Annotated in this window: 117 protein-coding genes and 2 tRNA genes (1 of these 119 cut by a window edge); 68 read left to right on the top strand and 51 right to left on the bottom strand. The window is 67.0% G+C overall.

What is annotated here, in order from left to right; translation table 11 throughout:
- The 4 genes from BST42_RS19050 to BST42_RS19035 all read right to left on the bottom strand — a co-directional run.
- A protein-coding gene (locus tag BST42_RS19050; protein WP_083120870.1) for a hypothetical protein crosses the window boundary here: on the bottom strand, positions 1-132 show its beginning. It extends 1221 nt beyond the left edge of the window; the window shows 132 of its 1353 coding nt (coding positions 1-132); the start codon lies at positions 130-132; its stop codon lies beyond the left edge, outside the window.
- Between the two features lie 155 nt (positions 133-287).
- Positions 288-965 (bottom strand): class I SAM-dependent methyltransferase, encoded by a 678-nt coding sequence (locus BST42_RS19045; protein ID WP_083120869.1) that lies wholly within the window; start codon positions 963-965, stop codon positions 288-290.
- Positions 966-991: 26 nt separating this feature from the next.
- Positions 992-2470: a glutamate-cysteine ligase family protein gene (locus BST42_RS19040; protein WP_083120868.1), complete on the bottom strand. Its 1479-nt coding sequence runs from the start codon at positions 2468-2470 to the stop codon at positions 992-994.
- A gap of 47 nt (positions 2471-2517) precedes the next feature.
- Positions 2518-3273, bottom strand: coding sequence for a class I SAM-dependent methyltransferase (locus tag BST42_RS19035; RefSeq protein ID WP_083120953.1), 756 nt, complete (start codon positions 3271-3273; stop codon positions 2518-2520).
- Position 3274: 1 nt separating this feature from the next.
- On the opposite strand from BST42_RS19035, the gene glpK reads away from it, so the two are divergent.
- The gene (gene glpK, locus BST42_RS19030; RefSeq protein ID WP_165760878.1) at positions 3275-4840 is read left to right on the top strand and encodes a glycerol kinase GlpK; all 1566 of its coding nucleotides are present in this window, start codon (positions 3275-3277) and stop codon (positions 4838-4840) included.
- Here the strand turns inward: glpK and BST42_RS19025 are convergent.
- From BST42_RS19025 to BST42_RS19015, 3 genes are all read right to left on the bottom strand, one after another.
- Complete coding sequence (locus tag BST42_RS19025; protein ID WP_083120866.1) at positions 4837-6018, bottom strand: histidine phosphatase family protein; 1182 nt, start codon at positions 6016-6018, stop codon at positions 4837-4839. The two genes, glpK and BST42_RS19025, sit on opposite strands and share 4 nt — an antisense overlap.
- A gap of 70 nt (positions 6019-6088) precedes the next feature.
- Positions 6089-6835 (bottom strand): PadR family transcriptional regulator, encoded by a 747-nt coding sequence (locus tag BST42_RS19020; RefSeq protein WP_083120865.1) that lies wholly within the window; start codon positions 6833-6835, stop codon positions 6089-6091.
- An 83-nt stretch (positions 6836-6918) separates the two neighbouring features.
- Positions 6919-7443 carry a PadR family transcriptional regulator gene (locus BST42_RS19015; protein ID WP_083120864.1) on the bottom strand — a complete coding sequence of 175 codons (525 nt, stop codon included), beginning with the start codon at positions 7441-7443 and terminating at the stop codon, positions 6919-6921.
- 89 nt (positions 7444-7532) lie between these two features.
- Here BST42_RS19015 and BST42_RS19010 point away from each other — a divergent pair, with 89 nt between their 5' ends.
- Genes BST42_RS19010 through BST42_RS18985 form a run of 6 tightly spaced genes read left to right on the top strand, consistent with a single transcriptional unit; the run spans position 7533 to position 12112 of the window.
- Positions 7533-8879, top strand: a complete 1347-nt coding sequence (locus BST42_RS19010; RefSeq protein ID WP_083120863.1) for a carotenoid oxygenase family protein — start codon at positions 7533-7535, stop codon at positions 8877-8879.
- A gap of 47 nt (positions 8880-8926) precedes the next feature.
- Positions 8927-9676, top strand: coding sequence for an SDR family NAD(P)-dependent oxidoreductase (locus BST42_RS19005; RefSeq protein WP_083120862.1), 750 nt, complete (start codon positions 8927-8929; stop codon positions 9674-9676).
- Positions 9669-10169 carry a nuclear transport factor 2 family protein gene (locus BST42_RS19000; RefSeq protein WP_237159505.1) on the top strand — a complete coding sequence of 167 codons (501 nt, stop codon included), beginning with the start codon at positions 9669-9671 and terminating at the stop codon, positions 10167-10169. Before BST42_RS19005 ends, BST42_RS19000 begins: the two co-directional genes overlap by 8 nt.
- Positions 10170-10194: 25 nt before the next feature.
- The gene (locus tag BST42_RS18995) at positions 10195-10572 is read left to right on the top strand and encodes a hypothetical protein (protein ID WP_083120860.1); all 378 of its coding nucleotides are present in this window, start codon (positions 10195-10197) and stop codon (positions 10570-10572) included.
- Entirely contained in the window at positions 10554-11726 is a 1173-nt protein-coding gene (locus BST42_RS18990) for a cation:proton antiporter (protein ID WP_237159504.1), read from the top strand. Before BST42_RS18995 ends, BST42_RS18990 begins: the two co-directional genes overlap by 19 nt.
- A gap of 44 nt (positions 11727-11770) precedes the next feature.
- Entirely contained in the window at positions 11771-12112 is a 342-nt protein-coding gene (locus tag BST42_RS18985; RefSeq protein ID WP_237159503.1) for a hypothetical protein, read from the top strand.
- A gap of 50 nt (positions 12113-12162) precedes the next feature.
- Here the strand turns inward: BST42_RS18985 and BST42_RS18980 are convergent, their stop codons facing one another.
- Positions 12163-13047, bottom strand: coding sequence for an RDD family protein (locus BST42_RS18980; RefSeq protein ID WP_083120859.1), 885 nt, complete (start codon positions 13045-13047; stop codon positions 12163-12165).
- A 28-nt stretch (positions 13048-13075) separates the two neighbouring features.
- Between BST42_RS18980 and BST42_RS18975 the strand changes: the two genes are divergently transcribed.
- Entirely contained in the window at positions 13076-14068 is a 993-nt protein-coding gene (locus tag BST42_RS18975) for a stage II sporulation protein M (RefSeq protein ID WP_083120858.1), read from the top strand.
- Between the two features lies 1 nt (position 14069).
- Here BST42_RS18975 and BST42_RS18970 read toward each other — a convergent pair whose 3' ends face one another.
- Genes BST42_RS18970 through BST42_RS18950 form a run of 5 tightly spaced genes read right to left on the bottom strand, consistent with a single transcriptional unit; the run spans position 14070 to position 19371 of the window.
- A complete protein-coding gene (locus BST42_RS18970) occupies positions 14070-15392 on the bottom strand; it encodes a DUF58 domain-containing protein (RefSeq protein ID WP_083120857.1) in 1323 nt (440 codons plus the stop codon).
- Positions 15392-16375, bottom strand: a complete 984-nt coding sequence (locus BST42_RS18965) for an AAA family ATPase (RefSeq protein WP_083120856.1) — start codon at positions 16373-16375, stop codon at positions 15392-15394. The genes BST42_RS18970 and BST42_RS18965 overlap by 1 nt, the downstream gene beginning before the upstream one ends.
- Complete coding sequence (locus BST42_RS18960; protein ID WP_083120855.1) at positions 16372-17493, bottom strand: DUF4350 domain-containing protein; 1122 nt, start codon at positions 17491-17493, stop codon at positions 16372-16374. The genes BST42_RS18965 and BST42_RS18960 overlap by 4 nt, the downstream gene beginning before the upstream one ends.
- Positions 17490-18143, bottom strand: coding sequence for a DUF4129 domain-containing protein (locus BST42_RS18955; protein WP_083120950.1), 654 nt, complete (start codon positions 18141-18143; stop codon positions 17490-17492). Before BST42_RS18955 ends, BST42_RS18960 begins: the two co-directional genes overlap by 4 nt.
- 13 nt (positions 18144-18156) lie before the next feature.
- The gene (locus BST42_RS18950) at positions 18157-19371 is read right to left on the bottom strand and encodes a DUF7847 domain-containing protein (protein WP_083120854.1); all 1215 of its coding nucleotides are present in this window, start codon (positions 19369-19371) and stop codon (positions 18157-18159) included.
- Between the two features lie 108 nt (positions 19372-19479).
- Between BST42_RS18950 and BST42_RS18945 the strand changes: the two genes are divergently transcribed.
- The 3 genes from BST42_RS18945 (at position 19480) to BST42_RS18935 (ending at position 21952) form a co-directional block, all read left to right on the top strand.
- Positions 19480-19944, top strand: a complete 465-nt coding sequence (locus BST42_RS18945; protein WP_083120853.1) for a GatB/YqeY domain-containing protein — start codon at positions 19480-19482, stop codon at positions 19942-19944.
- Positions 19945-19988: 44 nt separating this feature from the next.
- A complete protein-coding gene (locus BST42_RS18940; RefSeq protein ID WP_083120852.1) occupies positions 19989-20975 on the top strand; it encodes an LLM class F420-dependent oxidoreductase in 987 nt (328 codons plus the stop codon).
- An 83-nt stretch (positions 20976-21058) separates the two neighbouring features.
- On the top strand, positions 21059-21952 hold the full coding sequence (locus tag BST42_RS18935) for a manganese catalase family protein (protein ID WP_083120851.1): 894 nt from the start codon (positions 21059-21061) through the stop codon (positions 21950-21952).
- 59 nt (positions 21953-22011) lie between these two features.
- On the opposite strand, the gene BST42_RS18930 is transcribed toward BST42_RS18935, so the two are convergent.
- Entirely contained in the window at positions 22012-22596 is a 585-nt protein-coding gene (locus BST42_RS18930; RefSeq protein WP_083120850.1) for a hemerythrin domain-containing protein, read from the bottom strand.
- A gap of 87 nt (positions 22597-22683) precedes the next feature.
- On the opposite strand from BST42_RS18930, the gene BST42_RS29670 reads away from it, so the two are divergent.
- Positions 22684-22857, top strand: a complete 174-nt coding sequence (locus BST42_RS29670) for a hypothetical protein (protein WP_165760877.1) — start codon at positions 22684-22686, stop codon at positions 22855-22857.
- Here BST42_RS29670 and BST42_RS18920 read toward each other — a convergent pair.
- Positions 22854-23552, bottom strand: coding sequence for a phosphodiesterase (locus BST42_RS18920; RefSeq protein ID WP_110918672.1), 699 nt, complete (start codon positions 23550-23552; stop codon positions 22854-22856). The genes BST42_RS29670 and BST42_RS18920 overlap by 4 nt on opposite strands.
- A 125-nt stretch (positions 23553-23677) precedes the next feature.
- Between BST42_RS18920 and BST42_RS18915 the strand changes: the two genes are divergently transcribed.
- Together BST42_RS18915 and BST42_RS18910 are read left to right on the top strand one after the other, a co-directional pair.
- Positions 23678-24373, top strand: coding sequence for a HemK2/MTQ2 family protein methyltransferase (locus tag BST42_RS18915; protein WP_083120949.1), 696 nt, complete (start codon positions 23678-23680; stop codon positions 24371-24373).
- Complete coding sequence (locus BST42_RS18910) at positions 24370-24600, top strand: CDGSH iron-sulfur domain-containing protein (protein ID WP_207569532.1); 231 nt, start codon at positions 24370-24372, stop codon at positions 24598-24600. Before BST42_RS18915 ends, BST42_RS18910 begins: the two co-directional genes overlap by 4 nt.
- On the opposite strand, the gene BST42_RS18905 is transcribed toward BST42_RS18910, so the two are convergent.
- Both BST42_RS18905 and BST42_RS18900 read right to left on the bottom strand, forming a co-directional pair.
- On the bottom strand, positions 24577-25599 hold the full coding sequence (locus BST42_RS18905) for an iron-containing redox enzyme family protein (RefSeq protein ID WP_083120847.1): 1023 nt from the start codon (positions 25597-25599) through the stop codon (positions 24577-24579). The genes BST42_RS18910 and BST42_RS18905 overlap by 24 nt on opposite strands.
- A 29-nt stretch (positions 25600-25628) precedes the next feature.
- Entirely contained in the window at positions 25629-25898 is a 270-nt protein-coding gene (locus BST42_RS18900) for a hypothetical protein (RefSeq protein ID WP_083120846.1), read from the bottom strand.
- A 45-nt stretch (positions 25899-25943) separates the two neighbouring features.
- Here BST42_RS18900 and BST42_RS18895 point away from each other — a divergent pair, with 45 nt between their 5' ends.
- The 3 genes from BST42_RS18895 (at position 25944) to BST42_RS18885 (ending at position 29996) form a co-directional block, all read left to right on the top strand.
- Positions 25944-27614: an FAD-binding dehydrogenase gene (locus tag BST42_RS18895; protein ID WP_083120845.1), complete on the top strand. Its 1671-nt coding sequence runs from the start codon at positions 25944-25946 to the stop codon at positions 27612-27614.
- Between the two features lie 140 nt (positions 27615-27754).
- Complete coding sequence (locus BST42_RS29910; RefSeq protein ID WP_207569531.1) at positions 27755-28486, top strand: hypothetical protein; 732 nt, start codon at positions 27755-27757, stop codon at positions 28484-28486.
- 118 nt (positions 28487-28604) lie between these two features.
- Entirely contained in the window at positions 28605-29996 is a 1392-nt protein-coding gene (locus BST42_RS18885) for an alpha/beta hydrolase (RefSeq protein ID WP_083120843.1), read from the top strand.
- 18 nt (positions 29997-30014) lie between these two features.
- Here BST42_RS18885 and BST42_RS18880 read toward each other — a convergent pair whose 3' ends face one another.
- Positions 30015-30731 carry an SDR family oxidoreductase gene (locus BST42_RS18880; protein WP_083120842.1) on the bottom strand — a complete coding sequence of 239 codons (717 nt, stop codon included), beginning with the start codon at positions 30729-30731 and terminating at the stop codon, positions 30015-30017.
- Between the two features lie 70 nt (positions 30732-30801).
- On the opposite strand from BST42_RS18880, the gene BST42_RS18875 reads away from it, so the two are divergent.
- Positions 30802-31677: a LysR family transcriptional regulator gene (locus BST42_RS18875; RefSeq protein ID WP_083120841.1), complete on the top strand. Its 876-nt coding sequence runs from the start codon at positions 30802-30804 to the stop codon at positions 31675-31677.
- Positions 31678-31751: 74 nt separating this feature from the next.
- Here BST42_RS18875 and BST42_RS18870 read toward each other — a convergent pair.
- From BST42_RS18870 to ponA2, 4 genes are all read right to left on the bottom strand, one after another.
- Positions 31752-31825: transfer RNA gene (locus BST42_RS18870), tRNA-Pro, on the bottom strand.
- 240 nt (positions 31826-32065) lie between these two features.
- Positions 32066-33184 (bottom strand): L-cysteine desulfhydrase Cds1, encoded by a 1119-nt coding sequence (cds1, locus tag BST42_RS18865; RefSeq protein ID WP_083120840.1) that lies wholly within the window; start codon positions 33182-33184, stop codon positions 32066-32068.
- Positions 33185-33209: 25 nt separating this feature from the next.
- Complete coding sequence (locus BST42_RS18860) at positions 33210-34166, bottom strand: metallophosphoesterase (protein ID WP_083120839.1); 957 nt, start codon at positions 34164-34166, stop codon at positions 33210-33212.
- A 38-nt stretch (positions 34167-34204) separates the two neighbouring features.
- The gene (gene ponA2, locus BST42_RS18855) at positions 34205-36637 is read right to left on the bottom strand and encodes a transglycosylase/D,D-transpeptidase PonA2 (RefSeq protein ID WP_083120838.1); all 2433 of its coding nucleotides are present in this window, start codon (positions 36635-36637) and stop codon (positions 34205-34207) included.
- A 292-nt stretch (positions 36638-36929) separates the two neighbouring features.
- On the opposite strand from ponA2, the gene BST42_RS18850 reads away from it, so the two are divergent.
- Positions 36930-37283 carry a WhiB family transcriptional regulator gene (locus tag BST42_RS18850; protein ID WP_083120837.1) on the top strand — a complete coding sequence of 118 codons (354 nt, stop codon included), beginning with the start codon at positions 36930-36932 and terminating at the stop codon, positions 37281-37283.
- A 39-nt stretch (positions 37284-37322) separates the two neighbouring features.
- On the opposite strand, the gene bagB is transcribed toward BST42_RS18850, so the two are convergent.
- Both bagB and bagA read right to left on the bottom strand, forming a co-directional pair.
- Positions 37323-38459: an ATPase BagB gene (gene bagB / locus BST42_RS18845; RefSeq protein ID WP_083120836.1), complete on the bottom strand. Its 1137-nt coding sequence runs from the start codon at positions 38457-38459 to the stop codon at positions 37323-37325.
- 35 nt (positions 38460-38494) lie between these two features.
- Positions 38495-39517, bottom strand: coding sequence for an ATPase BagA (gene bagA, locus BST42_RS18840; RefSeq protein ID WP_207569536.1), 1023 nt, complete (start codon positions 39515-39517; stop codon positions 38495-38497).
- A gap of 62 nt (positions 39518-39579) precedes the next feature.
- Between bagA and sp36 the strand changes: the two genes are divergently transcribed.
- From sp36 to BST42_RS18830, 3 genes are read left to right on the top strand one after another with little or no spacing between them, the layout of a single operon-like run.
- The gene (sp36, locus tag BST42_RS29115; protein ID WP_110918670.1) at positions 39580-39741 is read left to right on the top strand and encodes a Sp36 family protein; all 162 of its coding nucleotides are present in this window, start codon (positions 39580-39582) and stop codon (positions 39739-39741) included.
- Complete coding sequence (locus BST42_RS18835; protein WP_083120834.1) at positions 39738-40229, top strand: RidA family protein; 492 nt, start codon at positions 39738-39740, stop codon at positions 40227-40229. The genes sp36 and BST42_RS18835 overlap by 4 nt, the downstream gene beginning before the upstream one ends.
- Before the next feature lie 21 nt (positions 40230-40250).
- Positions 40251-41021 carry an MBL fold metallo-hydrolase gene (locus tag BST42_RS18830; protein ID WP_083120833.1) on the top strand — a complete coding sequence of 257 codons (771 nt, stop codon included), beginning with the start codon at positions 40251-40253 and terminating at the stop codon, positions 41019-41021.
- A 69-nt stretch (positions 41022-41090) separates the two neighbouring features.
- On the opposite strand, the gene crp is transcribed toward BST42_RS18830, so the two are convergent.
- Positions 41091-41765, bottom strand: coding sequence for a cAMP-activated global transcriptional regulator CRP (gene crp, locus BST42_RS18825; protein WP_005138643.1), 675 nt, complete (start codon positions 41763-41765; stop codon positions 41091-41093).
- 100 nt (positions 41766-41865) lie between these two features.
- The gene (locus tag BST42_RS18820; RefSeq protein WP_083120832.1) at positions 41866-42165 is read right to left on the bottom strand and encodes a hypothetical protein; all 300 of its coding nucleotides are present in this window, start codon (positions 42163-42165) and stop codon (positions 41866-41868) included.
- 94 nt (positions 42166-42259) lie between these two features.
- Here BST42_RS18820 and nth point away from each other — a divergent pair, with 94 nt between their 5' ends.
- The 4 genes from nth to marP are packed head-to-tail and all read left to right on the top strand — an operon-like array spanning position 42260 to position 45720.
- A complete protein-coding gene (gene nth / locus BST42_RS18815) occupies positions 42260-43072 on the top strand; it encodes an endonuclease III (protein WP_083120831.1) in 813 nt (270 codons plus the stop codon).
- 22 nt (positions 43073-43094) lie between these two features.
- The gene (locus BST42_RS18810) at positions 43095-43736 is read left to right on the top strand and encodes a TlpA family protein disulfide reductase (RefSeq protein ID WP_083120830.1); all 642 of its coding nucleotides are present in this window, start codon (positions 43095-43097) and stop codon (positions 43734-43736) included.
- On the top strand, positions 43736-44536 hold the full coding sequence (locus BST42_RS18805) for an NUDIX hydrolase (protein WP_083120829.1): 801 nt from the start codon (positions 43736-43738) through the stop codon (positions 44534-44536). Before BST42_RS18810 ends, BST42_RS18805 begins: the two co-directional genes overlap by 1 nt.
- A complete protein-coding gene (gene marP / locus BST42_RS18800) occupies positions 44533-45720 on the top strand; it encodes an acid resistance serine protease MarP (protein WP_083120828.1) in 1188 nt (395 codons plus the stop codon). The genes BST42_RS18805 and marP overlap by 4 nt, the downstream gene beginning before the upstream one ends.
- Here the strand turns inward: marP and BST42_RS18795 are convergent.
- Both BST42_RS18795 and BST42_RS18790 read right to left on the bottom strand, forming a co-directional pair.
- A complete protein-coding gene (locus BST42_RS18795; protein ID WP_083120827.1) occupies positions 45713-46681 on the bottom strand; it encodes an alpha/beta fold hydrolase in 969 nt (322 codons plus the stop codon). The genes marP and BST42_RS18795 overlap by 8 nt on opposite strands.
- Entirely contained in the window at positions 46681-47193 is a 513-nt protein-coding gene (locus tag BST42_RS18790) for a phage holin family protein (RefSeq protein WP_083120826.1), read from the bottom strand. Before BST42_RS18790 ends, BST42_RS18795 begins: the two co-directional genes overlap by 1 nt.
- 190 nt (positions 47194-47383) lie before the next feature.
- On the opposite strand from BST42_RS18790, the gene BST42_RS18785 reads away from it, so the two are divergent.
- Positions 47384-48049, top strand: a complete 666-nt coding sequence (locus tag BST42_RS18785) for a S1 family peptidase (RefSeq protein WP_110918679.1) — start codon at positions 47384-47386, stop codon at positions 48047-48049.
- Between the two features lies 1 nt (position 48050).
- Here BST42_RS18785 and acs read toward each other — a convergent pair whose 3' ends face one another.
- A complete protein-coding gene (gene acs, locus BST42_RS18780; RefSeq protein ID WP_083120824.1) occupies positions 48051-50009 on the bottom strand; it encodes an acetate--CoA ligase in 1959 nt (652 codons plus the stop codon).
- Positions 50010-50122: 113 nt separating this feature from the next.
- On the opposite strand from acs, the gene BST42_RS18775 reads away from it, so the two are divergent.
- Positions 50123-50869, top strand: coding sequence for a Fic family protein (locus tag BST42_RS18775; protein ID WP_083120823.1), 747 nt, complete (start codon positions 50123-50125; stop codon positions 50867-50869).
- Between the two features lie 373 nt (positions 50870-51242).
- Here BST42_RS18775 and BST42_RS18765 read toward each other — a convergent pair whose 3' ends face one another.
- Entirely contained in the window at positions 51243-52067 is an 825-nt protein-coding gene (locus BST42_RS18765; protein ID WP_083120947.1) for an HAD-IB family hydrolase, read from the bottom strand.
- A 449-nt stretch (positions 52068-52516) separates the two neighbouring features.
- Here BST42_RS18765 and ssd point away from each other — a divergent pair, with 449 nt between their 5' ends.
- The 13 genes from ssd (at position 52517) to BST42_RS18695 (ending at position 63969) form a co-directional block, all read left to right on the top strand.
- A complete protein-coding gene (gene ssd, locus BST42_RS18755) occupies positions 52517-53584 on the top strand; it encodes a septum site-determining protein Ssd (protein ID WP_237159502.1) in 1068 nt (355 codons plus the stop codon).
- The gene (locus BST42_RS18750; protein ID WP_083120820.1) at positions 53581-54744 is read left to right on the top strand and encodes a TadA family conjugal transfer-associated ATPase; all 1164 of its coding nucleotides are present in this window, start codon (positions 53581-53583) and stop codon (positions 54742-54744) included. The genes ssd and BST42_RS18750 overlap by 4 nt, the downstream gene beginning before the upstream one ends.
- Positions 54741-55520, top strand: coding sequence for a type II secretion system F family protein (locus BST42_RS18745; RefSeq protein WP_083120819.1), 780 nt, complete (start codon positions 54741-54743; stop codon positions 55518-55520). The genes BST42_RS18750 and BST42_RS18745 overlap by 4 nt, the downstream gene beginning before the upstream one ends.
- Positions 55517-56086 (top strand): type II secretion system F family protein, encoded by a 570-nt coding sequence (locus tag BST42_RS18740; protein ID WP_207569530.1) that lies wholly within the window; start codon positions 55517-55519, stop codon positions 56084-56086. Before BST42_RS18745 ends, BST42_RS18740 begins: the two co-directional genes overlap by 4 nt.
- A 186-nt stretch (positions 56087-56272) precedes the next feature.
- Positions 56273-57217 (top strand): toll/interleukin-1 receptor domain-containing protein, encoded by a 945-nt coding sequence (locus tag BST42_RS18735; RefSeq protein WP_083120818.1) that lies wholly within the window; start codon positions 56273-56275, stop codon positions 57215-57217.
- A 357-nt stretch (positions 57218-57574) separates the two neighbouring features.
- Entirely contained in the window at positions 57575-57853 is a 279-nt protein-coding gene (locus tag BST42_RS18730; protein WP_133057480.1) for a CRISPR-associated endonuclease Cas2, read from the top strand.
- Positions 57854-58310: 457 nt separating this feature from the next.
- Positions 58311-59636, top strand: a complete 1326-nt coding sequence (locus BST42_RS18725) for an AAA family ATPase (protein WP_083120816.1) — start codon at positions 58311-58313, stop codon at positions 59634-59636.
- A gap of 249 nt (positions 59637-59885) precedes the next feature.
- The gene (locus BST42_RS18720; RefSeq protein ID WP_083120815.1) at positions 59886-60161 is read left to right on the top strand and encodes a hypothetical protein; all 276 of its coding nucleotides are present in this window, start codon (positions 59886-59888) and stop codon (positions 60159-60161) included.
- 350 nt (positions 60162-60511) lie between these two features.
- Positions 60512-61363, top strand: coding sequence for a phage major capsid protein (locus tag BST42_RS18715; protein ID WP_083120814.1), 852 nt, complete (start codon positions 60512-60514; stop codon positions 61361-61363).
- A gap of 259 nt (positions 61364-61622) precedes the next feature.
- Positions 61623-61811 carry a hypothetical protein gene (locus BST42_RS18710; RefSeq protein ID WP_083120813.1) on the top strand — a complete coding sequence of 63 codons (189 nt, stop codon included), beginning with the start codon at positions 61623-61625 and terminating at the stop codon, positions 61809-61811.
- A gap of 183 nt (positions 61812-61994) precedes the next feature.
- The gene (locus BST42_RS18705; protein ID WP_083120812.1) at positions 61995-62516 is read left to right on the top strand and encodes a hypothetical protein; all 522 of its coding nucleotides are present in this window, start codon (positions 61995-61997) and stop codon (positions 62514-62516) included.
- A complete protein-coding gene (locus BST42_RS18700; protein WP_083120811.1) occupies positions 62497-63012 on the top strand; it encodes a phage terminase small subunit in 516 nt (171 codons plus the stop codon). The genes BST42_RS18705 and BST42_RS18700 overlap by 20 nt, the downstream gene beginning before the upstream one ends.
- A gap of 135 nt (positions 63013-63147) precedes the next feature.
- Positions 63148-63969, top strand: coding sequence for a hypothetical protein (locus BST42_RS18695; RefSeq protein WP_083120810.1), 822 nt, complete (start codon positions 63148-63150; stop codon positions 63967-63969).
- A gap of 14 nt (positions 63970-63983) precedes the next feature.
- Here BST42_RS18695 and BST42_RS18690 read toward each other — a convergent pair whose 3' ends face one another.
- Both BST42_RS18690 and BST42_RS18685 read right to left on the bottom strand, forming a co-directional pair.
- On the bottom strand, positions 63984-64217 hold the full coding sequence (locus BST42_RS18690; protein WP_133057479.1) for a hypothetical protein: 234 nt from the start codon (positions 64215-64217) through the stop codon (positions 63984-63986).
- 89 nt (positions 64218-64306) lie between these two features.
- Positions 64307-65935: a recombinase family protein gene (locus tag BST42_RS18685; RefSeq protein WP_083120808.1), complete on the bottom strand. Its 1629-nt coding sequence runs from the start codon at positions 65933-65935 to the stop codon at positions 64307-64309.
- A 37-nt stretch (positions 65936-65972) separates the two neighbouring features.
- Here BST42_RS18685 and BST42_RS18680 point away from each other — a divergent pair, with 37 nt between their 5' ends.
- From BST42_RS18680 to BST42_RS18670, 3 genes are read left to right on the top strand one after another with little or no spacing between them, the layout of a single operon-like run.
- Positions 65973-66101 (top strand): DUF4244 domain-containing protein, encoded by a 129-nt coding sequence (locus BST42_RS18680; protein ID WP_083120807.1) that lies wholly within the window; start codon positions 65973-65975, stop codon positions 66099-66101.
- Between the two features lie 35 nt (positions 66102-66136).
- Positions 66137-66427: a TadE family type IV pilus minor pilin gene (locus BST42_RS18675; protein ID WP_083120945.1), complete on the top strand. Its 291-nt coding sequence runs from the start codon at positions 66137-66139 to the stop codon at positions 66425-66427.
- Entirely contained in the window at positions 66390-66764 is a 375-nt protein-coding gene (locus BST42_RS18670; RefSeq protein WP_308207502.1) for an Rv3654c family TadE-like protein, read from the top strand. Before BST42_RS18675 ends, BST42_RS18670 begins: the two co-directional genes overlap by 38 nt.
- Here the strand turns inward: BST42_RS18670 and BST42_RS18665 are convergent.
- Both BST42_RS18665 and BST42_RS18660 read right to left on the bottom strand, forming a co-directional pair.
- Positions 66761-67786 (bottom strand): PAS domain-containing protein, encoded by a 1026-nt coding sequence (locus tag BST42_RS18665; RefSeq protein WP_083120806.1) that lies wholly within the window; start codon positions 67784-67786, stop codon positions 66761-66763. The two genes, BST42_RS18670 and BST42_RS18665, sit on opposite strands and share 4 nt — an antisense overlap.
- A 309-nt stretch (positions 67787-68095) precedes the next feature.
- The gene (locus BST42_RS18660; RefSeq protein WP_083120805.1) at positions 68096-70423 is read right to left on the bottom strand and encodes a DNA 3'-5' helicase SftH; all 2328 of its coding nucleotides are present in this window, start codon (positions 70421-70423) and stop codon (positions 68096-68098) included.
- A 289-nt stretch (positions 70424-70712) separates the two neighbouring features.
- Between BST42_RS18660 and BST42_RS18655 the strand changes: the two genes are divergently transcribed.
- From BST42_RS18655 to topA, 3 genes are all read left to right on the top strand, one after another.
- On the top strand, positions 70713-70916 hold the full coding sequence (locus BST42_RS18655) for a cold-shock protein (protein WP_005138711.1): 204 nt from the start codon (positions 70713-70715) through the stop codon (positions 70914-70916).
- Positions 70917-71070: 154 nt separating this feature from the next.
- Positions 71071-71649, top strand: a complete 579-nt coding sequence (locus BST42_RS18650) for a hypothetical protein (RefSeq protein WP_083120804.1) — start codon at positions 71071-71073, stop codon at positions 71647-71649.
- 113 nt (positions 71650-71762) lie between these two features.
- Positions 71763-74567: a type I DNA topoisomerase gene (gene topA / locus BST42_RS18645; protein ID WP_083120803.1), complete on the top strand. Its 2805-nt coding sequence runs from the start codon at positions 71763-71765 to the stop codon at positions 74565-74567.
- Here the strand turns inward: topA and BST42_RS18640 are convergent.
- Positions 74564-76165, bottom strand: coding sequence for an adenylate/guanylate cyclase domain-containing protein (locus BST42_RS18640; protein WP_083120802.1), 1602 nt, complete (start codon positions 76163-76165; stop codon positions 74564-74566). The genes topA and BST42_RS18640 overlap by 4 nt on opposite strands.
- A 93-nt stretch (positions 76166-76258) precedes the next feature.
- Between BST42_RS18640 and BST42_RS18635 the strand changes: the two genes are divergently transcribed.
- The gene (locus BST42_RS18635) at positions 76259-77473 is read left to right on the top strand and encodes a DNA polymerase III subunit delta' (RefSeq protein ID WP_083120801.1); all 1215 of its coding nucleotides are present in this window, start codon (positions 76259-76261) and stop codon (positions 77471-77473) included.
- Positions 77474-77496: 23 nt separating this feature from the next.
- Positions 77497-77572 (top strand) — tRNA-Thr (locus BST42_RS18630).
- On the opposite strand, the gene BST42_RS18625 is transcribed toward BST42_RS18630, so the two are convergent.
- Both BST42_RS18625 and BST42_RS18620 read right to left on the bottom strand, forming a co-directional pair.
- Positions 77560-77952: a carboxymuconolactone decarboxylase family protein gene (locus tag BST42_RS18625; protein ID WP_083120800.1), complete on the bottom strand. Its 393-nt coding sequence runs from the start codon at positions 77950-77952 to the stop codon at positions 77560-77562. The genes BST42_RS18630 and BST42_RS18625 overlap by 13 nt on opposite strands.
- Before the next feature lie 27 nt (positions 77953-77979).
- Complete coding sequence (locus BST42_RS18620; RefSeq protein WP_083120799.1) at positions 77980-79770, bottom strand: hypothetical protein; 1791 nt, start codon at positions 79768-79770, stop codon at positions 77980-77982.
- Between the two features lie 38 nt (positions 79771-79808).
- On the opposite strand from BST42_RS18620, the gene BST42_RS18615 reads away from it, so the two are divergent.
- Positions 79809-80741 carry an NAD-dependent epimerase/dehydratase family protein gene (locus BST42_RS18615; protein ID WP_083120943.1) on the top strand — a complete coding sequence of 311 codons (933 nt, stop codon included), beginning with the start codon at positions 79809-79811 and terminating at the stop codon, positions 80739-80741.
- Here the strand turns inward: BST42_RS18615 and BST42_RS18610 are convergent.
- Positions 80738-81076, bottom strand: a complete 339-nt coding sequence (locus BST42_RS18610; protein WP_083120798.1) for a DUF2304 domain-containing protein — start codon at positions 81074-81076, stop codon at positions 80738-80740. The genes BST42_RS18615 and BST42_RS18610 overlap by 4 nt on opposite strands.
- Positions 81073-81774 (bottom strand): polyprenyl-phospho-N-acetylgalactosaminyl synthase PpgS, encoded by a 702-nt coding sequence (gene ppgS / locus BST42_RS18605; RefSeq protein WP_083120797.1) that lies wholly within the window; start codon positions 81772-81774, stop codon positions 81073-81075. The genes BST42_RS18610 and ppgS overlap by 4 nt, the downstream gene beginning before the upstream one ends.
- Before the next feature lie 171 nt (positions 81775-81945).
- On the opposite strand from ppgS, the gene BST42_RS18600 reads away from it, so the two are divergent.
- Positions 81946-82821, top strand: a complete 876-nt coding sequence (locus BST42_RS18600) for an FkbM family methyltransferase (protein WP_083120796.1) — start codon at positions 81946-81948, stop codon at positions 82819-82821.
- Between the two features lie 29 nt (positions 82822-82850).
- Here the strand turns inward: BST42_RS18600 and BST42_RS18595 are convergent, their stop codons facing one another.
- Genes BST42_RS18595 through BST42_RS18585 form a run of 3 tightly spaced genes read right to left on the bottom strand, consistent with a single transcriptional unit; the run spans position 82851 to position 89325 of the window.
- Positions 82851-84095 (bottom strand): polysaccharide biosynthesis protein, encoded by a 1245-nt coding sequence (locus BST42_RS18595; protein WP_083120795.1) that lies wholly within the window; start codon positions 84093-84095, stop codon positions 82851-82853.
- Positions 84092-85429: a M1 family metallopeptidase gene (locus BST42_RS18590; protein WP_083120794.1), complete on the bottom strand. Its 1338-nt coding sequence runs from the start codon at positions 85427-85429 to the stop codon at positions 84092-84094. The genes BST42_RS18595 and BST42_RS18590 overlap by 4 nt, the downstream gene beginning before the upstream one ends.
- Positions 85426-89325 carry a Pls/PosA family non-ribosomal peptide synthetase gene (locus BST42_RS18585; protein WP_083120793.1) on the bottom strand — a complete coding sequence of 1300 codons (3900 nt, stop codon included), beginning with the start codon at positions 89323-89325 and terminating at the stop codon, positions 85426-85428. The genes BST42_RS18590 and BST42_RS18585 overlap by 4 nt, the downstream gene beginning before the upstream one ends.
- A gap of 238 nt (positions 89326-89563) precedes the next feature.
- Between BST42_RS18585 and BST42_RS18580 the strand changes: the two genes are divergently transcribed.
- The 5 genes from BST42_RS18580 (at position 89564) to BST42_RS18560 (ending at position 94058) form a co-directional block, all read left to right on the top strand.
- Complete coding sequence (locus BST42_RS18580; RefSeq protein ID WP_083120792.1) at positions 89564-90532, top strand: TerC family protein; 969 nt, start codon at positions 89564-89566, stop codon at positions 90530-90532.
- 39 nt (positions 90533-90571) lie between these two features.
- Positions 90572-90943, top strand: coding sequence for a SpoIIAA family protein (locus BST42_RS18575; RefSeq protein WP_083120791.1), 372 nt, complete (start codon positions 90572-90574; stop codon positions 90941-90943).
- Between the two features lie 63 nt (positions 90944-91006).
- Complete coding sequence (locus BST42_RS18570) at positions 91007-91729, top strand: GntR family transcriptional regulator (RefSeq protein ID WP_110918669.1); 723 nt, start codon at positions 91007-91009, stop codon at positions 91727-91729.
- 53 nt (positions 91730-91782) lie between these two features.
- Positions 91783-93333 (top strand): NCS1 family nucleobase:cation symporter-1, encoded by a 1551-nt coding sequence (locus tag BST42_RS18565; protein ID WP_083120790.1) that lies wholly within the window; start codon positions 91783-91785, stop codon positions 93331-93333.
- On the top strand, positions 93330-94058 hold the full coding sequence (locus BST42_RS18560; RefSeq protein ID WP_083120789.1) for an aspartate/glutamate racemase family protein: 729 nt from the start codon (positions 93330-93332) through the stop codon (positions 94056-94058). The genes BST42_RS18565 and BST42_RS18560 overlap by 4 nt, the downstream gene beginning before the upstream one ends.
- Here BST42_RS18560 and puuE read toward each other — a convergent pair.
- From puuE to BST42_RS18545, 3 genes are read right to left on the bottom strand one after another with little or no spacing between them, the layout of a single operon-like run.
- A complete protein-coding gene (puuE, locus tag BST42_RS18555; protein WP_083120788.1) occupies positions 94028-94945 on the bottom strand; it encodes an allantoinase PuuE in 918 nt (305 codons plus the stop codon). The two genes, BST42_RS18560 and puuE, sit on opposite strands and share 31 nt — an antisense overlap.
- A 1-nt stretch (position 94946) precedes the next feature.
- Positions 94947-95984, bottom strand: coding sequence for an allantoicase (gene alc, locus BST42_RS18550; protein WP_083120787.1), 1038 nt, complete (start codon positions 95982-95984; stop codon positions 94947-94949).
- Between the two features lie 44 nt (positions 95985-96028).
- A complete protein-coding gene (locus BST42_RS18545; RefSeq protein ID WP_083120786.1) occupies positions 96029-96637 on the bottom strand; it encodes a TetR/AcrR family transcriptional regulator in 609 nt (202 codons plus the stop codon).
- A gap of 78 nt (positions 96638-96715) precedes the next feature.
- Between BST42_RS18545 and BST42_RS18540 the strand changes: the two genes are divergently transcribed.
- A complete protein-coding gene (locus BST42_RS18540) occupies positions 96716-97561 on the top strand; it encodes an alpha/beta fold hydrolase (protein WP_083120785.1) in 846 nt (281 codons plus the stop codon).
- Here the strand turns inward: BST42_RS18540 and BST42_RS18535 are convergent.
- From BST42_RS18535 to BST42_RS18525, 3 genes are all read right to left on the bottom strand, one after another.
- Positions 97558-98520, bottom strand: coding sequence for an alpha/beta hydrolase (locus tag BST42_RS18535; protein WP_165760876.1), 963 nt, complete (start codon positions 98518-98520; stop codon positions 97558-97560). The genes BST42_RS18540 and BST42_RS18535 overlap by 4 nt on opposite strands.
- Before the next feature lie 9 nt (positions 98521-98529).
- Positions 98530-99066, bottom strand: coding sequence for a 2-oxo-4-hydroxy-4-carboxy-5-ureidoimidazoline decarboxylase (locus BST42_RS18530; protein ID WP_083120783.1), 537 nt, complete (start codon positions 99064-99066; stop codon positions 98530-98532).
- 83 nt (positions 99067-99149) lie between these two features.
- Complete coding sequence (locus tag BST42_RS18525; RefSeq protein ID WP_083120782.1) at positions 99150-99638, bottom strand: inorganic diphosphatase; 489 nt, start codon at positions 99636-99638, stop codon at positions 99150-99152.
- Positions 99639-99776: 138 nt separating this feature from the next.
- On the opposite strand from BST42_RS18525, the gene dacB reads away from it, so the two are divergent.
- Genes dacB through hpt form a run of 4 tightly spaced genes read left to right on the top strand, consistent with a single transcriptional unit; the run spans position 99777 to position 103748 of the window.
- Entirely contained in the window at positions 99777-101162 is a 1386-nt protein-coding gene (dacB, locus tag BST42_RS18520) for a D-alanyl-D-alanine carboxypeptidase/D-alanyl-D-alanine endopeptidase (protein ID WP_083120941.1), read from the top strand.
- Positions 101159-102205, top strand: a complete 1047-nt coding sequence (locus tag BST42_RS18515) for an Rv3626c family coenzyme F420 biosynthesis-associated protein (protein WP_083120940.1) — start codon at positions 101159-101161, stop codon at positions 102203-102205. The genes dacB and BST42_RS18515 overlap by 4 nt, the downstream gene beginning before the upstream one ends.
- Positions 102184-103140 carry a tRNA lysidine(34) synthetase TilS gene (gene tilS, locus BST42_RS18510; protein ID WP_083120781.1) on the top strand — a complete coding sequence of 319 codons (957 nt, stop codon included), beginning with the start codon at positions 102184-102186 and terminating at the stop codon, positions 103138-103140. The genes BST42_RS18515 and tilS overlap by 22 nt, the downstream gene beginning before the upstream one ends.
- A gap of 32 nt (positions 103141-103172) precedes the next feature.
- Positions 103173-103748, top strand: a complete 576-nt coding sequence (gene hpt / locus BST42_RS18505) for a hypoxanthine phosphoribosyltransferase (protein ID WP_110918668.1) — start codon at positions 103173-103175, stop codon at positions 103746-103748.
- Positions 103749-103792: 44 nt separating this feature from the next.
- Here hpt and BST42_RS18500 read toward each other — a convergent pair whose 3' ends face one another.
- The 3 genes from BST42_RS18500 to BST42_RS18490 form a co-directional block, all read right to left on the bottom strand.
- Positions 103793-104512, bottom strand: a complete 720-nt coding sequence (locus BST42_RS18500; protein WP_083120779.1) for an SIMPL domain-containing protein — start codon at positions 104510-104512, stop codon at positions 103793-103795.
- A gap of 135 nt (positions 104513-104647) precedes the next feature.
- Positions 104648-105829 (bottom strand): LLM class flavin-dependent oxidoreductase, encoded by a 1182-nt coding sequence (locus BST42_RS18495; protein ID WP_083120778.1) that lies wholly within the window; start codon positions 105827-105829, stop codon positions 104648-104650.
- Complete coding sequence (locus BST42_RS18490) at positions 105826-106725, bottom strand: alpha/beta fold hydrolase (protein WP_207569529.1); 900 nt, start codon at positions 106723-106725, stop codon at positions 105826-105828. Before BST42_RS18490 ends, BST42_RS18495 begins: the two co-directional genes overlap by 4 nt.
- A 174-nt stretch (positions 106726-106899) precedes the next feature.
- Here BST42_RS18490 and ftsH point away from each other — a divergent pair, with 174 nt between their 5' ends.
- The 7 genes from ftsH to BST42_RS18455 all read left to right on the top strand — a co-directional run.
- A complete protein-coding gene (gene ftsH, locus BST42_RS18485; RefSeq protein WP_083120777.1) occupies positions 106900-109230 on the top strand; it encodes an ATP-dependent zinc metalloprotease FtsH in 2331 nt (776 codons plus the stop codon).
- A gap of 17 nt (positions 109231-109247) precedes the next feature.
- The gene (gene folE, locus BST42_RS18480; RefSeq protein WP_110918678.1) at positions 109248-109850 is read left to right on the top strand and encodes a GTP cyclohydrolase I FolE; all 603 of its coding nucleotides are present in this window, start codon (positions 109248-109250) and stop codon (positions 109848-109850) included.
- Complete coding sequence (gene folP, locus BST42_RS18475) at positions 109847-110701, top strand: dihydropteroate synthase (protein WP_083120775.1); 855 nt, start codon at positions 109847-109849, stop codon at positions 110699-110701. Before folE ends, folP begins: the two co-directional genes overlap by 4 nt.
- Positions 110694-111095, top strand: a complete 402-nt coding sequence (gene folB / locus BST42_RS18470; protein ID WP_083120938.1) for a dihydroneopterin aldolase — start codon at positions 110694-110696, stop codon at positions 111093-111095. Before folP ends, folB begins: the two co-directional genes overlap by 8 nt.
- Positions 111092-111613, top strand: coding sequence for a 2-amino-4-hydroxy-6-hydroxymethyldihydropteridine diphosphokinase (gene folK / locus BST42_RS18465; protein ID WP_083120774.1), 522 nt, complete (start codon positions 111092-111094; stop codon positions 111611-111613). The genes folB and folK overlap by 4 nt, the downstream gene beginning before the upstream one ends.
- Positions 111613-112089, top strand: a complete 477-nt coding sequence (locus BST42_RS18460; protein ID WP_083120773.1) for a DUF3180 domain-containing protein — start codon at positions 111613-111615, stop codon at positions 112087-112089. The genes folK and BST42_RS18460 overlap by 1 nt, the downstream gene beginning before the upstream one ends.
- Positions 112090-112156: 67 nt before the next feature.
- A partial coding sequence (locus BST42_RS18455) for a DUF6779 domain-containing protein (protein WP_083120772.1) occupies positions 112157-113410 on the top strand: 1254 nt, incomplete at its 3' end.

The raw sequence follows: 113410 nt of genomic DNA, 5'->3' as shown, positions 1-113410 counted from the left end.
GCTGGATGTCCCGCCACCGGAAGGCGTGTTGCCGGTGTCAGCGGCGGCGACCGCGGCTCCGCTCACTATCGCGGCTCCCAGACCCACTGCGATCAGCGCGGCTAACAGCCACCCGTAGAAGACAGCGCTCACTGGCGCTCTCGAATCCCCAACCAACACCGCGTCCCCTCGGCCCCGACTCCGCTACAAGACGGATGAAGCATAGGAAACTTTGCGCGGAAATGCCGAAGGGATGGGAAAGCTGCTTGCGGGTAAGTCTTCGATCGCAAACACTTCGGTGGTCGGAGTCAGTCCGCCTTGTGGGCGCTGAGCACGTAGGCCGGCATCATCAGCCGGCCTTTCGTATCGAGGTCGAACGGCATGGCGCCCTCGGGCATGTCGGCGAACGCGGGCTTGTGGGAGTGGATCTTCGCAGGCCGAATATCGTCGATCACGAAGAACTTCGACACCGCGGCGCGTAGCTCGTCTTCGTCGACCTCGTTGGGCTTGGTCTCAAGATGCGGCGGGAACGCGCCCTTTGCGAAGACCAATATGTACAGCCGTGCTCCAGGTGCGGCCGCCCGATGGATCGCACGGAGGTAGGCGTCGCGGGCGTCGACCGGCAGCGAATGGAACAGCGTGCTGTCGATGATCGTGGCGAACCGCTCGTCGTAGCCGCTGAAGGAGGTGATGTCCGCACACTCGAAGGTCACGTTGCTCAAGCCGCGCTGGCGGGCGGCCTCGGTCGCCGCCGCGATCGCCGTCGGCGACACATCGATCCCGACGACAGTGCTGCCCGTCGCGGCGAGAGCCAACGCGAGTTCGGCATGCCCGCAGCCCGCGTCCAGCACGTGGCCGCTGACCTTGCCGTCCCGGACCAGAGCCGCCAGCGCCGGCTGCGGTTCTCCGATGTTCCACGGCGGCGGCCCGGCGAAGGCGCCCTCCTCTTTATAGGCGCCGTCCCAATCCATCACCTCAGAGTCCATGTCCCCCAACCTACAAGGGCCGTCGGTCACCCGGTGACGTCCCAGGTGTGCACCGGTTCGTTGCTGTGCATCAGGGTGCAGTAGCGCCGCAGCATCTCGGCCAGTGCCTGCGGTCGTGCCATGCCGCGACCCTGCAGCGCCTGCACCGTCGCGACCTGCCATGCCGACCCGTTACGCCCTGTCTTCGCGCGTCCCTCGATCACGCCGAGATAGCGGTCGCGAACTTCGGTGGCCACGCCCCAGCGGCGCAGGCCCTCATCGGCCATCGGCAGCAGGGTGCGCAGCACGAGCTCGTCGGGCGTGATCTCGCCGAGCCCGGGCCAGTAGAGCCGGGCGTCCATGCCGTGCCGGGCAGATTCGATGAAGTTGTCATGTGCCGCAGTGAAACTCATCTTCGTCCACAGCGGGCGGTCCTCTTCGGCCAGCACTCGCAAGGCTCCGTAGTAGAACGCCGAGTTGGCCATCATGTCGACGACCGTGGGTCCGGCGGGCAACACGCGATTCTCCACCCGCAGGTGCGGCCGACCGTTCACCACGTCGTAGACCGGCCGGTTCCAGCGGTACACCGTTCCGTTGTGCAGTCGCAGCTCGGACAGAGCAGGCGTGCGGCCTGCCGCCAATTCGGCGACCGGGTCTTCGTCGGACATCTCGGGCAACAAGGACGGGAAGTAGCGGACGTTCTCCTCGAACAGGTCGAAGATCGAGGTGATCCAGCGCTCCCCGAACCAGACTCGCGGACGGACGCCTTGGGCCTTGAGTTCGTCGGGCCGGGTGTCGGTGGCCTGGGCGAACAGCTCGATACGGGTCTCGGCCCATAACTGGTGACCGAAGAAATACGGCGAGTTGGCGCCCAGCGCCAGCTGCGGACCGGCCAGCACCTGAGCGGCGTTCCAGTTGGCGGCGAAATCAGCCGGAGACACCTGCAGGTGCAATTGCATACTGGTACAAGCAGATTCAGGAGCGATGGACTCCGCGTGCATGCTCAGCCGCTCAGGACCGGTGATGTCGATGAGGATGTCCTCGCCGCGGGCGGTGAAGATCGAGTCATTGAGCGCCTGATAGCGCAGCGACGGACTCATCCAGTGGCCGGTCAGGTGCTCGGGCATCAGAGTCGGCAGGATCCCGATCATCACGATGTGCGCGTCGTCGGTGTTGGCCTTGGTCTCGGCGGCATTCAGGCTCGCCCGAACCTCGGCCTCCAACTCCAGTGCGGTCCTGCCGGGAAGAGGTCGCGGCGGGACGTTGAATTCGATGTTGTAGGCGCCCAATTCGGTCTGGTACGCCGGATCGGCGATCGCGGCCAAGACCTCCTGGTTCGACATCGCCGGCTGGTAGTCATCGGTGACCAGGTTGCACTCGATTTCCATCCCGGTCAGGGGTCGGTCGAACTCGAAGCTGGATTGGGCCAGCATGGTTTCGAACACGTCCAGGCACAACTGAACCTTGCGCCGGTACTCCTGCCGATGCGCCCGGTTGAAGGTGGCGTGCTTGACCTCGTCGCCCATGGGGTCGATGGAACCGGTTCAGGCCAAGCTGCGCAAGCAAATCGCCATCAGTCGCGCCGCCGCGCCCGCAGAACCTGCCGATCGAAGGGGTTGGTGCTGACCTCCACCTCGACGCCGGCATGGGCACCGAGCGCGCGCAGCGCCGACGGGCTGTAGGAGCGCAGCGAGCTGACCAGACCGTCGTGCACGAACGGCCACCACACCAGCGGCGCCATCGCCGCCAGCTTGGCGATGTGCAGAAGCGAGGGCATCCGGGGCAGATCGATGACCAGGAGTTCGTCGGCCACCCGGGTTCCTTCGGCAAGAACTCGGGCGGCCTGGATTGGGGGTAGATGGTGAAACGACAACGCGAAGACGGCCAAGTCGAACGAGCCGTCGTCGGCGTCGATCGCGGTGGCGTCGATCGTGCGCACCGTGGCGCGCGGATGTTCACCGAGGTCGGATGCCTCGATCGCCGCCACCGCGTCGGCGTTGACGTCGGAGACCGTGACGTGGGCGGTCGGATGCTGTTCGAGCACTCTGCGCGACAGTGTTCCATGACCGGCGCCGAGTTCCAGGATGGTGGGATCAACGACGTCGGCGACCTCCCGCAGCACCAGTTCGGCGTTGCGGTCGTGTTCGCCGAACAGGTTGCCGATCACGTCCAGCGCCGTCACGATCCCGCGCTTCACCTCGTCGTCGACGTCGCCACGGTCGAGGTATTCGGGCCGGGCGGTTTCCAGCAGGCGATCCAGACAGGACGCATCCGGGCCACCCCGCGGCATGTCGGCGATGTCGGTGATCTCGGCTGCCATGTAGGCCATCATGGACGAAAGGTCGGCTGCATCGGCAGCATCGCACGTCAGAGGAGCACCGTTGGCTGACTTCGTCGCCTCGATTGACCAGGGCACCACCAGCACCCGCTGCATGATCTTCGATCACAAGGGCGCTGAGGTGGGCCGGCATCAGCTCGAGCACGAACAGATCCTGCCCAAGTCCGGGTGGGTGGAGCACAACCCGGTGGAGATCTGGGAGCGCACGCAGACCGTGGTGGTCTCGGCGTTGAACAAGACGAAACTGTCCGTCGAAGACCTGGCCGCGCTGGGCATCACCAACCAGCGGGAGACCACCCTGGTGTGGAACCGCAAGACGGGACGGCCGTACCACAACGCGATCGTGTGGCAGGACACCCGCACCGACCGCATCGCGGCCGCGCTCGACCGGGACGGCCGGGGTGACATCATCCGGCGCAAGGCCGGCCTGCCGCCTGCGACATACTTCTCCGGCGGCAAGCTGCAGTGGATTCTGGAGAATGTCGACGGCCTGCGCGACGACGCCGAACGCGGTGACGCGCTGTTCGGCACGCCGGACACCTGGGTGCTGTGGAATCTGACCGGGGGAACACACGGCGGCGTGCACGTCACCGACGTCACCAATGCCAGCCGCACCATGCTGATGAACCTGGAGACCCTGGACTGGGACGACGAACTGTTGTCGCTCTTCGGGATTCCCCGCGCAATGCTGCCGGAGATCAGGCCGTCGTCGTCGCCCGAGCCGTACGGGGTGACGCTACCCGGTGGCCCGCTGGGCGGTGAGGTGCCGTTGACCGGCATCCTCGGCGATCAGCAGGCGGCGATGGTGGGGCAGGTGTGCCTGAGCCCCGGTGAGGCCAAGAACACCTACGGCACCGGCAACTTCCTGCTGCTGAACACCGGCGAGAAGATCGTGCGCAGCGAGAACGGGTTGCTGACCACCGTGTGCTACCAGTTTGGAGACGCGAAACCTGTTTACGCCCTTGAGGGTTCGATTGCGGTCACCGGCTCGGCGGTGCAGTGGCTGCGCGATCAGCTCGGCATCATCAGCGGGGCTTCGCAGAGCGAGACCCTGGCCCGGCAGGTCGCCGACAACGGCGGGGTGTACTTCGTGCCTGCGTTCTCGGGACTGTTCGCGCCGTATTGGCGCTCGGATGCGCGCGGCGCGATCGTCGGGCTGTCCCGCTACAACTCCAACGCGCATGTCGCCCGGGCGACGCTGGAGGCAATCTGTTATCAGAGCCGCGACGTGGTCGACGCGATGGAAGCCGATTCCGGTGTGCACCTTGAGATTCTGAAGGTCGACGGCGGTGTCACCCAGAACGAACTGTGCATGCAGATCCAAGCCGATGTGCTGGGCGTGGACGTGGTGCGCCCGGTGGTCGCCGAGACCACCGCACTGGGTGCGGCCTATGCCGCCGGGTTGGCGGTCGGATTCTGGGCCGATCCCGATGACCTGCGGGCCAACTGGCAGGAGGACCGGCGATGGTCGCCGGTGTGGGACGACGACCAGCGTGAGGCCGGCTACGCCGGATGGCGCAAAGCCGTTCAGCGCACGCTGGATTGGGTGGAGGTCTAGGTCGTCAGCGCTGCGGCGAACGAGTCCGGTGAGCACAGTTCGTCGGGGCAACCGCGGATCGCCAGCGGAACCCAGGTCGAATCGCCGCCGGTGAGTGTGCGAATCTGCTCCAGCGTTTGAGAGCGATACCAGGCTCGGACGGCCTGGTCTCCGTTCGGCGCCTCGAGCCGTTGGAAGACGAGCGCGCCGCCGGGTACCGGTTCGTCGTCGGCGAAACCCGGGACCGACCAATGGGCGTCGAGTAGTCCGGCGATGTTTGCGATTTCGGTGTCATGCCCGACCATGACGGTCAGCGGCGGCCCGGTGTCCACAGCGTCGCGGATGACGTCGGCGATCTTGCCCGCGTTGGCCACAGCCAGTGGGCGGGGCCGGGCGATGATCGACAGCTCCAGTGCGTGAAGGCTCCCGACAAGTCGGATGTCGTCGGCGGTGGCCCGCCCCCACCCGACATCGGCAGGCGATTTGCCTTCGGCGTATTCGAGCTCCAACACTTCGGAGATCACCGAGCCGTAGGCCAAGGCGCCGGTGAGTCGGGGGCGGTGGGCGCCGGACGGGTCGACCTCGGTGCCGCTCCGCACATCGGTGAGACCGCACCGATCAGGCCGGTTGCCGCACACGATGCGGGTTACGGCATCGAGCGCCGGTTGGTACAGCTGCGCGAGAGCAGCCACGCCGTCAGGCCCGACGGCCGAGGCGACAGCCTCCTCCGCTGCAGCGGTCGTGATACCCGACGTGCGATATTCGTCGAAAAGTGGATCCGCTTCACCTTGTGGGGCATGGTGATTCACGATCCCGCAGCCCGCGGCCAGCGATGCGGCGTACGCGTCGCCGGTGGCGATCGTGCGTTGCAGAGAGTCGGATACGACCCGGACGGAACCAGTGGCAGGGCAGCCGTGAGCGGGAAGTGCGCCGTCGGCGATGAAGCGACGCGCGTCGGCGGCTGCGATGAGACGGACAGCTGCCGCGCCGTGATCGGTGAGCCAGCCGGGGCGGGTGCTCCACGCCGGCCACGGGTCTGGAGCGATCGAGAGCGGGACTGGTGGTTCCTTGTTGGGCGGTCGTACCCCGTGGCGCATCAGCACCACAGTGCGGACCACACGCCAGGTGTCGGCTCGGCTGGCGGGTGGTGGCCCGCCGAGAATGCAGAGTGTCACGGCCAGTGCGATCAGTCTCAGCACTGTGGCATCGAAGCATGAATTGGGCGCGGTTTCCGGGGCTGTACCCCGGAAACCGCGCCCAAGTTTCTGGTTACTCGGATTCGCCGAGGATCTGGTAGATCTCGCGGCGCGCATTGTTGACGATGTCGATGATGCGCTGCTGCTGCTCCGGGTTGGCGGCGAAAGCCGCTTGCCGCACGGCGCCGAACAGCTGACCCACCGCGGCCCGGATGTTGACCTGGCCCGGGTCGGCACCTTCGGTGATCTCGTCCCACGGGGCGGTCTCGATCTTGTCGGCGGCGGCGCGGCCTTCATCGGTCAGCTCGAAAAGCTTCTTGCTGCCTTCGGATTCGCTCGCCACCAGCAGGCCTTCGTCGGCCAGCAGCTGCAGGGTCGGGTAGACCGAGCCGGGGCTCGGCTTCCACAGATCCTGGCTGCGCTCGGCGATCTGCTGGATCATCTCGTAGCCGTGCATCGGCCGCTCGGCGAGCAGCTTGAGGATCGCGGCACGCACGTCACCGCGACGACCGCGGCCGCGGCCGTGACCGCGGCGACCACCGCGTCCGCCGCCACCACCGGGGCCGAAGCCGAAGCCTGGGCCGAAGCCGGGGCCGAAGCCCGGACCGAAGCCGCCACGCGGGCCGAACGGCGGACCGTCGTGGTGGTCGCCGTGCTCGCGGAACTGCTCACGCAGTTGATTGCGGAGCTCGCGGCGGCCATGCCGGTCGTGGCGGCGACCACGGCCTGCGGGTGCGAAGCCGAAACCCGGACCGAAGCCGGGACCAAAGCCGGGGCGGCCCATGTCCGGGCCTCCGAACTGGGGAAATGGGGTGTTCATAGAGGTTCTCGTTTCTGGTCTGGAAACGCCGAATGCGCTTCCGATACGTTGACGATATATCGGAAACTATCGCGATGCAACGGTCAGTTGGATCGCCGGTCGATTTCCTCCACGACCCAGCGGGCCCATTCGGCCTCCATGGCCTCTACCCGCAGTCCGAATTCCAGCGCTGCGCGGCCGTAGAACCCGACGTCGCTCTCACCCCACTCCATGCAGTCGCGCACCTGCTCGTAACGGGTGAGCTCGGCTTCGGCGTGCTCGGCGACCGAGACCATGTAAGCCCGGGCCTGCTCGGGAGGCATCTCGCTGAGCAGGAACACCCGGAGCAACTCGGCGCTGCGGTACGGCGGGTCGTCCTGGGGGTTGGTCATCCAGCGCAGCAGATCCTGCCGTCCGGCATCGGTGACGCGGTATTCCTTGCGTCCACGCGGGCCGACGTCGGTGACCTCGATCAAACCGGCGTCGGCGAGCTTGTTGAGCTCGCCGTAGAGCTGGCTCTGAGTCGCAGGCCAGACATTGGCCATCGAGACGTCGAAGCGTTTGAGCAGGTCATACCCGCTGCCGGGCTCCTGGGCGAGGAGGCCCAGTGCCGCGTACCGAAGACTCACGCGACCATCGTAAAGCTCGACATGTCAGTTATGGAATATCTCACGTACCACCATTGACATGTCATGAGTGGACTGTCACAGTTATCGGCATGACGGACACCACGACCGACTCAACCAATCTGCCCGCCGAAGGGCAGTTCTTCCAGCGTGGTAACTACGCGCCGGTGCCGGATGAACTGACCGAATACGACCTGCCGGTCGAGGGTGCGATCCCGCCCGAACTAGACGGCTGGTACCTGCGCAACGGCCCGAACCCCCGGGAGGCCAACAATCACTGGTTCACCGGCGACGGGATGATTCACGGCGTCCGCATCGAAGACGGTGCGGCCAAGTGGTACCGCAACCGCTGGGTGCGCACCGACAGCTTCGTCGACCCGTTCCCCCTCTACCGCGAGGACGGGACGCGTGACCTGCGGGCCGCTGTCGCCAACACCCACGTGGTCAACCACGCCGGCAAGACGCTGGCTCTGGTGGAGTCCTCGTTCCCGTACGAGATCACCAACGAACTGGAGACGGTGGGCTGCTACGACTTCGGCGGCAAGCTGCAGAACTCGATGACCGCACATCCCAAGATCTGCCCGACCACGGGTGAACTGCATTTCTTCGGATACGGCAGCATCTTCGAGCCCTACGTCACCTATCACCGCGCCGACGCCGATGGTGAGCTGACCGTCAACCGTCCCCTGGACGTCAAGGCGCACACCATGATGCACGACTTCGCGATGACCGCCGAGCACGTGATCTTCATGGATCTGCCGATCGTGTTCAACCTCGACGTCGCGATGCGCGGCGAAGGTGACATGCCGTACCGATGGGACGACGACTACGGCGCCCGGCTCGGAGTGCTGCGGCGCGACGATCCGTTCGGTGAGGTGCGCTGGTTCGAGATCGACCCCTGCTACGTCTTCCATGTCGCCAATGCGCACGAGTCCGCCGATGGGAAATCGATTGTGCTGCAGGCTGTCCGCTACGCGGAACTGTGGCGGGACAACGGCGGATTCGACGCCAACGCGGTGATGTGGAGCTGGACGATCGACCTGCACAACGGCACGGTCAGCGAGCGGCAGCTCGACGACCGCGCGGTGGAGTTCCCGCGGATCGACGACCGGCTGGCCGGTCTGCCGGCCCGCTACGCGGTATCGGTCGGTGACGCCAGCCTGGTCCGCCACGACTTGACGGACGGCAGCGCAGTCGAGCACCGCTTCGGGACCGGACTGGTGCCGGGCGGACCGGGGGAGGCGGTGTTCGTCCCGTCGGCCTCGGGGCCGGCGGACGAAAGCAACGGTTGGTACATCGCGTACGCCTACGACGCCGCCCGCGACGGCAGTGATCTGGTGATCCTCGATGCGTCGGATTTCGCCGGGAAGCCGGTGGCCCGAATCGAGCTGCCGCGCCGAGTCCCGTACGGGTTCCACGGCAACTGGATTCCCGCGTAGCGGTACTCCGCACCCGCCGAGTGCCGCCTGTTGAGAGCATGTAGCCCATGGGCGACTTCAGCGCGCTGCCGGGCACGGCCATCGTCGTCGGCGGCACCGGCGGGATCGGCGCCGAGATCGTCCGGATGCTCGTCGCGCGTGGCTCGCGAGTGGGCTTCACCTACCGCGGCAACGCAAGCAAGGCAGCCGAACTCAGCGCCGAGGGTGCGACAGCTCAGCAACTCGACATCACCGATGCCGGGGCCGTGCGCAGCGTCGTCGACTCGTTCGCCGGTGCAGGCGGCGTGCATACCGTCGTCCACGCCGCGGGAGCGCATGTGCCGATGCGGCACCTCAGCGCCGTCGACCCCGACCGGTTCGATCAGCAGCTGAACACCGACACCGCCGGATTCTTCAACGTCGTCACCGCCGCGCTGCCGCACCTGCGCGCCTCGCGGGGCAGTCTCGTGGCCGTCACCACCGCCGCCACGCGACGCTTCGCGGTCCGCGACGGGCTCTCGGTCGCCCCGAAGGCCGCCATCGAAGCACTGATTCGTGGGATCGCCGCCGAGGAGGGCAGATTCGGAGTGCGCGCCAATTGTGTCGGCCCGGGCATGTTGGTCGACGGCAACGCGCAGCGACTGATCGCCGACGGTGACCTCGACGAGAAGGCGCTCGACGCGGCCCGGCGCAACACCCCGCTGGGCCGCTTCGGCGATGCTGCCGATATCGCCGAAGCGGTGTGCTTCCTGGCCTCGTCGCGCGCCGGGTTCGTCACCGGCCAGAAGCTGGACGTCGACGGCGGTTACGGTGTCTGACCGCGCGGCTGACATCCACGCGATCCGCGACGTGGTCGCCCTGTACTGCCGTGGCATCGATCGGCTCGACTTCGATCTGGTGCGCCAGGCCTACCACGACGACGGCATCGACCATCACACCGGTTTCGACGGAAATGTCGACGAATACCTCTCGTGGGTGACTAAGAGCCTCGAATACCTCTCCGGAACAATGCATTTCATCGGCAACCATCACGTCGACTTCGTCGGCCAGGACACCGCCATCAGCGAGACCTACGTGATGGCAACCCATTGGGGCAGGCCCGGTTCAGGCCCGCGTGCCAATTTCACCACCGGCGCGCGCTACGTCGATCTCATGGAGCGCCGGGCCGGCCGGTGGGCGATCGCGGAGCGCTGGGCAGTGCGGGAGTGGACCCGCCCCGACGCGTTCATCGCCCCCGAACAGCCCGGGCCCCGCGGGACCCGCGACGCTGACGATCCGCTGTCTGTGCTCATGAAACGCTTTGGCCTGTAGGGGTTGCGAGTACCCTCAGCACACCATGGCGGTGAAATGGCTGGACGATCCGGAAGACCACGACTTTGACGCGGCGGCGGACTACTTGAGTATGCTCGCCGAAGACGCCACCGTGACGGCCACCGTGACCGAGCTTCGATCGGCGAAACCGCTGTACCGCAAGGCCAAAGACATTCTTCGGGCGGCCCGGCTTACGGTGCTGCCGGTGGACAACCCGCATGTGAAGTCCGATCTGGCGAAGATCGAGGCGGGCAAGAAGCTCTCCCCGATACTGCTGGTGCGTGGCACCCCGGCCGATGCCATGCAGATCGCCGACGGCTACCACCGGGTCTGCGCCAGCTTCCTCACCGAAGAGAACACCGCGATACCGTGCCGGCTCGTGTCGTGGGTGCACCCGGCGTGAGCTTCGGCTTCTCCACCCTGGCGCTGGTCGCGGTCGTCGGTTTGGCCGGTCCGCTTCTGGCATCGGTGCCGAGGCTGCGCATTCCGGTCGTCATCGGCGAGTTGGCGGTGGGATTGGTCATCGGTCGAACAGGTTTCGGCCTGGTCGACCCCGGTGACAAGACGTTCAGCCTGCTCGCGGACATCGGATTCGCATTGGTGATGTTCGTGGTCGGCACGCATGTGCCGATCCGCGACGCCACTCTGCGCTCCTCGATCCCCAAGGCAATCGGGCGGGCGGTCCTGGTCGGTGCCGTCGCGACCGGTCTGGCGATCGGCCTGGCCGCGGTGTTCCACACCGGCCACGCGGGAGTGTATGCCGTGTTGATGGCGTCGTCGTCGGCTGCGCTGGCCCTGCCGGTCATCCAGCAACTCGGCCTCGGCGGCGCCGCGGTGCAGGCCGTCACCGCGCAGATAGCCATCGCGGACGCGACGTCGATCGTGTTGCTGCCGTTGGTGATCGACCCGGGCCGCGCGTTGGCAGCCGCATCCGGCGCGCTGCTGATCGCATTCTGCGCCGGCCTGGTGTTCCTCGGCCTCTGGTTGTCTGACCGCCCCGGTTGGCGCAGACGGCTGCATCACTTCTCCGAGCGCAACAACTTCGCCCTGGAGTTGCGCATCAGCCTTCTCGTGCTCTTTTCGCTTGCCGCGCTCGCGATCACCACTCACGTCTCGATCATGTTGGCCGGCTTCGCTCTGGGCCTGGCGGTCAAGGCGGCTGGTGAACCGAGGCGGTTGGCCCGCCAGCTGTTCGGCATCACCGAGGGTCTGTTCAGCCCGCTGTTTTTCGTCTGGCTCGGCGCCTCGCTGCAGGTGCGGGAACTCGGCGACCGCCCGGCCTACATCCTGCTGGGGGTTGGCCTCGGCGTCGGTGCGGTGCTGGCGCACTGCGTCGGACGGCTGACCGGGCAGCCCCTGGCGCTGGCCGCGCTGGCCGCGGCTCAGCTCGGAGTGCCGGTTGCGGCGGCCACTCTCGGCACGCAGAACCATCTGCTGACTGCGGGGGAACCTTCGGCGCTGATGCTCGGCGCGCTGCTGACCATCGGTGTCACCTCGATAGCCAGCGTGATCGCGGCTCGACGGCACCGGGCGCAGCCACCGGCGCCAGCTGGATAGCGGCACGACGTGTGCCGGTTGTCCGGTTGGGGTAGCCGACGTCTATGACCGCATCAAACGCCACCGAAACACACCCCGAGAAGGCGCCGCGGGCTCGGCTCTGGATCAACTGGTTGCTGGCGCTGTCCACTCTCGTGGGTGCGGGCGTCGTCCAGTTGTTCGCCATGGGCGCGGTGATGGGCACCGCTGCGTGCAGCAATCCCAATTGCCCGAAGCCGAGTGGCTTCGTCTACGGGCTGCTCACCTACGGCGCGCCGGTGATCGCGGTCCTGGCTGTCGTCATCACCATCTTCACGGCGAAACATCCACGCGGCTGGGTGGTTCCCGTCGTCGCGTGGGTGCTGTTGATCGTCGACATCGCCATCCTTTCCGCTACGTTTTCCTAGCCCGGAAGGTGGTCGGGCTCGGCGCTGATGCTGATCGGCGTTCGCGCGCGCTAGCTGGGCGGTACGAACCCGTCGGTGCGGGGTGGGGGCGCCGGCGGTAGGGGCCCCGGCGGGGAGCCGGTCGGATATGACGGCGGCCCAGCAGGATATGACGGCGGCGGCCCGGCTGGATATTGCGGTGCAGGGTCCGGCGGGCGGAGCCGGGCCAGCTCGCGGCGATGCCGCTCGGCGAGCACCGCGGCCAGAACGTATTGCGGGGGTGTGCCCGGCGGCGGCGGAGGTGAAATGCGGCCTACCACGTCGACGGCGATGCGGTAGGCCATATCGTCACGCACGTAGGGATCCAATTCGGGTGCACGAGACAGGAATTGGCGTGCCAACTCAGCCTGATCAGGGCCGAGCGCAGAGAGTTCCAACGAGGCAGCCCACCACGCTAGCGACGGAGGCATCACGGGCGGGGGAGGCATCTTCGGGCCGCGTTCACTGATCACAACGGTGCCGGCGAAGACGTCGCCGATGCGTTTGCCCCGCGGCGAGACCAGGCTGCAGATCACCGCGGGTCCACCCATGAACATCCAGATCTCCACGAAACCTGCCAGCGCCCGAAACAGCGCCTGGCGGAAGCGTTCCGGGCCACCGTCGTCGGACACCACCCGAAGACCCATCGCGATCTTGCCGAGTGTCCTTCCCCGCGTGGCGGTCTCGAAGACGACGGGATAACCGACCATCACCAGCACCGTGAAGATGATCAGAACCGCTGCGGACAGCGCCTCGTCGAACTGGGTGATCGTGGTGGCCCACAGCAGCACACCGATGATGTAGCCGACCAGGATGACCGCGATGTCGATCAGAGCGCCGACGGCACGCACCGGCAGCTGGGCGATCTGGACATCGAGGACGACGGCGTCCCCGGTCACCACGGTCTCGGGCACCATAACGGTCCACGGTACTAGTGTCGCTCCTGTGGACGTCGACGCATTCGTGCTGGCCCACCAGGACACCTGGACCCGGCTCGAGCAGCTGGTCAAGCGGCGCCGTCGCCTTTCCGGGCCGGAGGTGGACGAACTCGTCGAGCTCTACCAGCGGGTCTCGACGCATCTGTCGATGGTGCGTTCGGCCTCGTCGGACTCGGTTCTGGCGGGGCGGCTCTCCAGCCTGGTGGCCCGGGCCCGTGCGGCCGTCACCGGCGCGCACGCCCCGATGTGGCACGAGTTCGCCCGGTTCTGGACGGTGTCGTTCCCGGTCGTTGCCTACCGAGCGTGGCGCTGGTGGCTGGCGACGGCCGTCGCGTTCTTCGCGGTGGCGACGGTCATCGGGATCTGGGTGGGCGGCAGCCCGGAGGTGCAGTCGGCGCTGAGCACACCGCAGGAGATCGACCACCTGATCAACCACGACTTCGCCTCGTACTACAGCGAGAACCCGGCAGGCTCGTTCGCGTTGCGAGTGTGGGTGAACAACTCCTGGGTGGCCGCGCAATGCATCGGGTTTGCGATCCTGTTGGGCATCCCGATCCCGTGGGTGATCTTCCAGAACGCGGCCAATCTCGGTGTGGTCGGCGGGTTGATGATCCACGCGGGTAAGGCCGACGTGTTGTTCGGGTTGCTCGTTCCGCACGGGCTGCTGGAGCTGACGGCGGTCTTCCTGGCCGGTGCGGTCGGCATGCGACTGGGGTGGACGGTCATCTCCCCGGGCGACCGGCCACGCGGACAGGCGCTCGCCGAGCAAGGCCGTGCGGTGGTCGCGGCGGCGGTAGGGCTCGCCGGGGTGCTGCTGGTGTCGGGGCTGATCGAGGCGCTGGTGACGCCGTCGCCGCTGCCCACCTTCATCCGAATCGGCATCGGCGTGGCCGCCGAGGCCGGCTTCCTGGCGTATGTCGTCCACTTCGGCCGCAAAGCGAGCCGCGCCGGAGAAACCGGCGATGTCGCGGACGCCCCCGACATGGTGCCGACGGGCTGACCTACAAGCGGCCGGTGGCCTTCATCGACAGGTAGCGGTCAGCCAGGGCCGGCGCGAGATCCTCCGGCGACGCATCGACGACCTCGACACCGCTGTGCCGCAGTCGGCCGGCGATGCTGCGACGGTCGTTGCGGGCCCGCTCGGCGGCCGCCGCGTCGTACACCTGGGCGGCATCGGCGCGACCGGCAGCCAGCTCGTCGACCCGCGGATCCGATACCGCGGCAACGATCACCTGATGTTTGGCCGACAACCGCGGGAGCACCGGCAGCAGCCCCTCGTCGAGCGCCGAGGAATTCAGATCGGTCAGCAGCACCACCAGCGCCCGTCGGCGCACCCGGCGCTGGACGGCGGCCACCATCGCGGTCGCATCCGATTCGATCAGCGCCGGCTCGAGCGGTGCCATCGCCTCCACCAGATGGGCCAGCAGCTCGGTGCGGGAGGCGCCGAAGACGGCTGCGCGAGTGAGCCGGTCGTGCGCCAGGAAGTCGACGTGGTCGCCGGCGCGCGATGCCAGCGCGCCCAGCAGAAGAGCGGCGTCCATCGACCAGTCCAGCCGCGGCCAGCCGCCCGGGTCTCGTGCGGTGGGATCGACACCGACGCGACCCGCCGACGTGCGGCCGGTGTCGAGCACGATGACCACCCGCCGGTCGCGCTCGGGCCGCCAGGTGCGGACCACCACGTCGGCGCGGCGGGCCGTGGCGCGCCAGTCGATCGATCGGACGTCGTCACCGACGACATATTCGCGCAGCGAATCGAATTCGGTGCCCTGGCCGCGGATCAGCACCGGCAACAGCCCGTCGATCTCCCGCAGCCGGGCCAGCCTCGAGGGTAGATGCTTGCGCGACAGGAACGGCGGCAGGATCCGCACCTGCCCGGCGACGGGATGGGAGCGCTGCCGTCCGGCGACACCGAGTGGCCCGATCGATCGGACGGTGACTACCTCCGACCGCAGGTCGCCGCGGCGAACCGGATGTAAAAGAGTTGTGACAGTGCCGGTTTCGGACGGTTGCAGCGACAGTGCATGCGCGCGGGGTTCGGCGCAGGCGCTGGGCGGCCAGGCATCCCGCACCGCACCGCGGAAGCGGCGGCGCCCCGCGTTGTGAAGGTGGACCACAGCGTCCACCGTCTGCCCCAACCGCGCCGTGGTATCGGGCTCGCGGGTCAGGCGCAGTGCCCGCGGACTGCCGGCCAGCGTCATGTCGACCGCCACGATGAGCAGCAACACCAGCAGCGCCACGACGAAAGTTGTTGCCGGCCAGGGCGACAGCGTGATGGGAAGGGCGCCCAGCAGAGCGATCAGGCCGGCGCGTCCGGTGAGGATCACTAGCGCGGCACCGGCACCGCGGCCAGGATGCCGTCCAGCACGCCGTCGGGGGTGGCTCCTTCGAGTTCGGCTTCGGGGCGCAGGGCGATACGGTGGCGCAGCGTCGGCCTGGCCATCGCCTTGACGTCGTCGGGGGTCACGTAACCGCGCCCGGACAACCATGCCCAGGACCGTGCGGTGCCCAACAGGGCGGTCGCACCACGCGGTGACACACCCAGCTGCAGCGACGGCGAATTGCGGGTGGCGCCAACGATATCGACGATGTAGGCCAGCACCTCGTCGGCGATCAGCACCCGCTTCACCGCCTCGCGGCCCGCGGCCAGTTCGGCGGTGCCGGCCACCGGGCGGATGGCGCTCAGGTCGCGCGGATCGAATCCGTTCGCATGCCGGGACAGGATTGCGATCTCCTGATCACGCGGCGGCAGCGGGACGTTCAGCTTCAGCAGGAACCGGTCGAGCTGCGCCTCGGGCAACTGATAGGTGCCTTCGTATTCGATCGGGTTCTGGGTGGCGGCCACGATGAACGGGTCCGGCAGTGGACGGGGCTCACCGTCGACGCTGACCTGACGTTCTTCCATCGCCTCCAGCAGGGCCGCTTGGGTTTTCGGTGGGGTCCGGTTGATCTCGTCGGCCAGCATGAGGTTGGTGAAAACCGGACCTTCGTGAAACACGAACGCCGCGGTCTTGGCGTCATACACCAGCGACCCGGTGACATCGCCCGGCATCAGGTCCGGCGTGAACTGCACCCGTTTGAAGTCCAGCTGCAAAGCGGCCGACATCGCCCGCACCAGCAGCGTCTTCGCCACACCCGGAACACCTTCCAGGAGAACGTGTCCGCGGCACAACAGGGCGATCACCAGCCCGCTCACCACGGCGTCCTGACCGACGACGGCTTTGGCGATCTCGCCGCGCAGGGCAAGCAGAGCGCTGCGCGCCGCGTCGTGCTCGGCGATGGGGGAAGAAGGCTGGGCAAAGTTCGTCACGACGTCGTGACCTGCCTTTCGATGTCGTCGAGTGAGTGGGCTAGTTGAAGCAGATCGGTATCGGTCGACGGGGGCGGTCCGTACAGCAGATGCTGCACGGTGTTTGGATCCCCGGCGTAGCGCTGCGCGACCGCGGATGTCACCGCCGCAGGAGAGGCGTTGGGGCCCAGACCGAGTCGCGGTGCCAGTCGCTGTAGCGTCGCGGTACGCAGGGCTTCGGCGGCTTGTCCGCGGGCTCGGCGGGACCGATAGAGCCGGGCGCGACCCTCCACCGTTTCAGACGCCCGCACCACCACCGGCAGTTTCTCGGCGACCAGCGGTCCCAACCGGCGACCCTGCCATACGGCCAGCAGCACCACCACCAGGCACAGCTGCCACACCAGCCAGTTGACTGCGTCGGGCATCAGATCGGTGAGCGACGAGCCTTGTGCCCCTTCTCCTTCCGGCTTCTGCGGGGCATACCAGATGAGTCGTGGCCGGTCACCGGCCAGATTCATCGCCAGCGCCGCGTTGCCCTCGCTGAGCAGGCCACCGTTGGTCATGAAGTCCGCGCTGCCGACCACGGTGACGGTGCGTCCGCCGTCCTGGTAGCGCACCACCGCGCCGCCGTAGCAGCGGGTCACATCGACGTCGCCCGCCTTCTCATAGGTGTCGGTGGCGCCCAATTGCACGGTCCCGGCGCGGGTTGCCTCGCGCAGATCGCAATCGGGTTCAGAGGTCAGCAGGCTGGCACCGCCGAGACGGATGTCGGCGGCCAGCGCCTGCCGCGCCCGCGAGGTGGGTTCGAGCACCAGCCGGTCACCGGGGACGTCCGCCAGCCGGGTCAGCAGATCCTCGCCCCGGGTGTTGTACGTCTCAGCTGCGAGCAGCAGGGTGTCCGGGCGGGCGGCATTCTCGACATCGGCCACGGTGTCGGCGACCACGACGTCGACACCGCGGTCGCGCAGCAGCGCGACCAGGGCATGTGCGCCGTCGGGGCCGGTGGAGTCCGGATCCATCCGGCCGCCCGGGCGCGGCGCGGTGAGGAACGCACTGACCGCCGCGATCGCCGAGATCACGATCAGCGCCACGGCAATCCAGCGTCCGGTGCGCCACCGCTGGCCGAGGGTGGCGCTCACCGCAGCGGGGCCCAGGTGTCGGTGACGACCGGAGCATCGCCTTCGGAACCGACCGGGCCGGCGTGTCGGCGCAGGGCTTCGTCGAGGGCGGCGACCATCCGATAGTCAGGTTCGGTGCCGGGCTGCTCGCCGTAGGTGACATCGTTGAACACCGTTGCCGCCCGGCGTAACTCGCCACCGAAGTCCGGGAGCAGCTGGCCGGCATCCGCTGCGAGCTCGTTGGCGGTGCGGCCCGGGACCGAGTTGAGCAGCCCGGTCTCCTCGAGGTGGCGGGCCACGGCGCGAAGCCGGTGCCGGATGGCCGCAGCCCAGTTAGCTTGCGCCGCATACGCCTGCGCGGTGGCCCGGTGTTCGGCCGAACTGAGTTCGCGGGTGCCGAACAGACCAGCGTCACCACCCCGGTTGGTGCGCATCGTCCGCTTGGCGATGCGCACCGCGACGATGAACGCCACCAGCACCACGATCGCCAGCACCGCGATGGTCAGCCACCCGCCGGGAATGGACGCGCCCTTGGCGATCACCCGGTACAGCAGTTCCTGAAGCCACTCGTTGAGCCGGTCGGTCAACGATTCCTTCGGGTAGATCGGTTTGGCCAGCTCACGCTGAGCCGCGTCGTGAGCGGTCTCCCGGTCGATGTCGATGACAGGCATGGTGATCGGCGCGTCAGCGCCCGGGTGTGAGCCACAGATCGTCGGCGGCCGCGGTGTCCGCGGGCGCCGCGGTGGCACCGGTCTGCAGCACCAGATCGAACGCCTCCGCGCGGATGCGGGTGTCGGTGTACAGCAGCACCGTCACACCCGCGGTGAACGGCGCGACGATGATCTGTGCGATCGCACCTCCGACGGCGGTCAACGTCGTGGCGAGGATGATCGGGCCCGACGAGTCCGCTCCGAGAAGAAACACCTGCCCGGCGATGCTGAACGGAACGGCGACCGCTCCGGCGATGACCCCGGCCACCACCGACGCCAGCAGCCGGATGCCGAATATGCGCCAGAAGTGGTTGCGCACCAAGCCGAACGAGCGCCGGATGGATCCCATGATCGATTTACGCTCGAGCACGACTGCGGCCGGCGCGAACGAGAGCGCCGTGTAGAGGTAGACCAGCGCAGAGATCAACCCGAGCACCAGCGGAATGCCGACGATCACCGCAGCGGTGCCGTTGCCGGCCACCGCAACACCGACGATGACCGCCACGACCACCCCGACCAACACCACGACGGCGAGGACTTCGATGGCGCTGAAGCCGATCAGTGCCCACAGCCTGCCGCGGAGGCGCTGCCACGCCTCGCCGACGGTGATCTTGGTGCCGAAGACCGCTCGGCCCACCACGACGGTGAGCATGCCGGACAGCAGAATTCCGGCCAGGGCTGTGGTCAGCCCGCTGGTCACACTCGACGCCGCGGAACCCACCAACGCCGGCGTGGACAGCTCCTCGCCGGTTTGCGTGCCCACCTTGCCCATCGAGAGCAGCGGGCCCAGCTGCAGGATCAGCGCCAAGGCTTGAGTGATCACCACGACGACCGTCGTCAGGCCCAGCGTGGCCTTCGGGTTGGCTCGGATGTAGCCGACCGCGCCGTTGAAGATGTCGCTGAGCGACAGCGGCCGCAGCGGGATGATGCCCGGTTTGGCCGCCATGGGCAGCTGCGGTCCGTAGCCGGGCGGCGGGAATCCCGGTGGCCCGTAGCCCGGTGGTGGGTAACCCGGCGGGGGATATCCGGGCGGCGGATATCCCGGTGGCCCGTAGCCCGGTGGTGGGTAGCCCGGCGGGGGATAACCCGGCGGTGGGTAGCCCGGCGGGGGATATCCGGGCCCAGGGAAGGGCGGTTGACCAGGCCATCCCGGCGGCGGTCCCGGGGGTCCGGCAGGCGGTACCGTCACCGGCGAACGTCCCCGACGTCATAGCTCATCAGCCCATCCTGTCGAGCGGTGGAGTATTTCTCAACGTCCTCCCATGTCCTCCCCATCCCGGCGCGTAGCGTTTGCGCCATGGCGGAGCTCAAGGACCGACTGAGATCGGACCTCACCGAGGCGATGAAGACCCAGGACAAGTTGCGTACCGCGACGCTGCGGCTGCTGCTCGCGGCGATCCAGACCGAGGAGGTCTCCGGCAAGCAGGCGCGAGATCTCTCCGACGAGGAGGTGCTGAAGGTCCTGGCGAGGGAGTCCAAGAAGCGCAGCGAGTCCGCCGAGATCTACACCCAGAACGGACGCGGCGAGCTGGCCGCAGAGGAACACGCCGAGGCCCGGATCATCGACGAGTACCTGCCGACTCCGCTGACCGACGCCGAGGTGGCCGATGTGGCCGACACCGCGATCGCCCAGGTGGCCGAGGAAATCGGTGAGCGCCCGTCGACCAAGCAGATGGGTTTGGTGATGAAGGCGGCCAACGCGATCGCCGCGGGCAAGGCCGACGGTTCGCGGTTGTCCGCCGCGGTCAAAGCGCGCTTGTAGGTCGCTGGTCGTTTCGGTCTCCGACGGCGGGGTACTCGTCGCGCATGACGCGCTTCGGATACACCCTGATGACCGAGCAGAGCGGGCCCAAAGACCTTGTGCGCTACGCTGTTTCGGCCGAACAAGCAGGCTTCGACTTCGAAGTCTCCAGTGACCACTTCTCGCCCTGGCTGACCTCCCAAGGCCACGCCCCCAATGCCTGGACGACGCTGGGGGCGGTCGCACACGCGACCGACCGGGTGGCGCTCTACACCTACGTCACATGCCCGACGATGCGCTATCACCCCGCCGTTGTCGCGCAGCAGGCCGCCACCCTGCAGATCCTGGCCGACGGGCGATTCACCCTCGGCCTGGGTTCCGGCGAGAACCTCAACGAGCACGTCGTCGGCAAGGGGTGGCCGACGATCCAGCGCCGTCAGGACATGCTCAAAGAAGCGATCGTCGTCATCCGCGAGCTGTTGAGCGGCGAGCTCGTCGACCACAAGGGCGAGTACTTCGAAGTCGATTCGGCACGGATATGGGACGTCCCCGACGAACCGGTCACCATCGGTGTCGCGATGTCGGGCGAGCGATCGGTGGAATCCTTCGCGGCCGTCAGTGACCACCTGATCGCCGTGGAACCCGACGGCAAACTGGTCGACGCCTGGCACGGTGCGCGCCAGGCCACCGGTCTGGCCGGTGGCGGCCGGGTCATCGGGCAGATCCCGGTGTGCTGGGATCCCGACCGCGATGCCGCGATCCAGCGGGCGCACGACCAGTTCCGCTGGTTCGGCGGCGGCTGGGATGTCAACGCCGACCTACCGACCCCGGCCGGATTCGCGGGCGCCACGCAGTTCGTCAGGCCGCAGGACGTCGCTGACAGCATTCCGTGCGGACCTGACCTGGACGCCATCGTCGAAGCGGTGAGGGCGTACTGGGAGGCCGGATTCACCGATATCGCACTCGTGCAGATCGGTGATGAGGGGCAGGACGAATTCCTGGCGAAGGCGGCCGAACCGTTGTTGGCCAAACTGCGGGATGCCGCCAACTGATCGCAAATCCCTTATTCCACGAGGCGTTTGGCACCGAACCGGCGGGGTAACCGGGCCAGACCCACAACGTAGAAGGGGGACGGATGTTCATCCACAACAAAGACCTTCAATTCGAGGTGCGGGTCAATCAGCCTGATCCGCGTTTCGCCAGACTGCTGCAGGAACAATTCGGCGGCGCCAACGGCGAATTGAAGGCAGCCATGCAGTACTTCACCCAGGCCTTCATCCTGCGCGGTAAGAACCCGAAGATGTACGACCTGTTCATGGACATCGCCACCGAGGAACTGAGCCACCTCGAGATGGTCGGGTCGATGATCACCATGCTGCTCGATGGACTCAATGATGATCTGAAAGTTGCTCACGAGCAATGTGATTGGATGCCGGCGATCGCCAGCGCGGACGGTCGCGAGTCGGTGATTCACCAGGTTGCGGTGAATCCCCTGTATTTTGCGCTCACGGGAGGCGGCCCCGACGTCAGCAACTCCCAGGGCGTGCCGTGGAGCGGCGCCTACGTGAATTCCAACGGTGATCCCTCAGTGGATCTTCGGAGTAATCTCGCCGCCGAATCGCGCGCCAAGATCGTCTATGAGTACCTCAAGCAGTTCACCGACGACCCCGGCGTTCAGGACACGCTGACGTTCCTGATGACCCGGGAAGTCGCGCACTACCAGCAGTTCACCGCGGCCATCAACGACCTGCCGGTCAACTTTCCGCCCGGGCATCTGGCCGGCGACGACAGATTCCAGAACGTCGCCTTCAATATGTCCAACGGGGACGGCGACGTCCGGGGCCCGTGGAATCAGGGCCAGGGTCCGTGGCCGGAGGGTATGGAATGGGAGTACGTCGCGAATCCGGCCGAGCAATGGCTCGGTGGGGACACGCGGAAGAACAAGGGCGAGCAGCGCAGCCCGGGTGGCACGCCCAACGTGGACAGCGAGAAGCCGTTCACCCATGAACAGCGCGTCGCCACAAGCTGATTGAGTGAATCGACAAAGCCGGCCCCGGTGATCCGGGGCCGGCTTTGTTGTTCATTGCGTCAGTGACTCTGAGGATCCGGCGGGTTGTCGGCCGCGCGGCCGCTCACGGCGTCACGGGCATGGTCGACGATCGCTGCCGCGGTACCCATCGTCTGCTGGACAAGCGCGCTGGGCGGAGTATCGGGGTGCGGACGGGTCGGCGCGATTTTCTTTGCCACCGCCAACTTTTGACCGAGCTGTTCGAGTTCGGCGTGGCCGACAGCAGAGTGCAGGAGCGGCCACACCTGGTCCTGTTCGAAGGCGATGTGCTCGCGTCCGGCCTTGATGAACTCCGCCAAGGCATCGTGAAAGTCGGGCTCACCGGGCTTACCGTCCTCAAGTCGCTGTAGAAGCTTCTTACCTTCTTGCTCCTGGGCGATCGCCGTGTCGGCCAGTTCGTCACCGTTGTCGAGAGCTTTACGCACAAGCGGCCAGAACAGCTGCTCTTCGATCGCCTCGTGTTGCGACTCGGCGATTACCAGGTTCGTCACCATCGTGCCCAGACCGCTCTGCACGGCACCGCTGCCTGCGGGCGCGCCGTCGAGCACCTCGAACATGCCCAGTACGCTCTCGTGGTCGGCTCGCAGAAAACTCAACGCATCCATGTATTTCCCCTCGTAATCGGCAGTGTGGTGGCGTGATACCCCCCACCAATGGGTTGAAACGAATGGCGCCGGGTAATCCCGGTGGTCATGACCGACCCCACCTCGGATGAGGAAGACCACGCCGACTACACCGACGATCACCAGGACGAGCCACGCGGCGGCAGGCCCGGTCCCGCGGACAAGGGCGGCCAGGGTGGCATGGCCACCCGCGAAGTGGCCCCTGACGTTGCCGACTTGCCCGACCAGGAGCCGCCAGATTAGGACTCGGCGTCGCGTCCTTCGCGGCTGCTGCGGTAGGCCAAAGCCCGGAAGTTCCGCAACCACTCCGGCCAGACCTGAACATCGGGTGCGCTGTGGCGGACCGGGTCGAAGGAGACGTCATGCTCGGAGTGCGCGGTCAACGGCACCACCTCGGTGAGCCGCAGGGTCGCCATCGGCTCGAATTCGCTGTTTCCACGTGCTTGCTCAACGTCGAATTCGAGGCCGTCGCCGTTGATTCGTTGGTGCACGGCCTGCAGTGACAATCCTGAGCCGCCGACCGGTGTGGCGAGGCGAGCGCGGATCCACCACAGCTCGCCTTCGTATCGCAGCGGCAACAGGCTCGAGTACACGGCCTCGGACCATGACGTCACCGCACGCAGCGCGACCCGGTTGGGCACGAAGGAGCCCGATCCGAAACCCGCCGACACCAGCAGAACATCCCACGGGGTGGCCGCGAACGGGGCAGGCGGCATCCGCCAGGCCAGCCCCGCGGCATCCGGTAGAGCACCGGGTGTGCCGACCGCTTTGGAGATGCGCCCGACGATGTTGCCGGATTCGACCGGAAGACCTTCATGTGGTGGCGACAACCGCTCGATCGCGCCGTTGGCCAACACGCCGCTGGGATGGAAGAGGCGACGCTGCCGCAGCGCGGCTCCGGCGGCGATGGGCAGGGCTGCTAGATCGGAAGCTTTCACACCGAACGCCTTCCCTGTCGTCGAGGCGGGCAAACCATCAGCGGGTTTAACGCCCACGTAATCGGGCATGTATCTCGCAGCGCGGTGAGAAAACACGGGCGCGATCGACTGTCGAAAGGCCAATGTTGACCATTCTCTACCCCGACGTTCAAAGTTCGATTGCAGCTGTTCCCGGCGTGTATGCGCCGCAACATGATTCGCAATTGCTCATCGAAGCCATGACTCTCACCGGCGCCGTGACCGGGCGCCGTGTCGTTGATCTCTGCACGGGAAGCGGTGTGATCGCGATCGCGGCCGCACAATTGGGAGCTCGCAGTGTCACCGCATTCGACATCTGCCCCAAAGCAGTTCGATGTGCGGCCGACAACGCCGAACTGGCCGGCGTCGGAGTCGACACGCGGCTGGGTACCTGGGGCGATGCCCTTGCAGCGGGTCCCTTCGACCTCGTCGTTTCCAATCCGCCTTATGTGCCAACGAGTCCCGATGCCCACCTCGAGGAAATCTCTTGCGAAGTGGGTCCGTCGACGGCCTGGAATGCCGGCGTCGACGGTCGCCAGGTGCTGAATCCGCTGTGTGACTCGGCTGCCGAACTGCTCAGCGAAAGCGGAATGATGCTGATCGTGCAGTCGGAGTTCTCGGACACCGAGCAGTCGTTGAGCCGCTTGCGCGGCGCCGGGTTGGACGCGGACGTTGTTCTCCGCCAGATCATTCCGTTCGGGCCGGTGCTGAGCGCCCGGGCGTCCTGGATGGAGAAGATCGGTATGCTTCCTGCAGGCAGGCGGCAGGAGGAGATCGTGGTGATCCGCGCGGAAAAGCGGTGAGCGACGACGCGCCCCGGGTGGTCCGGATCGTCAGCGGCGGCCCCATGATGGTGCAGGGGCCGGTGCGGATCGAGATGCCCGACGGCTCCGTCGTCGAGTCCGACCGCTTCATGGTCGCTATCTGTATGTGTAAGCGCAGCAAGACTTATCCGCTGTGCGATACCAGTCATCGCCGTCGCCGGCGTACCGGCGACGGCGAATCGTCAGCTGGTCAGCGGCCGGCGTAGCGAGCTACGGCCATTGGTCCAGCACCGCATCAGGTGATCGGCGAGTCGGTCTTCCACCATCAGGTGGGCCCGGATCCCGAAGATGACGTCCCGGTCCAGTGCCGGCTCTCGGGTCACCAGATCGCCGACGACGTCGGTGCGAACCACCTGCTCATGAACGGCGTCGGCCTCCACATGCTCGCGGTAGAACCGCGCGCATGGCTCGGGCGCACCCATGCGCTCCATGGCGTCGACCAGTCGGCGTGACCCTGGCGACGAGGTGATCTCGGTGGAGGCGAAGTGTCCGATGGCGGCGCCCCGGTACGCACGGTGCAGGCCGAACATCGACATCAGGTTCACCACGGCCAGCGCCTCGGCGGGCACCGCATCGATGTAGGCGAGGTAGGTCGCGTCCAGTTCGGCAGCCACCATCAGGTCGGCGAAGAGCTGCTGGTGTACGTGATCGCTTCTGCCGCCGCCGAATTCATCGAACTCGATGGCCACGAACGCGGCCTTGGCCAGGCCGGTCAACCGGGGGATGGCCCACGCGTGCGGGTCGCCCTCCTTGAGGTGATAGAGCGAGCGATGCACGAAGTACTCCTGCATCTGCTCCCAGGTGCCCTCGCTGCGCAGGAAGTAGGACGGGCCGGTGCCGTCGACGGGTTCGATCGTCAGCTTCGCCATCTCGGCCTCAGCCGTGTCCTCGGCGCTGATGTCGCCGACATCACGCTGAACAGCACTCAGGAAAGTCTCTTCGAGTTGGGCGCGCAGATGCAGCAATCCCGGGTTCCACTCCCAGCCCGGGTCGACGCCGGCGAAGCCGCGGTAGTGCAGTTCATAGCAGACGTAGAGCGCGAGCTGGACGTCGATGCCGTAGGGATCCGAGTCATGCAGCGATGCTTCGATCGGCTGCAGATGATTGCGAGGCGCACGCTTGGTCAGAAGCTCGAGGACAGCCATGGACACGGGGCCACGAGCTTCGGGCAGGCGCGGCTCTACAAGGATGGGGGCAAGCGTCACCCAAAGCTTGTCCCCACACGGGCGAGGAGCTAAACCCCGTCTGTCACTTTAGTTGCGGTTTTACTTGTGCGAGCAAGCGGAATTAGAGCGTCGGGGTCGGTGACGCTGACGAGTAACGACCGCAGGGTGGTCGGCACTCCGACCACCCGGGCCTGAGCCGGGGGAATGTCGGCCGAGAAACCCCAGCCCATCGACACGTGCAAAGTGCCGGCGGCGATCGACACGTCGCAGCGGCCGGGGCCGAGGCCCAGCGGAGCAGCCAGTGGCCGGTACCACCGATCGAAACTGATTTCCGTCATGGGGGGACGATAATCGTCGTCCCAACACCGAAGGGCTCAGATCAAATGGACGCAGACGTCATCGTGATCGGCGCCGGCCTGGCCGGTCTGGTCGCCACCCACGAGCTGACCAGCCGCGGTAAGAAGGTGCTGCTGCTCGACCAGGAGAACAAGGCCAACCTCGGCGGTCAGGCGTTCTGGTCGTTCGGTGGGTTGTTCTTGGTCGACACTCCCGAGCAGCGCAGGCTGGGTGTCAAGGACAGCGTCGAACTCGCCTGGGGTGACTGGTCCGGCAGTGCGCAGTTCGACCGGGTCGACGACGAGGACAGCTGGGCGGTGCGGTGGGCCCGCGCCTATGTCGACTTCGCTGCCGGGGAAAAGCGGTCCTGGCTGCTCGGGCACGGCATCAAATTCCTGCCGACCGTTGGCTGGGCCGAGCGGGGTGACCTGCGTGCCGACGGGCACGGCAACTCGGTGCCACGCTTCCACGTCGCCTGGGGCACCGGCACCGGCGTGGTCGAGCCGTTCGTCAACTCCGCGCTGGCCGCCGCCGAGCGCGTCCTGGTGACCTTCCGGCACCGGCACCGGGTCGACGAACTGGTGATCGCAGATGGGGCCGCGGCCGGCGTGCGGGGAACGGTGCTGGCCCCCGACGATTCCCCGCGCGGCGCACCGTCGAACCGGGACCGCTTGGGGGACTTCGAATTCCAGGCTCAGGCGGTGATCGTCACCACCGGTGGCATCGGCGGGAACCACGACATCGTCCGGCGCTACTGGCCGCAGCGGATGGGCACACCGCCCACCTCGATGATCACCGGCGTGCCGGCCTACGTCGACGGACGGATGCTCGACATCGCCGCCGGCTCCGGGGTGCGCCTGGTCAACCGGGACCGGATGTGGCACTACACCGAAGGTGTCCAGAACTGGGATCCGATCTGGCCGAAGCATGCCATCCGGATCCTGCCGGGACCGTCGTCGATGTGGTTCGACGCACTGGGCCGGCGGCTGCCCCAGCCGTACCTGCCCGGCTACGACACCCTCGGCACGCTGCGCTATCTGCGCACCACCCCGGAGATCGCCGGGTACGACCACAGCTGGTTCATCCTGACTCAGAAGATGATCGAGCGGGAGTTCGCCCTGTCGGGCTCCGAGCAGAACCCCGACATCACCAGCAAGGACCGCGCGGGTTTCCTCAAGGAGCGGTTGTTCAGCAAGGGTGCGCCGGCGCCGGTTGAGGCCTTCAAGCGCAACGGAGCGGACTTCGCGGTGGCCGACGGTCTCGACGAACTTGTGGCGAAGATGAACGCGCTGACCGACGACCCGTTGCTGGATGCCGGGCTGATTCGCCGACAGATCGAGGCGCGCGATCTGCAGATGGCGAATCCGTACTCCAAAGACGCTCAGATACAAGGTATTCGCAACTCTCGCCGCTACATCGGGGACCGCATCGGTAGGACCGCGGCGCCGCATCGGATTCTCGATCCGGCTGCGGGGCCGCTGATCGGGGTGAAGCTGCACATTCTGACCCGAAAAACGCTCGGCGGGATTCAGACCGATCTGTCGTCGCGAGCGATGGGAATGGACGGCAGGCCGATCGACGGTCTGTATGCGGCTGGGGAGGTTGCCGGGTTCGGTGGCGGTGGCGTGCACGGCTACAACGCGCTGGAGGGAACGTTCCTCGGAGGCTGCCTGTTTTCCGGTCGCGCCGCGGGTAGGGCGGCCGCAGCGGCACTGTGAGCCTCGGGCTATGACGGCGCTCAGCTACCTGAACTGAGGCTTTGCCGCGTTGCTGGCCGGATTTTCATTAGCTTAGAAAATCGTAAGTGTCGGTTTGTCGCCCGGCCCGATACTATGGCGCCATCAGGAAGGGGGCCCATATGAGCCTTCGTCATACATCGCTTCAGGCGGTGGCTGCGACGTCGTTGTCGCTAGGGGCGTTGTTTGCGGCGGGGGGAACGGGCGCTGCCGCCCCCAGTGCGCCGACCGATCAGGGGTCGGATCTGCAGACGTACCTCGACAGCTTGACGAGCACGTATAACAACACCATCGGTCGGTCGGTGGACGAGGCCCGTCAGACGGCCCAGGACCAGGCCGCGCAAAATGTCGGGCTCGCCATCGGGGTACCGATCGCCAATGGTGCGATCGGTGGTACTACCGCTGTGGCCGGCAGTGTGGGCTCGGCGCTGGTGTTCTCCGCATTCCAGAATGGAAACCCGCTCGCGGCCTTGACTGGCGCGGCGGTTCCGGCGGCGGCTGCGGTTCCGGCGGCGGCTGCCGTTCCGGCGGTAGCCGCAGTTCCGGCGGCAGCTACGCTGCCGGCAGCTCCGGTCCTGCCTCCGCCTCCGGCGGCCCCCGCGCTGCCACCGCCGCCCGCGGTTGCCGCATTGCCGGCGGCTCCGGTGTTGCCTCCGCCTCCGGCGGCTCCCGCGCTGCCACCGCCGCCGGCGCTCGGCCCGCTGCCTCCGCCGCCCGCGATCGGACCGCCGCCGCTGCCGCCGCCGCCCGCGCTGCCGCCGCCGCCGTGGATTCCGTTCCTGCCGGGCTCGCCACCGCTGCCCGGCCCGCCCCCGCTGCCTCCGCCGCCGGGGTTACCGCCGCCGCCGTTCTGACGCGTAGCCGTTGAGGTTGGGCCGTACGCCGCATCACTTGGCACGTCGATAAATCGCTTTGCGACCACGGCGCTCCTGCTACGTTCGGCCTACCACAGCGTCGTCGGGAGGTCGGGCCATGGCAGCAGGCGTGTTCGTCGGACGAATCGGTGGGCTTGCCGCTGCCCTCGGGGTGGGTGCGGGCATAGCGCTTGCTGCTCAGGGCGTCGCGTGGGCGGACACCGGATCCACGTCGAACGGGCACCCGTCGGCGGCGTCGTCGACCAAGAACGCCTCAGCCGGCTCCGCGTCCAGCGCGCGACAGAAGCCTCGTCCGGCGACGAAATCGCAAGCACTGTCCGTGGTTTCGAATCCGGTGCGGATTACGCCCACAGACCCCGCGCCCAAGGCCCCCAACGTCGTGGCGGTCGCACTCTCGGTTCTCGGCGCCACCCGGCGTGAAAGCCAGGACACGGTATCGGCTGCGTATACGACGGTAAAGCCAGCTGCCACAACGTCTTTGGTGGTCAAACCCGCCAACGATGCCGTCGCACATGCATCGTCGGCCAGAGTGACCGCGAAGGCAGCGGCGCTGCCCGCTGAGGCGCCGCCCGTCGACGAGAGTCTGTACAGCGGTCCGCCGCCCACGATTTTCCAGCGCGCGGTGGTCGCCGGCCTTCGCGCCATCAATTTCGTGACCAAGACCTTCAATCTGCCCTTCAGTCTGAGCGGAACCAGCGCGCAGATTCCGTTCTTCACCGACGGCAAGCCGGACTTCTTCCTGCTGTCCGGGATCACGGCGCAGAAGACGGAATACGAAGGCATGGCGGTGTGGACGCTCACCCCGCGCGATCCGAGCGGACAGTACGTGGTGGCCATCCACGGTGGCTCGTTCATCGGCCAGATCAGCATCTTCCACTGGTGGACCTACACCGACATGGCCCGCGACACGCACGCCACGATCGTGGTCCCGCTGTATACCCTTGCGCCCGTTGGCACTGCGGCAACCGACATCCCGGTGATGGCCGACTTCATCGGCGCGCAGATCGCCGCGCACGGCGCGGACAATGTGAGCGTGATGGGCGACTCGGCCGGTGGCACCATAGCGTTGGCCGCGCTGCAGGAGATCGTCAAGCGCAACGGCACCCAGCCGCATCGCCTCGTACTGATGGCCCCGGCGCTCGATCTCAGCGACACGTTCCCCAATCCGGTGGACGACCCGCTGCTGGGCAATCCCCACGACGGGCACGACAACAACCTTCTGACGTGGGCGGGCGATCTCGCCGCGAACGATCCCGTCGTCAGCCCTATCTTCGGCTCGCTGGCCGGACTGCCGCCGACCACGGTCTACTCGAGCTCACGCGATCTGCTGACCCAGCAGGCGCTGCGGTTGCGTGACAAGGCGACGGCGGCCGGCGCGGACTTCACGTTCGTGTTGCGAAAGGGCCAGTTCCACGACTGGACGATCTTCGCGCCGCTGCCGGACGCCTACCGGGAGCGGGCCGGGATCTATCAATCGCTGGGCCTGTAGTTTCCGACGAGCGGTGCGTCAGACCAGCAGCGAACCGCCCTCCACCGTGATGACGGTGCCGGTGCCGAACGTCTGCTCCATGCAGTAGACGTAGGCGAGCACCGCGTCGTCCACCTCACCGATGCGACCCAATGGAATCCGTTGCGCCTCTTGGTCGAAGAGCGCGGTTCGATCGGCCTGCGCCATCTCATCCCACAGCGGGGTGCGGATCATCCCCGGTGCGACCGCGTTGACCCGGACCGGGGCGAGTTCGACCGCGAGCGCGGTGGTCAATGCGTTCATCGCTCCGCACAGACTGGATGGGAGCGGCCCGTAGCCGGGGTTCCACGCTGCCGTGCCACTGGTCAAGGTGATCGAGCCGCCACTGCGCAGTCGAGGGCCGAATACCCGCGCCGCGCTCAAAGCACCGACGAACCGAGTTTGCAGGAAGCCGTTGACGACCGCCGGCGTGAGGTCTGCGAGCGGAAGCAATTCGAGTGATTCGCCCGCCGTGTACACCAGATGGTCAAGGTCGCCGACATCGGCGGCGAGCCGGTCGAGGGCCGAGGGGTCCGTGAGGTCGACGGTGGCCCCGCGCGCTCCGTCGGGCAATTCGGCCAGCGCACGGTCGACGCCGGCTTGATGGCGAGACGCGACATAAGGGGTGCCGCCGCGGTCGGCCACGGCATGTGCCACGCCGAGGCCGATACCGGAGGTGCCGCCGATGACGAGGACGTTGGTGTTCTTCAGGCTCATGACTCAACGGTCCGCCGCGCGACTGCGCACGTCCAAGACTCTCTTCGTCGCCGGGCGATACCCTCGGGGTATGAGCGGTCCCGACCTGGACATGCGCAAGCTCCGGTACTTCGTCGCGGTGGCCGAGGAACTGAACTTCGGGCGTGCCGCCCGCCGGTTGCACATCGCCCAGCCGGTGCTTTCTCGTCAGATTCGGGCCTTCGAGGACGAACTCGGCGTCCGACTGCTGATCCGTGACACCCGAGGTACCACACTCACTGATGCGGGCAGCCAATTGCTGCAGGACGCGCGCTTCTTGCTGTCAGAGTCAAAGGCATTGCAGGACAGGCTCACTCGAGCTGCGAGTAGCACCCGAGTCGTCAGGGTCGGTGTGATGCCGGGCCTGTTGGCGACCGCGGCCGTGCGGAGCTTCGCAGCGGCAAACCCGGCCCACCGTGCGGAGGTGGTCCCGATTGGTTGGGCCGCACAGCTCGAATCGGTGCGTAACCGCACTCTCGACGTGGTCTACGCCCGCGAGCCCATCGACCACCGCGGGCTCGGGGCTGCGGCGCTCCTCGAGGAACCGCGCGACGCGCTGCTGCCCGCCGACGACCCCCTTGCCCGCCGTCGGTCGGTGCGGCTCTCCGAGCTGGCCTCGTACCGCCCTCTGCAGGATCCGGCCCTGATACCGGAGTGGTGCGCCCTCGCGATGCCCGAGCACCGCCGCGCTGCTCACCGCATTGCGTCCACCATGGAGGAGAAACTCGAACGCGTCGCCGCACACGAAGGATTCGCGATCCTCCCGCGGTCGGCGACAGCGTTCTACCGGCGGCCTGACGTGTGCGTCGTCCCCATCGAGGATCTCGCACCCGCTGGCGTCACGCTGATCTGGGATGCTGCTGTCGCCGATCCGGTCCGCGACGCGTTTGTGACCGCCGCTCTGGCATGCGCGGGTGAGACGGTCTGACCCGCCTACGCCGTTTACGCAAGAGGCCCTGACCGGCAAACCCGGATCAGGGCCACTAGCTGCATCAACTGGAGTCGGGGTGGCGGGATTCGAACCCACGACCTCTTCGTCCCGAACGAAGCGCGCTACCAAGCTGCGCCACACCCCGCGTGAAGCCTCGACAGCGTATCGCACGCGACCGGTGAGAAGCCAAACGGCTTGTCGAGCCTTCGGGGAAGTTCACGGCGTGTCGCGGGATGGATCTGACTTGTCGGTGGCGTTATGGAAACTGACGGCGACACAAATGCGCCGAGCAGCGAAAGGTGGGGCGGATGATGACCGCTTTGGGGGCCGTGGTGTACGGGGGTTTCTTCCTGCTCGCAGCGCTGTGGCTGGTGGTGACCGGTGATTACGACGTCGTCGACGAGCCGGACCAGACCCAGCCGCAGGAGCGTTCGAACTCGGCCAGCGCATCCGCGTGCTCGCCGGGATTGAGGTTGTGACCCGCTAACCAGTCGGCGTCGTAGTAGGTGTCGGCATAGCGGTCGCCGCTGTCGGCGATCAGGGTGACCACCGAACCACCGACCCCGGCTGCGACCATCTCGGCCAGCAGGCCGAACGCGCCCCAGACGTTCGTTCCCGTCGACGGACCGACGCGACGTCCCAAGACCCGCGACACGTGGTGGGCCGCCGCGACCGACGCGGCGTCGGGAACACACACCATCCGGTCGACGATCTCCGGCAGGAACGACGGCTCAACCCGCGGGCGGCCGATGCCCTCGATCCGGGACGGCGCTGCGGTGACGACGTCATGGCCGTGCGCGTAGGACGGGAAAAACGCCGAGTTCTCCGGGTCCACCACGCACAACTTCGTTTCGTGGCGTCGATACCGGACATAGCGCCCGATCGTGGCGCTGGTGCCCCCGGTGCCGGCGCCCACCACGATCCACGTCGGAATCGGATGGCGTTCGGCACTCATCTGGTCGTAGATCGACTCGGCGATGTTGTTGTTGCCCCGCCAGTCGGTGGCCCGCTCGGCGTTGGTGAACTGGTCCAGGTAGTGGCCGCCGGTCTCCTCGGCGATCCGCTGGGCCTCCGTGTATACCTCGCCGGGTTCGTCGACGAAATGACAACGCCCGCCTTGCGCCTCGATCAACTTCACTTTCGACGCGCTCGTCGAGGCGGTCATCACGGCGACGAACGGCAGCCCCAACAACGCGGCGAAGTACGCCTCGGACACCGCCGTCGATCCCGAGGACGCCTCGACCACGGTGGTGTGTTCGCCGATCCACCCATTGCACAGCCCGTACAGAAACAGCGACCGGGCCAGCCGGTGTTTGAGGCTGCCGGTGATGTGCGTCGATTCATCCTTGAGATAGAGCGCGATGTCCACGCCACCGCTCCACGACGCCGGCAGCGGGTACCGCAGCAGGTGGGTGTCGGCGCTGCGCCGGCTGTCAGCCTCGATCAGGCGGATTGCGTTGTCCACCCAGCCGCGGGGCCGGGTGTGGGCGGCGATCGACGTCATCGCCGGCTGAGATAGCAGGTGGCGCTCACCGCACCGAGGCGGTGGGGCTGGAACGCACGACGCTTCGCGTCTCGTCACGCCCGCCGGTCGGCGCGGCCACCAAGGTCAGCAACGTGGCCTCGGGGCGGCAGCAGAACCGGTACGGCGCGAACGGCGATGTGCCGATGCCCGCCGACACGTGCAGCGCGGTATCGGCGCCCCACCGGGAGGCACCCTTGACTCGGGACCGGTCCAGATCGCAGTTGGTGACCAGCGCGCCGTAGAAGGGCAGGCACACCTGCCCGCCGTGGGTGTGGCCGGCCATGATCAGCTGATAGCCGTCGGCGGCGAAGCGGTCCAGCACGCGGGTGTAGGGCGCGTGCGCGACGCCGAGCGTCAGGTTGGCCGAAGGTGACGGCGGACCGGCGATGGTGTCGTAGCGATCCCGGCCCAGATGCGGATCGTCGACGCCGGCCGCGGCGATGGTCAGCCCGGCCACCTCGAAGTCGCGGCGGTTGTGGGTCAGATCCAGCCAGCCACGCTCGGTGAACGCCGCCCGCAGGTCCTGCCACGGCAGCGGCTTGCCGTGGATACGACCGTTGCTGTCGTACAGGTACCGTGCGGGATTCTTGAACTTCGGGGCGAAGTAGTCGTTGCTGCCGAACACGAAGACACCCGGCACCGACAGCAGGTCTCCGACCGCCTGGACCACCGCGGGCACCGCCTTGGGATGAGACAGGTTGTCGCCGGTATTGACCACCAGGTCGGGCTCCCAGCGGGCCAACTCACGCAGCCAGGCCTGCTTGTGCCGTTGAGCCGGACGCATATGGATATCGCTGAGGTGCAGCACCCGCAACGGGGTGGACCCCGGCGACAGCACCGGCATGGTCACCTCGCGCACCACGAACGCGTTGCGTTCGATCACCGTGGCATAGCCGACCGCAAGCGCGGCCGAGCCGGCGGCCACGAGGGCGGACGACTTCAGAGCGGACGGCACAGCCATACGCGCAAGAATACTGCCCCCGTCCGCCCTTCACCCGATCATGGTGGTGGCGGCGGCGGAGCCAGCAACGGAACGGTGATCGGCGGGAGTCCGGGGATCTCGACGACGGTCTGCCCGAACGGGGCACCGTCGAGCCCCGGTATCGGCGGAGCACCCGGCGGAGGCGGCGGCGGGGCAGGCGGTATGCCGTTGCTGATCTGGATCGTGATGATCGAGCCGGGAATCGTCTGCCCGCCCGGTGACGTGCCGACCACCGTGCCTGCGGGCGACGTGCTGTTGACCGGGGTGGCCTGGTCGGCCACCTGGAAGCCGGATTCCTTCAAGCGGGTACGCGCCGCGTCCTGGGTGAGGCCCGACACGGTGGGCACCCGGGAGCCCGGGCCGCCGTCGACGTAGCGCGGATCGGTGGGCGGCAGCGCGACGTCGCCGAAGTTCGTCGCGATCGGCTTCATCGCCGTGAACCAGGTCTTGGCGGGTTCGTTACCGCCGTAGAGGTTGCCGTCGCCGCACTGCCGGAGCGGGAAGGAACACAGATCAGACGGGGTGGTGGAGTCGTCATAGATATAGGCGGCCGCCGCGTAGCGGTTCGTGTAGCCGAGGAAGCCCGAGGACCGGTGCGCCTCGGTGGTGCCGGTCTTGCCCGAACTGGGCAGGTCCCAGCCCACCGAGTGGGCCGACCCGGCCGCGGTACCGCTGACGTCGTCCTTGCTCAACGCGTTGGACAGCGTGTTGGCCAGACCTTCAGGCACCACCTGATCGCAGGTCTCGGTGGTGACCGAGACCTCGTTGCCGTTGCGGTCGTAGAGCTTGTCGACCGGGTTCGGCGGGCACCAGGTGCCGCCGGAGGCCAGCGTGGCCGCGACGTTGGACAGCTCGAGTGCGTTGACCTGAACGGGGCCCAGCGTGAACGATCCGAGATTCTGCCGCTTGATGAAGTCGGCGAGGCTCTCGTTGGTCTCCGGATCGTACGGACGCGCGGTGCCGGGCTCGGCATAGGAACGCAAGCCCAGTTTGACGGCCATGTCGACCGTGCGTTGCACACCCACCTGGGAAATCAGCTTGGCGAACGCGGTGTTGGGGGACTGCGCGAGCGCATCGGTGACGCTCATCGATCCGCGATAGTTGCCGTCGTTCTGAACACACCAGGTGTCACGCGGGCAGCCCTTGGCGCCGCCACTGCCGAGGCCCTTGGCCTCGAAGCGGGCAGGTGCGTCGAGGTTGGCGTTGATGCCCATGCCCATGTCCAGCGCGGCAGCCGTGGTGAAGATCTTGAAGATCGAGCCTGCGCCGTCGCCGGCGAGCGAAAAGGGTTGCGGCTGCATGGTTTCCCCGACCGCGGAGTTCAGGCCGTAGGTGCGGTTGCTGACCATCGCCACCACCGGGTGTGCGTCCTTGCCAGGCAGCACGACACTCATGACGCTGGCGATGCCGTTGATATCCGGCGCGGCAAGCGAGTCGACGGCGGCCTTCACCGAATTCTGGACATCGGGATCCAGCGTGGTCTTGATCAGATAGCCGCCCCTGGCGAGCTGGTCCTTGCTGATGCCTGCCCGCGCCAGGTACTCTTGGACGTAATCGCAGAAGAACGCGCGGTCGCCGGCGGCGATGCAGCCGCGCGGCAGTTCATTCGGCTGCGGCAGGATGCCCAGCGGTTCCTGTTTGGCGGCCCGCAGCTCATCAGCCTTGCCGGGGACGTTGTCGATCATCGTGTCGAGCACGAGGTTGCGGCGCGCCAGCGCCCCGTCGGGGTTTGTGTACGGGTTCAGTGCGCTGGTCGACTGCACCATCCCGGCCAGCAGCGCGGCCTGCTGCCAGTTCAGCTGTGAAGCATCGACGCCGAAATACGTCTGGGCGGCGTCCTGGATGCCGAAGGCGCCGTTGCCGAAGCTGACCAGGTTGAGGTAGCGAGTGAGGATCTCGGGCTTGGTGAACGTCTTGTCCAGGGTGAGCGCCATCCGGATCTCGCGCAGCTTGCGGGCCGGCGTGGTCTCCACGGCCGCGCGCTTCTCGGCGTCGGTCTGGGCGATCACGAGCAGTTGATAGTTCTTGACGTACTGCTGCTCGATAGTGGAGCCGCCGCGGGTGTCGAGGTCGCCAGAGGCATAGCCGGCCAGGCCGGTGAGCGTGCCTTTCCAGTCGACACCGTTATGTTCGGCAAATCTCTTGTCCTCGATGGACACAATTGCCAGCTTCATGGTGTCGGCGATCTTGTCGCTCGGAACCTCGAAGCGGCGTTGGGAGTACAGCCAGGCGATCGGGTTGCCCTTGGCGTCGACCATGGTGGTCACCGCGGGCACTTCGCCCTCGACCAACTGAGCCGAGCCGTTGGCCACCACATCGGAGGCACGGTTGGAGATCAGGCCCACCCCGCCGACCACGGGAAATAGAAGCGCCGCCAGTATCACGCTGGCCAGCAGGCAGCACCAGGCCAGCTTGATGATCGTGGCCCCGGCTGGCGGGCGTTCCGACATGAGCTACAGAGTAACGAGAGACCGGGACGGCTCTTGCGCAGCGTCCCTGAGCCGACGAGGATATCGACGGTATTTACGCAAGAGTCAGAAAATGCCAGTTCATGATCGGTCTGGACGATCGTCCCAAAAAACCTGTGATTCAACTGTTGCGCAAAAGATACCTGACCACCTAACTTAAACAGACAGTGCGATACAGGTAACACTCCAAGTCGCAATGTGGCGTAGATCGCATACGCGGCCTACACCTGAAGATTGTCAGCCGCAGACAGCGGCCGGACGAAGGGGATCGTCGGTGTCAGGTATTCGGACCGCTGTTCGCAAGCCAAGCGCAGCGCTTTTGCACGGATCCATTCCAGGTGCGGACGGGGAAGCCCGGATTGCCTGGGTTTCGCGAGCTCTGTGCCGGTCAACCGACCCTGACGAGCTATTTGTCCGCGGCGCCGCCCAGCGCAAAGCCGCGGTCATCTGCCGTCACTGTCCGGTCATGGCCGAGTGTGGCGCCGATGCGCTCGACAATCGTGTGGAATTCGGGGTGTGGGGCGGCATGACGGAGCGTCAGCGTCGTGCACTGCTCAAGCAGCACCCCGAGGTGGTGTCCTGGTCGGAATTCTTCGCCGCGCAGCGCAAGCACCGCAGCGTCAGCTAATTTTCGCGAGGAGTCCCGGCCGATCGGCCGGGACTCTCTTTACGCAGTCTCTCCCGTGATCTGATCGGCGATCGCCTGCAAGGCGTCGAGATCCGACACATCGAATGGCAGCGAGGGCACGCCAACCACCGGAACGTGCGGGTTGGCGCCGGTGAACCGCGACAACAACCGGATTTCCCGCTTGGCGGTCTGCGCGCGGTCCGCGTGGATCTGCAGCACTGCCACCGTAAGTTGATTCCCGTTGTCGTCGGGGCCGGCGGCTTTTAGCTCCTCGATGCCGTCGATGGCCCGTTCCACGGTCAGCGCGGACAGCGTCGGGTGGGTGCGGTTGAGGATGAGCCCCGCCAACGGCATGCCTTCGGCCGACAGCCGGTCGACGAAGAAGGATGCCTCGCGAAGCGCATCCGGCTCAGCCGCCGACACCACCACGAACTGAGTGCCGCGCCGCTTGAGCAACTCGTAGGTCCGGTCCGCCTTCTCGCGGAAACCGCCGAATGTCGAATCCAGTGATTGTACGAAAGCCGAAGCGTCCGAAAGCATCTGCGAACCGAGGATGGTCGACATGGCCTTCATGGCCAGGCCGACGACACCGGTCACCAGCTTGCCGAACCCACGACCGGGTGCCAGAAGCAACCGCCACAGGCGACCGTCCATGAAGCTGCCGAGGCGCTTCGGTGCGTCGAGGAAGTCCAGGGCGTTGCGCGACGGCGGGGTATCCACCACCACCAGATCCCAGCGGTCCTGTCCGAGCAGCTGGCCGAGCTTCTCCATGGCCATGTATTCCTGCGTACCTGCCAGTGACGTGGCGACGGTCTGATAGAACTGGTTATCCAGAATCGACTGTGCGCGTTCGGATCCCGAGTATTCAATGACCATCTCGTCGAAGGTCCGGCGCATGTCGAGCATCATCGCGTACAGCTCACCGGTCACCTCCGGGGCCAGCGGCACCCGCTGCGGGGTATTGCCGAGCTCCTCGATTCCCAAAGCCTGCGCGAGCCGCTTGGCCGGGTCGATGGTCAGCACCACGACGGTTCGGCCGTATTCGGCTGCGCGCAACGCCATCGACGCCGCGGTGGTGGTCTTACCGACGCCACCGGCGCCGCAACACACGACGACCCGGTTCGACTTGTCGGCCAGGATCGACTTCATGTCGAGTACTGGGGGAGTGGTGCTCATCTATCGACTTCCTCCCATTGTCTTCTTCGCTTCGCTCATCGGACGCCTTGCTGGGCAAGCGTTTCCGCCAACTCGTACAGACTTCCCAGATCCACCCCGTCGGCGATCGTCGGTAGCTCCAGGCGCGGCACCTCGAGACGGTCGAGTTGCTCGGCGCTTTCCGAGCGGGCTTTGATCCGGCTGGCGTGCTCGATGGTCTCCGTCAGCAGCCCGGCGAAGTCGTCGTCGGCCAGAGTGATGCCCACCTTGTCGAGTCCGGCCCGCACCGCGTCGGCATCGATGTCACCCTCCGCCGCCTTCGCGAGGTCGTCGGGCGGCAGGAACGGCGGGATGTTGCGGTTGACGATCACGCTTCCGATGGGCAGGCCGAGTTCTTTGAGTTCCTCGATGGCCTCGATGGTCTCCTGGATCGGCAGCGCCTCGAGCAGGGTGACCAAATGAATCGCGGTCTGCTCGGAATGCAGCAGCTTGACCACGCCGTCGGCCTGCGAATGCACCGGGCCGCCCTTGGCCAGGTCCGAGACGGCCTTGGTGACGTCGAGGAAGCGGGCGATCCGGCCGGTCGGGGGAGAGTCGACGACGATCGCGTCGTACGCCGGCCGCTTGTTGCGGTCCAGCCGCACCACCGACTCCTTGATCTTGCCGGTGAGCAGGACGTCCCGCAGACCCGGAGCGATGGTCGTCGCGAACTCGATGGCACCGATTCGGCGCATCGCCCGGCCGGCGAGACCCAGGTTGTAGAACATGTCGAGGTACTCCAGGAACGCCGCCTCGATGTCGACGGCCAGCGCGTTGACGTGGCCGCCGCCCTCGGCGGTGGCGATCTTCAGCTCCTCGTAGGGCAGCGGCGGAACGTCGAACAGCTGCGCAATGCCTTGCCGCCCTTCGACTTCCACGAGCAGCACCCTGCGGCCGCCGGCGGCCAGAGTCAGTGCCAGCGCCGCCGCGACGGTGGTCTTGCCGGTACCGCCCTTGCCTGTCACGAAGTGCAGACGCGCCTTGGTCAGACGGGAGGGCCAGGCCAGAGAGCTGCCGTCGCTCGATGTGGTCGCCATCAGTGCATGCTAGCCAAGCCCCTGCGGGCCCCGGCGGCAAAGCCAGCGGGCGATAGGCTTCGGTCATGAGTCAACCGATGACATGGGAATACGCCACGGTTCCGCTGCTGACCCACGCGACCAAGCAGATCCTCGACCAGTGGGGCGCCGACGGCTGGGAACTGGTCGCCGTCCTTCCCGGTCCTACCGGTGAACAGCACGTCGCGTACCTGAAGCGGCCCAAGTGACCAACGCCGGCGGCCAGGAGCGCAGCGACTCGGGGAATGTCACTGCGAAGCTGGCCGAACTCGGGCTGACCCTGCCGACGCCGGCCAAGCCGCTGGCGGCGTACGTGCCCGCGGTGCGGACCGGCAACCTCGTCTACACCTCTGGGCAGCTGCCAACCGAATCGGGCAGCCTGATCCACACCGGCAAGGTCGGCGCGGAGGTGACCGCGGAGCAGGCCAAGCAGGCCGCGCAGTTGTGCGCGCTGAACGCGCTGGCCGCCGTCGACGCGCTGGTGGGTCTGGACAACGTGACGCGGGTGGTCAAGGTCGTCGGGTTCGTCGCGTCGGCGCCCGGATTCACCGGCCAACCCGGCGTGATCAACGGGGCTTCGGAGTTCTTGGGTGAGGTGTTCGGCGAGGCCGGCGCGCACGCCCGGTCTGCCGTCGGGGTGTCCGAGCTGCCGCTGAACGCGCCGGTTGAGGTCGAGCTCATTGTCGCCGTCGCGTAGCGACAATTGGACGGAGGTGGAATGACCCATCCGGCGTACGGGATTCTGCGGCCGGTGACCGAATCGGCCTCCGTACTGCTGTGCAACAACCCCGGGATCATGACGCTGGACGGCACCAACACGTGGGTGCTGCGCGGGCCCGGCAGCGCTGAGATGGTGATCGTCGACCCGGGTCCCGACGACGACGAGCACATCGGCAAGCTCGCCGAACTCGGCACCATTTCGCTGGTTCTCATCAGTCACAAGCATGAGGACCACACCGGCGGCATCGACAAGATCGTGGACCGGACCGGAGCGGTGGTCCGCTCGGTGGGCAGCGGATTCCTGCGCGGGCTCGGCGGACCGCTGAGCGATGGCGAGGTCATCGACGCCGCCGGCCTGCGGATCACGGTGATGGCCACCCCCGGCCACACCGCGGACTCACTGTCGTTCCTGGTCGACGATGCGGTGCTCACCGCCGATACGGTGCTCGGCCGTGGCACCACCGTCATCGACGACGAGGACGGCAGCCTCACGCAGTATCTGGATTCGCTACGCCGACTGCAGGGGCTCGGCCGTCGCACCGTGCTGCCCGGACACGGCCCCGACCTCGACGACCTCGAAGCCGTCACCACCATGTATCTGTCGCACCGCGAAGAGCGGCTCGACCAGGTCCGCCAGGCCCTGGGGGTGCTCGGCGAGGACGCCACAGCACGCCAGGTCGTCGAACACGTCTACACCGACGTCGACCAGGAACTCTGGGACGCCGCCGAGAAATCGGTGCGCGCCCAATTGGACTACCTGCGCGCTTAGCGCGCGCTTACCTCGCACCGTGCCGATACTCGCTCGGTTGCGCGCGGGCTCCGCAAGCTCCGCCCGCGCTTACCTCGCTCGGCGAGCCAGCCGCTCGGAGTCGCTGATCAGCACGCTCTTGCCCTCGAGGCGGATCCACCCGCGGTGGGCGAAATCGGCCAGCGCCTTGTTGACCGTCTCGCGCGAGGCGCCGACCAGCTGGGCGATCTCCTCCTGCGTGAGGTCGTGGGTGACCCGCAGTGCGCCGCCCTCCTGGGTGCCGAATCGCTGAGCGAGCTGCAGCAGCTGCTTGGCGACGCGGCCCGGGACGTCGGTGAAGATGAGGTCGGCGAGGTTGTTGTTGGTGCGGCGAAGGCGGCGAGCCAGCACCCGCAGCAACTGCTCGGCGATCTCGGGCCGGTCGGCGATCCACGCCCGCAGTGCGTCGCGGTCCATGGAGACCGCGCGCACCTCGGTGATCGTGGTGGCGCTGGATGTCCGCGGGCCCGGATCGAAGATCGACAGCTCACCGAACATGTCCGACGGACCCATGATGGTCAGCAGGTTTTCCCGACCGTCCGGCGAGCGGCGGCCTATCTTCACCTTCCCGGAGATGATGATGTACAGCCGGTCGCCGGGCTCGCCCTCGGCGAAGACCGTATGTCCTCGCGGGAAGTCAACCGGCTGAAGCTGTTTCGTCAGCGCGGAAACAGCGCTGGGTTCAACTCCCTGGAAGATTCCGGCCCTCGCCAGGATCTCGTCCACGTCGCCCCTCTTAAACTCTTCGGTGATATGAAATGCGCAGGCCAGCTGTGTGGCTGGGCAAGGTCAGTCTAGTGGTTGCCGGTCTTTCGACGTGCCAACGCTACACACGATTGGCGTACTGAGTCCGGTGAAATTGCGGATTGGGACGTGCGTAGGCGTGTGAGCGCGTGGGCAAACCGGGCTCGTCATCGGTCAGTCGGGACGGTGTTTCGGCCCGACTGGGCCCCGGTTCGGCGCGCGGCGCAACCTGTGCGGCCGGCGTCGTGGCGGCCCGTTCCAGATATTCGGTGACTTCGTCGGCGGCGGTGCGATCGACGCGCAAGGCCTCTTCGAGTCTTTGCAACCCGAAGGTCGAAAGCATCAAAAGCCCGGGGACACACACCGCGAGCAACCAGGTCACGGGGGAAAGTAAACACGGGCAAGGTCTCAGCGGGATCACGAATTGTCACCGGTCGGTCCGCAGGTCGGCGGACCGGAGTCAGTACCCTTGGACCGTGACCACGAACAGCCCGTCAACCAGGCGCAAGACCGCTGGCGGCGCTGCGACCCCGCCGGCCGCGAGCAAGGCGGAAGCAAAGAAGTGGGACTCCGAAACCCATCTGGGCCTGGTCCGGCGCGCCAGACGGATGAACCGCACCCTGGCCACGGCGTTTCCGCACGTGTACTGCGAACTCGACTTCACCAACCCGCTGGAACTGACCGTCGCCACCATCCTGTCGGCGCAGTCCACCGATAAGGGCGTCAACCGGACCACGCCGGCGCTGTTCAAGAAGTACCGCACCGCCCGCGACTATGCGCAGGCCGACCGCACCGAACTCGAGGAGCTGGTCCGGCCCACCGGCTTCTACCGAAACAAGGCGAATTCGCTCATCCGGCTGGGCCAAGAGCTCGTCGAGCGGTTCGACGGCGAAGTACCGCGCACTCTCGACGAACTGGTGACGCTGCCCGGCGTGGGCCGCAAGACCGCCAACGTGATCCTGGGCAATGCCTTCGACATCCCCGGTATCACCGTGGACACCCACTTCGGCCGGCTCGTGCGCCGCTGGCGGTGGACCGCCGAGGAAGACCCGGTCAAGGTCGAACATGCTGTCGGCGATCTGATCGAGCGCAGCGAGTGGACGTTACTGAGTCATCGGGTGATTTTTCACGGCCGCCGGGTGTGCCATGCCCGTAAGCCGGCCTGCGGAGTGTGCGTGCTGGCCAAGGACTGCCCGTCCTTCGGACTCGGGCCCACCGATCCGCTGACCGCCGCGCCGCTGGTCAAGGGCCCCGAGACCGAGCATCTGCTGGCCCTGGCCGGTTTGTGACGTTTCGGTACGAACTGCACAAATGACGACGTCGACCCGCTGGACGCTGGTGGTGCTCGCGGTGGCGGCCGCACTGATCGCGGCGTTTGCCCTCGAACTCGGCGACACCCCGTCGGGGTCGGGCGGTTCGCCGGCCGCCCAGGTGTCGCGGACGCACCGCGACGCCGACACGCCCGAGGCGTTGGCCGAGCCGCGCCGGCGCGCCGACCTGCCACCGTGCCCTGCCGCGGCCGACAACCCCGGCCCGAAGGAGTTGCGCGGCATCGTCGTCGAGTGCGCTGCCGACGGTGCACAGGTAGACGTGGCCCGCGCACTGGCCGGCCGCCCGGTGGTGCTCAACCTCTGGGCCTACTGGTGCGGGCCGTGTGCGGAGGAACTGCCTGCGATGGCGGACTACCAGCGCCGAGTCGGGCCGGAGGTTGCCGTGGTGACGGTGCATCAGGACGAGAACGAGACGGCCGGCCTGCTGCGGCTGGCCGAGCTCGGCGTGCGGCTACCCACGCTGCAGGACGGCCAGCGCCGGATCGCCGCGGCATTGGGAGTGCCGAACGTGATGCCCGCGACCGTGATACTGCGCGCGGACGGTAGCGTTGCCAAAATCCTGCCGCAGGCGTTCACCAGTGCCGACGAGATCGCTGCCGCGGTGAAGAATGCAGTGCAGTGATGACAGACGAGAGAGACGCGCCGGTGACCCAGGGTTCTTCCCGCTCGGCAGGCTCGGGCGCGCTCACCCCGGAGTATCGGCCGCCCTGGCTGGCACCGTTGGTCGACAACGTCGACCGCGTTCCGCATGCGTATCGCCGCAAGGTTCCGCCTGAGCTGTTGGCGGCGGTTGTCGAGGCGCGCGAGGCCGGAGCCAACGCGCGCGACGCCGCCGTGCTCGTGCTGTTCTCGGGGCCGAGCTCCGGTTACGCCGACGGGCAATTGCCCGACGACGCCGATCTGCTGTTGACGGTTCGGTCCGGCTCGCTGCGCCACCATGCCGGCCAGGCCGCGTTCCCCGGCGGGGCAGCCGACCCGGGGGACGACGGTCCGGTCGGCACCGCACTTCGAGAAGCGCAGGAGGAGACCGGCATTGACCCGGACCGCCTGCATCCGCTTGCCGTCCTTGAGCGAATGTTCATCCCGCCCTCGGGTTTTCACGTGGTACCGGTGCTGGCGTACTCGCCGGACCCGGGGCCGGTGGCCGTCGTCGACAAGGGTGAAACCGCTCTCGTCGCGCGAGTTCCGGTGCGGGCGTTCATCAATCCTGAGAACCGGCTGATGGTTTACCGCACGGGAGCTGGACGCGGGCTGGCCGGGCCGGCATTTCTGCTCAACCAGATGTTGGTGTGGGGGTTCACCGGACACGTAATCTCGGCGATGCTCGATGTGGCCGGTTGGTCGCAACCGTGGAACAGCGAAGACGTCCGGGAGTTGGACGAGGCCATGGCGCTCGTCGGAAGCAGTGAGGAGCCCCTGTGACGAGTTCGCAATGGTTGGACATCGCCGTGGTCGCGGTGGCGTTGGTGGCGGCCGTCTCCGGCTGGCGGTCCGGCGCGCTGGGCTCGCTGATGTCGTTCGTGGGCGTGATCCTCGGCGCCATCGCCGGAGTGATGCTCGCTCCCCACATCGTCAGCCACATCAGTTCGCCGCGGGCCAAGCTGTTTGCCGCGTTGTTCTTGATTCTGGCTCTGGTCGTCGTCGGTGAGGTGGCCGGCGTTGTGCTCGGCCGGGCGGTACGCGGCGCGATCCGCAACCGCGCGGTCCGCACCGTCGACTCGGTGATCGGCGTCGCGGTGCAGCTGCTGGTGGTGATGGTCGCGGCATGGCTGCTCGCCAGCCCGTTGACGTCATCGGATCAACCGAACCTGGCCGCCGCCACTCGCGGTTCGAAAGTGCTTGCCGAAGTGGACAAGTACGCACCCGAGTGGCTCAAGGCTGTCCCCAAGCGGATGTCGGCACTGTTGCGCACATCCGGTCTGCCGGATGTCTTGCAACCCTTCGGCCGCACCCCCATTCAGGCCGTGGACGCCCCCGACGCATCGCTGGCCGACAGCCTCGTCGTCGGCAACGCACGTGCCAGTGTGGTGAAGATCCGCGGCGTTGCCCCCGGCTGCCAGAAAGTCCTGGAGGGCACCGGTTTCGTGATCGCCCCGAACCGGGTGATGTCCAACGCGCATGTGGTGGCCGGATCGGAAAGTGTCACCGTGGAAGCCGAAGGGCAGACCTACGACGCCACCGTGGTCTCCTATGACCCCAACGAGGACATCTCGATCCTGGACGTCCCGAATCTGCCGCAGCGACCGTTGGTGTTCGCCGAACAACCGGCCAAATCCGGCACCGACGCGGTCGTGCTGGGTTACCCCGGTGGCGGCGAGTTCGCGGCCACTCCGGCGCGGGTGCGCGAGACCATCGAGCTCAACGGGCCGGACATCTACCGCACGACGACCGTCAACCGCGAGGTGTACACGATCAGAGGCACTGTGCGCCAGGGTAATTCGGGTGGACCGATGATCAACCGGGCGGGCCAGGTGCTCGGCGTGGTGTTCGGTGCCGCGGTCGACGACAACGACACCGGGTTCGTGCTGACGGCCAACGAGGTGTCGCGGCAGCTGGCCAAGATCGGCAACACCGCCAAGGTTCCCACCGGGGCCTGCGTCACCTAGTGGTGTCGTAGACCTGCCCGAAGAACCGCCGCAGGTGTTCGTTGACCTCGTCGGGGGCCTCTTCGTGGGCGAAGTGCCCGACACCCGAGACCGACACGAACCTGCCGCGGGGCGCGTAACGCTGGGTGCGGTCCACCGGGTCGGCGAGCACATAGGGGTCTGCGTCGCCCCGCAGGTGTAACAGCGGAACTACGAGCGGACGGTTCATCAGCTTCATGAATCGCCAACCCTCGCTGCGTAATTGGCTGCGCACCGCCCAGCGCTGGTACTCCAGCGCGGAGTGCGCCGCTGACGGGATCTGGATGGCCTGGCGCATGTGCGCGATGGTTTCCGAAAAGTCTTCGGAAGCAAGCCATTTACCGGATGCACGGCTGCGCACCAGACGTTCGAGCAAGTCGGCGTTGTGCCGGGTGAGGGCGCGCTCGGGCCAGATCGGCAGCTGATAACGCAGCAGCGTCGGCAACAGGGCGCGGCCCTGATCGCGCCGGCCGAGCGCCGAGGCCCGCAGCGCGGCGGGGTGCGGCGAGCTCACCAGCGCGATCGCCCGCACCGCCCGCGGATGCAACACCGCCGTTGCCCAGCACACCAGGCCACCGTCGGCGTGCCCCACCAGCGTGGCCGAGCTGTGGCCGAGCGCCCTGATCAGCCCGGCGGTGTCGCCGGCCAGCGTCCAGCCGTCGTAGCCCCGCGGCGGCTTGTCGCTACCGCCGTAACCGCGCAGATCGACAGCGACCACCCGGGCGCCGGACAGACCGCGCAGCTGGTGGCGCCACGACCACCAGAACGAGCCGAACCCGTGCAGCAGGATCACCAGTGGCCGCGACGCGCCGGCCGCCGACTCGGCGCGCGGATCACCGTCGTCGATTGATTCGACACAGTGGAACCGGATTCCGTTGGCGTGAACGTCGAAGTGCCGCCACGGCCCCGCGATGCGGGTAACCGAGGGATCCGGTTGGGCCATCACCAGCCGGAGGGGTCAGTGGGCGGCGGGGTGCCCGTCGGGGCGACCTTGGCCGGCGACCTGTCGTGGCCGGGCGTGAATGCCTCGCGCGCTTCCTTGACCGATTCGATGGTCTTCTGCGGCCCGCGGATCCGGCGGACCTTGAGATACCCGAACAGGGCGAACACCGCGGTCGTGACCACCATCAGCAGGAAGACGATCAGGAAGGCCACCCAGCGCCACAGCCAGGTGTCGAGCAGCTCGGCGAGGAAGAAGAAGAGGAAGAACGTCGAGTAGAACAGCACGACCAGCGCGAGGATGAAGAAGACGCTGCCGGTGAGGCCCTTCTTGACGTCGCGGGTGATCTCGGCCTTGGCGAGCTCGACCTCGGCGCGCACCAGGGTGGACATCTGTGCGGTGGCGTCCTTGACCAGATCGCCGACGGACGGATTGGCCGGTAGCGCGTTCGGATCCACCAGCGGGATCGAGGTGACGGTGGTGGGTACACCGGTCTTGCGATCGCCATTGCTCACGGCTGTCCTCCAACTTTCTGTCGTCGCGGTTCATGTTGCCATGCCGCGTCCGCAGCGGGGATACCCACTGAGGCTGTTACGCAAGGTACGGGTGTGATCAAGCTAGACTCGCCCTGTCGGGGCGGACGGTGAATGGAGGTTGCCAGTGACGACCGCGCAGCGTGTGCGCCTGGCGGCGAGTGCCGCGTCGATGGCCCTTGTCGCCATGATCGCCGGCGTCGCACCGGTTGCGGCGGCCGACGGCAAGGTGCCGATGGGCGGTGGAGCGGGCATCGTCGTCAACGGCGACACCTATTGCACGCTGACGTCCATCGGCAACGACAACACCGGTGCGCTCATCGGCTTCACCTCCGCGCACTGCGGCGGCCCCGGCGCCCAGGTCGCCTCCGAGGACCGGCCCGACGACGGCGTGATCGGCACCATGGTCGCAGGCAACGACGGCCTCGACTACGCGGTGATCCGGTTCGACCCTGCCAAGGTGCAGCCGATCTCGAACTACAAGGGCTTCGTCATCGACGGCCTCGGGCCCGACCCGACGTTCGGCGAGGTCGCCTGCAAGCTCGGCCGCACCACCGGCTACTCGTGCGGTGTTACCTGGGGTCCCGGCCAGGACCCGGGCACCATCGTCAACCAGGTGTGCGGACAGCCCGGCGACTCGGGCGCACCGGTCACGGTGAACAACAAGCTGGTCGGCATGATCCACGGCGCGTTCAGTGAGGACCTGCCCACCTGCGTCGTCAAGTTCATCCCGCTGCACACACCCGCGGTCACGATGTCGATCAACGCGATCCTGGGTGACGTCGCTGGCAAGAACCGGCCCGGCACCGGGTTCGTCCCGACGGCAGACGTCGGCTGATTCAGCTCTTGCTGGCCCGGATCGCTTCGAACACCGTCGGATCGACCAGCGTCGATGTGTCGCCCAGTTCGCGGCCTTCGGCGACATCGCGCAGCAGTCGCCGCATGATCTTGCCGCTGCGGGTCTTGGGAAGCTCTGGGACAACATGGATTTCGCGCGGCTTGGCGATCGGGGAGATCTCCTTGGCCACCTCGGCGCGCAACTCGTCGACCATCTGATCCCTGGGCATCTCGGCGTGATGCGCCTTGAGGATGACGAACGCGCAGATCGCCTGTCCGGTGTGGTCGTCGGTGGCGCCGACGACGGCGGCCTCGGCCACTCCGGAGTGCCCGACGAGCGCTGACTCCACCTCAGCGGTCGAAATCCGGTGCCCTGACACGTTCATCACGTCGTCGATGCGGCCGAGCACCCACACCTCGCCGTCGCTGCCGTACCGGGCGCCGTCACCGGCGAAGTACCAGCCCTGCTCACCGAAGCGGGACCAGTACGTTTCCTTGAACCGCTCCGGGTCGCCCCAGATGCCACGCAACATCGACGGCCACGGCTTGTCCAGCACGAGATAGCCGGTGACATGTTCGCCGCCATCGACGCTGGGGGCCAACTCATTTCCGTCGTCGTCGACGATCTTGGCCGAGATGCCGGGCAGCGCCCGCATCGCCGACCCCGGCTTGCAGTCCGTCACGCCGGGCAGCGGTGAGATCATGATCGCGCCGGTCTCGGTCTGCCACCAGGTGTCGACGATCGGCGTCTTGTCGGCGCCGAAAACCAGCCGGTACCAACGCCAGGCCTCCGGGTTGATCGGTTCGCCGACCGATCCGAGCAGCCGCAGACTGGACAGGTCGTGTTCGAATGCGAGCTCACGGCCCCACTTCATGAACGTGCGGATCAAGGTAGGAGCCGTGTAATAGATTGTCACACCGTACTTTTCGATGACCTGGAAGTGGCGGTGCTCGTCCGGGGAGGCCGGGGTGCCCTCGTACACGACCTGCGTCGCGCCGTTGGACAGCGGCCCGTAGACGATGTACGTGTGGCCGGTGACCCAGCCGATATCGGCTGTGCACCAATACACGTCGGTCTCGGGCTTGATGTCGAACACGTTGTAGTGGGTGTACGACGCCTGTGTCAGATAGCCGCCCGAGGTGTGCATGATCCCCTTCGGCTTACCCGTGGTGCCGGAGGTGTACAGCAGGAACAGCGGATGCTCGGAGTCGAATGCTTCGGGCGTGTGCTCGGTCGACGCCGAGTCCACGACCTCGTGCCACCACTGGTCGCGGTCGTCGGTCCAGCCGATGTCGATGCCGGTGCGGCGCACTACCAGGACGTGCTGAACGCAATCCTGGCCTTGCACCGCCTCGTCGACAGCCTCCTTGAGCGACACTGCATTTCCGCGCCGGTATTGGCCGTCGGTGGTGATGACCACCTGGGCCTCGGCGTCCTCCACGCGGGCCCGCAGCGCGGCCGCCGAGAAGCCGGCGAAGACCACACTGTGCATCACCCCCAGGCGCGCACAGGCCAGCATCGCCACGATGGCCTCCGGGACCATCGGCATGTAGATGGCCACCCGGTCGCCGGCAGCCAGCCCGAGATCGGTCAACGCGTTGGCGGCCTTGCACACCTCGTCCTTGAGCTGGGCATAGGTCAGTACCCGCGAGTCGCCGACCGGTTCACCTTCCCAGTGGATGGCCACGCGGTCCCCGTTGCCGGCCTCGACGTGCCGGTCGACACAGTTGTAGGCAACGTTGAGCTTGCCGCCGACGAACCATTTCGCGAACGGCGCCTCCGACCAGTCCAGCACCTCGGTGAAGGGTGTCTCCCACGACAGCCGGTTGGCCTGGTCTGCCCAAAACGCCAACCGGTCCGCCTCGGCCTCGTCGTAGAGGGCGGCGGTAGCGTTGGCGGTGGCGGCGAACTCGTCCGACGCCGGGAAACTTGACTGAACTTCGGTGTGCGCCTCGGTCATGTCTGTGAGCGTAGTCACCGAAGGTTGCATCGGAGTTGGCACGTCACAATCGTCGGCGGGCGGTTACTGCCGCGCGCCGAACGGCAGCTGGGGATCGGATAGCGTGACCGAACGTGAGTGATGTCCTGGCACCGCTGATAACTCTTCCCGGGGTGGCCGCCGCCGCCGAGGCCGCCCGGGAAGCGTTGGCCAAGGCGCACCGGCATCGCACCAATCTGCGGAACTGGCCGGTGACCGCGGCGGAGTCCGCCGTCCGGGGCGCGCGCTCGTCATCGGCCCTGGATGGTGGCGCCGTGCAACTGGATGCCTCCGGTGCCGAGCCCAACGATCCCGTGTTGGCCGGCGCACTGCGCGTCGGCCAGGCATTGGAGGGGGGAACCACCAATCTGGTCGGGGTCTGGCAGCGTGCCCCCCTGCAAGCGCTGGCGCGGCTGCACGCACTGGCCGCGGCCGACCTGATCGACGGCGACCTTCTGGGCCGTCCGCGCCAGAACCCCGAAGTGGCCGCGCGGTTGGATCTGGTCACCAGGCTGACGACCGGCGGCAGCTCGGCACCCGCGCCGGTGCTGGCGGCCGTCGCCCACGGCGAGCTGCTCGCGCTGGCGCCGTTCGGCCCGGGGGACGGTGTCGTGGCACGCGCGGTGTCGCGGCTCGTCACAATGGCGACCGGTCTGGACCCGCACGGGCTGGGGGTGCCGGAGGTGTACTGGATGCGCCGGGTGGACGAGTATCGGGACCGCGCGCGAGCCTTCGCGACCGGCGACCCGTCAGCGGTCGGGTCTTGGCTGCTGATGTCGTGCCAAGCGCTGGAAGACGGTGCGCGAGAAGCGTTATCGATCGCGGACGCGGCCAGCAAGTAGACGCAGACAGCGAAGCGGGCGACGATCCGAATCTCTTCGGCTCGCCGCCCGCTAGCACGGTTTCTCGGTTACCAAGCGTGCCAGGTGGGCTGCGTGGGTTGGCCTCGGCGGTCTTGCGATGCGTTTCGTTTACAACCCCACCCAAGGGGCCGTTCTATCCGTCCGCTCTTCGCAATTACGCAGGCCCGCAACACTTCTGCCATTATCGCGGCGTGCTCCGCGTGGGTGCCGGGAACCGTGCTGGGCCGCTTGGCTTGGGAGATAGTGCCTTCTCTTCCGGCGCTATCTTGGCCTTGCCAGGCGTCCGTGCCTTCCTTTGTACTCCGTGACCACGGTCACAGCAAGGGGCTAATCGGCAACGAATTGGATGCGGTTAGAACGACAACCGACGCAACACCGAATAGGTCAATGCGCCGGCGGCCAGCGCACTGATTCCCAACGCGGCCGTCGTCGCCACCGCCGCGCCCGACGGCGCCGGAATCCTGTCGCGCAACGGCACCGGGCGCAGGAACGTCAGCACCGGCCAGTCCTGCGCGGTGGCTTCCTTGCGCAAGGCGCGGTCGGGGTTGACGACGGTCGGGTGGCCGACCGATCTCAGCATCGGCAAGTCGGCGATCGAATCGGAGTAGGCGTAGCAGTGCTCGAGGGCGTAACCCTCCAGCGCGGCCAACTCGCGGACCGCCGCGGCTTTTCCCTCGCCGTAACAGTAGAAAGCAACCTCGCCGGTGTACTTGCCGTCCTCGATGACCATCCGGGTACCCATCGCGTGGGTGGCCCCCAGCGCACGCGCGATCGGCGCGACGATCTCCTCACCCGAGGCCGAGACGATCACGACGTCGCGCCCGCACAGCCGGTGGTCCGCGATCAGTTCGGCAGCTTCCGCAAAGACCAGCGGGTCGACGATGTCATGGAGCGTCTCGGTGACGATTGCCCTCACCTGTTCGACATCCCAGCCTGCGCACATCGCGGTGACGTAAGAGCGCATCCGGTCCATCTGGTCGTGATCCGCGCCGGACATCAGGAACAGGAACTGCGCATAACTCGACTTCAGGACGGCGCGCCGGTTGAGCAGACCCTGGTCGAAGAAGGGTTTGCTGAAAGCCAGCGTGCTTGACTTGGCAATGACGGTTTTGTCGAGGTCGAAGAACGCCGCCGTCCGAGAGTTGAGCCCGGTCGCGGGCTCTGGCCGAACGTGGATTAGCTGGTCGGCGGCCGAGGCAGGGTCGGTCACGCCCCTCAGGATAGGCGTGGCGAACGCCCCGGTTCAGAGGCGAGGGCAAAGTGGCAGGCCAAGCCACGTGTCGCACCCTGCATTTTCACAGCGAATACATGGTTTCGAAGTGGTAGCAACACTTGCGCGACTCCATATTGTCGTGTGTATAGTGAGTATTACTCGGCTTATGCCGGGTGTGCATCAGCCCGACCCCCCGGGGCTGATACACGACGACCTCCGCCTCCTCCCCCCCTGGCGGGGGTCGTCCCTTTTTCTGACAAAGAATTTCCGGCGATCCCGGCAAACTTGAGAAACGTTGCCGGGATCACCTTTGTGCTGCCCTGGTGTCGGTAGTCACTCCCCAGATCGGCGTTCATCCACAGATCCGTCCGTGACGACTGGCGCCGTCTGGCCGTGCGGCCGACTCTTGCGTGGTGAGCAGCAGTCCTGGTGTCGTCCTCGTCCTCGTCGGCGACACCGAGTTACGTGAACAAGCCGAGCGGGTCGCCGCCGCGGTGGGCCTGCGTCCGATGGTGGTTTCCGCGCCGCTCACTCGCAAGGCGTGGTCGGCCGCCTCCGCCGTCATCATCGATGAGGACGCGGCCAGACGCTGCGAGCGAGACGGTCTCCCCCGGCGCGACGGGGTGATTCTGGTCTGCCCGACCGACCCACATGGACCGGTCTGGGCAGCGGCGATGGCCATTGGCGCTCAGCAGGTTTGCACACTTCCCACCCAAGACGCCGAACTCGTCCGGCATCTCGCCGACGCCGCCGAGGCCGTTCGCGACGGCCCGCGCACCGGGCGGGTGATCGCCGTGACCGGCGGCCGGGGCGGAGCGGGCGCCTCGACGTTCGCGACGGCCCTGGCCCAGGTGGCGTCGTCGTCGCTGCTGGTCGACCTCGACCCGTGGGGTGGCGGCATCGACCTCGTGATCGGAAGTGAGGCCGTGCCGGGGCTGCGGTGGCCCGATCTGAGCCTGCAGGGCGGTCGATTGGCCTGGTCGGCGGTGCGTGATGCACTCCCGCGGCACCACGGGGTCAGCGTGTTGTCCGGCGATCGGCATGGCCAGGAGATGGAACCCGGGGCGGTCGAGGCTGTCGTCGATGCCGGGCGCCGCGGCGGAATTCTGGTGATCTGCGATCTACCGCGGCGAATGACCGGAGCGGTCACCTGCGCACTCGAGGGTGCCGACCTCGTGGTGATGATCACCAGTTGCGACATCCGGGGCGTCGCGGCGGCCGCGGCCCTGGCGCCGGTGCTGCGCAGGGTCAACCCGAACGTCGGGCTGGTGGTGCGCGGTCCGGCACCGAGCGGGCTGCGCGCCGAGGAGGCCGCCGCGGTCGCGGATCTGCCATTGCTGGCGGCCATGCGTCCCGAGCCGATGCTGGCCGAACGGCTGGAGCGCGGTGGCCTGCGAATGCGGCGGCGTTCCCCGCTCGGCGCGGCTGCGCGCGCGGTGCTCGAGATCCTGACGGCCGGCGGCCAGGTGCGCGCCGCATGAACGCGTCATTGGTCGACCGGGTCCGCGAGCGGCTGGCGGCCGAGTCGTCGACTTTGCGGCCGGCGGCTGTTGCGGCCGCCATCCGCGCCGAATCCGGGGGAGTGCTCGGGGATACCGAGGTCCTGACAAACCTGCGGGTCCTGCAGACCGAGCTCACCGGCGCAGGCCCGCTGGAGCCGTTGCTGCGCGCACCGGGAACGACCGACGTTCTGGTCACCGCCCCCGACGAGGTGTGGGTCGACGATGGCACCGGCCTGCGGCCCGCCTCGGTCCGATTCGCCGACGAAGCCGCGGTGCGCCGGTTGGCGCAGCGGCTGGCCGTGGCCGCAGGACGACGACTGGACGACGCACAGCCATGGGTCGACGGGCAGCTGACCGGGGTCGGCACCGGGGAGTTCTCGGTGCGTCTGCACGCCGTGCTGCCGCCGGTCGCCGTCGCAGGCACCTGCTTGTCGCTGCGGGTGTTGCGTCCCGCCACCCAGGATCTCGCCGCCCTGATCGCCGCGGGGGCGATCGCGCCGGACGCCGCCGAAGTGCTCGCCGGCATCATCGACGCCCGTCTGGCGTTTCTAGTCTCCGGTGGTACCGGGGCAGGAAAGACAACGTTGTTGGCCGCCGCGCTCGGCGCGGTAGACGGCGGCGAGCGGATCGTGTGCGTCGAAGATGCACCGGAACTCGCGCCTCGTCACCCCCACCTGGTGCGGCTGGTGGCGCGGGCCGCCAACGTGGAGGGCGCCGGCGAGGTCACGATGCGACAGCTGGTTCGGCAGGCCTTGCGGATGCGGCCCGACCGGATCGTCGTCGGGGAGGTGCGCGGCGGCGAGGTCGTCGACCTGCTCACCGCTCTGAACACCGGCCACGACGGTGGTGCCGGGACCGTGCACGCCAACAGCCCGGCCGAGGTGCCGGCCCGGTTGGAGGCACTCGCGGCCCTGGGCGGTCTGGACCGCGCGGCGTTGCACAGCCAACTGGCCGCTGCGGTCCAGGCGGTGGTGCATGTGGGTCGTCGACGCGACGGCACGCGCAGACTCTCCGAGATCGCGGTGTTGTGCCGCGCCGACGGCGGTGGCGTGCATGCGATGACGGCGTGGCATGCCGACCGGGGTTGGCAGGACGGGCGGCGACCACTGCAGACACTGATCGATGGGCGGCGGTCGTGACCGGAATTCCCTGTGCCGCTGTGCTGTTGGCGCTGGCCGTGCTGGCCGCACCTCCACCGCCGCGGTGGCGGCTGGGCCTGGCTCCGCGTCGGGTCGGTGTGCGGGTGCCCGCGCTGGTTGCGTCTCTTGTGGTCATCGCGGTGGCGCTGCCACCCGTGATGCTGCTGGCATCGGTGATGCTCGGCGTCACAGTGGTCCACCGGCGGCGCCGTCGACTACGGCGGCAGGACCGCACCGAGGCCGGCCACACGTTGGCGGCGGCGCTGGAGACGCTGGCCGGCGAGCTGCGCGTGGGTGCGCATCCGGTGCGTGCCTTCGCCGTCGCCGCCGGCGAATCCGGCGGCGCTGTCGGCGCCGCGTTGCGGTCGGTCGCGGCCCGCGCCGGACTGGGAGCCGACGTCGGAACCGGACTACGGGCGCTCGCGGAGTCGACATCGGTTCCCGTGCAATGGGAACGGCTCGCGGTGTGCTGGCAACTCGCGGCCGACCACGGACTGGCGATGGCCGCGCTGATCCGAACCGCGCACCGCGACATCGTCGAGCGGCAGCGATTCACCGCGCGGGTCGACGCCGGCTTGGCCGGGGCGCGTGCAACCGCAGTGATCTTGGCCGGACTGCCGCTGCTCGGGATCCTGCTCGGAGAGCTGATCGGCGCGCATCCGGTCGGGTTTCTCCTCGGCGGCGGTGCGGGCGGCTGGCTGTTGGTCGTGGGTGCGGCGTTGGTCTGTGCGGGGTTGGCGTGGGCGGATCGCATCACCGATCGGTTGCTGACATGACCACGGCCGCAGTGTTGTTGGCCGCCGCTGTGCTACTCGCACCGGGTCCGCTGGTGTTGTGTCGCCGGATAGGGCCGGCCGTCGATACTTCTGCTTCCGTCCATCGCACCGGAATGCGCACCGACCCGCTGGCGACCGCATCGGCGCTTGATGTGTTCGCGGTATGCCTGGCGGGCGGCATGTCGGTGTCTGCCGCGGCAGCGGCGACGGCACCCTCGGCGCCGGACCGGCTCGGTGTGGTGTTGCGACGCGCGGCGGACCTGTTGGCGCTAGGCGCGGACGCCGACACCGCCTGGTGCCCGCAGCCCGGCGAGGACAGCGATGCGCTGGCCAGGCTGGCGCGCCGATCGGCGGCGTCGGGAAGCGCACTGGCACAGGGTGTGGCCGAACTCGCCGAGCAGTCGCGGCAAGACGCCGGCCACACCGCGGCTGCGGCCGCCGAGCGAGCCTCGGTGCTGATCGCCGGGCCACTGGGGCTGTGCTTCCTGCCTGCATTCGTCTGCCTGGGCATCGTCCCGGTGGTGGCCGGCTTGGCCGGGGATGTGTTCGCATCGGGAATTCTGTGAGTTGCAAGGGAGGAAAACAATTGAGCAACAGCATATTTCGAGCTTTGAAAGCGCGGCTGATGATAGCGGCGGTCGACGATGCCGGGATGTCGACAGTCGAGTACGCAGTAGTTCGACATTGCACCCCTGCCCTGTTCGGGGGCTGGGGGTTTTCGAGTTGTCGGCGTCAGATGAGACCATCGAGCGGTGAAGCCTGGAGAGCGCATTCGACTGATCAAACGTGCCGCTCAGATCCTCGGCGCGCAGTCGGAGTCTGACGTGGTGCTGACGCTCGAACAGCACGGACTACAAATTGGAAACCCAGATTGGTACGAGGGCGATATGGCCGCATTTGCGACCAATGTCCTTGGATCGGCTTCGGATCAGGTGCTGACCGACCTCGTGGAATTTCTGGAAGGCGAAGCTGCGGGTCATCCTCCGGCAATTGCGTCGTCAGGTAATCCCTGGGGGTCCAATCCGACGCGCGTGTTCATCTCGCACGTCCATGCCGACCGCCACCTAGTCGGTGGCGCAAAGAGGATCCTGGAAGCCCGCTACGGCATCGACGCCTTCGTGGCCCACGACGACATACACCCCTCGCGATCGTGGCGCGACCAGATCAAGATCGCACTTAACACATGCCACTTCTTCGCTGCACTCATCAACCTGACTGACTTCCACGCCAGCCAGTGGTGTGACCAAGAAGTTGGGTGGGCATTGGCGAAGCGCATTCCGATTCTCCCCATTCGCCCCGCCGGATTCGATCGCATGGCGGCTCGGGATGGGTTCCTGGAGGAACATCAAGATGTGTGCATCCCGGACAGTGCAACTAACCCCGAGTATTGGGTTGCGCACCAGATATTTTCAGCCGTCGTTCGTGAACCAAGCCTCCGCGAAGTATCTGTGAAGTCCCTAGTTGAAGCCCTCGTCAACTCTCGTTCGTATGACTCGACGCGGCTGATATGGGCGCACATCGCAAGCCAGCCCAATATCGAATCGGAGCAGCTGAGACGCCTCGAGTATGCGGTGCAAACCAATGACCAGGTGTACAACGCCAACGTTGATGGAATCCTCGTTCCCGACCTGGTTAAGACGCTCATCGAGCGGTTTGAGCCCCCGACCCCGTCTTGGCCGGACGATTCCCCGTTCTGACGGCAGGCTCACCGCTCGACGCGACACGTCGAAGCACCCTAGTTCGATCTACTCCGGCGTGTCGTGACCTGCGACACGCGGGGAGTGATGTCCAATTGAAGGTTGCGACCAGGGAATTTCACAAATGTTATTCAGAACATGTTGTATCTCTTCGCGCTGTCGGCTACTAGATGTAGACTTCGACACGGCAACAACGAAAACCCCAACCATTGGGGGTTGCCCCCCGGTGGGGTTTCCGTCGGTTAGCATTTCCTAGGTGCTATAGCCGACTGTAACTCAACCGCCGGCAGTTCGTCCAAATTTCGGACGATTGCGGGTCGTGGTGGGTAATGGGCAGTGTTGCTGATCGGAGGTGCCATGAGCACCTACTACGTGGTCAGCTATGACCTCTCGAAGCCCGGCCGGGACTATGAGGAACTTCACAAGTTCCTGCGTAGTCACAGGGACTGGGCCAAGGTGCTGGAGAGCGTCTGGATCGTGGAATCCGACCTGACCCAGCTGGAACTGGTGAACGCGGCGCTCAAGCACATGGACGCCAACGACCACATCATCGTGACGCCGTACACCGGCGTGGCGGCGTGGTACAACATCAGTCCCGAAGTCCAGAAGTGGATTCAGAAAACCCACGTCAGCTAGTCGGACCGAAAAGGCGGCATTCCCTTCGGGGGGTGTCGTCTTTTTTCGTCTGTGGGCTGTCGGTCGCCGTCACCCAAAAGCGTTGTTCATACTCTATGCCCGCAGCGGTACCCTGCAATCAGGCCTCCGCGGATCTCATGTGGTTCTCGCCGGCGACCTGTGAAGCGTTGGCTCTCTGCATATTTCGCGTTCCTCCACGTCAAATACGTTGTAAATAAACGGGAGTTCTCCTGGTTTACATTGACGTGACAGAAGTCGCAGAAGAATTGAAAGGGACATGTCATGCCGCCTCCCAAGAAAGGGGAACCGGGATATGCCGAATATCGCAAGGCGTACAACGACAGACGCCGTCGCCGACTGCTAGACCCGGACTTCAAGGCAAAGGAAGTTGCCCGTCAGCGGGCATCGAAGGCGCGCCTGAAAGCGCGGCGCAGAGCGCAGCAATTGGAGATTCCGTATGACGAGGAGAGTTGAACCCCGCGTTATCGACTTCAGCCATTGCGGAGACTGGGGCCAACGGGTTTTCGTCAACGCGCTACCTCGCGAAGCGGCTCAGATCGAACCACCGCTCGTTGACTTGACCAGGATCACTCCGATTGTGCTGGAACATCTTCGAGGTCTCGCGACGAAACTCAAGAATCAAGACGGCTACCGGTCGCAGTTCGTCGCACTGTCGAAGCCGTACCACACACACCTTGGTGCTGATGTCGATGGCGTTCTGGATCGCATCTGGCGAGAAACCAAGGCGGTGAGGATGAATCACCCAAAAGAACAGCCCGTGGCCGACGACGACTCGGATAGCGTTCGACCACGGGTATGGAAAGCAACTGACCTCGAACCATCTAAGCCGAAGGTATGGCTTGCCAAGCAACGCATTCCGCGAAGCGGTGTGACTGTGCTCGTCGGGGATGAGGGCATCGGCAAGTCGCTGCTCTGGGTGTGGATCGTCGGTGCGATCACGTCGGGGAAGCCACTGCCCGAGTTCGGTATCCCGGCCCGCAACCCCGAACATGTTCGCCTGATCCTAACGGAGGACGACTGGTCGACCGAGGTTCGTCCCCGACTCGAATTGGTCGGTGCAGACCTCGACTACGTGACTGTGATCGCCACGGCCAAGGATGGGTCGGGCGCCCCAGTGTTTCCGTCCGACGACATGGAGCTGCTCTACGCGGATCCAGTGCCGGCGCTGGTGATCGTCGACGCGTGGCTCGACACGGTGCCGGGGTCGCTCAATGTGCAGACGCCGCAGGATGCACGAAAGGCGCTGCACCCATGGAAAGACGTGGCCGTGCAGACAGGTGCAGCCGTGGTGCTGATGACCCACACCAACCGCGCGAAGGGCACAGCCCGCGAAAAGTACGGGATCACAGGTGAGTTGCGTAAGAAGGCGCGCATGGCGCTGTATGCCCAACGGGATGACCAAGGACGGCTCCAGGTGGGTCCTGAGAAAGCCAACGGCACAGCCATCGTGTCGTCGTCCATGTTCACCATCGAGGTCGTCCAGGTACGCCCCACAACCGACGATGACGACGGCACAGTGGCTCGGGTCAAGTATCTCGGGGCATCGGACCATAACGCAGCCGAGCTGGCTGACTCGTCCACCGTGAGCCCTGAGCAGATGTGGCTGATCAACCATCTCGCCGAGGGTCCGCGCCAGAACGTTGTCGAGCGGGCCGTCGAGGAAGGGTTCAAGGCGTACAAGATCCGCTTGGCGGCCAAGGAACTGAAAGTGAAGTTCGACCGCGTCGGCTACCCGGCCATATCCGAATGGTCGTTGCCATGAGGGGTCGATATGCGTTTATTGCACCACTATCAACGTCTGGCTTGACCTGCGGAAACGCGTTGCACGACTGGTTGAACGACTATTGCACGACCATTGCACCACTGGGGGCCAGTCATCCACCAGTCGTTCACCAGTCGTGCAACCAGTCATTCAATGCGTTCTCGCAGGTCAGAGTAGTTGTTCATAGTCGTTCAAAAAATATGTTCACGTCATGCGCGACGTGGCCGGTTCAGAAAGGTTGAGAGACAGATGATTTGCACCCATCCCGATAATTGGCCGTGCTCAGGTACCGAGGACTGCAACTCGCAAAAGGTCCGCGATGCGCAGTTGATGTTGTCCGAAGGGCATGCCCGATTGACCGACGTGCCCGGTGTGGCCGATGACGACGAATCGCTCAGGGTCGGATGGACCGGCAAGAGCGAACCCGTGATCGGTCTGTTGACCGAAGACGAGCTTGACGACTGGGACGAGCTGGGGCACTCAGGTGAGTACGTGATGCCGAAGTCGCGCGACGAGGATGACTAGAAGGACCTCAGCGCAACGCTGCGCTCCTCGCGGTTGTGTGACGTGACAACTGTTGCAGCGCAATACATAAGACGCCCACGATGCGCTGAGCGCCGGATCGCCGGAGGGTTGAGTCTCGAATTTTGATCGATTAATGTCAGCGGCACGCCGCTGCGCGGTTCTGCAGCCGTCGGATACGACGCAAAACATAGATGCTGACGAGCTACGGGAACTGAATATCGCTGATTGCGCGACTTGTCCATCGCGCCTCTTTAGCCCCGCCGCCTGAATGATCCCGGTGTGGGCGTCCAAAACTCGAAACTCACTGAGTGTGCTGAAGCGCGCTCTCATCCAAAGGAATTCACTGAATCATGACAACCATCACTACTACGGGTTCGCCGAAGGCCTGGGGCCTCGACGTACTCGGAGTCAAGCCCGAGCAGGTGATCCCCGAGGCGCTGATCCTCCAGATCACGTCCAAGGCGGGATTCGTCGAGGGTGACAGCCCGGCTGTTCGTGTTCCGGCCATTCGTATCGACCAGGACGAGATCGGTTTCGTTCCCGAAGGCCAGAACATCGAGGAAGCTGATCCGAACCTCGCGGAACTCGTTCTGCATACGGGCAAGATCGCGCATCTCATCAAGGTGTCGCGTGAACAGATCGCGCAGCCCGAGGCGTTGACCACGATTCTGCAGGGCCAGAAGCGGGCGATGATCGCCAAGGCTGACTACGCGATGTTGCAGACTCCGGCTCCGGTTGGACCGGCGACGTATCCGCCTGCGGGTCTGTTGGCCCACGCGCAAGATGCCGGCCCAATCGGGGATAACCTCGATGCGCTGATCGACGCCCAGACGATGGTGACGAGCCTGCCCGGTGGTGTCGCCACCCATGTGCTCGCGTCGCCGAACTCGTACGCCTATGTGCGCAAGCTCCGCAAGGGCACTGGGAGTAACGAGAACATCCTCGGCGCAGGAACTGAAGCCGGGCCGTTGACGGTTCTGGGCATTCCGGCTCTGATCACGTCGGCGATGCCCGAGAACAAGATCGCGGTCCTCGACAAGAACCAGATCCTGTCGGCGTACGGCGATGTGCTGGTCGCTCGGTCGGACGAGTTCTACTTCGACTCGGACAACGTCGCACTGCGCGCCACGTTCCGGTTCGGTGTGGGCATCCTCGATCCGCAGGCCGTGCAGGTTCTCACCCTGCCGGACGATACGCCGTAACAGCTGTCCTGTTCTTTGGGAGTCTGGCCCTGAGGAACAGGCAACGAACGGGGTGCAGTCTTCGGATGTGGCGTGCCCGTTCGATAGGGAAGGCCTGGGTGCATTCAGGCAAAATGTCGGGCCAGGTGTGCACTCAGGTCTTTCCACCCAACATGTCAGGCAAGGGCGGTATCCACCAGTACGCGCGCACGCGTGGGTTACGTTGCACCGCAGCGTGATTGCTATTAGGACGGGCACGTTGACGTCTTAGGATCGACGTATGACGACGAACCCGACCGCATACCTCGGCTGCATCGCTCGCGATGGCTACGTCATCAAGGCGGCGTACAAGGGCCATAAGGATCGCGTGATCGCTTGGTTCCCAACGCATGACGAGATGGTTCGGGAGTGGCTGCGCATCACTGACCTGTGCGACATGGTCGATGTGTACGGATCCAAGTTCGACTGACCAGTCCCCGCACGTCAACTGACCCAGGGGGCCACACCCCCACCCCACCGGCCGGGGTACCGGAGAGGCTTTGACGCTCGCCATTTGTACGAGTTTCCCCAGAGTTGAAAAGGATCGGGCAATTGCCGCCATTGCCTCAAAATTTGGTTGCGTGCAACAATATTCGCAAGGAGGTACGCGAAAATGCAGAACCCATTCGCAGGCGAAGGTAAGGCCGAAATTGTTCGGCGATTGCCTGACGACGTTTCATCCGACACCGTGGACGACTACATCGAGGATGTGTGGGCACGCGCTGTGGGCGTCGTCCCAGTGATCGCCGAAGACGAGTTCCCCCCAGCCAACAAACCCGAAAAGGCCGCAGCGATCAAGGCCATTCTGCGGGCCATCATTCTGCGGTGGCACGAAGCCCAGTCAGGCGCAGCCACCGGCAAGACCCAGACCGCAGGCCCGTACGCGCAAGCTGTCCAGCTCGATAACCGCCCCAAGCGCGGATACACGCTCATGCCGTCCGAGATCGTTGACCTACAACGGGCATGCAAGACCAAGGGCGCGATGTTCACGGTCAGCACCACACCCGAGACCTCAGGGCCGCCACAGCACTTCGGCAACGGCCCACACGAACGCACCAGCGCCGTACCTGACCGACCCATCACATTCGACAACCCAGATATGGAGGTACACCTCAATGCGTGGACCACTACCTAAAGACCCCGCCACTCGGGCGCGCACCAATTCCGAGCGCGTTCCTTTCCAGCTGGTCGAGATTCCCAACGTCGAGCAGCCAGACCTGCCTGACTATTTCCGCTACGAGGGCCGCAAGATCAAGTACCCCGCTCGAACGCTGGAATGGTGGGAGCAGTGGAACGGATCGCCGCTCACCAAGGGATTTACTGACCACGACTGGTCGTACCTGTTGGACACCGCAGTGCTGCACGCGCAATTCTGGCTCGGGCTCGGCAACGTCATCAAGATTGCGGGCGAGCTTCGACAACGACTCTCGAAGTTCGGCGTCACTCCTGCGGATCGCGCCCGACTGCGCATCATGTTCGTGACCGCAGACGAGGCCGAGGAAGCCAAGCGACGAGCCGACGAACTGAATGGCCGTGTGGTCGCGACGGGGAACCCGCGACGTCTCACCGCGCTGTCGTTCGATCACACCCAAGCAGCGCCGAGCAGCGACGAGGCATCCTCGGACGCCTGAGCGCATCCGTACGCGCTGCCCACACGTTGGCGGGCGTGATTCGACATACGTCGGTGCTCAGATCCCGAACGTGTCGCTTGAGAGCGGCGTGTCCGTGTCCTTCGATACTCTTTCGAGCGGACGGAGGATCACGTTATGACGGACAATCCCGCGATCGCGCTGCGCAACATCTTGCGAGGCGTCATGAGGGACGATGCCCACATCGACAAGGCGTGGGTTGCAGTCCTTGGCGCGAACGTTGGCACGTTGGACTTTTCTCTTCGCCACAGTGAAGTTGTTGCTTTATGGCGACAGGTCTACGACCTGCTCTTCGCGCTGCCTGGGGATGATGAGGACCGCAGCCAGTACTTGTCCTACATGGGGCATTACTACACTGCGATTGTCCCCCCTGACGCGTGGACTAATGCAGGCTCTTCTGTTGCGAATCCTCTGATTGTCGATCAGCTCACGGGAATCGCCACGACGCTGCAGTACCGTGCAATAGCTGCACCAAAGCTGGGTGACCCTGCGTTATCGCGGCTCCGGGATGCGATCACTGAATGGCGCGAGATCCTCGACGAGGCGGAGTTTGACGAGAAGTTGTCGACCGAGCTACATGCGCAGGTGGACCATTTGGAGTGGCTCCTGGACAACGTTCATCTGTTCGGCAGCGGGCCAATCGCAGAAACGAGCAAGAAACTGGTTGGCAGCGGCATAGCCGCAATGGGTGTGAAGCCGTCTTTCGCGAAGCGGATCGGCAAGGCGCTTGCGCCTGCGCTAGTCGTCATCGCAATGTTCCACACCGTCACCGACGACTTGAAAGGCATCACCGAAGGTATCGCCGACATGAAAGACGCGGTGGTCGAAATCGTGACGCCACCCAAGCAGATTGAGGCACCCAAGACGAAGGAACTGCCGGCAGGGAAATCTGAGACTCCACCGGAAAGCCCCACACCCGAAGATGGGGCGCGGGGCTGACGGGTTGGTTGTGGTCAGGCGGATTTGGCTTCTTCAGGTTCAGCTTTCGACGCAGCGCGGGCGTCGACCCATGCGGCGTAGGCCTTCTTGATCTTGGGCACGTCGACCCTCGCGAAGACGTAGGCCTTGCCGTCGCGACTGAACATGCCTTCGGCCTTGCCTGAGCGGAGGAACGCGCGAAGCGCCTTCGGTTCGATGTCGAGCGCTGTGGCGATGGCCTTGGTGTCCAGCGTGGTGGGTGTGGTCATGACGGTTCCTTTCGTTGGGGTGTTCGTCGTCATGACACCAACGTAAGAGACATCGAGCACGAACCTAACCCCTACCGGCGGTTGGACTTTCACTCAGCCGGTGCATCCTCGAAGTTCGATGGATCGGACAGCGCGGCCATGATGTCGACGAGCGGCCCGAACACCTGGTCGCCGTCGAGGTCCATCTCGAGGTCGCCGACTTGCTCGAATCGGTCAACGACGACGCGGCCCCGCTCGTCACTGTGCGAGGACCACTCGTAGCGAAAGCCAGACTGACGCAGCCAGATGTTCTTGGCCTCGTCGTCCTGGTCGTTCCACCAATCGGAGAACAGTTCACCCGTGGGCTCATAGCGCCACCCAGCGGGTTGCGAAGGGACAGAGGATAGTTCGGCTTGGCGAGCACTCAGGGCAGCAATACGTTGATCCAGCTTGGCGCGTTGCGGGGTCCCGCGCTTGAAGACGCCCACGCCCAGCTGATCGGTCAGGTCTTCAAGTGCGCTATTGACCTCGGCCAGCTCGTCGGTGTGGTCATTGCCCGCGAACCAGACTCGGCGCCGTCGTTCGAGCGGTCCCATGTTTTTGAGGATCTGGCGCTCGACTTCGGCGTCGGCGTATTCAAGTGGGATCGTCTTGTTGCCGCATGAGCCATTGACTTTCTGCGCTGACGAACAGCGATAGCGAGGCTTTCGACCAACGCCACCCTTGAGTCGGTATGCGGGTCGCCCGCATTCGCCGCAGTAGATGATGCGGAGCAGCAAGCCCGATGTCCGTTTGGTCGGCTCCTTGCGATTCTCGCGTCCGGCGAGTTCCACACCGAGGCGGTCGAATACGTCGCGAGAAACGATGGGCTCAGCGCGCACGATGGGCGACCCGTCGTCTGCGGTCACCAGTACGTCGTCACCGAATACTTTGCGGCCCTTTGCGTCACGCTGAGGTCGTCCCTGAGCGTCCAACGGTTGCTCTCGCGTCACAACGCGCCCAAGCAGCGTGTGGGACGTCAAGGCGCGTTTCAGGGGACCGGGGTGCCACTCGTAACCGACGACCTCGCGGCCACGTACTTGTGCGAAGCGATCTTTGGGTGTCAGCACTTCGCGCTTGGTCAGTTCGTGGGCCAGGGCCCGTAGCGGTTCACCAGCCAGGACGCGCTCGACCACTTCGAGGATGACCTCGACTTGCTCGGGGTCTTGGACGAGTCGCCAGTCGCCGTTGTCGTCGTGCTCAGGGATGTAGCCCCATGGAGGAATACCGCCCCGGTACTTGCCCTTGGCGAAGTTGTGTCGAAATGCCGACGCGTTGCGCTCCGAGATCGCGGCCAGTTCGAGCTCGGCCACTTTGGCGATGAGCAAGGCGATGATGTCGCCGAAGTCAGACGACAAGTCGAAGTGGGCTTCGGTCGCGGACACCAGCGTCACGCCGTGTTCTCGGCTCCATCGGATCAGGTCGGCCAGATCGAACAGACGGCGCACGATGCGGTCCACACGGAAAAAGACGATCACATCGAACTCACCGCGTCGTGTGGTCAGCCACTTGCCGAGTTGCGGGCGGTCGAACGGCGTCGTCTTGCCGGCGGACACATCCAAGTCTTCAGCGATTCCGACCTCTACATATCCGCGCTGCTCGATGAGTTCGCGGCACTTGGCGACCTGGCGCTCGGGGCTGGTGGTCGCGTCAGTGACGCGGCTGAGACGTACGACGATGAGAGCGCGCGGCGGTGACATGCAGAAATGCTACGCGTGAGGGGTGCAATAGACAACAGTGGTGTATGCGATCGGCACGATCGCCGCTGCGGCGTTCGGCGCGATCCTTTACAGCGTGGTCACCGGCGACTCGATCGTCGGCGCGCTGACCAACATCATCAACCGTGCGCTGAACACGAAGGTCTAACCGGTGACCGCGGTTTCGCCACCGTCGAGGCCGCACTGGCCATTGCCGCGCTGGTGGTCGTCCTGGTCGTCTGCGCCAGCGGGATCACCGCGGTCGCGATGCAGGTGCGCTGCATCGACGCCGCCCGCGAGGCGGCCCGGCTGGCGGCTCGCGGTGACGAGGCGGGCGCGGACACCGCGGCCCGGTGGGTCGGGCCTGCGGGCGCGACGGTGCGGGTCCGGCGTGACGGCGGTTTCGTCGTCGCGACGGTCACCGCCAGATCCCGGCTGCTGCCGGGCGTGGTCATCACTGCCGACGGGGTCGCGGCCACCGAGCCTGGCGCGTGACGAGCGCGGTGTCGCGACCGTGTTGGCGTCGGTGCTGATCGCGAGCTTGGCGGCCATCACCGTGGCCGGTGTCCAGGTCGGGAGCGCGGTGGTGGCACGGCATCGGGCGCAGGCAGGCGCGGACATGGCGGCGCTGGCCGCGGCCATGTGGCTGCCCCAGGGAGCCGAGACCGCGTGCCGGCAGGCGGCGGCGGTCAGCCGCGCCATGGGCGCGACGCTGAGCGGATGCGACGTCGACGAGCTCGACATCGTGATTCACGTCGACATCGCGACGGGCCGGCTTCTCGGGGGACGCGCGCATGCCGCGGCCCGGGCGGGTCCACTGGACGCGCGCTAGGCGGTCGAGGTGCCCTTGGCGGTCAGCCGCGCCGCCGACAGTTCCGCCGCGGTGGGCAGCCGCAGAGTGATCAGCCCGGCGAAGATGTTGTTGTCCACCTCGACGCGGTTGACGGTGACGTGCATAGGCACCCAACCGCCGTCCACCCCGGGCAACCGCAACACCTGGCTGGTGGTGCCGGTCGCAAAGTCGTCCGCCATCGGGATCAGCAAGTCGCGGTCGTCGGGGTGGAACTGGACGCTCTGGCGCCAGTCGTAGTGCGGGCATGGTTCGTCGAGCCACTTCAGCAGCTTCCACGTGTTGAGGTCGACGAGCGCCCGGTGCACGCCCGGCTGCGAGAGTCCGTCGAGAATGCGTTGCGCCAGGTGGTCGGGCGGCAGCGCACCCTCGTCGAGGTCGCAGCGCAGGTTCATCGCCCGGGCGACGAGGTGCTCGGTGGCGTCGTCGACCATCTCCGAGGCGGTCCGCGCGACGAAGCCCGCTCGAATGGTCTCGCCGTGACTATCAGTGAATGTCCAAGTGGTGCAGTATGTTCGGCCGGGCGCGGCATCGATTGCCAGCGCCAGCACCTTGGCCTCGTCGCGGTTGAAGCTGCGCGACGGCAGATCCTCGGCGAAGGCCCGCCCGTGCGTGGGCTCCTTGGTGGGATCCAGTCCGGCGTTCACCAATGATTCAACGGTGTCGGTGGCGATCCCGAGCGTCATGTCCCACTTCAACGGCCCCGGTATCGGCCGCTCCGGCGGGTCCGCGCCGGCCGGGCCGATCCAGACGTGCACACCGTGCATCCGACCGTCGGACATCTGGACCGGTTCGGTGCGGATCACGCGGTCACTCTTGGGGGTGATGCTGGCCAGGCTGTTGCCGGTCGCCACGGTCTCGGCGATGGCGGTCTGGATGGCGGCCAGGTGCGGGTTGCGTCGCAAGTAAATGGCCAGGGGCACCAAATTCTTCATCTGACGGCCCTGCGCGACCACCACCGGTTCGGTGCCGAGTGTTTCCACCAGCAGCCAGTCGGGCGTCATGGGGGCAGTTTAACGAGAGCACCTTGGGAGGAGCTTGGGAAGCACGGCCGGAATCCGCTGGTGGAAACAATGAGTTGGTCCGGCAAACCGCCGTGATGTCGATTTTCTTGCGGGCGCAATCGCGGTTCGGTATTTTTTCGCCTACCCGACCTGTCGGGTTGGGAACGGATCGCGTTGTCCGACCGTTCCGGCGCGGCAAAGATGTCAGGCTGTCGCAACGCCTCCAGCAGTGTGGGGTGCGGCGCGTTCACGGTGGCGCGTGCTTGCATCGTGGGTGTCGATTGTTCGAGGGGTCGGTCGGCACGCCGGTCAGGCACCGCCTGCAGCCAGCTGTGCGAGAACGAGCCTGAGGACCGAAACAGCACCGGACTTGTCCAGCGGGTCATTCCCGTTGCCGCACTTGGGCGACTGCACACATGACGGACAGCCCTGCGGGCATTCGCACGCCTCGATCGCTGCTGCGGTGGCGCCCAACCAGGTGCTGACCAGCCGGTAGCCGCGCTCGGCGAACCCGGCCCCACCCGGATGCCCGTCGTAGACGAACACCGTGGGCAGGCCGTCGGCGCCGACGGCGGTGGACACGCCGCCGATGTCGCCGCGGTCGCAACTGGCCACCAGCGGCAGCAGCCCGATCGCGGCGTGCTCGGCGGCGTGCAACGAACCCGGTATCCGCAGCTGTTCGATCCCGCTGTCCGCCAACGCTTCCGGTGTGATCGTGTACATCACCGCAGTGGTCGGCAGGCAGTGCTCGGGCATGTCCAGTTCGACGAAGTCGATCACCTCGCCGGACAGTCGCCGGCGCAGATAGCCGATCACCCGGTGCGTCACCGACACCGGTACCAGACCCAGCGTCACCGGGCCGTAGTGCATCCGCTCGCCCGTCCCGGTCACCGCGATGTCGGTGACCTCCCTGGCGAATGTGGTGTAGCCGGGATCCTCGGCATGTACGAATGCCACGCCGTCGGCGAAGCTCAACGAGTCGACGAGGTAGCTCTCACCCTGATGGAGATACACCGCACCGGGGTGAACGGCCGCCGGCGCCTGGCCCGCGTCGGCGCTCCCGAGCATCCGCCCCGTCCCGGCCTCGACGATCGCGATGCTGCCACCGGCTGAACCGCGGATGTCCACCGCCGGATGGGGATCCAGCCCGGCGGCGGGGAAGTACTTCCCGCCGCGCCGGCGCAGCAACCCGTCGTCGACCAGCTCAGCCGCCACCGGTTCGGCCTCCCATTGCCGAACCTCCGCCTCGTCCAACGGCATTTCCGTTGCCGCGCACAGCAGCTGCGGACCTACGACATAGGGGTTCGTCGGATCGATCACCACCCGTTCAACCGGCTTGTCCAGCAACGCCTCCGGATGGTGCACCAGGTAGGTGTCCAGTGGGTCGTCACGCGCCACCAGTACCACCAGGGCCCACTGACCGCGTCGTCCCGACCGTCCGGCCTGCTGCCAGAACGACGCTACCGTCCCCGGAAAGCCCGCCAGCAGAACGGCATCCAGCCCGGCGATGTCGATACCCAGCTCGAGTGCATTCGTGGTGGCCAGCCCGCGTAGTTCACCCTCGGTCAGGGCACGTTCCAATTCCCGGCGATCCTCGGCGAGATAACCGGCGCGATAGGACGCCACGGTATCGAGCAGCTGCGGGGCGATGTCCTCCAGTCGGGCCCTTGCGCCCAGCGCGGTCAGCTCCGCCCCGCGCCGGGACCGCACGAACGTCAGCGTCCGCGCGCCCTCAGCAACCAGATCGGCCATCATGCGAGCCGCCTCGGCGCCGGCCGAACGCCGCACCGGTGCACCGTTTTCGCCCGTCAGATCGGTACGCAGTTCGGGCTCCCACAGCGCCACCGTGCGGGCACCGTGCGGTGACCCGTCCTCGGTCACCGCGGTCACGGTCTGGCCGATCAGCTCGGCTGCCGTCTCGCCCGGGGCCGCGGTGGTCGCGCTGGCGAAGATGACCGTCGGCCCCGGGCCTGACTCCGGGGCGTAACGCTGGCACAGCCGCAACAGCCGCCGTAACACCATGGCTACGTTGGACCCGAAAATGCCCCGGTAGTAATGGCATTCGTCGACGACTATGTAACGCAACCCACGCAGATAGACCGCCCACCGGGCATGGTTGCGCAACAACGACAGATGGATCATGTCGGGATTGGAGAACAGCCAGCGCGACCGCTCACGAGCGAATTTGCGCACCTCGGTCGGTGTGTCGCCGTCGTAGGACGTCGGCGCGACATCAGCCAGGGTGGCCACCGCGGTGGTCAAAGAATGGGCAGTGCGTAATTGGTCGTGGCCGAGCGCCTTGGTGGGTGACAAATAAAGTGCTCTGGCGCGCGGATCACGCGCCAGCGCATCCATGATCGGTAATTGGAACGCCAGCGACTTGCCCGATGCGGTGCCGGTGCTGATGACGACATGGCGCCCGGCGTGCGCCAGCTCGGCGGCCTGCACCTGATGTGACCACGGCTCGGCGATCCCGTGAGCATGGAACGCGCGGAGCACATCTGGATCAGCCCAGGCAGGCCACTGCGCTGCACTCGCCTGGCGGGCGGGAAGCTCGGCGACGTGAAGCAGCGCAGCGGGCGATGATTCGGCACCTGCGACCGCCGCGTTAAGCAGCTCGCTGCCGAAACTCACCATTTGAAATCAGCCCTTTCTAAAACCGATCAACACCCCTGTATCGAATTGTTCATCAGTTAGTAGCACTGAGACTGTCGCAACAGCTCTGGACGTGATTGGATAAGGGCGGTCGCAGCTTCTGTGTTCGTGTGTCAACACTCGCAGGATCGACGTTGCGATCGCGGTTCCTGCGAGGGTTGTAGGTCGGGTGAGTTCCGGCGACTCCACGAAGGATGGCGGTCGGAACGGGCCCGGTCTGCCGAAAACTCGGTCGGCCGCTCCCGGTTGGAAGAGAAGGAAAGTACGAAAGATGCCACAGGGAACTGTGAAGTGGTTCAACGCCGAGAAGGGTTTCGGGTTCATCGCACCCGAGGACGGCTCTGCCGACGTGTTCGTCCACTACACGGAAATTCAGGGGTCGGGATTCCGCACCCTTGAGGAGAACCAACGGGTCGAGTTCGAGGTCGGTCAGAGCCCCAAGGGCCCACAGGCCACAGGCGTTCGCGCCGTCTGATCAACAACGACATCACGAAACACCCCCGAGTCCCGGTGACGGGCATCGGGGGTGCTTTCGTTGGTGGGTGTGCCGGGCTGTGTTCGCCACGCCCGTCGTCAGTCGTAGCGCTGCGCTGCCTCCCGCTCGTCACCTACTGCCTTACTGTCGACTCGTGAGCCAGCTGTCCTTCTTCTCGGCCGAGTCGGTGCCGCCCGCGGTCGCCGATCTCACCGGGCTGCTCGCCACCACGGGACAGGTGGTGGTCGTGGGCGGTGGGGCACGGTTGTCGGTGGTGGTCGACGACCTGTGGCGGGCCGACGCGCTGGCGGAGATGATCACCGAAACCGGCCTTGCGGCCGAAATCACCCGCACCGACGAGAACAATCCGCTGGTGCGCACCGCCGTGGACGCGCGGCTGACCGGAATCGCCGCAGAGTGGACCAGGGGGGCCGTCAAGACTGTGCCACCGCAGTGGCTGCCCGGATCGCGGGAGCTGCGCGCCTGGACGCTGGCATCCGGCGTTCCCGAAGCCGACCGCTATCTGCTCGGACTCGACCCGCACGCCCCTGACACCCATTCACCGCTGGCGTCCGCGTTGATGAGGGTGGGGATCGCACCCACGCTGATCGGCACCCGAGGCGCCCGGCCGGCACTGAGAATCAGTGGCCGTCGACGGCTATCGCGCCTGGTAGAGAACGTCGGGGAACCCCCGAATCAGATCGAAGCGTTGTCAGCGTGGCCTCGGATCTGAGAGATTGCGCTGCGAGGGTCGGTTTGCGTTGGCCGGTCCAGAGTGCGAAATTGTCAGTTGCCCGCGGGTTTGGGGGTACCTGACGGACATACAGAAGTGGAGCGTAAGGGCAGTTGGCTGACGACGGAACCCGCCGCAACGGCGGCGACGGACGGGGCAACGGCAACGTTCGGCGGCTCGTCATCGTCGAGTCGCCCACCAAGGCGCGCAAAATCGCCGGTTACCTGGGCTCCAACTACATCGTGGAGTCGTCCCGCGGGCACATCCGCGACCTGCCGCGCAACGCTGCCGACGTGCCCGCCAAGTACAAAACCGAGCCGTGGGCGCGGCTGGGCGTCAACGTCGAGGACAACTTCGAGCCGCTCTACATCATCAGCCCGGAGAAGAAGAGCACGGTCACCGAGCTCAAGGGCCTGCTCAAGGATGTCGACGAGCTCTATCTGGCCACCGACGGTGACCGCGAGGGCGAGGCCATCGCCTGGCACCTGCTGGAGACGCTGAAGCCACGCGTCCCGGTCAAGCGGATGGTCTTCCACGAGATCACCGAGCCCGCCATCCGCGCGGCCGCCGAGAACCCCCGCGACTTGGACAACGACCTGGTCGACGCGCAGGAAACCCGACGCATCCTTGACCGGCTCTACGGCTACGAGGTCAGCCCGGTGCTGTGGAAGAAGGTCGCACCGAAGCTGTCCGCGGGCCGGGTGCAGTCCGTCGCGACCCGCATCATCGTGCAACGCGAGCGCGACCGGATGGCCTTCCGCAGCGCGTCCTACTGGGATGTGATCGCCGAGCTCGACGCCAGCGTCTCGGACCCGAACGCCACCCCGCCGCGGTTCACCGCTCGGCTGGTCAACGTCGACAGCAAGCGGGTGGCCACCGGCCGCGACTTCGACTCCCTTGGCGCGATCCGCAAGCCCGACGAGGTGGTCGTGCTCGACGAGACGGCGGCCGGTTCGCTGGCCACCGGTTTGCGGGGCGCCGGCCTGTCGGTGGCGTCGGTGGAGGAGAAGCCCTACACCCGCAAGCCGTACCCGCCGTTCATGACCTCGACGTTGCAGCAGGAGGCGGGCCGCAAGCTGCGGTTCTCTGCCGAGCGCACGATGAGCATCGCGCAGCGGCTCTACGAAAACGGCTACATCACCTATATGCGTACCGACTCGACGACTTTGTCGGAGTCGGCCATCAACGCCGCCCGCAATCAGGCCCGCCAGCTCTATGGCGACGAGTACGTGCACCCCTCGCCGCGGCAGTACACCCGCAAGGTCAAGAACGCGCAGGAGGCGCACGAGGCGATCCGCCCCGCCGGTGACGTCTTCGCCACGCCCGGGGCGCTGCATCGCGAACTCGACACCGACGAGTTCCGGCTCTATGAGCTGATCTGGCAGCGCACCGTCGCCTCGCAGATGGCCGACGCCCGTGGCACCACGTTGAGCCTGCGGATCAGCGGAACGTCCTCGGACGGGCGGGAAGTCACGTTCGCCGCCAGCGGCCGCACCATCACGTTCGCCGGCTTCCTGAAGGCCTACGTCGAGACCGTCGACGAGCAGGCCGGCGGTGAGGCCGACGACGCCGAGAGCCGCTTGCCGCAGCTGCGGCAGGGCCAGCGGGTGGACGCCACCGGCCTGACCGCCGACGGGCACACCACCAATCCGCCGGCCCGCTACACCGAGGCATCGCTGATCAAGGCGCTCGAGGAGCTCGGAATCGGCCGTCCCTCAACGTATTCCTCGATCATCAAGACGATCCAGGACCGCGGCTATGTCCACAAGAAGGGCAGCGCGCTGGTGCCGTCCTGGGTGGCGTTCGCGGTGACCGGTCTGCTCGAACAGCACTTCGGCCGCCTGGTGGACTACGACTTCACCGCCGCCATGGAGGACGAACTCGACGAGATCGCCACCGGCCAGGAGCGCCGCACAAACTGGCTGTCGAACTTCTACTTCGGCGGTGAGCACGGCGTGGCGGATTCGATCGCCCGCGCCGGCGGCCTCAAGAAGCTGGTGGGCGTCAATCTCGAAGGCATCGACGCCCGAGAAGTGAACTCCATCAAGCTCTTTGACGACGAAGAGGGCCGGCCCATCGTGGTCCGGGTGGGCAAGAACGGCCCGTACCTGGAGCGGATGATCACCGGTGAGGACGGCGAGCCCAAACCGCAGCGAGCCAACCTCAATGACGAGATCACGCCCGACGAGCTGACCCTCGAGATGGCCGAAACCCTTTTCGCCACACCGCAAGAGGGCCGGACACTCGGCGTCGACCCGGAGTCCGGGCATGAGATCGTGGCCAAAGACGGGCGATACGGCCCGTACGTCACCGAGGTGCTGCCCCCGCCACCGGACGATGACCCCGGAGTGGGTGCCAAGAAGGGCAAGAAGCCGACCGGTCCCAAGCCGCGCACCGGCTCTCTGCTGCGCTCGATGGATCTGCAGACCATCACCCTCGATGACGCTCTGAAGCTGCTCTCGCTGCCGCGGGTGGTCGGCGTGGATCCCGCCAACGGCGAGGAAATCACCGCGCAGAACGGCCGCTACGGGCCATACCTGAAGCGCGGCACCGACTCTCGCTCGCTGGCCACCGAGGATCAGATCTTCGAGATCACCCTCGAAGAGGCGTTGAAGATCTACTCCGAACCCAAACGCCGTGGCCGTCAGGGTGCTGCGGCACCGCCGCTGCGGGAGCTCGGCGTCGATCAGGCCTCCGGCCAGCCGATGGTGATCAAGGACGGGCGCTTCGGTCCGTACGTCACCGACGGCGAGACCAACGCGAGCCTGCGCAAGGGTGACGATGTCCTGTCGATCACCGACGAGCGGGCTTCGGAGTTGCTCGCTGACCGTCGGGCTCGTGGCCCGGTCAAGAAGAAGGCTGCCGCGAAGAAGACGACGCGCAAGGCACCGGCAAAGAAGGCTGCGAAGAAGGCCTAACCGCCTGAGCCGGTGGCCATTTCGCCGCGGGTTTCGCTGGGCAGCAGGAGGTTCACCGGCCGGGCCAGCTGCGTGGGTGCGCGGCGACCGCGCAGCTCGACGATCTCGCCGACGTTCCAGCACAGTGCCTCGGCGTCCAAAGCACCGCTGACCGCGATCGCCGACGCCAGCACATGGCCGTTCTCCAGCTTGGCCAGCTCGGTCAATCGGGCGGCTTCGTTGACCGGGTCCCCGATCACGGTGTATTCGAACCGGGCCTGCGCGCCGATGTGCCCAGCGATCGCCCGCCCGGCCGAGACGCCGATGCCGAACTCGGTCTGGCCCAGCACGCCGACCAGTTCGTCGTGCAGTTCGCGGGACGCGGCGAGCGCCGCCCCCGAGGCATCGGGGTGTTCGATGGGCGCACCGAAGATGCACAGCGCTGCGTCGCCCTGGAACTTGTTGACGAAGCCGCCGTGCTTCTTGACGGTGTCGACGACCACCCGGAAGAACTCGTTGAGCATGCTCACGACCTCGCTGGGCGGACGTGACGCGGCCAGCTGAGTCGAGCCGACCAGGTCGACGAACAGCACCGCGACGTCACGCTCCTGGCCGCCGAGCTCGGTGCCGCGCTCCAGGGCGCGCCGCGCGACGTCCTCACCGACGTAGCGGCCGAACAGGTCGCGCAGCCGCTGCCGTTCGCTCAGATCGCGGACCATGTCGTTGAAGCCGGCCTGCAGCAGGCCCAGCTCGCTGGCATCGTAGATCTGCATGTGGGCGTTGTAGTTACCGCGCTGGACCTCCCCGAGCGCCCAGCGCAACTGGCGCAGCGGATCGGCGATCGACATGGCCGCGAGCACATTGCCGGCCATCCCGACCACCAGCGCGGCGACGGCCATCAACAGGATCGGGGTGAACAAAGCGTCAGCGGAGGCCGCCAGCAGCGAGAACTTGCTGGCCACGACCGACAGCACGATCGCCAGCAGCGGCACCCCGGTGGACAGCAGCCACGTCAGCACCAGCCGCTGGACGACGCCCGGCCGGTGAAACTTCTCCGGAACTCCGCCGCGCAGCGCGGCGACGGCCACCGGGCGCAGCACACGCTCGGACTGCAGGTAACCGATGATCGTGGTGGCGGTGGCACCCAGCAGCGTCGAGACCGCCAGCACCGGCGCGGCATGGCTGGCCACCGGCCAGCTGGCGGCGATGAACACCGCCGCTCCCAGCACCCAGTTGGTCATGCTGATCACCGAGCGGTAGATGGGCATCCGCAACGCCCGAAGCCGCGCCGTCTCGGTCGCGGCCGGATCGTCCTCGGCCAGCAGGGCGTCGCGGCGTTGCCAGCGGAACACCGGAACGAGCAGCTTGAGGCTGACGAAGGCACCCACGGCGAACGAAATGAACAGGTAGCTCAAGAAGATGACCAGGTTCAACGTCGGCAAGTCCTGCAGCATGACCCGGTCCGACGGCGGCAACCCGAACCGCAGGAAACCCAGCACCAGCAGGGCGCCGATGATGTCGGCCTGCAGCATGCCCAGCGTGAACACCGGCCACGGTGTACGCGCGACCCACCGGACGAATCCATTGATCCGCCCCGGGCTGAGTTGCGCGGTGGTCACGAACCCACCGTATCGGTACAGAGTGACCGATCAGCACCTCTAGAACCCGGTGGGCAGCGATTGTGTCGTTGCTGCGCACTAGTGTTTGAGGCGATGTCCGGAGTTTTCACGCGGTTGGTGGGCCAAAGCGCCGTGGAAGCGGAGTTGGTCGGTGCCGCTCGAGCAGCCCGGGGTGATTCCGCTCACGATGTGGCCGTCACCGGCACCATGACACACGCCTGGCTGATCACCGGTCCGCCCGGATCAGGGCGTTCGGTGGCCGCCCAGTGCTTCGCGGCGGCGCTTCAGTGCACCGCTGAGGGCACACCCGGCTGCGGGGAGTGCCGGGCGTGCACGACGACGATGGCCGGCACCCACGGCGATGTCCGGCGGATCATCCCGGAGGGGCTGTCCATCGGGGTCCACGAGATGCGCGCCATCGTCCAGATCGCGTCCCGGCGGCCCAGCACCGGCCGTTGGCAGATCGTTGTGGTGGAGGACGCCGACCGTCTCACCGAGGGCGCGGCGAACGCACTGCTCAAAGTGGTGGAGGAACCTCCGCCGTCGACGGTGTTCCTGCTGTGTGCACCGTCGGTGGACCCCGAGGACATCGCGATCACCCTGCGGTCGCGCTGCAGGCACGTCGCGCTGGTGACGCCGCAGGCCGGGGCGATCGCGCAGGTGCTGATCGATCGCGACGGGTTGTCCGCCGACGAGGCGCAGTGGGCGGCGTCGATCAGCGGAGGGCATGTCGGGCGGGCCCGCCGCCTGGCCACCGATCCCGACGCCCGCGACCGCCGATCCCGCGCGCTGAGCCTGGCCCGCGACGCCGCGACGCCGTCGCGCGCGTACGCGGCCGCCGAGGAGTTGGTGGCCACCGCCGAGGCCGAGGCCAAAGCCCTCAACGTGGGGCGCGACGAGGCCGAGGCGGACGAACTGCGCACCGCGCTGGGTGCCGGCGGGACCGGGAAAGGGACGGCGGGAACCCTGCGCGGATCGGCGGGTGCGATCAAGGATCTCGAGCGGCGACAGAAGTCCAGGCAGACGCGCGCCTCGCGTGATGCGCTCGACCGTGCGCTGATCGACCTGGCGACGTACTTCCGGGATGCCCTGATGGTGGCCAACAGCGCGGGCTCGGTCGCGCCGAATCACCCCGACATGGCCGAGCGGGTGGCGGCTCTGGCGGCGCACGCGTCCCCTGAGCGGCTGCTGCGCTGCATCGAAGCGGTGCTCGAGTGCCGCGAGGCGCTGGCGATCAACGTCAAGCCCAAGTTCGCCGTCGATGCGATGGTGGCGACCGTGGGTCAAGCACTGCGCTCGGACCTGTAGACTCACTGCTCGGTCGAGGCCGCGCCACCTTAGCTCAGTCGGTAGAGCAATTCACTCGTAATGAATAGGTCAGGAGTTCGATTCTCCTAGGTGGCTCCACGCTTGTTCCCCTGATCGCGCGACAGCGCCTCGGCGGCGATATTGCGCGCCGTGGCCGCCGCCGGGAACCCGGCGTAGCCGCTCGCGTGATAGATCACCTCGGCCAATTCGTCCTCGGACAGGCCGTTCTGCCGGGCGATGCGGAAGTGTGCGTCCATCTCCTCGGTGGCCCGCAGTGCGATCAGGATGCCCAACGTCACCAGACTTCGGTCGCGGCGGCTGAGCCCCTCGCGGGTCCACAGCCGGCCGAACACACTCTCGACACCGATATCCATCAATTCGGGGGCAAACCCGCCACCGAAGTCGACGTCCCCGTCGGGCAGCGTTCCGGGCAGCATCTCCCGGAAAACACGTAGGCCATCCTCGCGCAAGTTAGACATGCAAACTACTTTGGCACATGGCCGGGATCAGTGCGGTGCCAGATACCCGACCGGGCCAGATGCCAGGCACAGCGACAGCGCGGCGGTCGACGCCCGCACCGTGATTGCGTCACCGGCCCCGGGCAGCCGGACGAACACCCGGTTCAGCCCGGGGTGCACGGGCACCTTGGTTTCGGGCCCCTCGTTCAGCGACATCACCATCGAGCCGTCGCTGTTGGCCAGATAGTTGATCTCGGCGGTCCAGTCCGCGGGCAGCAGCGGCCCGTCCAGAGGCATCCGAACCGGCGCATCGGGCTGGACGAAATAGCCGCAGCCGGGCTGCGGGCCCGCGACGATCGTGCGGGTCCAGGTGACGATCGCGTCCACCAGCCGGCCGCTGCTGTCGAGCATGCGCAACTGTGTTGTGGAACCGCCGAATTCGGGCCGATCGCGAATGAGCGCGAACATGTGACTTGTTAGGTTCTCCGGGTATGCGACACGCTGCAGCACCAGCGGGTCGACCTCCTGATCGAGCAGCGGCGCCGACGAGGACGCCCGGGCTTGGCCCAGCGCACGGATCGCGTTCTGCAGGTAAGGCTGTGCGGGATTGTCCCGCCAGCTCGTCAGGAACGTCGCCGTCGAGTAGACGCTGCTGGCCACGAATGCCACGGCGACCGCCGTGACCACCGCGGTGCGGGCGCGCGAGGCGTCCAGCCATCGGGTGTCGCGGTTGGGCGCGCAGAATGCCACTGCCGCAAGCAATGTCAGCACAATTACCAGATCGGGGAAGTACCGCAGGGTTTGGGCCAGTTCCAGGGCGGTGAACTTCGACGAGCGCAGTAGGTAGATCGGGATCTGGCAGGCCACCGCATACCCGACCGCGACCAGCCAGACCGGACCGACGCGCCGCTTACGCAGCAGCGACACCGCCGCGACCGCGGCAAGCACCAGCCAGCCCAGGATCATCACCGCCACCGGCGGCACCGCCCACGGCGAGGCGGGCGCCCACCGCTGCCACTCCCAGGGGCCACCGGCCAGCCCTGGCACGATCCCGTGAGTCACCGAGCGGGACAACAGGTCCCACGTCATCGCCAGATCCGAGCTCCAGCGCCGGTGATCGACGACGGTCAGATAGACGGCCACCCACCCCGCCGTCAACGCCAGCGCGGGCGCCCACAGCGCGATGCCGCGCTGCCACACGGTGCGGATCGCGGCGGTGCCACCGCGGACGTGACACAGCAGCGCGGCGACCGCGAACGCGACGAACGGGATGACGGCCGCCTTCTCGAAGAACAGCAGACCGCCGAAGAAGACCAGCACCCCGGTGATCGCGTGGCGTCGATTGCCGGTGCGCACCAGCAGGATTGCGTCGGCGCACACCCACGCCATCGCGGCAAGCATCGGCAGCGAGTTCAGTGCGGCCGCCCACCACGCGAATCCGGGCACACCCAGCGGGGTGAACAAGGCAAAGGTCAACGGAATCAACAACACCGGTCGCCAGCCGAGGATCACGTGCAAGGCGCGCAGCAGCGACAGCGACACCAGCAGCTGCAGCACCACCAGGCTGACCGCCGGCCACGCCCACACCAGCGGCGCCAGCCGGGTGATCACCCCGGCGACCAGAAACGCTCCCGGCATGACGTGCCCGTCGTGATCGTCGAACAGATACGACGTCGACAACAGGTCCTGAGTGCCGGCCCGGCCCACCAGGATCAGGTCGTCCCAGTAGAAGTAACCGCCGAACGCCAGGATGGCGCGGACCACCAGTTGAACGGCAATGAGAGCGACGGCCGCGGCAGCCACCGGTGGCATGCGCGCCACCCGGGTCGGAACTGCCATCGCGTCGACTGTACTCACCTGTCGGTAGGGTGACCGACATGCAGGTACTGGTCACGGGCGCGGCCGGCTTCATCGGGTCGACTCTGGTCGATCGCCTGCTCGCCGACGGGCACACCGTCGTCGGGCTCGACGACCTGAGCCGGGGCCGCACCGCGAACCTGGCGGCGGCGGGCACCAGCGAGCGGTTCGAGTTCGTCGAAGCCGACATCGCCGGCGCAGACCTGATCGGCCTGTTCGACAAGCACAAGCCCGAAGTCGTCCATCACCTGGCCGCCCAGATCGACGTGCGCCGCTCGGTGGAGGAGCCCGAATTCGACGCGACGGTCAACGTCGTCGGCACGGTGCGCCTGGCCGAGGCGGCCAGGCGGTCCGGCGTCCGCAAGGTCATCCACGCCTCCTCGGGCGGATCGATCTACGGCGTTCCGACGAACTTCCCCACCAACGAGACCGCCCCGGTCGATCCCGCGTCGCCGTATGCGGCCAGCAAGGTGGCAGGCGAGGTCTACCTCAACACCTTCCGTCACCTCTACGGCGTGGACTGCTCGTTCATCGCACCGTCGAATGTCTATGGCCCGCGCCAGGACCCGCACGGCGAGGCCGGCGTCGTTGCGATCTTCGTCAGCGCGCTGCTGGCGGGCCGGCCCACCCGGGTCTACGGCGACGGCTCCAACACCCGCGACTACGTCTTCGTTGACGACGTTGTCGACGCCTTCGTACGGGCGTCCGGAACGGGCGGGTGCGGGCAGCGGTTCAACATCGGTACCGGCGTGGAGACCAGCGACCGGCGACTGCATACGGTGGTGGCCAAGGTGATCGGGGTGGCTGACAATCCGGAGTCGGCCCCGGCGCGACTCGGCGACGTGAAGCGGTCCTGCCTGGATGTCCGCAAAGCGGAGATGGTGCTGGGCTGGCGGCCGCGGGTGCGCCTCGAAGAAGGTATCGCCCGCACCGTGGACTACTTCCGGGTCTAGCGCTCCGGGGTGCGCGCACCTTCCAGGGCGACCGCGCGGGCCAGGCGCGCGTACTTCAGTTCGAGTTCCTTGAACCTCAGATACGTGCTCAGTGTGGTGAACACGAACGCGATGATCAGCGCATAGGTGATCAGGTCGGCGCCTCGGCGAACCCCGAGGAAGTTGGCCAGCACCGTGGTGTCATCGGGACGAAGGATGGCGTAGACCGCCAGCACCACGAACAGCACGTAGCCGACCTTGACCCACGCCTTGGCCTTGGCGTTGGTGCGGGACCGCAGCAGGTACACCAGCAGTGCGATCACCGCCGCGATCAGCAGGACCTGGATCCAGTTCACCGGCGCATCCTTCCGCGCAAGAACCCGTCGAAGACGATGTTCACCCCGTTCAGCAGTGGCTGGCCCTTGGACATCGAATAGTCGGTATAGAGGATCTCAACCGGCTCTTCGGTTACCCGCCAATGATTTTCGACGATCAGGGTGATGAACTCCCCGGCGTGGCTCATCCCGTTCATCGTCAGGTTGAGGTTGTCGGCCACGGTCTTGTTGAACACCCGCAAGCCGTTGTGCGAGTCGGTCAGATGCAGCCGGTGGCTGCTGGGGCTCAGCACGGCCGCCGCGCGCAGGATCACCCGCTTCAGCGGCGGGGTGTGGCTGACGGTGGTCCCGGCGAAGCGGGTGCCGATCACGATGTCGACATCGCCTTTGCCCAGCCGCTCGATCATGACCAGGACGTCCTTGACCCGGTGCTGCCCGTCGGCGTCGAACGTGACGAACACCGCTGCACCGGGCTGGCGACGGGCGTATTCCACCCCGGTCTGGATCGCGGCGCCCTGCCCGAGATTCACCGGGTGACGGACGACGTGGGCGCCCGCGCGCCAGGCGATGTCGGCGGTGTCGTCCTTGCTGCCGTCGTCGACGCAGACCACATGGTCGAAGACTTGGCGCAGGTCCGCGATGACGTCGGCGATGACCTGCGCCTCGTTGAACGCCGGCACGATGATCCAGGCGTCGGGGTAGGACGTGTCGATGTCCACAAGGTACACGCAGAGTATTGACGGCAGGGGTTCGAATCCCTTCGGCCACGCTTGACACTGCTTCCTGGCAATCGACCGCCGTCCTGGTACGGCGCCGGGCGTTCTCGCCGCGCCATTCAACTGCGGATGCCGTAGCCTCAAGATCGTCGGATTTGCCGGGGATGGGGACTTATGCGGAAAATCAAGCTTCTCGTCAAACTTCTCGTGATCAGAGAATTTGCTAAATGGAGATCAAAGTTCGCCGGACGGCATTGTGCCGGGATTCTGGCCGAGGCTAACGGGATGCTCTTGCTCAGCGACGTGGGCGACTGCGGTGTAGGTCGGCGACTGGCATTCAATGGCTCATACGATGAGGACAAGCTCGACATCTATCGGAAATTCATCAACCCCGATACACGACTGCTGGTTGTTGGCGCGCATGTCGGAGCGGTCATGTTTCCGCTGGCACGCCTAGCCGGCGAGGTCGTCGGTATCGAGGCGAACCCGACCAGCTACAGGCTCCTCGCGATCAACTCCGCAATCAACGGGATCACGAACTGCGATCTGCGCAATTTCGCCGCGTTCGACACGGCATGCTCACTGGATTTCGTTGCATCCAAAGCAAATAGCGGTGGCGCGAAGGTCATGCCGAGCAGACAGAATTTCGAATTCTTCTATGACAAACCTGACGTGATCACAGTGCGCGCAGCGCCTCTCGACGACGAGCTGGACGGTGAGTTCGACGTTATCGTCATGGATATCGAGGGTGCCGAGTACAGGGCGATGGCAGGTATGCAGCGGATACTCTCCAGGGCCCGACATTTCATTTGCGAGGTTGTCCCCAACCATATGGATCACGTCGACCCGCACACGTTCGACGAATTTGTCGCACGGATACCAGGGCAGTTCAAGTGGTTCTCGCTTTCCTCTGGTGGTCCTGTCGTCAGCCGGAACGAAATCGGTTCCCTGTATGCGACCATCCGGCGCGAGCACTTCTTTGGCGGCGCGGACATGATTTGCTCGACCGACCCGGTTGCGGGTGAGGCTGTCACCGTCAGTCAGCCTTAGGCGCAGGCGAAGGGCCGGCAACGGCAGCTTCAGCGTGCGGCGCGGCCCAGTGCGGCCAGGTGGACGACGATGCCGACCAGCGGACCGCACAGCAGGGCCACCACGGTGCGGTCAGTCAGATCCATCGGCAGGCTCAGCAGCGCGGCCGAGACGACCGTGGCTCCGACCCAGCCGATCGAGTACGCCCGGTGCAGGCCGGCGGCGACCGTCGCGGCGCCGGTCACGGTCAACAGTGCGATCGCCACCGCGCCGGCGGTCAGCCAGGCCAGCAGCAGTCCGCCGGGACCGTACTCGTCACCGAACGCCACCCGGATCAGCCACGGTCCGAGCAGTCCGGCGGCCACCACGCCGACGGCGCCGAGCACCAGCACCACGGCCGCCGGCGCGATCAACGCCTTGAGCCGGTGCCCGCGGTGGTCGACGAAGTGGGCGATCAGGTTGCCCTGCATCGCGGTGAGCGGAACCAGCAGGGGCGCGCGGGTCAGTGTGACCGCCAGGATCACCACGCCGCCCGCCGCCCCGAGGTCACCGCCAGAGGTCGCCTTGAGCAGCACGGGGAAGCCCATGACCAGGATCGCGCTGGCGCCGGCGGCGGCGATCGAGTGTCCGGCCCCACGCAGGAAGGTGGCGGTACTTCCCGGGGTGCGCAGCCCGGCCGCGGCCCGCGCACCCGGCGACACCGACAGCAGCAGCAACCAGCCGATCGCACCGGCGACCGTCGCCCACAGGAAGCCGTCCAGCCCCCAGCCCACCGCGAAGGCGGCCACCGCGACCACGACCCGCATAATGGCGTCGGTGACCATCAACGCCCCGTAGCCACCCCAGCGACCGGTGCCGGCAAGCAGGCCCAAAAGTGTTGCGTGAATGCAGAATCCGGCCAGACCCACGCTCAGCAGCACCACCGAGAGTGGCCGGGACTGGGTGAACACGTGCGGCGCCCACAGGACCGAGGTGCCTGCCATGACGAGCGCGGACACCACCCCGACCGCGGTCGCGACACGCATCGGATGGGTGCGGGGCCCGTCGACGATCTCGACGTAGCCCGCCGAGCGGACTTCGCGGGTGGCCTCCTGCAGCAGCCCGTACGCCGCGCCACCGACCAAGCCGAACGCACCCCAGAACACCCCGAACACCGAGAAGCCGGCCGGGTCCAGCGCCCGGGCGGCCAGGTAGAGGACCGCGTATCCACAGACCGCCGAGATCGCCGTGGCCACACCGACTCTGGCCACACTGCTGCGGGTGATCGCCCCGGTGCCGGCGCCCGCGTCGGTCACAGCCGCGGCACCTCGGTGGAATACAGCCAGGCATCCCACAACGGGCGCAGCGAGATGTCGGCGTAGTTGGCTGCGAGGCCGGTGAAGTCGTCGGTCACCACCGTGCTGTGCTGGTGGCGATTGGTCCAATCACGCAGCAGCGCAAAGAATTTCTCGTCGCCGAGGGTGCCGCGCAGCACATGCAGTGTGAGCGCGCCACGCTTGTAGACTCGATCGTCGAACATGTCCCGCGGCCCGGGATCGGCCAGCAGCAGGTTCTGCGGCGAAGACGTCAGCTTGGCGTGATAGTGGTGGGCCCACTGATCGGCGGAGCGTCCGCCGGAGTTCTCCGACCACAACCACTCGGCGTAGCAGGCGAATCCCTCGTGCAACCAGATGTCGCGCCACCGCCGCACGGTCACGCTGTTGCCGAACCACTGGTGGGCCAGTTCGTGGGCGATCAGCCGTTCGGCGCCGCGCTTACCGTCGCAGTGGTTGGCGCCGAAGATCGAGATACCTTGGGCTTCAAGAGGTATCTCCAGAGCGTCGTCGGTCACCACAACGGTGTAGCCGTTGCTCAACGGGTACGGGCCGAACAGCTTGACGAACAACTTCATCATCTGCGGCTGACGGCCGAAGTCCTGGTCGAACGCAGGACGCAGCCGGTCGGGAAGCACCGCCTGCATCGGTACCGGCGACTTGGGTAGCTTGTGGGTGCCGTACATACCGATCTGCAGGGTGATCAGATAGGTCGACGTCGGCTCCGGCTGTTCGTAGGTCCACACCGTGTGCGCGGCCCGAACCCGCCGTGAGACCAGTTCACCGTTGGCCACCGCACGGTAGGGGCTGTCGGTGCTGATCTGGATCCGGTAGCTGGCCTTGGCGCTGGGATGGTCGTCGCACGGGAACCACGACGCCGCGCCGTTCGGCTGGCCGGCCACCAACGCGCCGTTGGATAGCTCCTCGAAACCGACTTCACCCCAATAGGTTCGGATCGGCCGGGGGTTGCCGCCGTAGCGCACGCTGATCGACATCGCCGCACCGGCGGGCAACGGCGTGGACAGGGTGATGTGCAGCTTGCCGTTGGAGGCAGAGAAGTTGGCCGGCCGACGGCCGTTGACCGTCACCTTCGACACCGACAGGGTGGCGGACAGATCCAGGGTGAACGTCTTCAGTGACGCCAGCGTCGCCGCGGTGATGGTGGCGGTACCGGTCAAACGGTTGATCGCGACCTTGTACTCCAGGTCCAGTTCGTAGCGCGACACCCGGTAGCCGAAGTTGCCGTTGTTCGGCAGATACGGATCGATGACCGGCGGGCCGCCTTTCTTGGCGGCCTTCTTGGCGGGCTGTTTCACGCGGCGCTGTCCTCGGCTTTGCGCGCATCGTCGCGGGTCTTCTTCTTCGAAACGAGCCACGGGGCAATCGGATTGCCCTGCCAACGAGTCGACGGTGGCACCTCGTCGCCGCGCATCACCAGCGATGCCGGGCCGACGGTGGCGCCGGCGCCGAGTTTGGCCGCGGGCAACGCCACGCAGTGCGGACCGAGCGTGGCACCCTCGTCGAGCACGACGGTGTCCATGCGCATGATCCGATCATGGAACAGGTGCGTCTGCACCACGCAGCCGCGGTTGACGGTGCTGGCCCGCTGCAGCGTCACCAGGTCGGCTTCCGGCAGCCAGTACGTTTCGCACCACACGCCGCGGCCGATCTTGGCGCCGAGTGCCCGCAGCCAGAGGTTCATCACGGGGGTGCCGCTGGCGGCGCGGGCGAACCACGGCGCCGCCACCGTTTCCACGAACGTGTCCGACACCTCGTTGCGCCACACGAACGACGACCACAGCGGTTGCTCGTCGGCCGGAATATGACCCACCACAATCCATTTGGCGGCCACCGCGATCCCGCCGGCTACTGCACCGGCAATGAGCAGCACCACTCCGCCGGCCAACACGGCCCCGCCGTAACCGAATTCGAGCGCCAGGGCCTGCAGTACGGCCAGCACCGCAACCCCGATCGCGAAGGTGACGATCACCGGGAACAGCCGGCAGGTTTCGACCGCGGCGCGCATCACCTTCAACCGCATCGGCGGGCTGAACGTCAGTGCGGCGTCGCCTTCATCGGCGCGGCGGCGCAATCGGATCGGCGGACTGCCCAGCCACGACGAGCCGGCCTTCGCCTTGTGCGGGGCGGCCGACAGTACCGCCACCAGGCCGTCGTCGGGCACGCGCCGGCCCGGTTGGGTGATACCCGAGTTGCCGAGGAAGGCGCGCTTGCCGACGGTGGCCTTGGCGACATGGATCCAGCCGCCGCCGAGTTCATAGGAGGCCACCATGGTGTCGTCGGCCAGAAATGCGCCGTCCTCCACGACGGTGAACTTCGGGGTCAGCAGTGCGGTCGAAATCTCGGTGTTGCGGCCGACTTTCGCGCCGAGAGCGCGCAGCCACCACGGGGTGAGCAGGCTGGCGTAGACGGGGAACAGGTAGTTGCGGGCGGCGTCCATCAGCCGTTCGGTGGTCCACAGCTGCCAGCCCACCCGGCTGCGCACCGGGTGATAGCCCTCGCGCAGCCCGATCGCGAGAATCCGCACCGCCACGACGGTGAACGCCGCGTAGACCAGCAGTGACACCAGCGCGGCCGCCGGAGTCCAGGGCGCAGCCGCGGCCATGGCCGAACCCAGCGTCGCACTGTGTCGGGCCGGCCAGACCAGCACACCCAACCCGATCGCCAGCGCCAGCAGCGGCACCGCCCCGAGGAGCATGGACGTCACCCCGTATACAGCCACCCACAGCGCGGCGCGCGGCGGCCGGTACTCCGGCCACGGATGGCGGGCCTTGCCGGACTTCACCGCCGGGGAACCCTTCCAGTACTGCCCGTTCTTGACCTTGCCGACCACGCCCGAGCCGGGCGCCACGTCGGCGTCCTTTCCGACGACGGCACCCGGGAACAGCGTCGTGCGTGCCCCGATGCTGGCGTCGTTGCCGACGCTGATCGGGCCGACGTGGAAGAGGTCGCCGTCGATCCAATGCCCGGTCAGGTCGACCTCCGGTTCGATGGAGACCCGGTGGCCGAGCGTGAGCATGCCGGTCACCGGGGGCGCCGAATGCAGATCCACGCCTTTGCCGATCTTGTTACCCAGCGCTCGGGCGTAGTACACCAGCCACGGAGCACCCGCGAGGTTCTCGGCGCCGCTGGCGTCGGCCAGCCGTTCGGCCAGCCACACCCGCAGATGTTCGGATCCGCCCCGCCGGTAGGTGCCCGGTTCCAGCCCGGACAGCAGGGTCCGCGCGCCCAGTACCGCGATGCCCATCCGGCCGATCGGGGTGATGAACAGGATGAAGGCCACCACGACCAGCCACCAGTTCACCGGTGCCAACCAGGGCAGCGGATGGACCGCGGCGGCGATGTTGTTGATCAGCGCCAGCCACGTCACCCACTGCAGCCCGGTCAGCGTGGCCAGCGGCACCGACAACAACACCTGGGCCGCCTGCGTCGACACCGGCGTCGGCGTGACGTGGCGCGGCGTGACCGCGGCCGACGGCTTCTGCTCGTCGAGGAATTCGGCCAGCGACCCCAGCCGGGGGTGGTCGTAGAGCTGGGCGACGGTCAGCTGCGGGTAGCGCTCGCGCAGCGCGGCCACCAGCTGGGCTGCCGACAGCGAGCCGCCACCGAGCGCGAAGAAATCCGCTTCAGGGCCGTCCACCACCGCGCCGAGAACGTCGCGCCAGAGCCCGGCCAGCCAGCCCATGGTGCCGCCCAGGTCGGGTTCGGAGTCCTGATAGCCCGGCGGCGGCCACGGCAGCGCATTGCGGTCGACCTTGCCCGAGGTCCGGGTCGGCAGCTCGTCGAGCAGCACCAGGCGCGGCACCAGCGCGGCAGGCAGGGCCTCGGCCAGGTGGGTGCGGGCCGCGGCGAGATCGAAATCGGGGTTGGCGCTGGAGATGTAGCCGACGAGCATCGGAGTGCCGCTGGCAGTGCGCCGTACCGCAGCGGCGGCGCCGCTGACGCCGGGCAGGTGCAGCAGCGCCGAGTCGACCTCGCCGAGTTCGATGCGGCGTCCGCCGACCTTGACCTGATCGTCGGCGCGACCCTGGAAATACAGCCCGTCGGCCTCCAGCCGGACGAGGTCGCCGCTGCGGTAGGCGCGCGCCCATTCCAGCGACGGCATCGGCGCGTACTTCTCGGCGTCTTTCTCCGGATCCAGGTAGCGGGCCAGGCCGACGCCGCCGATCACCAGCTCGCCCACTTCGCCGAGGGCGACGGGGGCGCCGCTGGAGTCGACCACCGCCAGGTCCCAGCCCGGCAGCGGTCGCCCGATGCTGACCGGACTGCGCCCGTCGAGGCGGGCGGCGCTGGCCACCACGGTTGCCTCGGTCGGTCCGTAGGTGTTCCACACCTCGCGGCCTTCGACCGCGAGCCGTTCGGCCAGCTCGGGCGGGCAGGCTTCGCCGCCGAAGATCAGCAGCCGTACCGCTTCCAGCGCCTCGGCCGGCCACAGCGACGCCAGCGTGGGCACCGTCGAGACGACAGTGATGTCCCGCGCCACCAGCCACGGTCCGAGGTCCATGCCGCTGCGCACCAGGGCGCGGGGCGCAGGCACCAGGCATGCGCCGTATCGCCAGGCCAGCCACATCTCCTCGCAGGAGGCGTCGAATGCCACCGACAAACCGGCCAACACCCGGTCGGCTGGTCCGATCGGGTTGCTCTGCAGGAACATTCGCGCCTCGGCATCGACGAATGCCGCCGCGTTGCGATGCGTCACCGCAACACCCTTGGGGGTTCCGGTGGATCCGGAGGTGAAGATGATCCACGCGTCGTCGCGGCCCAACGGGGCCGTCGCCCGCCATCCGCGTGACGAACCTGGCCCGCGGGTCAAACCGGCCTCGGTGATGACCGCGACCACCCCGGCCTCGTTGAACACCAACTCGGCGCGCTCGTCGGGATCGTCGGCGTCGACCGGGACATAGGCTGCCCCGGCCGCCAGCGTCGAGAGGATCGCGACGTAGAGGGCGTAACTGCCGGACGGCATGCGGATGCCGATCCGGTCGCCGCGGCCGATGCCGCGGGCGGCCAGCCACTCGACACTCTCCTCGATGTCGGCGATCAACTCGGCGTAGGTCAACTGCACCGTGCCGTCGTCGATGGCGGCGGCCTCGGGGTACCGATTGGCGGTGTCGTAGAGGATGTCGATCAGGGTGCGCGGGGGCGGTGCCTGCTCCGATAACAGGTATTGCGGGGGAATTTCCGGCGTCGCCACGAGAGGATCCTAGGCGGCCTCGTCGACATCGCGGTGCCGGACGCGGCCGGTGACCGAGGCGATCCTGCGTTCGGTTTGCTCACTTGCGCGCCCACCTGACAGACTGCTGCCAGAGGGGAGTATTCCTTCGTCGCGGTGTCGTCACCACGGCGGCCAACGTTGGTCGTCCGGCGCCGCGGGCCGAGCTTCGCTCGGCGGAAGAGACCTCGGACGTTTTGTGACGCCCGGAGGTCTTTTTATGAATGTGACGCCGCTCGAATGGTTCATCACCATCGGCGTGACGGTCGCGGTGCTCTTGTTCGACGTGATCATCATCGCGCGGCGCCCGCACGAACCCACGACGCGTGAGTGCAGCATCTATCTGTCGTTCTATATCGGCCTGGCCATCGCATTCGGCCTGTGGGTGTGGAACTTCCACGGCAGCCAGTTCGGCCTGGAGTTCTATGCGGGCTGGCTCACCGAGTACAGCCTGTCGGTGGACAACCTGTTCATCTTCATCATCATCATGGCCAGCTTCAAGGTGCCGAAGATCTATCAGCAAGAGGCACTTCTGATCGGCATCGTCCTGGCGCTGATCTTCCGCGGCATTTTCATCGCGCTGGGTGCTGTTGCCATTGAACAGTTTTCGTGGATCTTCTACATCTTCGGAGCGTTCCTGCTGTACACCGCGATCCGGCTGGTCCGCGACACCGAGCACGACGACGATGCCGAGAACACCGTGGTGCGCCTGGCCCGCAAGTACGTTCCGAGCACCGACAAATGGGACGGCCTGAAGCTGTACGTCAAGGAGGGCGGCAAGCGCCTGATGACGCCGATGTTTCTGGTCATCGTCGCGTTGGGCACCACCGATTTGCTGTTCGCGCTGGACTCGATCCCGGCGATCTACGGTCTGACCCGCGAGCCCTACATCGTGTTCACCGCGAACCTGTTCGCGCTGATGGGACTGCGCCAGCTCTACTTCCTGCTGGGTGATCTGCTCAACCGGCTGGTGTTCCTGTCGCAGGGACTGGCCTTCATCCTGTTCTTCATCGGGGTCAAGCTGGTGCTGCACGCCCTGCACGAAAACGAGGTGCCGTTCATCAACGGGGGCGAAGGCGTGCACGTGCCGGAGATTCCGACGCTGCTGAGCCTGGCCGTCATCATCCTGACGCTGTTCCTCACGATGGTCGCGAGCCTGATCAAGACCAGGGTGGTCGACAAACGCTGAAAAAGGCCGCAGGAGCGTGCGCGGTTCTACGCTGAACCGATGATCGAAGTCCTTTCCGACATGCCCGAGGGCGTGACGGGCCTTCGGGTGTCGGGTCGGGTGAGCGGCGACGACCTCAAGGCGTTCAAGCCGATGATGGACGACATGCTGAAGCCGGGTGGCGACATCCGGATCGTCGAGGTGATCGACTCCGACTACCAGGGGTTCGGCCCCGGTGGCCTGGTCGAAGATCTCAAACTCGGCTTGGGCACACTGTTCACCCGGCACGCCGCCTTCAAGCGGGTCGCGGTGGTCAGCGACAAGGAGTGGGTGGTTCACACCATTCACGCGGTCGGCTGGCTGATGCCCGGTGACGTCGCGGTGTTCGGTCTCGCCGAACTCGAGCAGGCCAAGCAGTGGGCGGCCGGGTAAGTCGCCTCCGCTGGTCACCTCCGCCGTAGCACCGCGGAAACATGATGCGCCTACCGTGACCCGATGCTGCGACGACGTTCGGCGCTGCTCGATCGGCTGGTGGTCGACCGCCCAGGCAGCCCGCAACAGGCCATCCTCGACGAGTTGAGGCGGGTGATCCTCGACGGTGCCGTCGCGCCCGGGACACCGATTCCATTGGCCGAAGTGGCGGATCTGTTCGGGGTGAGCCAGATCCCGGTCCGTGAGTCGCTCAAGACACTGATCGGAGAGGGGTTGGTCGCACACCGATCCAACTCCGGGTACACCGTCGCACAGCTCACGGTTCAGGAGCTGCGCGAAATGTACATCGTGCGTGAGACTTTGGAGGCAGCGGCGCTGGCGTCCGCGGTGGCCAACGCCACCGAGGCCGACCGGGCGGCGATCGTCGCGGCGAACGACGCGCTGCAGCAGGCCGTCGACGATGACGATCCGCTCAGCTATCACCGGCAAAGCAGGCGTTTCCATCTCGCGTTGAGCCGACCGTCGCGCATGTTCCGTCTGCTGCACATGCTCGAATCGGCATGGAACATGACCGAACCCGTGCAGTCCATGGTGCATGTCGAGCCCTCGGCCAGGGCCGCTCTGCATGGCGACCACCGCGAGATGGTGCTCGCATTCCTGGCCGGTGACGTCGAACAGCTGCTCACGGTTGCCGAGTTGCACGCCGGGCGGCTCAATTCCGTCATCGCCGCGTTGCCGACGGACACCGGGCTGTTTCTGCCTGCGGATATATCTTCGCCGCAATAGCCGGGTAGTTCACCGGAAATACCGGGGAAACGCACCGTCGATAACGTCCGGCCATGACCGACATCGACACACCGCAGAGCGTGAAAGACCTGCCGCCCGGCGCCGTCGTCGGCGCGGGTGACATCGTCGAAGCCGCCGGCCACCCGGTCGGCGGCGGACTGATCAAGCCGGGTTACGACCCGCGCCTGACCAACGAGGACCTGGCCCCGCTGCGCGAGCAGCATTGGAGCTCTTACAACATCTTTGCCTTCTGGATGTCCGACGTGCACAGCGTCGGGGGTTACGTCACGGCGGGCAGCCTGTTCGCCCTGGGCCTCGCCAGTTGGCAGGTTCTGATCGCACTGCTCATCGGCATCGTGATCGTCAACTTCTTCTGCAACCTGGTCGCCAAGCCGAGCCAGGCCACCGGCGTGCCGTATCCGGTGATCTGCCGCAGCGTCTTCGGCGTGCTCGGTGCGAACATCCCCGCCATCATTCGCGGTCTGATCGCGGTGGCCTGGTACGGCATTCAGACCTATCTTGCCTCCGCTGCCCTGGATGTGGTGCTGCTCAAGCTCTTTCCGGGACTTGCCCCGTACGCCGATGTCAACCAGCACGGATTCCTGGGGTTGCCCTTCCTCGGCTGGGGCAGCTTCCTGCTGCTCTGGGTCCTACAGGCCTGCGTCTTCTGGCGCGGGATGGAATCCATCCGCAAGTTCATCGACTTCTGCGGTCCCGCGGTGTACGTGGTGATGTTCATGCTGTGCGGCTATCTGATCTATAAAGCCGGTTGGGGCGCAATCGATCTCAACCTCGGTGACGTCAAGTACACGGGTCTGGACGCCGTACCGGTCATGCTCGGCGCCATCGCCCTGGTGGTGTCCTACTTTTCGGGCCCGATGCTGAACTTCGGCGACTTCGCCCGCTATGGCCGGTCGTTCGCGGCCGTCAAGCGCGGCAACTTCCTCGGTTTGCCGGTGAACTTTCTGGTCTTCTCCATCCTGGTGGTCGTCACCGCCTCACTCACCGTGCCGGTCTTCGGCGAGCTGATCACCGATCCTGTCGCGACCGTGGCGAAGATCGACTCCACGTTCGCAATCGTGCTGGGAGCGTTGACCTTCACCATCGCCACCATCGGCATCAACATCGTCGCGAACTTCATCTCGCCGGCGTTCGACTTCTCCAACGTCAGCCCGCAGCGGATCAGCTGGCGCGCGGGCGGAATGATCGCCGCCGTCGGCTCGGTGCTCATCACGCCGTGGAACCTGTACAACAATCCCGAAGTCATCCACTACACACTGGAGACGCTCGGTGCATTCATCGGCCCGCTGTTCGGCGTGTTGATCGGCCACTACTACCTGATCCACAAGCAGAAGGTGAACGTTGACGCACTGTTCACCCTCGCCGAGGACGGAACCTATTGGTACAAGAAGGGTTACAACCCGGCCGCGGTGATCGCCACGGCGGTGTCCGCTCTGGTCGCGGTGGTCCCGGTGCTGGCTGTCGGAGTGCCGGGCATGCATACCGCCGCGCAGTACAGCTGGTTCATCGGCTGCGGCTTGGGCTTGGCGATCTACTACGGGCTCGCGACGCGCGGCAAGCTGGCCGTCGCTCCGCTGCCGTGACCCGGATCTGGGTGATAAATCCCAACACAACCAACGCCATGACCGACACGATCGCCCAGTGTGCCCGGGCGGTGGCCGGACCTGGTGTGGTGATCACCGGAATCACCTCTGAGATCGGACCGGAGTCGATCGAGAGCCACTACGACGAGGCGCTGTCGGTTCCGGGCGTGCTGCAGGCGGTGCGACGGGGTGAACGGGAGGGCGTCGACGGCTACGTGATCGCCTGCTTCGGTGATCCCGGCCTCGACGCGGCGCGGGAGGTGGCGGCCGGGCCGGTCATCGGGATCGCGGAGGCCGCGATGCAGACGGCCAGCCACCTCGGCAGTGGGTTCAGCATCGTCACCACCCTGTCGCGGACCATCGGCCAGTCGGCGCGACTTGCCGAACGGTATGGCATGCAACGCTTCTGCCGCGGTATCCATGCCTGCGAGATTCCGGTACTCGATCTGGATACCGACCCGAATGCGCGCAAGGTCGTCACCGAGGCTTGCCGTGACGCGCTCGAGGCCGACGGGTCCGACGTCGTGGTGCTGGGGTGCGCCGGGATGGCGGACATGTGTGCCGAGATCTCCGACGACGTGGGTGTGCCCGTCATCGACGGGGTCACCGCGGCAACCCTGACCGTGCAATCGCTGGTGACGATGGGCTTACGCATGTCCAAGCGAGGCGAGTACGCGACACCGCCGGACAAGCGCTACCGAACCGGTGACTCGCCGGCGGGGTGAACCCTGCGCCAGTGTTCGGCGATGTCGATACGGCGGGCGATCCAGACCCGATCGTGGGATTGGACGTGGTCGCAGAACCGTTCGAGCGCCGCGGTGCGCGCAGGACGTCCTGCCAGCCGGCAATGCAGTCCGATGGACAGCATCTTCGGGGCGCCCGCGCGGCCCTCGGCGTAGAGCACATCGAACGCGTCGCGCAGGTGCGCGAAGAACTCGTCGCCGTTGGAAAAGCCTGCGGCAGAGGCGAACCGCATGTCGTTGGTGTCCAGCGTGTAGGGCACGACGAGGTGGGCACGGTCACGAACCTCCACCCAGTACGGCAGGTCGTCGGCGTAGGAGTCGGAGTCGTAGATGAAGCCGCCGTGTTCGACGACGAGTTCGCGGGTATGCGGCGAATCGCGACCGGTGTACCAGCCCAGCGGTGCCGCACCGGTGAGACCCTGCAGAATCGAAACGGCCTGTGCCATGTGCGCCCGCTCGGTGTCCCGGTCGACGGACTGGTAGGACTTCCATCGCAGTCCATGGCAAGCGATCTCGTGGCCGAGCTCACCGAAAGCTGCCACCGCCTCGGCATTTCGCTGCATGGCCAATGCGACCGCGAAGACGGTCAGCGGGATGCCCCGGCGCTCGAAGAGCCGAAGCAGCCGCCACAGCCCTGCGCGCGAGCCGTACTCGTAGAGCGACTCCATACTCATGTGCCGATTGGGGAACGCCTCGGCCGGCGTCATCTCGGACAGGAAGGTCTCCGAGGTCGGATCTCCGTCGAGCACGCTGTTTTCCGCGCCCTCTTCGTAATTGAGCACGAATTGCACGGCGATCGCGGCATCGCCCGGCCAGTGTGGATTCGGGGGTGTACGGCCGTAGCCGACCATGTCCCTCGGATAGCTCATGTCACGCCGCCGCGGCCCACTTGTCCGCTACGCGAAGCAGCCCGGTGTCGGTGAGCCTGCCGAACAACCGAAGCCGTGCCATACCGCCGTCGGGATACACCTCGAGGCGGGCGTCGGTGACGGGCCGCTGGCTGGACAGCGGGAGGCGATGCCGGGTGTCGGGTTGCAGATCGGTGCGGGGCAGCAGCTCGAACCAGTCGCCACCGTCGTCGCGGCCCATCACCCGGGCGCTGCCGGGGGCGTTACCGACGAAGTAGGATGTGTCCAGTTCGGCCATCGTGAGCACACCCTGACCGGCCAGCTGCACCTGCACCCAGTCATGTCCGCTGTCGCGCCGCCGCGAGGTCTCCCACCCGTCGCCCATCGTGTGCGCGGTGCCGGGCAGCAGCAGGTTGTTCGGCGACGAATAGAACATGTTGGAGCAGGCCGTGACTCGGGCACCGTTGTCCAGGGCGGCGAGATCGAGCGGGATGCCGTCGACGAGCCGCGGGTCGAGCAGACCCTGGCCGTGGACACGCAGCCGGGCCACTCCGCCGTCGGGGTAGATGGACAGTCGTACATGCGTCCACCGTCGAGACGAACTGACCTCGAAGGGATTTCGGGTGTCACCGTTGACGCTCGCGCGTGTGACGATCGTGGTCCACCGAGTCCGGTGCGCAAGGTCTTCGGCGCCCGGGTAGCCCTCCGCGAAGGTGGCCTCGACCGAGATCTCGGGCGGGTAGTTGCCGGTGAACCATGCGGTGTCCACCACGACGCCGGCGATGATGGCAGGCGTACCGAGCCGGACGATTGCGCTGTCGTGGTCGTCGGGCCCCGCATCACGGCGGCGGCGCGTCTCCCAGCCGTCGTAGATCTGCCCTTTGTGCCCGAAGGTGGCGGGACGGAACTCGGCAGGCCGCGCGGTGATCAGGTTCTCCCGTTCGGCGAAGAGATCGTCGTTGGCCCACACCACCGCGCCACCGGCGGGCCGAGCCGCCAGATCGGGCAACGAGGTGAAATGGGGGTGCGTCTGCGAGGAGTTCTGCGGGCCGCCGATCACCTCACGAGCCTAAGGGACCGTGCCGATTTCGGCCGGGCAGGACGTCAGGGCCGGCCTGCGAGCATGCCGTTGACGATGCGGTGTAGAGCGCTGCGCACCTCGGTACCCGCGCGAACGGGCGCGTCGGCATGGGCGATGGTCAGCGCCGCGGCATCCAGCGCACCGATCAGGATGTGCGCCAGCGGACGCACCGGCTGATCCGCGAGTTCGCCCGAGTCCATCGCGGCCTGCAGCAACTGCTCGGTCATCCCCAGGCTGTAGCGCTCGGCGATATCACGGAAACCATTCCAGCCAAGCACATTCGGAGCATCCAGCAGGATCAGCTGACGGATCTCGCGCTCTGAGCTGATGTCGAGCCAGGCGTCCACCGCCGCGTGCAGCGTGGCGGCGGGAGTCGGCGGTTCCTGAGCGAGAACCGCCGCAGCGAGCCGGTTCATCACGTCGGCCTCGACCACTTCCACGACGTCGAGGAACAGCGCGGACTTGTCGGCGTACTGGTGGTACATCGCGCCCCGGGTGACCCCGGCGCGCTGGGCGATCTCCGGCGTCCCGACGTCGGCGTAACCGCGTTCACCCCAGAGCTCGCGCGCGGCTGCGCGCAGCGCGTCCCGGGTGGCCGCGGAGCGCTGCGCCTGAGTGCGTCTGGTGGTCATGTCTTGTATTTCCGTACACCCTGTCGGTATCTTACATGCAGACTGTCTGTTTGTTGGTTGTCATCGAAGGAGAACGTCATGCACACCGTAGAGCTCGGCGGCGGAACCATCCATTACGAAACGGCCGGACCGCCCACCGGCAGGCCGCTCGTGTTCATTCACGGGTATGCGATGGGCGGGTCGCTGTGGCGCCCGTTGAGCGCCAGGCTGGCTCGGCACGGTCTGCGGTGCGTCGTGCCGACCTGGCCGCTGGGCGCACACCAGACGGCGATGCGGCCGTCGGCCGATATGACCATGCGCGGCGTCGCCGCGATGGTCGCCGAGTTCCTCGACAAGGCCGGGCTCGACGACGTCGTCCTGGTCGGCAACGACACCGGGGGAGCCGTCGCCCAGGTGGTCGCCACCGAGTTCCCCGACCGGATCGGCGCGCTGGTGCTCACCAGCTGCGATGCGTTCGAACACTTCCCGCCACCGATCCTGGCCCCGTTCATCACCGCGGCGCGGTTTCCGCTGCTATGGCGTATCGCGGTGCAGGGCATGCGTTCTCGTGCGGTCCGGCGTCGCGCATACGGCGCACTGGCTCATGCCAACCTCGACGCGTTGACCGCCGAATGGACCCGCAAGGCTGTCCGTGACCGCGCGATCGCCGAAAACCTGCGCCGATTCACCGGATCGCTCACCCGGCAGACCACGCTCGACGCGGCCGCCAAGCTGCCCCAGTTCGCCAAGCCGGCGTTGATCGCCTGGTCGGCCGATGACGCCTTCTTCCCGCAGGCCGACGGCCGCAGGCTCGCCGACGCCCTGCCGAACTCCAGGTTGGAGATCATCCACGGCGCGCGAACGTTCTCGATGCTCGACGCGCCCGATGTCCTGGCCGATCTGATCGCCGAGTTCGCCACGGCCACAAGCACTGTTGGACGCTAGACGGCTCGCAGCCTGCGGATCCGGTCGGCGACCGCGCGTTCTGACACCGCCGCACCGGGAGCCAACGCCTCCCAGGCATGCGGGCAGCCCGGATGCACATGCAGTTCGGTGGGCACCCCGGCAGCGGAAAGTCGTGCGGCATAAGCGATGTTCTCGTCGCGGAAGATGTCCAGATCGCCGACGTCGAGATAGGTCGGCGGCAGTCCGGTCAGCACCTGCGCGCGGGCCGGTGCGGCGTAGACCGACACGTCATCGCCGCCGGCGCGATCGCCGAGGAGTGCACCCCAGCCCGTGATGTTGTCGTTGTAGTTCCACGTCAGCATCTCGGGGTCCAGTTCGGGATCCGGGGTGGTGGTGCGGTCGTCGAGCATCGGATAGATCAGCACCTGCGCGGCCAGCGCCGGGCCGCCGCGGTCACGGGCCAGCAGGCTCACCCCGGCCGCCAGGCCGCCGCCCGCGCTGTCACCGGCCACCGCGATACGGGCCGGGTCGACGCCCAGGTCGGACGCGTTCTCGGCCAGCCAGCACAACGCGGCGTAGCAGTCCTCTACCGGCGTCGGATCCGGAAACTCCGGCGCCACACGGTAATCCACCAGCAGCATCGGGGTGCCGGTGGCCGCCACGTAGCCACGCATCGCCGTGTCGTAGGCCGGAGCGGTTTCGGCCAGGCTGTAGATCATGCCGCCGCCGTGCAGGTAGAGCACGGCACTTCCGGGCAACCCCGAGGTGGGGACGTACCACGAGAGCTCAAGTTCCGCGCCGTCGGCGGTGGGCAGCGTGTGCCGCGACACCTCGACGCCGTCGACCGGATCGCGGGACGCCCCCAGGGTCTGGAACAACGGGATCGCCCGCTCGCGGCGGGTCGCCACATCCCCGATCGCGGGTGGGTCGAGAGCGGCGGACGCGTCCATCAACGGTCGCAGCAGGGTCAGTACTTCCGGATCCATCGGCAGGGCCACGGTTGCACCCTAGCCCCAGTTGTCGTAGCCGCCCTCGGGGCCGAGCATCCGTTCGAGGCGGCTGCGATTGATCCGGGCCAACTCGTTGCAGACGACCTTGCGTTCGGTTTCGGGGTCGTGGTGCATCCGGTCACGGACCGCCGCGATCACCGACTTGGCACAGACCTCACGGGGCAAACCGCCGATGTGCATGACGAACCCGAACCCGAAGTGGTCGTTGTACTCGGTGACCGCCGCGGTGAGTTCGGCCATCACCTCCGGCGAGGAGTCCCACACCGAGCACTGCTCGGCCTGCGACTTGGTACTGCCGGGGCGTCGTCCGACATGCGGGTAGGCCTGCAGGATGTCGTCGATCGAGGATTCCGACAGCGAGAACAGCAAGTCGTCGGCCCGGCGGAACAGTTCGGCCCGGTCGGCATATGGGCGGCCCCGTGTCAGGTCCCGGGCGAGGGTGACGCTGTTGCAGCACTCGTAGAGCGCGTGGACAGCCTTGCTGTCCGGCAGCTCGTTGAAGGCCTCGAGACCGATGCCCTGGTGCATCAACACCAGTTCATGATCGAAAAGCCAAAGGACAGCCGGGTTACCGATTGTTACGGCCAGGCAAACTTTCTCACCAGCGCGGTCAGCGCTCAGTGACCTTCTTTGGCGAACCGCTCGCGGGAGCGCTCCACCTCGGCCTCGGCCTCGGCCCGGCCGGCCCAGTCGGAGCCCTTGACGAATTTGCCCGGCTCGAGGTCCTTGTAGTGGGTGAAGAAGTGCTGGATCGAATCGAGTTCGTCCTTGGGCACGTCACCGATGTCCTGGATGTGATCCCAGCGCTTGTCCCCGGCAGGCACGCACAGCACCTTGTCGTCGCCGCCGGCCTCGTCGACCATCTTGAACATGCCGACCGGGCGCACCTCGATCAACACACCCGGAAACACCGACAGCGGCAGCAGCACCAGCGCGTCCAGCGGGTCGCCGTCTTCGCCAAGCGTGTCCTCGATGAAGCCGTAGTCCGCGGGGTACGCCATCGGCGTGTAGAGGTAGCGGTCGAGGCGGACCCGTCCGGTTTCGTGGTCGACCTCGTACTTGTTGCGCTGACCCTTCGGGATCTCGATGGTGACGTCGAACTCCACCGTGCGACTCCTTATTTCCGCTGACTCCTGCCCGCCGAACCGGCGACGCGGCCTACCCTAACGCCCGCGCTGGCCTGCACTGCACGGTGGTTCGGCACAATGAGACGAAACACAAGTCAGGAAAGCCCCAGGAGAATGATGAGCCCGACTCGCGGGTGGCGCGGGGCCCACGTGGTGCTCGCTGTGGCGGTGGTCGTGCTGGTCGCCGCCATCGTGGCGATCGCCGCCGTCCTGACCCACGACAGTGACACCAGCAGCGCGCAGGCGCCGCCGGGCCATGCGCTGGTGACGGCCAACCCCGGTGTCGTCCCGGTGTCCGATACCGCGCCGGTGCCCACCGCCGCCGGTCTGACCGCCACGCTGGCCCTGCCCGTCGCCGATCCCAATCTCGGCAACGTCAGCGGCCGGGTCACCGACGCGCAGACCGGCACCCAGCTCTGGGAGCATCGCGCGGATGTGCCGCTGCTGCCGGCCTCGACCAACAAGACGCTCACCACCGGCGCTGCGCTGCTGGCGCTGAACCGCGACGAGCGGGTCACCACGACCGTCGTCGCGGCCGATCAGACCACCCAGCCCGGCGTGGTGGTGCTTGTCGGCGGCGGCGATCCGATCCTGTCGGCCGCCCCGGCCGGCCAGGAGACCTGGTATCGCGGCGCCGCCCGGATCAGCGATCTCGCCGATCAGGTGCGCAAGAGCGGAGTCACCGCGACGGCGGTCCAGGTGGACGTTTCGTTGTACAGCGGGCCGGATTTCGCGCCCGGCTGGGATCCCGCCGACATCGACGGCGGCGACATCGCCCCGATGCAGTCGGTGATGATCGACGCCGGTCGCATCCAGCCGACCACCGTCGATTCGGCGCGGTCCCGAACCCCCGCCCTGGACGCCGGCCGTGCTCTGGCCAGCGCGCTGGGCGTCGACCCGGCCAAGGTCACGATGGCAGCCAGGCCGCCGACCGGCAGGCAGCTGGCGGCGGTGCAGGGCGCACCTCTGATGGAGCGACTGCGGCAGATGATGAACGCCTCCGACAACGTTATGGCGGAGGCGATTGCCCGGGAAGTCGCCAAGGCCGGTGGACGTCCGATGAGCTTTGCAGGCGCGGTCGACGCGATCACCACCAAGCTCTCCTCCGCCGGCGTCGACATGACCGGCGCCACGCTGTTCGACTCCAGCGGGTTGTCGGTACTGGACCGGCTCACGGCAAAAACGCTCGACGAGGTGGTCCAGGCCGCCGCGGGACCCGATCAACCCACCATGCGCCCGCTGCTGGATGTGCTGCCGATCGCCGGCGGCAGCGGAACGCTGTCGGACCGCTTCCTCGGCGGTGACTCGAAGGGGGCGTCGGCGGGCTGGCTGCGGGCCAAGACCGGGTCGTTGACGGCGGTCAACACCCTGGCCGGGGTGGTCACCGACGCCGACGGCCGGGTGCTGACGTTCGCGTTCATCTCCAACGATGCCGGGCCGATGGGCCGGGTGGCCCTCGACGCAGTGGCCAGCGTCCTGCGGACCTGCGGGTGCGGCTCATGAGCTCGCAGGTGACCGTCGGGCGGGCCGTGGACTGGTCCTTCGCCGGGAATGTCGGCGCCTGGCTGGCCCGACCGGGACCGGCCGCCACCGACTACACCCGCAGCCAGGCCGTCGACGAACTGTCTGTCGCGGCGCGCAAGGCCGAAGGCCCGGTCCGTGAGGTGACCCGGATGGGCGGTGACGCCCCCGTCGCCGAAGCGCGCATCGTCGACCGCCAGGGCTGGATCCGGGCGGCGTCGGACTCGATGCGGGTGATGACCGGCGGCACCGAGACACCCAGCAACCCGGTCACCGGGCGGGTGACCGGCGCGCAGACCGGCGCCGTGCTGGCGTTCATCTCCTCGGGGATCCTGGGCCAGTACGACCCGTTCGCCGACACCGGCACCGACGACGGACTGCTGCTGTTGGTCTATCCGAACGTGATCGCCGTCGAGCGCCAACTGCGGGTGTCACCGGCCGACTTCCGACTGTGGGTGTGCCTGCACGAGGTCACCCACCGGGTGCAGTTCTCCGCCAATCCCTGGTTGGCGCAACACATGTCGCAGGCGCTCGGGGTGCTGACCTCCGATGCGGCCGACGATGTGACGCAGGTCGTGGGACGGCTGGCGGACCATGTCAAGAAGCGGCGTGGGGGTGAGTTGGGTGCCAACGACGCGGGCATTCTCGGGTTCATGCGCGCGGTGCAGTCCGAGCCGCAGCAGGTGGCGCTCGATCAGCTGCTGGTGCTCGGAACGCTGCTCGAAGGTCACGCCGACCACGTCATGGACGCGGTCGGCCCGGCCGTCGTGCCGTCGGTGCAGACCATCCGCAACCGGTTCGATCAACGCCGCCAACGCAAGCAACCGCCGCTGCAGCGGCTGCTGCGGGCGCTGCTCGGGGTAGACGCCAAGCTCAGCCAGTACACCCGCGGCAAGGCGTTCGTCGACCACGTCGTGGACCGGGTCGGGATGGATCGGTTCAACACGGTGTGGACAAGCGCGGACACCCTGCCGCTGCCCGACGAGATCGAAGATCCGCAGCGGTGGATCGACCGGGTGCTGTAGCCGCGCTGCGGGCCGGCGTGGCCGGCTTCGCGACCGAGCACCTGCCCGGCGCGACGTCCTGGTGCGTCGCGCTGTCCGGTGGACCGGACTCCCTGGCGCTGACGGCGGCGGCCGCCGCGGCGCTGCCGACCACCGCCCTGATCGTCGACCACGGTCTGCAGCCCGGCTCCGAGCAGGTCGCGGAGACCGCACGCAGGCAGGCGCACGACCTCGGCTGCGTGGACGCCCGGGTGTTGCGGGTGCAGGTCGGCGCCGACGGCGGTCCGGAGGCCGCCGCACGCGTCGCGCGCTACGCCGCGCTGGACGCGGCGCGCGCCGAAGCGCCGGTACTGCTCGCGCACACTCTCGACGACCAGGCCGAGACCGTGCTGCTGGGGCTGGGCCGCGGTTCGGGACCGCGGTCGATCGCCGGCATGCGGGCCTGCGACCCGCCCTGGTACCGGCCGCTGCTGGGGGTGCGCCGCGCCGTCACCCACGCCGCGTGCGCCGAGCTGGGGTTCACCCCGTGGGACGACCCGCACAATCACGACACCCGGTTCACCCGGGTCCGGCTGCGCACCGAGGTGCTGCCGCTGCTCGAAGACGTGCTCGGCGGCGGTGTTGCCGAGGCGCTGGCCCGCACCGCGGCCGCGCTGCGGGAGGACACCGACGCTTTGGATGCCCTCGCGGTCGACGCCCTCGGCGACACCGGCGACAGCGTCGCGGTCACCGCGCTGACCGCCCTGCCCACCGCTGTGCGGCGACGGGTGATCCGCGGCTGGCTACTGGACGGCGGCGCGACCAACCTCACCGATAAGCAGATCCGCGCGGTGGACGCCCTGGTCACCGCTTGGCACGGGCAGGGCGGAGTGGCGGTCGGCTCGGAACTTCGGCAGCAACGATTGTTCGCCGCCCGCCGCGACGGCAGGCTGGTGATGTACACGCAACCGGTGTGAGATTGGTCGTCAGGCCTTGCTCGTGGCACAGTGTGGACGTGTCGGCGCACGAGCTGTATCCCGGGGACATCAAATCGGTCTTGTTGTCACAAGAGCAGATTCACACCCGGACTGCTGAGCTGGCGGCGTCAGTGGCCCGCGACTACGCCGATTCGCTGAACGGTCAAGATCTGCTGCTGCTCACCGTCCTCAAAGGCGCGGTGATGTTCGTCACCGACCTCGCCCGCGCGATCCCGTTGCCCACGCAGCTGGAGTTCATGGCGGTCAGCTCGTACGGATCGTCGACGTCGTCGTCCGGGGTGGTCCGGATCCTGAAGGATCTCGACCGCGACATCCATGACCGCGACGTGCTGATCGTGGAGGACATCGTGGACTCCGGGCTGACGCTGTCGTGGCTGCTGCGCAACCTGGCCACCCGGCATCCCAAATCGCTGCGGGTGTGCACGCTGCTGCGCAAACCCGACGCGGTACGCGCCGATGTCGACATCGAATACGTCGGTTTCGACATCCCCAACGAGTTCGTGGTCGGCTACGGCCTGGACTACGCCGAGCGCTACCGCGATCTGCCCTTCATCGGCACGCTCGAGCCGAAGGTGTATCAGGTCTAGCCCCCGCGCGAGTCGTCGGCGCCATTTCGTCGATCTCGGTGCCGCTAGCTGAGCTCCCAGACCGCGGTCACCGAGAAACTCACGGTCTGCTGGCCGGGTGCCAGCGGAACCGAACTGGCCATCGCGCCGCGGGGTGCGGGCATCGGAACCGGGGGAGTCGGGGGTGTGCCGCCGGGTGCTTCGGAGATCGAGATGATCTTGCCCAGCGACAGCCCGGACAGGTCGGCGTACTGCTGTGCCCGCTGCTTGGCGTCGTTGAACGCCCGCGCCCTGGCATCGCCGACCAGCTTGGAGTCGTCCTCGATCGAGTAGCTGACCGAGTTGATCCGGGTGGCGTCACCGCCGGCGCTGACGATGTTGGCCAGCACCTGCGAGGCCGTGTCGAGCTTGCGGATCTTGATCTGGATCGAGTTGCTCGCCCGGTAGCCGGTGATCACCGAGTTGTCGCCGTACTGGGGCTGCAGGCTGACTCCGGTGGTACTGATGTCTTTGGTGTCGATGCCGCTGGCGTTGAGCGCGTTGAGTACCGCGTTCTGGCGGTCGTTGGCCTGATTCATCGCCGTGGTGACGTCGGCTGCGGCTGCCTCGACGCTCACGTCGGCGGTCAGCGTGTCGGGCACGCCCTTCACATCGCCGGAACCGACGACGGTGACCTGCCGCGGATTGGCGGGCACCGCGGGTGCGGAGTCGCAGCCGGTGAGGACTGCGGCGGCGGTGGCCGCCGAGGCCAGTGCGACAGCGACGCGACGTCCGGCGATGGGCATGGGAGACACCGTAGCGTGGCGGCCCAGGTTTTTGGCATGGCCCGGCCGCACCTCGGCCTCGGGCCGCGAGATTGAAGCCACGCAGACGAAGTGCGAGTAAACGTCTGCGTCAGTTCAATCTCGATGCAAAGCGGTCTAACTCTGCTCGCCCGCGTGTTCGCCGATGGCCTTCATGATCGCCTCACCGGCGCGGCCGAACAGATCGTTGCGTTTGTGCTGCGCCCAGTCGTGCGACGCCCGCGGGGCCTGAAGCTGTCCCTTGAAGTGCGGCATGACCTTTCGCGCGAACAACTCATACGAGTGATACGTGGCCGCAGGGTCGGCCCAGTCGTGGCCGAGCAGGAGGAACGTGCCGAACCCGCCCGAGCGGTCCAGCAGATCGGTGATGTAGGCGATGGCATCGTCGGGTGTGCCGATGCAGCAGTTGCCTCCGGCGGCGTAGTCGGCGACGAACTGTCGCGGGGATTGCTCGGCGGCCTCGATGTCGTTGGACAGCGGCACGAACCCGGCAGCGCCGAAATAGTTTGCGAAATCCTGCAGCCCGTACGTGCAATCGTCGATCGCCTGCTCCCGGGTGTCGGCCAGATGCATGATCCCCAGCACCCGCCACGACGAGCGATCGGGTTCGGGCCTGCCGGCCTTGGCGGCCTGATCGACGACGACACCCCAGGCGTCCTCCAATGCCGCATACCCGCCGGGCACCGACATCGACAGCGACAGCAGCGAGGTCCCCAGCTGCCCGGCCAGTCGCGGACCCGACGGGGAAACCATTGCCGCCGTGGAGATTTCCGGATACGGCCAGGTGTAGGGCCGGATGTGCAGCTGGGCGTCGCGCAACGTGAACCAGTCCGAGTGCCGATCGATCCGCTCGTCGGGCCCGGCGCGGAACAGCGCCAGGATCGCCTCGAGAGATTCCTGCATCATCCGCCGCTGCTCCACCGGATCGATGCCCATCATGTATGCGTCCGACGGCAGGGCGCCGGGTCCGGTGCCGAACATCACCCGGCCCCGCGTCAGATGGTCGAGCAGCACCCAACGGTCGGCCACCATGAGCGGGTGGTGGTACGGCAGCGACACCACACCGGTGCCCAGCCGGATGTGCTTGGTGCGCTCGGCGGCGGCGGCGATGAACACCTCCGGGCAGGCGATCAATTCGTACCCGCCGGAGTGGTGTTCGCCGAACCACGCCTCGTCGAACCCGAGCCGGTCCAGTGCGACCGTCCGCTCCAGGTCGTATTCCAATGCGACGGTTGGGGATTGGCCTACCGGATGAAACGGCGTGATGAACACTCCGAAGTTCAGCGGCTTGCCCGTCATGACGACTCCACTTCGCGTAGAAATTCCAACAACATTCGGTTCACCTCGTCGGGGCGCTCCTGCTGCACCCAGTGCCCGGCGCCGTCGATCCACCGCTCGGTGTACGGCCCGGCCACCACCTCGCGGGCGCGGGCCGGATTCATCGTCGGCGCGATCGGATCGTCGGTGCCGCCGATGAACAGCGCCGGCACGGTGATGTGCGCGTCGGCGAGCTGGGGCGTCGACTCCCAGTTGCGGTCGTAGTTGCGGTACCAGTTCAGCGCGCCGGTGAATCCCGTCCTGCCGAACTCGGCGACGTAGTGATCGAACTCAGCGTCGCTGATCCACCCGGGGCGCGCCGACGGGGACAAGTCGGCGAACATGTCGCGCATGGTGGCCGCCACATCGGCGGCCATCTCGGCGTCGGCCTTGCCGGGCTCCTGGAACCGCAACATATAGAAGTCCTCGCCGAACTTCTCCCGCCACCGCTCGGTGGGCCGGCTCCGCGCTCGGGGGATCGGCGGCACACTCAGTCCTGCGACCGCCCGGACCCGGTCCGGATGCAGCAGCGCGGTGTGCCACACCACCATCGCGCCCCAGTCGTGACCGATGAACACCGCCCGGGCGGCGCCGCCGCCGACTTCCGAGTCGAGCAATGCCACCAGGTCGCCGGTGAGGCGGTGGATGTCGTAGGCCTCGACAGCCTCGGGTGCCGACGATCCGCCGTAGCCGCGCTGATCGGGTGCCAGCACGTGGTAGCCGGCTTCGGCGAGGACGGGGATCTGATGTCGCCACGAGTACGCCAGCTCGGGGAAGCCGTGCGCCAGCACCACAACGGGCGCACCCCGCTCACCGGCTTCAAGCACCCGTAACCGCACGCCGTCGACGTCGACTAACCGTTCGGTCGAAGCGAGCACCGTGCCAGCCAAGCACAGCTTCGGGCAGCCCGGAAGTGTCGGTTCGGCGCATAGCGAACAGCTACCAAACGCTGACGGAAACCCTGTGGGCACTTGCCCACGTTGTCCTAGCGGTAGCCTGAACTATCCCAGCTGCGCATATCGGAAGGACCGGGCCGAAACGGCCGATGCTTGATGAACCGCAAAAACGTGATCCGCACACTCACGGTGATCGCCGTTGTGCTGCTGCTCGGCTGGTCGTTCTTCTACTTCAGTGACGACACCCGGGGTTACAAACCCATCGACACGTCGGTGGCGATGTCGCAGATCACCGGGGACAACGTCAAGAGCGCGCAGATCGACGACCGCGAGCAACAGCTTCGCCTCGAGCTGAAAAACGGCAACGGCGACACCGAGAACTCCAACAAGGTGATCACCAAGTACCCGACCGGGTACGGGGTGGACCTGTTCAACGCCCTGAGCGCCAAGAACATCAAGACCAACACCGTGGTGAACCAGGGCAGCATCCTGGGTTCGCTGCTGGTCTACATGCTTCCGTTGCTCCTGCTCGTCGGCCTGTTCGTACTGTTCTCCCGCATGCAGACCGGCGGCCGGATGGGCTTCGGCTTCGGCAAGTCGAAAGCCAAACAGCTGTCCAAGGACATGCCGAAGACGACGTTCGCCGACGTCGCCGGCGTGGACGAGGCCGTGGAAGAGCTGTACGAGATCAAGGACTTCCTGCAGAATCCGTCGCGCTATCAGGCGCTCGGCGCCAAGATTCCGCGTGGCGTGCTGCTCTACGGTCCGCCCGGAACCGGTAAGACGCTGCTGGCCCGCGCGGTCGCCGGCGAGGCCGGGGTTCCGTTCTTCACGATTTCCGGGTCGGACTTCGTCGAGATGTTCGTCGGCGTCGGCGCCTCCCGGGTGCGCGACCTGTTCGAGCAGGCCAAGCAGAACAGCCCCTGCATCATCTTCGTCGACGAGATCGACGCGGTCGGCCGCCAACGCGGCGCCGGCCTCGGCGGCGGTCACGACGAGCGTGAGCAGACACTCAACCAGCTGCTCGTCGAGATGGACGGCTTCGGTGATCGTCAGGGCGTCATCCTGATCGCGGCCACCAACCGGCCCGACATCCTCGACCCGGCGCTGCTGCGTCCGGGCCGCTTCGACCGCCAGATCCCGGTCACCAGCCCCGACCTCGCCGGCCGCAAGGCGGTGCTGCGGGTGCACTCGCAGGGCAAGCCGATGGCTCCCGACGCCGACCTCGACGGCCTGGCCAAGCGCACGGTCGGCATGTCCGGCGCCGACCTGGCCAACGTCATCAACGAGGCCGCACTGCTGACCGCTCGCGAGAACGGCACCATCATCACCGCGGCCGCGTTGGAGGAAGCCGTCGACCGGGTGATCGGTGGACCGCGCCGCAAGGGGCGGGTGATCAGCGAGCTGGAGAAGAAGATCACCGCCTATCACGAGGGTGGGCACACCCTGGCGGCTTGGGCGATGCCCGACATCGAACCGATCTACAAGGTCACGATCCTGGCCCGCGGGCGTACCGGCGGCCACGCCGTGTCGGTGCCCGAGGACGACAAGGGTCTGATGACCCGCTCGGAGATGATCGCCCGGCTGGTGTTCGCGATGGGCGGTCGCGCGGCCGAGGAACTGGTCTTCCGCGAGCCGACCACCGGCGCGGTGTCCGATATCGATCAGGCCACCAAGATCGCCCGCGCGATGGTCACCGAGTACGGCATGAGCGCCAAGCTCGGCGCGGTCAAGTACGGCACCGAGCACGGCGACCCGTTCCTGGGCCGCACGATGGGCACCCAGTCGGACTACAGCCACGAGGTCGCCCGCGACATCGACGACGAGGTCCGCAAACTGATCGAAGCCGCGCACACCGAAGCGTGGGCGATCCTCACCGAATACCGCGACGTGCTCGACACTCTGGCCGGTGAGCTCCTGGAGAAGGAGACGCTGCACCGCAAGGAGCTGGAAGCCATCTTCGGTGAGGTGAAGAAGCGGCCGCGCTTGACGGTGTTCGACGACTTCGGTGGTCGCATCCCCTCCGACAAGCCGCCGATCAAGACTCCGGGTGAGCTGGCAATCGAACGCGGCGAGCCGTGGCCCAAGCCGATGCCGGAACCGGCCTTCAAGAAGGCGATCGCCCAGGCGACCGCGGCGGCGCAGGCCCAGCAGCCGCGCGGCGGGAACGGCAACGGCGCGCACGCCGGCCAACAGCCGCAGCCGGGTTCGACACAGCCCGACTACGGCGCACCGGCGGGCTGGCATGCCCCCGGCTGGCCGCCGCCGGGAGGTCCGCAGCAGGGCCAGCAGGGACCTCAACACGGTCAGCAGGGCGGATATTGGTATCCGCCGCAGCCCGGCTGGGGACAGCAACATCCTCAACAGGGCCAGCCGTATCCGCCCTACCAGCCGTATCCTTCACCCAGTCATACGGGTCAACATGCGAAGCCGCAGGACGATTCGGGTGACGACGGGGGCCGATCGAAGCGTGAGTCCAACGGCTGATGACGAACGGAGCTTCGATGCCGCAGCCCGACGCGAGCACGCTGGAGGCCCCCGTGTTCGATCAGTGCCGCGCCGAGGCAGCTGTTCGTGAGCTGCTGCTCGCGGTGGGTGAGGATCCCGATCGGCACGGTCTGCAGGACACCCCGGCGCGGGTCGCGCGGGCTTTCCAAGAGATGTTCTCCGGGCTGTACACCGATCCGGACGCGGTGTTGGACACCACCTTCGACGAGCAACACGACGAACTCGTGCTCGTGAAGGACATCCCGATGTACTCGACCTGCGAGCATCACCTGGTGGCGTTCCACGGTGTTGCGCACGTCGGCTATATCCCTGGCGAGGACGGCCGGGTGACCGGACTGTCGAAGCTGGCCCGCGTGGTCGATCTGTACGCCAAGCGCCCCCAGGTGCAGGAGCGGCTGACCACCCAGATCGCCGATGCTGTGATGCGCAAGCTCAAGCCGCGCGGGGTGATCGTCGTGATCGAGGCCGAGCACCTGTGCATGGCGATGCGCGGGGTGCGCAAGCCCGGTGCCAGCACGACGACGTCGGCGGTCCGCGGACAGTTCAAGTCCGACCATGCATCGCGATCCGAGGCGCTGGATCTCATCTTGCGTAAATGACGCAATCACACGCACCGCGCACCCTGGTGATGGGAGTTGTCAACGTCACCGACGACTCCTTTTCCGACGGCGGGCGTTATCTCGACCCCACCCGCGCCGTCGAACAGGGACTGGCCCTGGCTGCCCAGGGGGCATCCATCATCGACGTCGGCGGTGAGTCCACCCGCCCCGGTGCGGTGCGCATCGACGCCGGAGTCGAATCCGCTCGCGTCATACCCGTCATCAAAGAACTTGCCGCCCAAGGGATCACGGTGAGTATCGACACCATGCACGCGGCTGTCGCGGCCGCCGCTCTGGACAGCGGCGCAAGCATCGTCAACGACGTATCCGGCGGCAAGGCCGATCCGATGATGACACCGCTGGTGGCCGAGGCCAAGGTGCCCTGGGTGCTGATGCACTGGCGGAGTGTGCGGGCCGAGCATCCTCATGATGTGCCGCACTACGGCAACGTGGCGACCGAGGTGCGCGACGACCTGCTTGCCGGTGTCGAGGCTGCCGTCGCCGCAGGTGTGGACCAGCAGAACCTGATCATCGACCCGGGTCTGGGATTCGCCAAGACCGCCCAGCACAACTGGGCACTGCTGCACGCGCTGCCGGAGTTCGTTGCGACCGGAATCCCGGTGCTGGTCGGTGCGTCCCGTAAGCGGTTCCTCGGCTCGCTGCTCGCCGACGCCGACGGCACCGTCCGGCCGCCGGACGGACGCGAGACCGCGACCGCGGTGATCTCGGCGCTGGCCGCAGTCCACGGCGCCTGGGGTGTCCGGGTGCATGACGTGCGCGCCAGCGTGGACGCGCTCAAAGTGGCTGGAGCATGGGGTGGCGGGGGCGAACAAGCAGGTGCAGATGACTGACCGGATCGAGCTGCGCGGCCTGACGGTTCGCGGTAACCACGGCGTCTTCGATCACGAACGCCGAGACGGACAGGACTTCATCGTTGACATCACCGTGTGGATCGACCTCGCGGACGCCGCCGCCAGCGACGATCTTGCCGACACCTTCGACTACGGCACGCTGGCCCAGCGTGCGGCGGCCATCGTCGGCGGCCAGGCGCGCAACCTGATCGAGACGGTGGCCGGCGAGATCGCCGACGACGTGATGAACGACCGGCGGGTGCATGCCGTCGAGGTTGTGGTGCACAAGCCGAACGCGCCGATCCCGTTGACGTTCACCGACGTTGCGGTGGTCGCGCGCCGGTCCCGCCGCAGTGGACGCGGCCGGATCGTTCCTCTCGGGGGTGAGCTGTGACCCGCGTGGTGCTGTCGATCGGCTCCAATCTCGGTGACCGGATGGCGCGGCTGCAGGCCGCTGTCGACGGGCTCGGTGACATGGTGCGCGCGCTGTCGCCGGTCTACGAGACCGATGCCTGGGGTGGGGTCGAGCAGGGACCGTTCCTCAACGCGGTCGTGGTCGCCGACGATCCCGGGGCCGACGGCCACGAATGGTTGCGGCGCGCACAGGCTTTGGAGAACGCCAACGACCGCATCCGCGAGCAGAAGTGGGGACCGCGCACCCTGGACGTGGACCTCGTCACCTGTCATGACGGCGACACCGAGGTCTTCTCCCGCGACGAAGGCCTGACCCTGCCGCATCCGCTGGCCCACCTGCGGGCCTTCGTGATGGTGCCGTGGCTGGCTGTCGACCCTGACGCCGAACTCACCGTGGCCGGCAAGAGCCAGCGGGTCGACCGGCTGCTTGGCGAGCTCGACGCGGTGGACCGCGACGGTGTGCGTTTGACTCCTCTCGTGCTTCGGCTGGGCGCTTGATGGGCCCGACACGTAAGCGCGATCTCACCGTCGCCGCCGTCGGAGTCGCGATCCTGGCCTACCTGCTCGTGCACATTCTGTACCGCTACTTCCCGCCGATCACCCTGTTCACCGGGCTGTCCCTGCTGGCCGTCGCCGCGATCGAGGGGGCCTGGGCGGTGTCGGTGCGGGCCAAGATCCGGGACGGCCAGATCGGTGTCGGCGGCGGGCGGCTGCACCCGCTCACCGTGGCGCGCAGCGTGGTGGTGGCCAAGGCGTCGACCTGGGTCGGCGCGGTGATGCTCGGGTGGTGGGTCGGCGTGCTGGCTTATCTGCTGCCCCGCCGTACCGAGCTGCGGGTGGCAGGCGCGGACACCCCGGGTGCCGTGGTGGCCGCGCTCAGTGCGCTGGCGCTCGTCGTCGCGGCGTTGTGGCTGCAACATTGCTGCCGTTCGCCCGGTGACCCGACCGACGATCCGGACGCCGCCCGGGAGTAGTGCGAAGGCGGCGAATCGCCGCAGCTCGACGACACGCGGACGGACATCGCCCGGGTACAGTCAGCCCATGACCGTTCTGTCCCGCGGCGCCAAGAATAGGCGCGGCGGCCGCAGGCCGGGTTGGCTGCTCTTGACGGTGTTGCTGGTCCTTGCCATTGCGGCCAGTTCCGCTTTGGTGTTCACCACCCGCGTCGAGCTGCTGAAGCTGGCGGTCATCCTCTCCCTGTGGGCGGCGGTGATCGGCGCATTCGTCTCGGTGATGTATCGCAGGCAGAGTGATATCGATGCCGCCCGAGCACGCGACCTGAAGCTGGTCTATGACCTGCAACTCGACCGCGAGATCTCGGCCCGGCGGGAGTACGAACTCAGCGTCGAATCGCATCTGCGCCGGGAGCTGGCCTCCGAGCTGCGTGCGCAGGCCGCCGACGAGGTCGCCGCGCTGCGCGCGGAGTTGGCGGCGCTGCGGGCCAACCTGGAGATGATGTTCGACGCCGACCTGGGTGACCGGCCGGCGCTCGAGGGTGACCGGACTGCCGACTGGACCCGCGACACGACGACCATGCCGCCGGTGCCCGGGCGTGTCGAGAGCAGCCGGATCACCCCGGTCCGGCCCGAGGACACCGCCAGCCGCACCGCCGAGAACCCGATCATCGACGTCCCCGAAGAACCGCTGGTCTCGTCGCAACCGGAGCAGCCGCAGCGCCCGGAGCAGCCGGAGCCGTCGGCGCCGCGGCGTCGTCGCCGCCGCGCCGAGCCGGAACCCGAGCCCGGTGGTTCGCACCGGCGGCCGTGGGAAAACGCCGGCCAGACCGCCGGGCCGGCTGCCGAGCCGCAACGACCATTTGCACCGCCGCCTCCCGACCCCGATGTCGCGGCCGCGGCCGCGGCTTTGACGCCGGAACCGGCTCAGCCCGAACCGCCGCGCCCGGCACCCGTGGGCGCGGAATGGCGACCGGTGGAAGCCGACGGGCGCTGGCTGCCACCTGGTTCGCCGGGCAGTAACTGGGTTGCCAACGCAGACAACGGTTTCGTCGTGCCGTCGGCTGCGGCGCAGGGATCACCCGTCGACGAGCCGCGAGGCCGGCACTGGACCCCGCCGCAGGAGGCGGCGCCCGTCGAGTCGCCTCGGCCGGAACCGCAGCCCGAGGCGCGGCCCGAACCCGCCATGCAGCCGCCGCCGGAACCGGTCGCCCCGCGGTCGCGCCATTCCGTCGAGAGTCCCGGCCAGCCGGCAATGACCACCCCGCCGCCTGCCACCCTCGCCGGGCGCGGCGTTGGCCTGCAGTCGGGCCAGCAGGTCGGCGACCGACTGACCCCCGGT

The organism is Mycolicibacterium rhodesiae (genome assembly GCF_002086695.1).
Taxonomy (GTDB): domain Bacteria; phylum Actinomycetota; class Actinomycetes; order Mycobacteriales; family Mycobacteriaceae; genus Mycobacterium; species Mycobacterium rhodesiae.
Note: the sequence above shows the minus strand (reverse complement) of the source record. Positions and strands in the feature narration are given on the sequence as shown.

Coding starts and splice junctions, on each gene's coding strand:
- BST42_RS18545 (WP_083120786.1), bottom strand. CDS start 96,637: ATGACCACCAGACGCACTCAGGCGCAGCGCTCCGCGGCCACCCGGGAC.
- BST42_RS18695 (WP_083120810.1), top strand. CDS start 63,148: ATGACGGACAATCCCGCGATCGCGCTGCGCAACATCTTGCGAGGCGTC.
- BST42_RS18875 (WP_083120841.1), top strand. CDS start 30,802: ATGAGCGGTCCCGACCTGGACATGCGCAAGCTCCGGTACTTCGTCGCG.
- ponA2 (WP_083120838.1), bottom strand. CDS start 36,637: ATGTCGGAACGCCCGCCAGCCGGGGCCACGATCATCAAGCTGGCCTGG.
- BST42_RS18885 (WP_083120843.1), top strand. CDS start 28,605: ATGGCAGCAGGCGTGTTCGTCGGACGAATCGGTGGGCTTGCCGCTGCC.
- cds1 (WP_083120840.1), bottom strand. CDS start 33,184: ATGACGTCGATCGCCGCCCACACCCGGCCCCGCGGCTGGGTGGACAAC.
- BST42_RS18930 (WP_083120850.1), bottom strand. CDS start 22,596: ATGGATGCGTTGAGTTTTCTGCGAGCCGACCACGAGAGCGTACTGGGC.
- BST42_RS18600 (WP_083120796.1), top strand. CDS start 81,946: ATGCGGAAAATCAAGCTTCTCGTCAAACTTCTCGTGATCAGAGAATTT.
- BST42_RS18500 (WP_083120779.1), bottom strand. CDS start 104,512: ATGCCCATCGCCGGACGTCGCGTCGCTGTCGCACTGGCCTCGGCGGCC.
- dacB (WP_083120941.1), top strand. CDS start 99,777: ATGAGCCCGACTCGCGGGTGGCGCGGGGCCCACGTGGTGCTCGCTGTG.
- BST42_RS18580 (WP_083120792.1), top strand. CDS start 89,564: ATGAATGTGACGCCGCTCGAATGGTTCATCACCATCGGCGTGACGGTC.
- sp36 (WP_110918670.1), top strand. CDS start 39,580: ATGAGTCAACCGATGACATGGGAATACGCCACGGTTCCGCTGCTGACC.
- BST42_RS18570 (WP_110918669.1), top strand. CDS start 91,007: ATGCTGCGACGACGTTCGGCGCTGCTCGATCGGCTGGTGGTCGACCGC.
- BST42_RS19010 (WP_083120863.1), top strand. CDS start 7,533: ATGACGGACACCACGACCGACTCAACCAATCTGCCCGCCGAAGGGCAG.
- BST42_RS18655 (WP_005138711.1), top strand. CDS start 70,713: ATGCCACAGGGAACTGTGAAGTGGTTCAACGCCGAGAAGGGTTTCGGG.
- BST42_RS18750 (WP_083120820.1), top strand. CDS start 53,581: ATGAACGCGTCATTGGTCGACCGGGTCCGCGAGCGGCTGGCGGCCGAG.
- BST42_RS18715 (WP_083120814.1), top strand. CDS start 60,512: ATGACAACCATCACTACTACGGGTTCGCCGAAGGCCTGGGGCCTCGAC.
- BST42_RS18460 (WP_083120773.1), top strand. CDS start 111,613: ATGGGCCCGACACGTAAGCGCGATCTCACCGTCGCCGCCGTCGGAGTC.
- puuE (WP_083120788.1), bottom strand. CDS start 94,945: ATGAGCTATCCGAGGGACATGGTCGGCTACGGCCGTACACCCCCGAAT.
- BST42_RS18830 (WP_083120833.1), top strand. CDS start 40,251: ATGACCCATCCGGCGTACGGGATTCTGCGGCCGGTGACCGAATCGGCC.
- BST42_RS18705 (WP_083120812.1), top strand. CDS start 61,995: ATGCAGAACCCATTCGCAGGCGAAGGTAAGGCCGAAATTGTTCGGCGA.
- BST42_RS18945 (WP_083120853.1), top strand. CDS start 19,480: ATGGCGGAGCTCAAGGACCGACTGAGATCGGACCTCACCGAGGCGATG.
- bagB (WP_083120836.1), bottom strand. CDS start 38,459: ATGAGCACCACTCCCCCAGTACTCGACATGAAGTCGATCCTGGCCGAC.
- BST42_RS18495 (WP_083120778.1), bottom strand. CDS start 105,829: ATGACGGGCAAGCCGCTGAACTTCGGAGTGTTCATCACGCCGTTTCAT.
- BST42_RS19035 (WP_083120953.1), bottom strand. CDS start 3,273: ATGGCCTACATGGCAGCCGAGATCACCGACATCGCCGACATGCCGCGG.
- BST42_RS18575 (WP_083120791.1), top strand. CDS start 90,572: ATGATCGAAGTCCTTTCCGACATGCCCGAGGGCGTGACGGGCCTTCGG.
- BST42_RS18565 (WP_083120790.1), top strand. CDS start 91,783: ATGACCGACATCGACACACCGCAGAGCGTGAAAGACCTGCCGCCCGGC.
- BST42_RS18940 (WP_083120852.1), top strand. CDS start 19,989: ATGACGCGCTTCGGATACACCCTGATGACCGAGCAGAGCGGGCCCAAA.
- BST42_RS18720 (WP_083120815.1), top strand. CDS start 59,886: ATGATTTGCACCCATCCCGATAATTGGCCGTGCTCAGGTACCGAGGAC.
- glpK (WP_165760878.1), top strand. CDS start 3,275: ATGGACGAAAGGTCGGCTGCATCGGCAGCATCGCACGTCAGAGGAGCA.
- BST42_RS18690 (WP_133057479.1), bottom strand. CDS start 64,217: ATGACCACACCCACCACGCTGGACACCAAGGCCATCGCCACAGCGCTC.
- BST42_RS18810 (WP_083120830.1), top strand. CDS start 43,095: ATGACGACGTCGACCCGCTGGACGCTGGTGGTGCTCGCGGTGGCGGCC.
- BST42_RS29670 (WP_165760877.1), top strand. CDS start 22,684: ATGACCGACCCCACCTCGGATGAGGAAGACCACGCCGACTACACCGAC.
- BST42_RS18700 (WP_083120811.1), top strand. CDS start 62,497: ATGCGTGGACCACTACCTAAAGACCCCGCCACTCGGGCGCGCACCAAT.
- BST42_RS18635 (WP_083120801.1), top strand. CDS start 76,259: ATGTCCGGAGTTTTCACGCGGTTGGTGGGCCAAAGCGCCGTGGAAGCG.
- BST42_RS18625 (WP_083120800.1), bottom strand. CDS start 77,952: ATGTCTAACTTGCGCGAGGATGGCCTACGTGTTTTCCGGGAGATGCTG.
- BST42_RS18785 (WP_110918679.1), top strand. CDS start 47,384: ATGGCCCTTGTCGCCATGATCGCCGGCGTCGCACCGGTTGCGGCGGCC.
- BST42_RS18615 (WP_083120943.1), top strand. CDS start 79,809: ATGCAGGTACTGGTCACGGGCGCGGCCGGCTTCATCGGGTCGACTCTG.
- BST42_RS18980 (WP_083120859.1), bottom strand. CDS start 13,047: ATGGTGCCCGAGACCGTGGTGACCGGGGACGCCGTCGTCCTCGATGTC.
- BST42_RS18665 (WP_083120806.1), bottom strand. CDS start 67,786: ATGACGCCCGACTGGCTGCTGGTGGAAACACTCGGCACCGAACCGGTG.
- BST42_RS18860 (WP_083120839.1), bottom strand. CDS start 34,166: ATGGCTGTGCCGTCCGCTCTGAAGTCGTCCGCCCTCGTGGCCGCCGGC.
- acs (WP_083120824.1), bottom strand. CDS start 50,009: ATGACCGAGGCGCACACCGAAGTTCAGTCAAGTTTCCCGGCGTCGGAC.
- folB (WP_083120938.1), top strand. CDS start 110,694: ATGACTGACCGGATCGAGCTGCGCGGCCTGACGGTTCGCGGTAACCAC.
- BST42_RS18995 (WP_083120860.1), top strand. CDS start 10,195: ATGGCGGTGAAATGGCTGGACGATCCGGAAGACCACGACTTTGACGCG.
- BST42_RS18660 (WP_083120805.1), bottom strand. CDS start 70,423: ATGGTGAGTTTCGGCAGCGAGCTGCTTAACGCGGCGGTCGCAGGTGCC.
- BST42_RS18620 (WP_083120799.1), bottom strand. CDS start 79,770: ATGGCAGTTCCGACCCGGGTGGCGCGCATGCCACCGGTGGCTGCCGCG.
- BST42_RS18805 (WP_083120829.1), top strand. CDS start 43,736: ATGACAGACGAGAGAGACGCGCCGGTGACCCAGGGTTCTTCCCGCTCG.
- BST42_RS18740 (WP_207569530.1), top strand. CDS start 55,517: ATGACCACGGCCGCAGTGTTGTTGGCCGCCGCTGTGCTACTCGCACCG.
- folP (WP_083120775.1), top strand. CDS start 109,847: ATGACGCAATCACACGCACCGCGCACCCTGGTGATGGGAGTTGTCAAC.
- BST42_RS18935 (WP_083120851.1), top strand. CDS start 21,059: ATGTTCATCCACAACAAAGACCTTCAATTCGAGGTGCGGGTCAATCAG.
- BST42_RS18515 (WP_083120940.1), top strand. CDS start 101,159: ATGAGCTCGCAGGTGACCGTCGGGCGGGCCGTGGACTGGTCCTTCGCC.
- ftsH (WP_083120777.1), top strand. CDS start 106,900: ATGAACCGCAAAAACGTGATCCGCACACTCACGGTGATCGCCGTTGTG.
- BST42_RS19045 (WP_083120869.1), bottom strand. CDS start 965: ATGGACTCTGAGGTGATGGATTGGGACGGCGCCTATAAAGAGGAGGGC.
- BST42_RS19040 (WP_083120868.1), bottom strand. CDS start 2,470: ATGGGCGACGAGGTCAAGCACGCCACCTTCAACCGGGCGCATCGGCAG.
- folE (WP_110918678.1), top strand. CDS start 109,248: ATGCCGCAGCCCGACGCGAGCACGCTGGAGGCCCCCGTGTTCGATCAG.
- BST42_RS18685 (WP_083120808.1), bottom strand. CDS start 65,935: ATGTCACCGCCGCGCGCTCTCATCGTCGTACGTCTCAGCCGCGTCACT.
- BST42_RS18730 (WP_133057480.1), top strand. CDS start 57,575: ATGAGCACCTACTACGTGGTCAGCTATGACCTCTCGAAGCCCGGCCGG.
- BST42_RS18880 (WP_083120842.1), bottom strand. CDS start 30,731: ATGAGCCTGAAGAACACCAACGTCCTCGTCATCGGCGGCACCTCCGGT.
- BST42_RS19020 (WP_083120865.1), bottom strand. CDS start 6,835: ATGAACACCCCATTTCCCCAGTTCGGAGGCCCGGACATGGGCCGCCCC.
- BST42_RS18955 (WP_083120950.1), bottom strand. CDS start 18,143: ATGCCTGTCATCGACATCGACCGGGAGACCGCTCACGACGCGGCTCAG.
- BST42_RS19005 (WP_083120862.1), top strand. CDS start 8,927: ATGGGCGACTTCAGCGCGCTGCCGGGCACGGCCATCGTCGTCGGCGGC.
- BST42_RS18725 (WP_083120816.1), top strand. CDS start 58,311: ATGACGAGGAGAGTTGAACCCCGCGTTATCGACTTCAGCCATTGCGGA.
- BST42_RS18710 (WP_083120813.1), top strand. CDS start 61,623: ATGACGACGAACCCGACCGCATACCTCGGCTGCATCGCTCGCGATGGC.
- BST42_RS18795 (WP_083120827.1), bottom strand. CDS start 46,681: ATGGCCCAACCGGATCCCTCGGTTACCCGCATCGCGGGGCCGTGGCGG.
- BST42_RS18985 (WP_237159503.1), top strand. CDS start 11,771: ATGACCGCATCAAACGCCACCGAAACACACCCCGAGAAGGCGCCGCGG.
- BST42_RS18540 (WP_083120785.1), top strand. CDS start 96,716: ATGCACACCGTAGAGCTCGGCGGCGGAACCATCCATTACGAAACGGCC.
- BST42_RS18900 (WP_083120846.1), bottom strand. CDS start 25,898: ATGACGGAAATCAGTTTCGATCGGTGGTACCGGCCACTGGCTGCTCCG.
- BST42_RS18895 (WP_083120845.1), top strand. CDS start 25,944: ATGGACGCAGACGTCATCGTGATCGGCGCCGGCCTGGCCGGTCTGGTC.
- BST42_RS29910 (WP_207569531.1), top strand. CDS start 27,755: ATGAGCCTTCGTCATACATCGCTTCAGGCGGTGGCTGCGACGTCGTTG.